A 115,343-nucleotide genomic window follows, 5' to 3' on the forward strand; every position below is an offset into this window, starting at 1 on the left:
CACCGGGTCACCGGTCTCGGCCGCACCGCGGGCGCCGTCGACACCGTGACCGGCGAAGTCCTCGAATCGAGCGGCGCCGAGCGCGGCACCGCGAGCAGCCGCGTGGCGACCGGCACCTTCGAGCTGAAGGCGCAGGCGGTGATCGTCACCTCCGGTGGCATCGGCGGCAACCATGACCTCGTCCGCGCCCAGTGGCCCGAGCGGCTCGGCACCCCGCCCGCGAAGATGCTCTCCGGGGTACCCGCCCATGTCGACGGGCTGATGCTCGGGATCACCGAGGAGGCGGGTGCCCACCACATCAACCGTGACCGGATGTGGCACTACACGGAGGGCATCGAGAACTGGAACCCGATCTGGGCCAAGCACGGCATCCGGATCCTGCCGGGCCCCTCCTCGCTCTGGCTGGACGCCCGCGGCAAGCGGCTGCCGGTCCCGCTCTTCCCGGGCTTCGACACGCTCGGCACCCTCGAACACATCATGAAGTCCGGCCACGACTACACCTGGTTCGTTCTCGACCAGAAGATCATCGGGAAGGAGTTCGCGCTCTCCGGCTCCGAGCAGAACCCCGACCTGACCGGGAAGTCGGTCCGTGACGTGATCGGCCGGGCGCGCGCCGACGTGCCGGGCCCGGTCAAGGCGTTCATGGACAACGGCGTGGACTTCGTCGTCGAGAAGGACCTCGACGCGCTGGTCCGCGGCATGAACGCCCTCACCGGCGAGCAGTTGATCGACGCGGACGCGCTGCGCCGCGAGATCACCGCCCGGGACCGCGAGATCGCCAACCCGTTCACCAAGGATCTCCAGATCACGGCGGTCCGCGGGGCGCGCGCCTATCTGGGCGACAGACTGATCCGTACGGCGGCGCCGCACCGCATCCTCGACCCGAAGGCCGGCCCGCTGATCGCCGTGCGGCTGAACATCCTCACCCGCAAGTCGCTCGGCGGACTGGAGACGGATCTCTCGTCGCGGGTGCTGACCGAGGACGGCACGCCGCTCGCCGGTGTGTACGCGGCGGGGGAGGCGGCCGGATTCGGCGGCGGAGGGGTGCACGGCTACCGCTCGCTCGAAGGGACGTTCCTCGGCGGCTGCATCTTCTCCGGGCGGGTGGCGGGCCGCGCGGCGGCCGAGGCGGTCGGCGGCTGAGAGCCTGTCGGGTGACCTTCGGTCGGATGGCGGACGCGGTCTGGTGCGTGCGATTCCAAGGCGGCGGGATGTCCTCGGATGGGGTCTCCCCTGCTCGAACGAAGCTGAGAGCTTGGGGAAGGAGCTACGAGGACATTTCGGCAACGCGGGAAGCGTGCGTGCCAGGGCGTGGCCGCCCGGTCAGAGGTCACCCGACAGGCTCTGAGGGCTGTCCCGTCATCCCTGGTGGTTCGGCGCACGGCGTCGGATGCGGTGCATCGCAAGGCGGCGGAAGGGGCCCACGCGAAGGGGGTTTCCCATGTCTTGAGGGCGGTAGGGGAGTCGGTGACCGACGACAACGCCGCAGATGGGCGTGCCCGACCCCGCGAGCCCGGCACGATCCGAACGAGAGGCCCCGGCCGCAGTCGCGTCACCCCCCGACGACGGGGTCGAGCAGCTCGACGACCCGGAACCGTTCGGCGACGATCACCGTGTCGTCGTCGACCGTGAACTCCGGATCGCCGAGCGCCTCCCGCATCTCCTCCCCGTGCCAGAACCGCTCATGGCCCGCGCGCCACTGCGCCACCGATGTGTCGCCCTCGCCCTCGTCGAGCACATGCTGGAGACCGACGTCACCGAGCCGCAGGACCCGTACCTCCGTCACCTCGACGACCGCGATCTCCCGGCCGTCCGAATCGATCAGCGCCGACCGTTCGCCCACCGCGGGCAGCTCCTCCTGCTCCGCCGCGTACTCCGCGAGCAGTCCCGTCGTCGACACCTTCACGCCGGCGAGCACCGCCCCCACCAGCTGATCGCGCAGCGGCCCGGGGAAGGCGAGAAGGAACGGTTTGAGAGCTTCACGGTTCGACATGGCGCAAGTCTCACATGTCCCGGCACCTCCCGAAGGAGAGGAGGCGAAGGTCTGAGTTCCGGCCAACCCAGCTGGAAATGAGCGCAGTTGATCGATTCAGGTCTTGACGTGGAGCCCCGCCTACCGCTTTGCTGTGGCGCGTTCGAAATGTCTGTACCTGCCTCGTACGTGTTTGCGCCAGGGCCCGTACTGTGCTCGTACCCGTGTCGTAAAGGAAGCCAGCGGTGTCGCCGCCCCCGCCGCCCCCGGGCCGCTCCCGAAGACGGGGCGGGCGCTCCGGCCACCCTTTCGACACCGCACTCGACGACACCGAACTCATCGACGCACGAGGACAGTTCGTCCAGGGGCGGTGGGCCAGGGCCCGCTCCCTGCTGGTCGCCACCGGCCATGACTGGGACCGCCGCGGCCACCGCGTCGTCTCTCTCGCCGAGACCCCGTCCGCCGCCGGATGGGCCCAGGACTGGCTGCTCGCCGAACCCGAGAGCGCCGATGCCGCGACCCTGCTGGCCTGCGCCACCGTCGTCCGCGCCCTGCACGGCAAGGACGCCCCCGAAGCGGCCCGCGACGCCTGTCTGCGCGCCGCCGGGCTGGCCCCCGACGACCCCACGCCCTGGCTGGGGCAGCTGATGCTGGCCCGTGGCCACGGCACCGAGGAGGAGGCGGGAAAGTACTTCGACGAAGTGCGCCTCCGCCACCCCGACCACCATCACGCGCACCATCTGATGACGGCTCTGCTCGCCGAGAACCATCCCGACAGCGGCCAGGACCCGCTGCACGAGGTCTACGACTTCGCCGCCTGGGCCGCCGAACAGGCCCCCGCCGACTCGCCGCTCGCCGTCCTCCCGGTCGTTGCGCACGCCGAGCGTTACCGCGTCCTGGTCGCCGCCGGCAGCGAGTCCGACGACCCGGTGGGCTCCGGGCACTGGTCGGGGCGGCGGGCCCGGCAGGTGATGAAGGCGGCCTTCGACTGGTGGCTGGAGTGGGAGCGCGAGGACCATCCGCGCAACCGTGCCGACCTCAACTTCCTGGCCCACGCGAAGGTGTGCGAGGGCCGGTCCGCGGAGGCCGCCGCCCTCTTCCAGCGCATCGGCCACCATGCCACGCCCGCGCCCTGGTCGTACTCCGGCCGGGATCCCTACCGGACCTTCCTCACGGCACGCGGCGCCGCACTCGGAACCCCGTGACCACCCACCGCCGCCGAGCCACCCCCCGTTGTGCACCTCCCCGCATTTCTCCTCAACGAAGGGACCACCCCCGCCATGTCGACGGGCAGTTCAAGAACGAGCGAGACCGGCACCACCGGCGTGACGAGCGATACGGGCGGAATCAGCACCTACAAGGGTGAGGAACGGGCCCTGCGCGCGGACCGGCTCGGCACCCCGGGACTGCTTCTCTCGGTCCTCGCCGCCAGCGCACCCCTGATGGTCGTCGCCGGGGTGATGCCCACCGTCTTCGGCGTGATGGGCATCGTCGGCCAGCCGCTGCTGTATGTCATCCTCGGCATCGTCCTGATGCTGTTCAGCGTCGGTTACGCGGAGATGAGCCGGCACGTCCACAACGCCGGTGCCTTCTACGCGTACATCGCCCGAGGACTCGGCCCGACCGCGGGCGCCGGTGCGTCACTCGTCGCGCTGGTCGCGTACAGCGCCATGCAGGTCGGCATCTACGGCATCCTCGGCTTCGAGGTCTCCGGCCTGTTCTCCACCTACCTGGAGATCGACCTCGCCTGGTGGATCCCGGCAGTCGTCGCCGTCGTGATCGTCGGTGTGCTCGGCTGGCTGAAGATCGACCTCAACGCCAAGGTGCTCGGCGTGCTGCTGGTCGTCGAGTGTGCCCTCGTCGTGATCTTCGACATCGCCGCCGTCTCCAAGCCGGGACCGGAGGGCCTGTCGCTGCACGCCTTCAACCCCGACACCCTCACCGGTGCCGGACTCGGCACCGCGCTCTGCTTCTGCATCGCCGCGTTCGTCGGGTTCGAGCAGGCGCCGGTGTACGCGGAGGAGACCAGCCGCCCGCAGGTCGTCGTCTCCCGGGTGATGTTCCTCGCCGTCGGCTACGCCGCCCTGTTCCTCGCGATCAGCTCCTGGGCGCTGACCGTCGCCGCGGGCCCCGGCTTCATCGCCGACACCTCGCTGAAGGAGGGTCCCGGGATGCTGTTCGGTCTCACCGAGGACCGGCTCGGCACCACCTTCACCGACGTGCTGCACGTCCTCTTCGTCACCGGCATGTTCGCGGCGCTGCTCAGCTTCCACAACGTCGTCGCCCGGTATGCGTTCGCGATGGGCCGTGAGAACCTGCTGCCCGCCGCGTTCGGCCGGACCAACAAGTCCAGCGGCGCCCCGGCCACCGGCTCGCTGCTTCAGTCCGTCGTCTCCCTGGTCATCGTGCTGGCCTTCGCGTTCACGGACGACAAGCCGGCCGGCGACCCGACCGCCCCGGTGCTGCACCTGTTCACCTGGATGGGCAACGTCGGCGCGCTCGGTGTCATCGTGCTGATGGCCGCCGCCTCCTTCGCCGTGATCGCCTTCTTCGTCAAGCGCGGCGCGGGCCAGGCGCAGCTGTGGCGGCTGATCGCCTCCGGTCTGGCCGGTGTGGCGCTGGTGGCCATCGCCGTCTTCACGGTCCGGGACTTCGACGTTCTCGTCGGATCCGGTCCCGGCTCGGTGCTCAACTGGCTGCTGCCCGGAGTCGTCGTCGCCTCGCTCGTCATCGGCCTGGTGTACGGGGCGGTGCTGCGCTCGACGAAGCCGGCGGTGCACGCCAGGATCGGCCTGGGCAACGAGGCGTTCCAGTTGGAGAAGGCGGCGGAGAGCGGTGCGGCCCACCGCTGAGGCCCGTCGCCTTACCGAAGTGTGACGGACACCCGCGGCCCCTGGTGACATGCGGCCGCGGGTGCTCGAATGGGCTGGTGAACAGTCGCCCTCCCGATGCCGCAGGCACACCCGTGGGCCGTCGCCTGGTCCTGACCATGCTGGGGCTCGGCGCCGCCGGAGTCGTGGCGGGGCCCGCCCTGCAGCGCGTCCTGGAGTCCGGGCTCGGCGCGGTCGCCGACAAGGACCCCACCGGCCTGAGCGGACTGCTGCCCAACGGCGGCGGATTCCGCTACTACTCCGTCGCCTCCTCGGTACCGAGGAAGAGCGCCACGGACTACCGGCTGACGATCGACGGCCTGGTCGACCGGCCCGCCACGTACACCCTCGACCGGCTCCGTGCCCTGCCGCAGACGCGGCTGGTCCGCGACGTCCAGTGCGTCACCGGCTGGCGCGTCCCCGAGACCCCGTTCGAGGGCGTACGGCTCTCCACGCTGCTGGACGCGGCCGGGGTCCGGCCCGGGGCGAAGGCGGTCCGCTTCACCTGCTTCGATGGCACGTACAGCGAGAGCCTCACCCTCGACCAGGCCCGGCGCCCCGACGTGCTGGTCGCCCTGCGCATGCAGGACAAACCGGTGGCCCACTCCCACGGCGGCCCGGTCCGCCTCTACGTGGCCCCGATGTACTTCTACAAGTCGGCGAAATGGCTCTCCGGGATCACCGTCACCGACTCCGTGAAACCCGGTTACTGGGAGGAGCTCGGCTATGACGTCGACGCCTGGGTCGGGCGGTCCAACGGCCGCGACGATGCCCCCACCGGCTGACCCCACCGGGCGGGTGCACCGCTTCAGCAGGGCGGAGCGGTGGGTGCACCGCACCACGGCCTGGCTGATGCTGCTGTGCGTGGCTACCGCCGCCTGCCTGTACCTGCCCCAGCTCGCCGAACTCGTCGGCCGCCGTCATCTCGTGGTCACCGTGCACCAGTGGTCCGGGCTGCTGATCCCCGTACCGCTGCTGGCCGGTCTCGTCTCCCGGGCGCTGCGCGCCGACCTGTCCCGGCTCAACCGGTTCGGGCCGCACGACCGCCAATGGCTGCGGGCGGTGCGCCGCCGTGACCGGAGGCCCGGGTCCCGGCCCGCCGGTAAGTTCAACGCGGGGCAGAAACTGTACGCCGCCTGGATCGCGGGCGCCGTCCTCGTCATGACCGGCACCGGACTGCTGATGTGGTTCACCGGCCTGGCCCCGCTGGTGTGGCGGACCGGCGCCACGTTCGTCCACGACTGGCTCGCGCTGGCCATCGGGATCGTGCTGGCCGGGCACATGGCAATGGCGCTCGCCGACCCGGAGGCACGCCGAGGCATGCGCACCGGGTCGGTCGAGCGCCATTGGGCGCGGGCCGAACACCCGCTGTGGGGAGAATTCGCCGAGAGGCCGGACGGACGGTCCGGCGAGTCGCGGGACGACTCGCCGGACCTGCGTTAGAGGACCAGCGACAGCAGCAGGATGAAGGCGAGCGAGACCACGGAGATGATGGTCTCCATCACCGACCAGGTCTTCACCGTCTGGCCGACGCTCATCCCGAAGTACTCCTTCACCAGCCAGAAACCGGCGTCGTTGACGTGGCTGAAGAAGAGCGAGCCCGCACCGACGGCGAGGACCAGCAGCGCCGCGTGCGACGTCGACATGTCGGCGGCGAGCGGGGCGACCAGACCGGCCGCCGAGATCGTGGCCACGGTCGCCGAGCCGGTCGCGAGCCGGATCGCGACGGCGATCAGCCAGCCCAGCAGCAGCGCCGGGATCGACCAGTCCTTGGAGAAGTCCAGGATCATCTGGCCCACACCGGCATCGATGAGGGTCTGCTTGAAGCCACCGCCCGCACCGACGATCAGCAGCACGCCCGCGATCGGGGCGAGGGACTTCTCGACGGTGGTGGAGAGCCGGCCCTTGCTGAAACCGGCTGCCCGGCCCAGCGTGAACATCGCGACTATGACGGCCGCGAGGAGCGCGATCAGCGGCGAGCCGATCACATCGGTGACCCGCTGGACGTGATTCTCCGGGTTGTCCACGACGATGTCGACGAGGGCCTTGGCCAGCATCAGCACGACGGGCAGCAGGATGGTCGCCAGCGTGGCGCCGAAGCTGGGGCGACGCTCCAGGTCCTCCGACGGACGCTGCGGGATCATCTTCTCGGGCGCCTTGATGTCCACCCAGCGGGCGGCGTAACGGGAGAAGACGGGGCCCGCGATGATCACGGTCGGTATGGCGACCAGGACACCGAGCGCCAGCGTGACACCGAGGTTGGCGCCGAGGGCGTCGATCGCCACCAGCGGGCCGGGGTGCGGCGGGATCAGCCCGTGCATCACGGAGAGACCGGCCAGCGCCGGGATACCGATCCGCATCAGGGAGTAGTTGCCGCGCTTGGCGACGAGCAGCACGACCGGGATCAGCAGCACGATGCCGACTTCGAAGAACAGCGGCAGACCGATGATCGAGGCGATGAGGACCATCGCCCACGGCATGGCGCGCCCGCTCGCCTTCGCGAGAATCGTGTCGACGATCTGGTCCGCGCCGCCGGAGTCGGCGAGCAACTTGCCCAGGATGGCGCCGAGCGCGATCAGGACGCCGACGCCCGCGACGGTCGAGCCGAGACCAGTGGTGAAGCTGGCGATCGTCTTGGCGGGCGCGGCACCGGCGAAGGAGCCGAGGGCCAGCGAGCCGATGGTCAGCGCGAGGAACGCGTGCAACTTGAACTTGGTGATCAGCAGAACGATGACGGCGATGCCGGCCAGGACGGCAATGCCCAACTGCGCGTTGCCTGCCGAAGTGATCGGTTCGACGGCGTCCGCTGCCAACATCTCGACGTTGAGACTGGTCACGGTGGGGATCCTTAGTCTTCGAGCCGGCGCAGCGCGGCGACGGCTCGCTGGGTGATTTCTTCGGGGGTGCCGGACACATCGACGGAGACGCCGGCCTCGTCCTCCTGCAGCGGCTGCAGGGTGGCGAACTGCGAGTCGAGCAGCGCGGTCGGCATGAAGTGGCCCTTGCGGTCCGCCATGCGCTCCTCGATGAGGGCCCGGTCGCCGGTCAGGTGGAGGAAGACGGCACCGGGGGCCTCGGCGCGCAGCCGGTCGCGGTAGACCCGCTTGAGCGCCGAGCTGCTGACGACTCCGCCGAGTCCGTTCCGGCTGTGCGCCCACTGCCCGATCGCATCGAGCCAGGGCCACCGGTCGGAGTCGTCCAGCGGGGTGCCGGCCGACATCTTGGCGATGTTCGCCGCGGGATGGAAGTCGTCGCCCTCGGCGTACGGAACGCCGAGTTCGGCGGCGAGCAGGGGACCGATCGTGGTCTTGCCGGTCCCTGCTACGCCCATCACCACGACTACGTGGGGGGTGCTCATTGGTGGTGCCTCGCTGTCTCCGTCGATGTCGTCCTCGACACCGGTCCGTCGCGCTACTGAAACCCATACGTAGGACTTATTCAAGATGTTGTGATCTAAAAGTCATACTTTTTGTTCGCCGGGTGCGCCCCGTAGGCTTTGCCCATGACCACACAGGGCCCCGGGCTGCATACACACGTGCTGGACACCCTGGGTCTGGAGATCGCCGCGGGGGACTGCCCGCCGGGCCGGGTGCTGCGCACCGACGAGCTGGCCCAGCGCTTCGACGTCTCGCGCACGGTCGTCCGCGAAGTGGTCCGTGTCCTCGAATCCATGCACCTGGTCGAGTCCCGGCGCCGGGTCGGCGTGACCGTACAGCCGACCGAGGCATGGAACGTCTACGATCCGCAGGTCATCCGGTGGCGACTGGCCGGCGCCGACCGGCCGCGCCAGCTGCGCTCCCTGACCGTCCTGCGCTCGGCGATCGAACCGGTCGCGGCCGGACTCGCCGCCCGGCACGCCACGCCGGAACAGTGCGCCGCCCTCACCGAATGCGCCCTCGGCATGGTCGCGACCTCACGCGGCCAGCAGCTGGAGGGATACCTGGAGCACGACATCGCGTTCCACCGGATCGTGCTCAACGCCTCCGGCAACGAGATGTTCGCGCGGCTCGGGGACGTCGTCGCCGAGGTACTGGCGGGACGCACTCATCACCAGGTGATGTTCGAGGACCCGGACCCGGCGGCGGTCACGCTCCACGTACGTCTCGCGGAAGCGGTGCGGGAGGGCGACGTGGCGGATGCGGAGCGGCTGACGAAGGAGATCGCGGTGGGCGCCCTGCACGAACTGGACGTGCTCGCCCCCTGAGACCGCGGGGCACGCGCCGCACGGGGACCCCCGCGGAACCTTTGGTGCGGGCCGCCCTCCCGAGCGCCACCGTGCCGCCGCTGCCGGGACACCCACGCACCGCGTACGGTTGTTCGTGTTCGATCTTCGGATGTCGGTCGAACGTCAGAGAAGCCGGGACCGTCACGAAAAGGGAGACCACGGTATGGCGCAGCAGGTGCAAGGGGTCATCGCACCGGGAAAGAACGAGCCGGTACGGGTCGAGACGATCGTGATCCCGGACCCCGGTCCCGGTGAGGCCGTGGTGAAGATCCAGACGTGCGGCGTCTGCCACACCGACCTGCATTACAAGCAGGGCGGCATCAACGACGACTTCCCGTTCCTGCTCGGCCACGAGGCCGCGGGAATCGTGGAGTCCGTCGGCGAGGGGGTCACGGACGTCGAGCCCGGCGACTTCGTCGTCCTCAACTGGCGTGCGGTCTGCGGGCAGTGCCGGGCGTGTCGGCGCGGCCGCCCCTGGTACTGCTTCAACACGCACAACGCCAAGCAGAAGATGACGCTGCTGGACGGCACCGAGCTGTCGCCCGCACTCGGTATCGGAGCGTTCGCGGAGAAGACCCTGGTCGCCGCGGGCCAGTGCACCAAGGTCGACCCCGAGGTCTCCCCGGCCGCCGCCGGGCTGCTCGGCTGCGGCGTCATGGCGGGCATCGGGGCCGCGATCAACACCGGCGAGGTCGGCCGTGGCGACTCGGTCGCCGTCATCGGCTGCGGCGGTGTCGGCGACGCGGCCGTCATGGGCGCCCGGCTGGCCGGCGCCGCGAGGATCATCGCGGTGGACATCGACGACCGCAAGCTGGAGACGGCGAAGAAGATGGGTGCCACGCACACCGTCAACTCCCGCACCACCGACCCGGTCGAGGCGATCCGCGCGCTGACCGGCGGCAACGGCGCCGATGTCGTCATCGAGGCGGTCGGCCGCCCGGAGACGTACAAGCAGGCGTTCTACGCCCGCGACCTCGCCGGCACGGTCGTCCTGGTCGGCGTCCCCACCCCGGAGATGCAGCTCGAACTGCCGCTGATCGACGTGTTCGGCCGCGGCGGCTCGCTCAAGTCGTCCTGGTACGGCGACTGCCTGCCCTCGCGCGACTTCCCGATGCTCATCGACCTTCACCAGCAGGGCCGGATCGACCTCGGTGCGTTCGTCACGGAGACCATCGGGCTCGGCGACGTCGAGCAGGCGTTCACCCGGATGCACGAAGGCGACGTGCTGCGCTCGGTGGTGGTGTTCTGATGACGGCCCGCATCGACCACCTCGTCACCTCCGGCACCTTCGCCCTCGACGGCGGCGAGTGGGACGTCGACAACAACGTCTGGATCATCGGCGACGACACCGAGGCGATCGTCATCGACGCCGCCCATGATCCGGTCGCCATCGAGGACGCGCTCGGCGGCCGCACGTTGCGCGCCATCGTCTGCACGCACGCCCACAACGACCACATCGACGCGGCTCCGGCCCTCGCCGACGCCACGGGTGCGCCGATCCTGCTGCACCCCGACGACCTGCCGCTGTGGAAGCAGACCCACCCGGACCGCACGCCCGACGCCGAACTGGCGGAGGGCCAGGAGCTGCAGATCGCCGGGACCACGCTCCAGGTCCTGCACACACCCGGTCATGCCCCGGGAGCGGTGTGCCTGTACGCCCCCGAGCTGTCCACCGTCTTCACCGGGGACACGCTCTTCCAGGGCGGGCCCGGCGCCACCGGACGGTCGTTCTCGCACTTCCCGACGATCGTCGCGTCGATCAGGGACCGGCTGCTCGCACTGCCGGCGGACACCACCGTCCGTACCGGACACGGCGACTCCACCACGATCGGCGCCGAGGCGCCGCACCTCGACGAGTGGATCGCCCGCGGGCACTGACGTCAGGGGATCACCGGTCCGGCCACGCGGAGAGCCGCAGCCCGCTCTCGAAGCGGCGCGGCCCGCCCGTGACCGGATCGGTGAACTCCAGTACCCGGGCAAGGAGTTGCAGCGGACGCGTCCAGTCGTCCGCCGCCCCCTCCGGTTCGACCACCGGATAGACCGGATCATGGACGAGCGGCAGACCCAGACTGTTCATATGAACCCGGAGCTGGTGGGTGCGCCCGGTGGCCGGCAGCAACCGGTAGCGGCCCAGCCCCGCCCGGTGCTCCAGCAGCTCGATCCGGCTCTCGCTGTTCGCCTCGCCCGGCTCCTCCCGGGCCGCGATCACCCCGCGCTCCTTGACGATCCGGCTGCGTACGGTGCGCGGGAAGGCCAGGGCCGGGTCGTACGGTGCCACCGCCTCGTACTCCTTGCGCACCCGCTTGTCGCGGAACAGCGTCTGGTACGCGCCCCGCTCCTCGGGCCGTACGACGAAGAGCACGAGGCCCGCTGTCAGCCGGTCCAGCCGGTGCGCGGGCTGCAACGTCGGCAGAGCCAGCTCGCGGCGGAGCCGGGCCACCGCTGTTTCGGTGATGTGTCGGCCGCGCGGTGTCGTGGCGAGGAAGTGCGGCTTGTCGGCGACGACGAGATGCGCGTCGCGGTACACGACACCGACGGGGAACGGCACCGGCTCCTCCGGCGCGAAGTCCCGGTGGAACCAGAGATACCGGCCCGCCGTGTACGGCTCGTCGGGCGCCACGGGCCCCTGCACCGAGACGAACCTGCCCTCGGCGAGCATGGCGTCCACCCGGTGCGCTCCGATCGCACCTCCGAACCGCGCCAGCAGATGGTCACGGACCGTCGCCCACTCCCCGCCCGGATCCTCGGGGAGCCGCACCCGCACCGGATCGATCCCGTCCCGCTGCGGCAGGGGCGCCGACGGAGGCTTCGCCCGGCCTCTCATCGCGAGGTCCCGGCCGGTGCGTCGGCGCCCGGGGCGCGGCAGCTGCTGACGGTGCTGGTGGTCATGGTGCCGGTCATCCTGTCACAGCGTCGGCGCAGCTCACCGGCGGTGTCAGACCGGTGGCAGCGTCACCTTCTCGGGGCCGCACCCGACGCGTTCGGCCTTCGCGGCGACATAGCCGGGCAGCAGCGCACGGGTGAGATCCGGGCTTTTCGGATCGGTACGGAGCGTGACCTCGACGACGAAGACCACCTGACCGGTCTGGCACATCGTCCGGCGGCCACCGGACCGGGAACCAGCCGTACCTCACCCCACGGGCGAGAACACGAACGAGAACTCCGTCTCGGCCGCGTCGAGGCGGTACTCCGGCAGCACGCCCGGCCCGCACGACTGCGACCCGATGCCCTGCAGCGCGTGATCCAGGTGGACCCAGACGGTCTCCCCGGCCACCAGATCCGGCCCGTGCCCCGCAGTGTCCAGCTGCTCGCTCGTCCACCGCCGTGCGGAGAACCAGAACGGCGCGCCGCCCTCGGCCCGCACCCCGGCACCGTCGCCGTCCGTCAGCTCCGCCCAGCGGACATCGGCCCGGGCGCCGTTCTCCTGCGGCCGGACGTACGGGGTCTGCATCGCGTCGACGGACGTCTCCCACCGCCCGAGCATCGAGGCGGCCCGGGTGTCCGGGTACGCCTCACCGGGCCCGCCGCCGAACCATCGCGCCCCGCCGTACGCGGCAGGCAGCCCGAACCGGATCCCCAGCCGGGGCAGCGGCACCCGCCACTCGCCCTCGGGCGCCACGGACACGGTGAGCCCGAGCCGTTCCCCGTCGGCGGTCCACCGGTACTCCGTACGCAGCCCCGTATCCACCCCGGCGGGCGCCACCCGTGTCCGTACGGTCAGCGAGTCCTCGCCCACCTCCACGGCGTCGATCCGGTGGTGCATCCGGTGCAGCCCCAACTCCCGCCACCGCAGCCCGTACCGTTCGTCCGGCTGCCAGGCCGCACCGTTGTCGTTGTCGGTGGGCGCCCGCCACACATCGAGCCGCAGCGCCTGAACGGGTACGTCCCCGAGCCGGACCAACGCCCCGGTCGCCGCATCGAAGACGCCGCTGCCGAGGATGACCACCCCGTCAGCCGCCTCCGGTCGCGAGCCCACCGCGGCCGCAGCCGGAACCACCGCCCCGACCGCCGGCTGCCCCCAAGCCACCACGTGCCCGCGCCCGGCCCACGCAGCGTCCTCGGCGAGCACCGCCCGCACGGTCCATACGCCCTCGCCGCCCTTGGGGAGTGCTGCCTCCGCGTGGGCTCCGGGCGCCAGGCCGGGCACGGTGAGCGGGCCCGATGCGCGGAGCTCCCCGTCCACCTCGTGCGACCAGACGAACTCCAGGTGGCCGAGGTCCGCGAAGTCGTACCCATTGACGATCCGGACGGTTCCCGCCGATGTCCCGGCCTCGATCCGTACCGGCTCGATGACCTTCTTGTACTCGATCAGCCCGGGGGAGGGCGTGCGGTCGGGGAAGAGCAGTCCGTCGCAGACGAAGTTGCCGTCGTGCAGCTCCTCGCCGAAGTCCCCGCCGTAGGCGAAGCCGTGCTCGGGGTGGGCGATTCCGTGGTCGATCCACTCCCAGACGAACCCGCCCTGGCAGCGCTCGTACTGCTCGAAGAGCCGCTGGTACTCGCTCAGTCCGCCGGGACCGTTGCCCATCGCGTGCCCGTACTCGCACATGATGAACGGCATCGCGCGCCGCCGGGCGTCCAGCGGCGGGTCGCCCCACGGGTCCTCGGCCCGCTTCCCGATCAGCTCGACCTCGGCGTGGGTCGGATACATCCGCGAGTACAGGTCGACGTCCTTGCAGGAGAGATCGCCCTCGTAGTGCACCAGCCGGTCCGGATCCCGGTCCTTGACCCACTCGGCCATCGCCGTGAGCCCGCGCCCCGACCCGCACTCGTTGCCGAGCGACCAGATGATCACCGAGGCGTGGTTCTTGTCGCGCTCCACCATGCGCGCGGCCCGGTCGAGCAGTGCCGGGGTCCACCGTTCGTCGTCGACCGGGTTGTTGCGCCACTCCAGGTCGACAAAGCCATGTGTCTCCAGATCGCACTCGTCGATCACCCAGAGCCCGAGCTCGTCGCAGAGATCCAGGAACGCCGGGTGCGGCGGGTAGTGGCTCGTCCGTACGGCATTGATGTTGTGCCGCTTCATCAGCACCAGATCGCGCCGCATCGTGTGTGCGTCCACGGTCCGCCCGGTCTCCGGGTGGAACTCGTGCCGGTTCACCCCGCGGAAGAGCACCCGCCGACCGTTGACCTTGACGACCCCGTCCTCGACGGCGACGGTACGGAATCCGATCCGCAGCGGTATCCGCTCACCGGCCGTCACCAGCTCACCGTCGTAGAGCCGGGGCGTCTCGGCGGTCCACGGCTCGACCGGCACGGTCACCGCCTCATCCGTTGCGACATCGACCCCCAGCCCGGGCACCAGGACCCGCCCGTCGGCGCCGTCGCACTCCACCCGCAGCGTCCCGGTCCCGGCGCGGTGGTCGTAGCCGGCGTGCACGAAGAAGTCCCGGGGCGCGCCGTCCGGCCGGTGCAGCAGCGTGACGTCCCGGAAGATCCCCGGCAGCCACCACTGGTCCTGGTCCTCCAGATAGCTTCCGGACGACCACTGGTGCACCCGTACGGCCAGTACGTTGTCCTCGGCCCGCACGACCCCGCCGACCGCGAACTCGTGCGGCAGTCGGGACCCCTTGAAATCCCCCAGCTCCTCGCCGTTGAGCCAGACCCGGGCGGCGGACTCCACCCCGTCGAACCGCAGCACGCACTCGCCGCCCTCCGGCCACCCGGCCGGCAGATCGAAGGTCAGCAGATGGTCCCCGGTCGGATTCTCGGTCGGCACCAGCGGCGGATCGACCGGGAAGGGGTAGACGACATTCGTGTACGCGGGAGCTCCGCCGGCTCCCTGCAGCACCCAGTGTCCGGGCACCGCGACCGTTCCCCAGCCGGACGCGTCGAACCCGGACTGCGCGAACGAGGCGCCCTCGGCGGAAGCGGTCGGCGAGAGCCGGAACCGCCAATCCCCGTTCAGCGACATCCGCCCGGCGTCCGACCCCGCGTACCAGGACCGGGGCGGCAGCCCGCCCGATCCGGGGGACACGTCCATGTACCAGGGGAGGGGGTGCGTATGCGTACGGCTCATGATTCTCCCTGCTCGGCAACGCCCGGTTCGCTGCTGGACGTTAACCATGGATGAACCGTTTCAACAAGGGGGCGGAGGGACCGGCGCCGGATGACTTCGGCGACCGAGTCCCTGCGAGGGCACACGGGCTCCTGTGCGGCGTACCGGCGCCGACCCTCGGTCCCGGTGGACCTGCGCCGGCAGCCGTGCGGAACCCGCCGAAACACATTCGGCCCATCGGCGCCGTGGCCGGCTTGACGCGGTGATCCCCGGCCAACACAGTCGAGATGCGGTGCGATCGACGTCCCCAGCACGACCCGCGTCCGTGCGGTCCGACCTCCGGCCGTCGGCAGACACCACGGGAAGGCAGCGATGGCCGAGAACCGGAGCGAGACGCGGTCTCTGCCGTCCGGCGGGCCCGAGACCCCTGGCCACGGAAAACCGCGCGGACACAGGCCCCGGAACGGGACCGGCTACGTGGCCGGCAGCGATGGTCCTTGACCTCGTCCTCATCGGCACGGCCATCACGCTCGGGCCCATTCACAACAGCGCCTTCATCCTGCTGCTCTCCGCCGACAGAGGTGTACGCAAGGGGCTGGCGTTCATCCTGTCGTGGCTCGGCGGCCTCGTGCTGGTGATCGCTGCCGTGATCCTTCTGACCGGCGGCACGCCCCCGGCGCGCCAGAGTGTTCCGTCGACGGCGGCGCTCGCGGCCAAGCTGGCCCTGGGCGTGGGGCTCGTCGCGTACGGCGAACACAAGCGGCGCGGTCCACCTCGCCCCCGTCGCTCACCCAAGTGGATGGCGGGACTGGACCGCGCGTCCGGATGGGCGGCGGCCGGACTGGCTGTCCTGCTGCAGCCCTGGGCCATGGTCGGTGCCGGGGCCGCCACGGCAGTGGGCGCGGATCTCTCCTCGGTGGCGTCCACGCTGGCCCTCACGGGGTTCTGTGTGCTGGCCACGTCCAGCCTGCTGGCGATGGAGCTGTACGCCACCTTTTCACCCGTTTCGGCAGGTTCAAAGCTACGAGGGTTGCTCAGCTGGCTCGACAGCCATCAGGACCAGGCGATCGTGTCGCTGTCACTTCTGCTGGGGCTGTGGCTGGTCACCAACAGCATCTACCAGCTCGTCAAGTGAGGGCGGCGGCCCCGGGCCGACCGCCGCCACCACCGTGCGGGCCGGAGCGCCGGGACCGGTCGCGGCGTCACTGGCCCGGTCGCGTGAGATTCCCTTCCCCCGGCGAGCGTTCCGCGCGCCGGTCCGGCCCGCCCGCCGCGTTCGGTGATCCCCTCCTTTGGAGGTGTGGCGCGAAGCGGCTCACTTTCCGATTCCGACCCCTCTGCTCCCGAGAGACCGGCGCGGCGGCACCGCGTCGCCCTTCCTCCAAGCGACTGCCGGGCCCCCGACGGCCCGCCCGGCGGGGTTGTCTGCCGACCGACGGGCCGCACGGAGTGCCGAAGGAGAAGTCGTGGTGGCAGGAAGTACCGGTGAGGCGCGGGGCGCCATGTCCGCGCGACTCGTGGCGGGGCAGAAAGCGCTGGTGACCGGGGCGAATTCGGGCATCGGCAAGGCGACCGCGATCGCGCTCGGACGGGCCGGCGCGGATGTCGTCGTCAACTACGTGGCCGGCGCGGACGAGGCCGAGAAGGTCGTGGACGAGATCAAGGGTTTCGGGGTCCGCGCCTACGCACACCAGGCCGACGTGTCGCAGGAGGACCAGGTCGTCGACATGGTCGCCCGCATGGTCGAGGAGCTCGGCACCATCGACATCATGGTGGCCAACGCAGGCCTCCAACGGGATGCGCCGACGGTGGACATGACGCTCGCCCAGTGGCAGAAGGTCATCGACGTCAATCTCACCGGCCAGTTCCTCTGCGCGCGTGAGGCCACCAAGGAGTTCGTCCGGCGCGGTGTCGTCCCGGAGGTCTCCCGGGCGGCCGGGAAGATCATTTGCATGAGCTCGGTCCACCAGATCGTTCCCTGGGCGGGCCATGTCAACTACGCCTCCTCCAAGGGCGGCGTGGGCATGCTGATGCAGACCCTCGCCCAGGAGCTGGCACCGCAGCGGATCCGGGTGAACGCCATCGCACCCGGCGCCATCCGCACCCCCATCAACAAGGACGCCTGGAACACCCCCGAGGCGGAGGCCGACCTCCTGCGGCTGATCCCGTACCGACGGGTCGGAGATCCGGACGACATCGCCAACGCCGTCGTCGCGGTGGCGTCCGACCTCCTCGACTACGTCGTGGGCGCCACGCTCTACGTCGACGGGGGGATGACGCTCTTCCCCGGCTTCGCCACCGGGGGCTGATCCCGCGGTGGCACGCCGGTCAGCGCCCTGGCGGGGCTTCGCCGGTCCGTGCTGCTGCCCGGGGGTGCGGAGGGCACGGGGCGCCGTACATCCGTGCTGGGGCCGGCCCTCGGCGACCGTATGCCAGGAGCGACAGCCGGCGTTGCCGTGCGTACGTCCGCGGAGTGCCGACCCCGGCCGGTCCCCATGCCGCCTCCTGCCGCAGCCACGGGCCGCCACCGCCGGAACCCGGGCGGATCGCCACCGCTCCGCCACGCCCCGGCCCTGGCTGCGCCTATGCCACCGCAGCGCGGGCGGCCCGCATCCGTACCCCGTCCCGTCCGACACCCCCGGGTGTGAACCATCGAGGCGCACATGCACACAACAGCGGCCCTAATGGCGGACGCCGCGGCCCCGCCCCAGCTCCTGCCGGCACGCCAGTTGATGGCCTTCACCCTGGCCTCGCACATTCTGCTCGTGCCGTTCGGAGTCGCACTGCCGTTCATCACCCTGCTGATGCACCACCGCGGGCTTCGCCGGGGCGACGAGGTCGCGCTGAGACTCGCTCGGCGCTGGTCCGCGGTGATGGCCGTCCAGTTCGCCATCGGTGTCGTCACCGGCACCGTGCTCTCCTTCGAGTTCGGTCTGCTCTGGCCCGGCATGATGGGGCGTTGGGGAGACGTCTTCGGACTCGGGTTCGGCATCGAGGCATGGGCGTTCTTCCTGGAGGCCGTCCTCATCGCGATCTACCTCTACGGCTGGCGCCGGCTGAAGCCGTGGACCCACTTCTGGCTGGGCGTGCCGCTGCCGCTGACCGCCCTCCTGGGAGCGTTCGGCATCATCGCGGCCAACTCATGGATGAACACCCCGCAGGGATTCACCCTCGACGCCGCGGGAAGACCGGTCGATGTCAATGTGCGGCAGGCCGTCTTCACGCCGATGTTCGGCCCCGAGTACTGGCACTTCACGGTGGCCATGTTCCTGACCGCCGGATACGCGGTCGCGGGCGTCTATGCGGTCGGCCGGCTGCGAGGGCGCCGGGACCGCTACCACCGGCTCGGCTTCACAGTGCCGTTCACGGTCGCCGCGATCCTCACCCCGATCCAGTTCGTGCTGGGTGACTCCATCGCCCGCTCCGTCTTCCACAAACAGCCGATCAAATTCGCCGCGACCGAGATCGTCTGGAAGACCGACACCCACGTACCGGAGTACATCTTCGGGCGGCTGCATTCCGACGGAACGGTCTCCGGCGGACTGAAGATCCCCCAACTCGACTCGATCCTCGCCGGGTTCAGGCCCAGCACCCGTGTCACCGGCCTGAGCTCCGTGCCGCCCGAGAACCGTCCCACGGCCACTCAGGCCACCATCGTCCACTGGGCCTTCGACATCATGGTCACCATCGGCAGTCTGCTGATCCTGCTCGCACTCTGGTACGCCTGGTGCTGGTGGCGCCACCGTGACGTCCCTTGCTCGCGCTGGTTCTACCGGTGTGCCGCGGCCTCGGGGGTCGCCTGTCTGGTCACCGTGGAATGCGGCTGGATCACCACCGAGGTCGGCCGCCAGCCCTGGATCGTCTACCAGCACATGCGGGTGTCCGAAGCGGTGACCGCCACTCGCGCGGGCTCGCTGTGGACGATGCTCGCCATCGTCGTCGTCGTGTACGTGGCCATCTTCGCCGCCTTCCTCGCGGTGCTGCTGAAGATGCGGACCCGATGGCGCATCGCCGACGCGAGCGCATCCCCCGCTGCCGTGTCCCAGGCCCCGGAAGCGGACACTCCGTACGGTCCTCGGGGTGAACGCCTGCCCACGGCGGCGGGCGCCGCTCCCGGTGAGGGCAACGACCGGACTCCTGGCGGTGCGTCGTGATGCCGGAGGTCATCGCCTGGGTCCTGGTACTCGCCGTCGCCGCCTACGCGTGCGCCGGAGGCACCGACTACGGAGCCGGATTCTGGGACCTGCTCGCCGGGGGAGCCGAACGCGGCGAGCGCCCCCGCCGGCTCATCGACCATGCCATGGGGCCCGTCTGGGAGGTCAACAACGTCTGGCTGATCTTCGTCCTCGTCGTCATGTGGACCGGGTTTCCCACCCTGTTCCAAGCGGTCTTCGGGGCCCTGTGGCTGCCGTTGGCCCTCGCCGCCGTCGGCCTCGTGCTGCGCGGAGCCGGCTTCGCCCTGCGCAAACCCGCTCGCCGGCTCGCCCAACGGCGTGTCTACGGGGCGGTGTTCGCCCTCTCCTCGCTCGTCACCCCCTTCTTCCTCGGGGCGGCGCTCGGTGGCATCGCATCCGGCCGGGTCGCGGTCGGCACCACCGCATCGGCCGATGCCTGGGCCAACCCCACCTCCGTCATCGCCGGTCTGCTCGCCGTGGCCGCCGCCGCGTTCCTCGGCGCCGTGTCCCTGTGCTCCGACGCCCGCCGCTTCGGTGCCGACGACCTGGTGGGCTACTTCCGTCGCCGGGCACTGATCGCCCTGGGCGCCCTGGTGGTGCTGGCCCTGATCGGTCTGCCCGTCACCCACAGCGATGCGCGTCACGTCTGGGAGGGCCTCACCGGAGGGATCGGCCTGCTGCTGGTCCTGTCGGCCGCGGTGAGCGCCTTCGCCACCGCTGCTCTCCTCCTGCGCCGCACCTACCGGTGGTCCCGCTGGACCGCCGTGGCCAGTGTGGCTCTGACCGTCTTCGCGTGGGGGTTCGCGCAACGCCCCTATGTGCTGCCCACCTCCCTGACCGTGGCCGAAGCGGCGGGCGCCCCTCATACGCTGTGGTGGCTGGTGATCGTCACGGTCGTCGCGATTGTGCTGATCGGGCCCGCTCTGGTGCTCCTCTACTGGATGGACACGCACGGCGAGCTGGAATCCCTGACCGACGCCGATACGCAGGCCGGCCGGGCACCCGGCGACACCCAGTAGGTCCGCCGCCGTACGTCAGCGGAGCCGTTCGACGATATGGTCGCCGACCCGCAGGGCGTTGGCGATGGCGGTCAGGGACGGATTCACCGCGCCGATGCTCGGGAAGAAGCTGGTGTCGACGACGTACAGGTTGTCCAGGTCATGGGCCCTGCAGTTGATGTCGAGGGCCGAGCTCTGCGGATCCGTGCCGAAACGGATCGTGCCCGCCTGGTGTGCGGTGGCCCCGATCGGCATGCCCTTGTGGAGGTAGAGGCTGTGGTCCAGCAGGTGGTGCGGATGCATCCCCAGATGCCCGAGCATGGTCTGCAGTTCGTGCCGGAGCTTCATGAGCCCCGTCATGTTGTTCTTCTCGTCGATCGACAGGTGCACCCGTCCGTCGCCGTCCAGCGTGACGCGGCTGTCCGGCAGCGGCAGGTCCTCCCCGCACAGCCAGAAGTCGACCGCGTGATGCGCGAGCACCTCGAACGGCATGTCGGGCGAGACCTTCCCGGCCCAGCGCGGCGCCTCGCCGCGGATCTGTTCGGCGTCGGACTTCCCGAGCATCTGGATGCCGCCCAGCGGATAGTCGAACTCCTTCGATCCGAAGTACCAGTCGTTCAGCGCCAGAGTCTTCTGGAAGCGGGTCGGGTTCGGTTCCTTCGAGACCGCCATCAGTGCCAGGTTGTTGTGCCGCATGTAGTGGCGTCCCACCACGTCCGAGCTGTTGCCGAGGCCGTTCGGATGCCGGTCGCTCGCGGACCGGAACAGCAGCGCGGCGGAGTTCACCGCTCCGCAGGCGACGACCACGATGTCGGCCGCGAAGGCTGCCGTCGAACCGTCGTCGAGCTCCGCGACCACCTTGGTGACCGTGCGCCCGGTGGGGTCCGTCTCCAGCCGGCGTACATCGGCTCCGGTGATCATGCGTACGTTGTCGTGCCGGAGCGCGGGGTCGACACAGATCACCTGGGAGTCGGACTTGCCGTTCACCAGGCAGGGGAAGCCGTCGACCCGGTTGCAGCGGATGCAGACGCTGTCGTGGGTGGCGTTGCCGTCGTCGTCCTGGGTGAGGTCGACCCCGATCGGCAGGTGGAAGGGGTGCAGCCCCTGCTTCTCCAGGTCGTCGCTGAGCTGCTGGATCCGCGGCTCGTGCCGGACCGGCGGGTGACGGTACTGGGCACTGGCCGGCCCCTCGGTCGGGTCCTCGCCGTGCATGCCGTGCACCAGGTAGAGGTGCTCGGCCTCGGTGTAGTACGGCTCCATGTCCTCGTAACGGATGGGCCAGGCGGGGGAGATGCCGTCGTGGTGCCGAAGTTCACCGAAGTCCTCGGGCCGCAGACGGAACAGCGCCGCGCCGTAGAACTTGGTGTTGCCCCCGACGTAGTAGTTCACCTCAGGGGTGAACTCACGGCCGTGCCTGTCGTACCAGGTCTCGGACGCAAGATACCTGGCCTTCACGAACACCGCGGTCGAGTCCCAGTTGTCGATCTCCCGGGGCAGATAGCCGCCCCGCTCCAGGATCAGGACACGTCTGCCCGAGGGGGCCAGCCGGTGGGCGAGTGTGCCGCCGCCCGCGCCGGTACCGATGATGATGATGTCGTACGTCTCGTCGTCCGCCATGAGAGCTCCCGTTCTCGAAGTGCACCCACGTGCCGTCACGGCCTCACAGGATCGCGATCGGATTGATGGGGGAGCCGGTGGCCGCGGGAAGCCGGAGAGGCGCGATGACACAGAGGAAGGACCACCGGTCCTCCGCCTCGCAGACCGGCACCAGATCCTCGAACTGCAGGTAGTCCAGCAGGTGCAGACCCATGGCATGGACACCCAGTACGTGGACGGGGAAGCCGACGCCCTCCGTCGTACTGGGGGCGCTGTCGTTGTTGCCGTCGCTGCCGAGCAGTGCGACCTTCCGGTCCGCCAGGAACTCCATGGCCGTGGGGTGGAGTCCGGCCCGGGCCTCTTCCGTGTCCCACGGTCCGAGTTCGTCGCGCCGGCGCCGGTGACCCACCCGGACGAAGAGCAGGTCGCCCTGGGCGACCCTGAGGTGGTGAGCGGACTCGGCAGCGGCGAGTTCGTCACCGGTGACGGAGTCGCCCGGCTCCAGCCACGGGACACCGCGCAACCGCGGAATGTCGAGGAGAACGCCCCGGCCGACGATCCCGTCATGGGCCAGTTCGACCGACAAGTCGGTCGCTCCCTCCGGCGTCAGAGTGCTCGCCGGCACGCCGTCGTACAGCGTCCCGTCGAAGACCACGTGGCAGAGGGCGTCGAGATGGCTGTCGGCGTCCCCGTGCACGTTCGTGGCGATGCGGTCCCGCGCGAACTGCAGTCCTTCCGCGTGGATATGGCCCGCCACCGCGCCGGTCATCACATGCTTGCAGGGATCGGGATTATCAGGCCCCTGCCGGGTTTCCACGGGCGCCGCCATCGTCACCGTCAGGCCCGATCCGACCTCGGCCGCCGCCGCCCGCACCTGCCGCGGCGTGATGTCGTCCAGGGCGCCGCGGCCGGCACCCCGGCCGTCCGGTCTTCGCACGCGCGCATAGAGACCGGCGAACTCGGCGGCGCTCACCGGGGACGGTGCTGTGGGGCGCGGCTGTGCGGCCATGGGCCGTGATCCTCTCGGAGAGCCGGCCGGGCGGCTGCCCGGGCGGGCGCGGTGTCCCGGCCGCGGCCGGGGGAGCGTCGACAGGTCAGCGGCGCTCCTCCTCGTCGAGCGCTTCATCGAGCGTGATGGCGGCCATGATCAGGGACAGGTGGGTGAACGTCTGCGGGAAGTTGCCCAGTTGCTCCCCGCTCGGGCCGATCTCCTCGGCGAAGAGCCCGACATGGTTGGCGTAGGTCTGCATCTTCTCGAAGGCGTACCGGGCCTGGGAGAGCCGGCCCGCGCGGGCCAGCGCGTCGACGTACAGGAACGTGCAGAGACTGAAGGTGCCTTCGCAGCCGCGCAGCCCGTCGGGCGAGGCCGCCGGGTCGTAGCGGTAGACGAGGCTGTCGGAGACGAGTACGCGGTCCATGGCGTCGAGCGTGGACAGCCAGGACGGGTCCCTGGGGGCGACGAACTCGACCCTTGGCATCAGCAGCAGCGAGGCATCCAGCACATCGTCGCCGTACTGCTGGACGAAGGCCTTCTCCGAATCGCTCCAGCCGCGTTCCATGACCTGTTCGAAGATGGCGTCCCTCGCTCTCGTCCACCTGGCCGTGTCGGCGGGCATGCGGAAGGCGTCCGCCAGGCGGAGGCCGTGGTCGAAGGCGACCCAGGACATCACCCGGCTGTACGTGAAGTCCTTGCGTCCGCCGCGGGTCTCCCAGATGCCCTCGTCCGGCCGGTCCCAGGTGTCGGCGAGCCAGTCGAGCGTCCTGGTGAGGGCCTTCCACCCCGCGTACGTGACCTGTCGGCCGATCCCACGCCCCTGGGACAGCGCGTAGACGGCTTCGCCGTAGATGTCCAGCTGCAGTTGGTCGGCGGCGGCGTTGCCCGCACGGACGGGGTACGAGCCCTGGTATCCCTCGAAATGCGCCAGGAGCTCCTCGGGCAGATTCGGGTCGCCGTCCACCCGGTACATGGTCTGCAACGGCTCTCCGTCGGTGCCCTCGCGGTCATGCAGGCGTGCGACGAGCCAGTGGACGAACGCGGTGGCTTCCTCGACGAAGCCTAGATCCAGCAGAGCACGGACGGACAGGGAACCGTCACGCACCCAGGTGTACCGGTAGTCCCAGTTGCGTTCCCCGCCTACCTGTTCCGGGAGCCCCATCGTCGGCGCTGCGATCATCGCCCCGGTCGGGGCGTAGATGAGCAGCTTCAGGGTGATGGCCGAACGGTGGACGAGTTCGGGCCACCGGCCCCGGTATCGCGAGCTGCGCAGCCACGTCTTCCAGAAGCGGACGACGTCCCAGTGCTGTGCGGTGATGGTGTCGAACGTCGGGGGCGGAGGAGCCTCCCCGCCCGGGGCGCAGACGGTGAACACGACGCTGCCGGCCTCGCCGGTCCTCAGGGTCACCGTACCCCGCACATCCCGGCCGTCGCGCTCCAACGGGAAAGTGCTCTGCAGGTGGGCGCTGATGCCGGGGGCCCGGAACAGGGCACCTTCGGGGCCGAGGTCGAGCTCGTGCTCGGCACGGCCGTAGTCGAAACGCGGCCGGCACGCGAGTTCGAAGCTGACGGTTCCCCGTACGACCCGCACCACTCGGACCAGGGTGTGCCGGTCGGTGGCGACACCCGTCAGGTCGGGAGGCATGTAGTCGATCACCTCGCCCACCCCGTCCGGCGACATGAACCGGGTCACCAGAACGGCAGTGTCCGGGTAGTACAGCTGCTTGCTGCTTCCTTCGGTACGGTCCGGCGCCAGCTCGAAGTGTCCGCCGTGCTCGCTGTCGAGCAGGGAGCCGAAGATGCTGGGCGAGTCGAAGCGGGGAGCGGCGAACCAGTCGATCACGCCGCGTGACGAAACGAGCGCGGCAGTCTGCAGATCACCGACGAGCCCGTGCTCGGCGATCGGCGGATAGCGGTCGTCCATGGTGGCTCCGGAGGTGTGGGAAGCCCCCCACCAAACCCACTATCCGGCAGAACGGATCTCCGCGCCTGGGCTGAAGGAGGGAGGCAGACGAGGCCCTCCGCCTGCTGGTGTCACGGCGTGACCGCTCGCCCGCGCCCCGGCCCCTGCACAGGCGGGGACGGACGAGCCTTTCTGCCCGCACGCATGCCCCCCGCCGGGCGAACCTGCCGCCGCGTTCCGGCAGGACACACGTGTCCTGCTTGACTCGGCAGATCGCTGTCCGCACGCTCCCGGGAGGCGGCCGACGGACCGGGGCGCCCCCGGCCCGGACTTGTGGGCCGTCCGCCCCATGGGCAGGCCGAGGAGGCCACGCGTGCACGAGAGCCGGACCGGTCGGCAGGTGACTCTCCGTCATCGCGACCACGACGTCGTCGTCGTCGAACTCGGTGCGGCCCTCCGCCACTACGCCGTCGGCGGGCGGCCGGTACTCGACGGATTCGCGCCGGACGACCGGATCACCGGCGGACGCGGTCAGATTCTCGTGCCGTGGCCCAACCGGATCGCGGACGGGCGCTACCGCTGGGACGGCCGGGACCACCAACTGCCGTTGACCGAGCCGGAGAACGGCAACGCCATCCACGGCCTGCTCCGCTGGACATCGTGGCGGGTCGTCGAGGCGCAGGACGACCGCGCGGTGCTCGACACCCCCCTGTGGCCCCAGCCCGGCTATCCCTTCCACCTCCGGGTCCGTGCCGAGTACACCCTCGGCGACGGCGGCCTCGGTGTGGCCGTGACCGCACGCAACGTCGGCACGGGCGCCGCACCCTACGGAGTCGGCCAGCACCCCTATTTCGTGGTCGGCACCGGAATCGTGGACGACGCGCTGCTGACCGTGCCGGCGCGGACACGGCTGCGCACCGACGACCGGGGACTTCCGGTCGCTGCCGAACCGGTTGCGGGCACGCCCTACGACTTCCGTGCACCACGAGCCCTCGGCACCCAGCGGCTGGACACACCGTTCGGCGGGCTCGACCGGGATGCGCACGGGCGGGCCGCGGTGCGCCTGACCCATTCCTCCGGCGCATGGGGCACGGACGTATGGCTCGGCGAGGGCGTCGAACACGTCCAGCTCTACACCGGGGACACCCTGCCCGAGGGCGAGCGGCGCCGCGCTGTCGCCATCGAGCCGATGTCGTGCCCGCCGGACGCGTTCCGCAGCGGTACGGGACTTGTCGCCCTGGGGCCGGGTGAGGAGCACACACTCCGGTGGGGGATCACCCCGTGGCAGGAATGACGGCTGCGCCGTGGTGCTCGGCCCGACCACCATCGGTCCGACGGCCACGCGCGAACCGATGGTGGTCGGCCGCATTCGTCCCGCTGCCGTCCTGTCGTCGGCCGGTCCGCTCGCGAGGGAGTTCTCCATGACGACGAATCAGGTCTTCATCCCAAATTCCTTGCGTGGATACCCCGTGCTTCAGCTCGGGGAGGAAACGCATCCTTGGCCCGTAGCCGCGAAGCGGCGGAGTCCGGGTGCGTATCCGTTCTGGCCGTTCGGTGTTCACGAACGGATCTGATAGTTTGTGAGATGTGAAGACCGAGCTGGTGAAGCGGGCGTTCAAGTACCGTTTCCACCCCACGAACGAGCAGGCAGCGGAGCTGTCGCGCACGTTCGGGTGTGTCCGCAAGGTCTACAACCTGGCGTTGGAAGCCCGCACGGTGGCGTGGTTCCAGCGTCAGGAGCGGGTGAACTACAACGCCACCTCGGCGATGCTGACGCAGTGGAAGAAGACCGACGAGCTGGCCTTCCTGTCCGAGGTGTCGTCGGTGCCGTTGCAGCAGACGCTGCGGCATCTGCAAGGGGCGTTCTCGAACTTCTTCGAGGGCCGGGCGAAGTATCCCCGGTTCAAGTCGAAGAAGAAGACCCGCCGCTCCGCCGAGTACACCAAGTCGGCGTTCACGTACCGCGACGGTGTGCTGACGCTCGCGAAAATGAGGAACCCACTCGCGATCGTGTGGTCCCGGCCGCTCCCGGCGGGGGCGGAGCCGTCCATGGTGACCGTGTCCCAGGACAGCGCGGGCCGCTGGTTCGTGTCCATGCTGTGTGAGGACGCGTCCGTCAAGCCCCTGTCGAGGCTGGATACGGCGGTCGGGATCGATGCCGGAATCACCAGCCTCGTGACGCTGTCCACCGGGGAGAAGGTCACCAACCCACGCCATGAACGCCAAGACCGTGCACGCCTGGCCAGGGCGCAGCGGGTCCTGGCGAAGAAGGAGAAGGGCTCCCGCAACCGGGACAAGGCCCGCGTCAAGGTCGCCAAGGTGCATGCCCGGATCGCCGACCGGCGCCGGGACTTCCTGCACCAGCTCACCACTCGGCTCGTTCGTGAGAACCAAACGATCGTGATCGAGGACCTGAGCGTCCGCAACATGGTCAGGAACAGGAGTCTCGCCCGCGCCATCTCGGACGCGGCCTGGACCGACATGCGCTCGATGCTGGAGTACAAGTGCACCTGGTACGGAAGGAACCTGGTCGCCGTCGACCGTTGGTTCCCCTCCACCAGACTGTGCTCCGCGTGCGGCACCATCCGGGAGAAACTGCCGTTGAACGTCCGCGCGTGGACGTGCGACTGCGGCACCACGCATGACCGCGATGTGAACGCGGCACGCAACATTCTGGCCGCCGGGCTGGCGGTTACGGCCTGTGGAGCGGGTGTAAGACCTCAACGGGAGTCCTCCCGGACGGGGCAACTTGCTGCGAAGCAGGAAACCTTCACTGCGAAGTGAGGAATCCCCCTCGTTCACGAGGGGGAGGATGTCAACGGTGTGGGACTCACCCTGGTGCTCGCCGTCGGTTCGCAGATCCTGGCCGGCCGGCTGCGCATCCCGGCGCTCATCGTGCTGCTGCCGGTCGGGTTCACCGCCGGGGCGCTGGTGGACGACCTGGATCCGCAGCGCCTGCTGGGCCCGGCGTTCTCGCCGCTGGTGTCGCTCGCCGTCGCGGTGATCCTCTACGATGCGGGCCTCGGGCTCGATCTCGGGAAGCTGAAGGGCCATATCCGCGTCGTCGTCGTCCGGCTGATCTGGATCGGCGTCCTGGTCAGCTGGGTGCTCGGCACGCTCGTCGCCATTTTGCTGCTGGGCATGGACCGGCGGGCGGCCGTCATGCTCGGTGCGATCCTCGTGGTCTCCGGGCCGACCGTGGTCGGTCCGCTGCTCGGCTTCGTCCGGCCGAAGCAACGGCTGCAGCACATCCTGGTCTGGGAGGGCTCGCTCATCGACCCGGTCGGCGGCATTCTGGGAGCGCTCGTCTTCCACCTCGTCGAAGCGAGCGGCGGCCGTCATGCCGGGGTCGGCGTGGTCAAGTTCCTCGGCAGCGTCGGCGTCGGACTGGCGGGAGGCGTCGTCGGAGCCGCGCTGCTGTGGGTGCTGCTCCGTGTGCTCCGGCTCGGCGAGGTCCTCGGGACGACAGCCCAGCTCGCCGCGGTGATCGCGGTGGCGGCCTTCTGCGATGTGGTCCGTGAGGACACCGGACTCATCGCTGCCGTGGTGATGGGACTGGCAGTCGCCAACCTTCCACGCTTCGACGTCCCGGCACGCCGGCCCTTCTTCGAGACCACGGTCAGCCTGATCCTCGGGCTGCTCTTCATTTCGATCTCGGCCACCGTCACCCCGCAGTCGCTGCGCCACGTGGTCCTGCCCGCGCTGGGCCTGGCCGTTGCGCTGGTGATCGTGGTCAGACCCCTGGTGGCGGTCCTGTCGACGCTCGGCACGGACCTGTCACGGGGCGAGCGGGGTTTCATCGGCTGGATGGCTCCACGCGGGATCGTCGCGGCGGCGACCGCCTCGACCTTCTCCGCCGCCCTGGTGGCGAGGGGAATCGGCGGCGCTTCGAAGATTCTCCCGGCCACGTTCGTCGTCATCGTGGCCACGGTGACGCTGTACGGGCTGACGGCGTCGGCCGTCGCCCGGCGGCTGGGCGTCGTGCGGCCGGCCCGCTCACGCCCGCTCCTGGTCGGCGGTGAGCAGTGGGTGGTGGATCTCGGGCTGGCACTGAGATCGGCGGGGCTTCTGGTACTGATGTGGGCCGGGCTGGAGCAGCAGCGTGAGCGCATCGGACAGGCCGGACTCGACCTGGCCCCGGGGGAACTGCTGGCCGCCGCCACCGGTGAGGGGGCCGAGCTGGAGGGCATCACGGCGGTGTTCCTCCTGACCGCCGAGGACGACTTCAATGCGCGGGCGGCCACCATCCTGCGCGGCAGCGTCGAGGGATCCGTCCATCGCGTCGGTGCTCCGCGCGAGAGCCTCGGCGTGGTCGCCCCGTTCATCGGCGGCGAGGTCCTGTTCGGCACGGAACTGACCGGGGCGGTGCTGACCCGGAGGTACGAGGACGGGGCGTCCATCGTGACCAGGCCGGCGGACCAGGCCGCGCCGGCCGACTGGGACACGCTGTTCCTCGTCCGGGGCGACGGCCGGCTCGATCCGGTCACCGAGGAGAACCGCCCGCTGCCCGGGCCGGGCGACTTCGCCGTCCTCCTGGCTCCCGCCTCCGGCGGACGCCCGGCCGCGCCTCCCGCTCCGGCCGGAGTGTGACGCCGCCGGGCCCCGCACGAAAAAGCGGATGCGGGCCGAGATGATCCTCGACCCGCATCCGCTCCGTCTCCTGCGAAGGGAGACCTTCTGGTGTCCGAGGGGGGACTTGAACCCCCACGCCCGATAAAGGGCACTAGCACCTCAAGCTAGCGCGTCTGCCATTCCGCCACCCGGACAAGGTGTCTGTCTCGCGGGCCGTGCCCGTTCCGACGTGGAAAACAATAGCAAACAATCGGGGGTGCTCGATCACGCCACTGGCCGTGTGAACGGCGCGTGACGGGGGACGGGCGCCCTTGGGCGTGCGGGCCGGGCGCGGGAGGATGTGGGGGAGCACCAGGGTGACAGTGGAAGGAAGCAGCGTGAGCGAGACGAACAAGGCCGGCGGCCTGTCCGGCGAGGACGAGGTCGTGGACCTCTGCCGTGAGCTGATCCGGATCGACACCAGCAACTACGGAGACCACTCGGGCCCGGGTGAGCGGGCAGCCGCCGAGTACGTCGCGGAGAAGCTCGCCGAGGTCGGGCTGGAACCGAAGATCTTCGAATCCCACAAGGGTCGTGCATCGACCGTGGCCCGGATCGAGGGCGAGGATCCGTCCAGGCCCGCGCTGCTCATCCACGGGCACACCGACGTCGTGCCGGCCAATGCCCAGGACTGGACGTACGACCCGTTCTCGGGCGAGGTCGCGGACGGCTGCGTGTGGGGGCGCGGCGCCGTCGACATGAAGGACATGGACGCGATGACCCTCGCGGTCGTCCGCGATCGGATGCGCAGCGGCCGCAAGCCCCCGCGCGACATCGTGCTGGCCTTCCTCGCCGACGAGGAGGCCGGTGGCACGTACGGTGCGCGGTATCTCGTCGACAAGCACCCGGATCTCTTCGACGGCGTGACCGAGGCGATCGGCGAGGTCGGCGGCTTCTCCTTCACCGTCAACGAGAAGCTGCGGCTCTATCTCGTGGAGACGGCCGAGAAGGGCATGCACTGGATGCGGCTCACCGTGGACGGCACCGCTGGGCACGGCTCGATGACCAACAGCGACAACGCGATCACCGAGCTCTGCGAGGCGGTCGGGCGGCTCGGCCGGCACAAGTGGCCGGTCAGGGTGACCAAGACCGTGCGGTCCTTCCTCGACGAGCTGTCCGACGCTCTCGGCACCCCGCTCGACCCGGAGGACATGGACGCCACGCTCGCCAAGCTGGGCGGCATCGCCAAGATGATCGGCGCCACCCTGCGCAACTCGGCCGCCCCGACCATGCTGGGCGCCGGGTACAAGGTGAACGTGATCCCCGGCCAGGCCGTCGCCCATGTCGACGGTCGCTTCCTGCCCGGCTTCGAGGACGAGTTCCTGGCCGACCTGGACCGGATCCTCGGCCCGCGGGTGAGGCGCGAGGACGTGCACGGCGACAAGGCGCTGGAGACCAGCTTCGACGGCTCCCTGGTCGACGCGATGCAGGTCGCGCTGAAGGCGGAGGACCCGATCGCCCGCGCCGTCCCGTACATGCTCTCCGGTGGCACCGACGCCAAGTCCTTCGACGACCTCGGCATCCGCTGCTTCGGATTCGCGCCGCTGAAGCTGCCGCCGGAGCTCGACTTCGCGGGCATGTTCCACGGTGTGGACGAGCGAGTGCCGGTCGACGGTCTGAAATTCGGCGTGCGGGTGCTCGACCGTTTCATCGACAACTGCTGAATTACCGCGCCCTGTTCCACCGGTAATCGTCAGCGTGTACGTACGTGACCGGAACGAGTGAAAGGGGTCATCGTCTCGTAGCCCGACCACTTATTCCTCGTTACAGGTGATGCGGTCCGCGGCTGGGACCGCATTGCCAACTAGGAGGAATAATGATCAAGAAGATCGTCGCCGCTGCGGCAGTCACCGGTGGTCTGGTGCTTGCGGGTGCGGGCATGGCCGTCGCCGACTCGGGCGCCCAGGGTGCCGCGGTCGGCAGCCCCGGTGTGATCTCGGGCAACACCATCCAGGTTCCCGTGCACGTGCCGGTGAACCTGTGCGGCAACACGGTCTCCGTGATCGGGCTGCTGAACCCCGCCTTCGGCAACTACTGCGCCAACTCCTGACGTTGTGCGTCAACCCGTAAGGGTTTGAGCCCGTCGGCCCCGGAGCGCACGCCATGCGCTCCGGGGCCGACGGGCACTCCACCCCGCGCGGTCACGTCCGGGGGTATTCCGGAAGGTAGAAGGCAGGGAACAACCTATGTGACAGGTCACGCGTAAGGGCCTGATGACCATGGCGGCGGCGGGCGGAGTGCTCGCGCTGAGTGGCGGATACGCACACGCCGACGCGGGAGCGGCCGGCGACACGTCGAATTTCCCGGGGGTGCTGTCAGGGAATTCGGTGAAGATCCCGGTCGACGTCCCGGTCAACATATGCGGTAACTCCGTGAGTGTTGTCGGACTGCTCAATCCGGCGGCCGGAAATACTTGCGGAAACGGATCGGGAAACAGTGCCTCGGGGCGGCACGGCTCGGGCGCCCAGGCGTCGGGTGCGCAGGCATCGGGCCGCCACGCGGCGGCCGGCCGCGGCATGGGCGACCTGACCCGCGAGCACCGCGCCGGAACGGGCAAGCACCGGGCCGGAGACAACGGAAGCTTCAGCGGCGCCACGGCCGAGGGGTACGCGAACGGGTCGCCCGGCGTCCTTTCGGGCAACCACATCCAGGTCCCCGTCGACGTCCCCGTGAACGCCTGCGGGAACAGCGCCACCATCGGCGGACTGCTCAACCCCACAACCGGCAACACGTGCGAGAACGACGCCGACGTGAGCACGCCCCCGGTGGACGTTCCGGTCACCCCGGTCACCCCGGTCACGCCGCTCACCCCGGTCACGCCGCTCACCCCCGAGAAGCCCGAAGTGCCCGGACCGCGAGGCGTGCCGAACGCGCCCGAGCCCCAGCTCGCCCACACCGGAGCGGGCGGGCTCGACCTGCTGGTCCCGGCGGGCGTGGGTCTCCTGCTGGCGGGCGCGGGTACGGTGCTGTACCGCCGCTCCCGCACGGTCGCATAACAACGGGCTGCGGCACCGGGCCGGAAGGCATGAAAACGAGCGGGCCCCGCGGATGCGGGGCCCGCTCGTCTCACCAGGTGGCGCGTAGCTGGCGAATGATCCGCCGCCGCAGCCGCACCCTGCGGCTGCCGTCACGGCGCAGCGTCAATCGGTCCAACTCCCAGTGCCCGTACTCGGCATGGTCGGTCAGCAGGCGGGCGGTTTCCTTCCGGGAGACCCCGCGCGGCACGTACACATCGACAAATTCGTATTCCGGCATCGCATCTATTGTGCGGGCAGAGGCTGTGTACGGATAGCGTCTGCCCTATGTCTGATGCTGCGCAGCCCACCGCTGCCGAGGTACGCGCCGCCGCCGATGCGGTCAAAGCCGCGCTCGACCATCACCTCGCGGCGGTCGAGCACCGGTCCGGGGACGACGACCCCGCCGTCTATGAGGCGTTCAATGCACTGGCCGCTGCGGCCGAGGTCTACGACGAACTCCTCTACGACCGATACGACGAGGTCACTCCCTTCGAGATCCCCGGCGTCGACGACTCCCTGCCGCCGTACGGCGGTCCTGAGGACCCCAAGGCGATCAGCGTGCTGATCCGCCGCGATTACGCGGTGGTGGAGCCGCCCCGGCTGCTCGCCCAGGCGCAGCGGATCGCCAATCCGGACCCGGGCGGCCGCGCCAACGGGACCGGCGCCGTGGTCGGCGCCAGTGTCCATGCGGCGCTCGGCGTGCTCTTCGGTGAGTACGAACCGGACGAGATCGCCTCCCGGCACCAGGAGTTCGGCCTGGAGGAAGGCGACTCCACGCTGTGGGTCTCCGCGGCGGAAGAGCTTCCCGAGCCGGGGGAGTGGCTCAGCGCCCCCTTCGACGAGGCCGACCCTCAACTGGTGGTGTGCCGCTTCGACGTCAGTTCCGTCTTCGACGAGGACGAACTCGACGAGGAGCTGGACGACCTGGCGACCGAGAGCTCCTGACCGTGTGCTGCCGGTGACAAACTGTCGTCGCCGGTGCCCCGCCCGGGGCACCGGCGACGCACCGGACGCCGCGTGGCCGCCCTTCGGGCGACGACGGCAGTCCGACGGCCGAGCCCAGTGCCGCGACCGGCAAAAGCTTGCCGGGAGGGGCACTAGGACGTCACCGTCTGCTGCGCCTCCAGCAGGGCGCGCAGCCGGGTCGTGCGGTCCTGGGACGGGGGCAGGGCCACCGCGCGGGGAAGAGCCTGATCCACCCCGTGCACGACGGAGAGATGCCGCTCGCCACGGCTGAACGCGGTGTACACCCAGGCCCGGCTCAGCCCCTGAGCCGCGTCACCGGGCAGCACGACGACGACCGCGGGCCAGCGCATCCCGGCCGCCTGGTGGGCGCTGAGGGCCCAGCCGTGGCGCACGGACGACTCCACCCGCTCCTGCGGTACGACGACCGGCGTGCCCGCACAGTCCAGATGCAGTCCCTCGGCGTCGGCCGAGACAACCGTCCCGGGCACGGTCCTGCCGGGCGTCGGGATGTGTACGACCCGGTCGCCCGGGTCGAAGCCGCCGAACCGACCGGGACCGGGGTTGAGCCGCTGCTTGAGCGCCGCGTTCAGCGCGCGGGTGCCCGCCGAGCCGCCGTGCCCGACAGTGATCACCTGGGTGTCGGCCGACGGGACACCGATCGCACGTGGCACCGAGTCGGCGACCAGTTGCACGGTGCGGTGCACCGCCTCGCCGGCGTCCTGCACGGGGACGATCACCACCTCCTTGCCGGGGGCCGCCACCTGGTTCAGCTCACCGATTCCGATCCCGGAGACCAGCTCGCCGATCGGACCGGGATCCGGCGTACGGGATACGACCTGCGGGCACGCGCGGGCGGCCAGGACGTCCGCGAACACCCGCCCCGCACCTGCCGAGCCCAGCACCCCGGGGTCGCCGCTGAGTACCAGCCGGGCGCCGTCGGGGAGTGACTCCACCAGAATCGCGGCGGTCTCCACGTCCAGCTGCGGGGCGTCCAGCACGACCAGCAGATCGACGGCGATCGCCCCGTCCGCGTCCCGGCCGGGGCCCTCCGCGCCGGAGAGCAGCCCGGCGAGGGTGACGGCCGCCGACGGCTCGTCGAGCGCCTCGGCCAGCCGCCGTCTGCCGTCCACGCTGTGGGTGGTACCGAGGGCCCGCAACCCGAGGGCGCGGGCTGCGACGATCAGCGCGGCGGGTTCCGCCCGCGCCGCGTCGCCGCCCGTGTGCGCGACCAGGCCACCGGCCGCGACCGCACGGATCAGCTCGGCCGCCGACGGGGAACCGGCGGCCGCGGCCGCCTCCGACCAGTCGGCGTCCTTCTCGCAGGCGTTGACCAGCCGGGCCAGACCGTCGGCGAGGCTCTCCTCGGCCAGCGCGTACCGGTCGAGACCGAGCAGCACCTGGGCCGGCTCCTGTCCGGCCCCGTCCGCCGCCTCGTCCCCGGGTTCTGCGTCCCTGTCCGCTTCCTGATCGTCCGGACCGTCCTGGAAGACCAGCACGACGCCCTCGGCGACGGCGTGCTGCACGGCCGTCTCCGGGTCGGTCACCGCACGCTCGGCGAGCGCGGCACGCACCGCCGACGCGTCCAGCGCGGTGTGGCCCTGCAGTGCGGCGCGCTCCAGCAGCCAGCCGACCAGCGCCGCCGTCCGCCGTTCGTCGTCCGGACCGCACGCGGCGCCCAGCAGGGCCCTCGCGAAGCCGTCCGCCTGCTCGGGCCGGACGGTGGGTACGGCCAGCAGCTGCCACGGGTCCGCGCGCAGCACGTCGGCCGCCTGCGCGCCGAGCGTCTCCGCCGCCGGTCCCGCGAGGGTCTCGGGTGCCCCGCCCTCCGCCAGGACGGCCGTCACCGCGACGACGGCCTCCGGAGAGGCACCCTGCGGTGCGAACACCGGCTCGGGTTCCCGGGGGCGTACCGGCGCGGGCGCGGGCGCGGTACGGCGCGGCGCGGGTGCGGGCGAGTCGAAGAACGCGGCGCCGGGCTTCTCTCGGCTCTCCACGGCACGCACCGCCGCCAGCAGATCGGCCGCCTGCCCGCTCAGCTTGGCGCCCGCAGCGATCGGGCCCTCCTTCTCGGCCTTGCGCTTCTCGATCCGCTCCCGCAGCTCCCGCTGGGCGGCCAGCTCGGCCTCGGCCTCCGAGAGCACGGCAGCAGCGGGCGCCGTGTCGGCGTCCGTCGCGGCCGCATCCGTCTCGTCGGCTCCCTCCGGGGCAGCCGACTGCGCTGTCCCTTCCGTCTCCTCCGCCTCGCTCTCGTCGGCCCCCACGTCTTCGGCCACGTCCTCGGCGGACGAGGCGGGTACGGCGGCAGCGGAGCCGACGACGTCGGTGTCGTCGGCGGTGGCCGAGGGGCCGGGGGATTCCCCCCGGGGAAGCGCAGTCACAGCGTGCTCCAGTCCTGGTCGGGATAGCGGTGCACGGGCGCCGACACATCGTCGAGCGCCTGGCAGATCTCGTCAGGAAGACTAAGCGCCTCCACTGACAACGCCTCCGTGAGCTGCTGCGCGTTGCGCGCGCCGACGATCGGGGCCACCACTCCAGGACGGTCCCGCACCCAGGCGAGAGCCACCTGCAGCGCCGTCGTGGCCAGCCCGTCGGCCGCCGTCGCCACCGCGTCCACGATGCGGCTCGCCGGGTCGTCGAGATACGGCTCGACGAACGGCGCGAGCAGATCTGAGGCGCCGCGCGAATCGGCCGGGGTGCCCGTGCGGTACTTGCCGGTCAGCACCCCGCGGCCCAGGGGCGACGACGGCAGCAGCCCCACGCCCAGATCGAGTGCGGCCGGCAGCACCTCGCGCTCCACGCCACGCTGCAGCAGTGAGTACTCCATCTGCGTACTGGCCAGCCGGGTGCGCGCCCCCGGCGAGGCGAGCTGCCAGGTCGCCGCCTTGGCGAGCTGCCAGCCGCAAAAGTTCGACACCCCCGCGTACCGGGCGCGCCCGGTGGACACCGCCAGCTCCAGCGTCTGAAGGGTCTCCTCCAGCGGAGTCACCGGGTCGAAGGCGTGGAGCTGCCACAGATCCACGTAGTCCGTACCGAGCCGTTCGAGTGAGGCGTCCAGTGCCGCCAGCAGATGCCCGCGCGAGCCGTCGAAGCGGCGGTACGGGTCGGCCACGCTGCCTGCCTTCGTCGCGATGACCAGATCGCGCCGCGGCACCAGACCCTCGACGAGCTGCCCCAGCAGATATTCGGCCTCCCCGCCGCCGTACACATCGGCCGTGTCGACCAGTGTGCCGCCCGCCTCCCAGAAGGCCTTCAGCTGTTCGGCAGCGTCGTGCTCGTCGGTGTCCCGGCCCCAGGTGAGGGTGCCGAGCCCGATCCGGGACACTCGAAGGCCGGTGCGGCCGAGATGCCTCTGCTCCATGGGCGCTGAGATTACTGGCCAGAGCCCCACGGGGAGGAAGCCTGTGGACAACGAGGGGTCAAGTCGCCCCTGCCGGATCCGGGTGGTGCGCGCTAGAGTCCGGACCACAGGGACGTTACTGATCAGTAAGGGGAGCGGCTATGCGGCTCGGCATCAATCTCGGTTACTGGGGCGCGGGAATGGACGGCGACAACCTCGCCGTCGCCCAGGAGGCCGACCGGCTCGGCTACGACGTCTGCTGGGCGGCCGAGGCGTACGGCTCCGACGCGCCGACCGTGCTCACCTGGGTCGCCGCCCAGACCGAGTCCATCGACGTCGGCTCCGCGATCATGCAGATCCCGGCGCGCCAGCCCGCCATGACGGCGATGACCGCTGCCACCCTCGACTCGCTCTCCGGCGGCCGGTTCCGTCTCGGCCTCGGTGTGTCGGGACCGCAGGTCTCCGAGGGCTGGTACGGCGTCAAGTTCGACAAGCCGCTGGCCCGCACCCGGGAGTACGTCGAGATCGTCCGCCGGGCGATGTCCCGCGAGCGGCTCTCGTACGAGGGCGAGCACTGGACGCTCCCGCTGCCGGACGGCCCCGGCAAGCCCATCAAGCTCACCGTCCACCCGCAGCGCGAGCACATTCCGCTCTACATCGCCGCGATCGGCCCGAAGAACCTGGAGCAGACCGGCGAGATCGCCGACGGGGCGCTGCTGATCTTCCCGTCCGCCGACCATCTCGAGGACACCGCGGTGAAGCACCTGCGGGCGGGCCGCGAGAAGGTGGGGAAGACCATGGACGGCTTCGACGTCTGCCCGACGCTGCCGCTCGCCATCGGTGACGACATCAACGGACTCGCCGACATGTTCCGGCCCTACACCGCGCTATACGTCGGCGGCATGGGCAGCCGCAAGCAGAATTTCTACAACCAGCTCGCCCAGCGCATGGGGTACGAGAAGGAAGCCGCCGAGATCCAGGACAAGTACCTGTCCGGTGACAAGACCGGCGCCGCGGCCGCCGTACCGCACCAGCTGATCGACCAGACCACGCTGCTCGGTTCGGTCGAGCGCATCGCGGAGCGCATGCAGGCCTACGCAGCCGCCGGTGTCACGACGCTGACCCTTGCTCCCGCCGGTTTCACACGCGAGGAGCGGATCGCCGCGCTGCGCGCCGGTACGGACGCCCTGGAGCGGTCCGGCCTGGCGTAACCGCCCGCGGGCAGCACTACGGCCGTGGTGGGGGCTCGGGGGTCCTCCCCGCCACGGCCGTTACGCAGCACAACGCGCGCGGCCCTCATCGGTTACGCGGCACTCGTTCGGCCCTGCCGGGCATGCCTGCTGTTGCCCACCAGCCCGTACCGCATTTGACTTTCCTTCTGCGGACACCGGTACGGAGGCGCCAGCGATGCTCTCGATAAAGAACCTGTTCCAGGAGATTCTCGACAACGACGAGTCGTTCCGGCTCTTCTGTTCGATCGCCGCAGGTGGCGAGATGCAGGGCGGCTGGGAGAACGGCCGTATCGCGGCCCTGGCCCCCGGGAGCCAGCGCGCCCTCGTTCCCAAGATCGTCCGGCACGGCGCCGACGAGGACAAGCACGGCCGGATCTTCCACGCCCTGCTGAAGAAGCGCGGGCTGCGGCCGGCCGAGGTGCCGCATGAGACGGACTACACGATGCTGCTGGAGAAGCACGGCATCGGCCTCGCCCACGAGCAGCTGAGACGCGACGAGCCGCTCTCCGAGCTCGACATCGTCACGTATCTGGCACACAGCCGGGTCACCGAGCAGCGCGCCTGCGAACAGATGAAAACGCTCCACAAGCATTTCGCCGACCACCCCGACCTGGGTCGCGCGGTGAAGATGATCTCGAACGACGAGGACAACCACCTGGCGTACTGCCATGAGGAGCTGCTCCGCCTCGCCCGCGCCGGACACGGCCGGACGATCCAGCGCATCCTGCGCGAGTGCGCCCTTGCCGAGATCCGGGTGTACCGCGATGTCAGCCTCGCCGTGATGGCTCACATGGGCCGCATCCTGGGCTGGCCCAGGGCCCGGGCGGCGATGCTCGCCGCGGGGATCCACGGCGTCTACGCGTACGAACGGCTCGTCGGCTGGCGGCGCATGGTCAGCCTGGAACTGCCCGAGCGGCGCGACGCGCTGGGCGGCCCGGCGGTACCGGCGCCCGAGTACGCCTGAGAGCCTGTCGTCAGAGCCAGCCGCGGCGCTTGAACATGCGGTACAGGCCGAAGACCGCGCAGCCCATCAGCCCGATCAGCGTCGGGTAGGTCCACACCCAGTGCAGCTCCGGCATGTGGTCGAAGTTCATGCCGTAGATCCCGGCCACCATCGTCGGTACGGCCGCCATGGCCGCCCACGCCGAGATCTTCCGCATGTCGTCGTTCTGCCGCAGCCCCGTCTGCGCCAGATGCGCGGAGAGGATGTCGGAGAGCAGCCGGTCCAGCCCCTCCACGTGCTCGTTGGCGCGCGTCAGATGGTCGCTCACGTCCCGGAAGAACGGTTGCGAGTGCTCATTGACGAACGGCACAGTGGCGCCCGCCAGCCGGACCATGGGCGCGCTCAGCGGGCCGCTGGCCCGGCGGAACTCCAGCACCTGCCGCTTGAAGGTGTAGATGCGCGATGCGGTGTTCTTGGTGTCGACGGTGCTGCTCGGTGCGAACACCTCGGTCTCCAGTTCCTCCAGGTCGACCTGGAGTTCCGCGGCCACATCGATGTAGTGGTCCACGACGGCGTCGCTGACCGCGTACAGGACCGCGGTGGGTCCGTGCTTGAGCACCTCGGGATCAGCCTCCAGCCGACGGCGTACCTCGGCGAGCGGCGCGCCCTCCCCGTGCCGGACCGTCACGACGAACGAGTCTCCTATGAAGATCATCAGCTCGTCGGTGGTGACGGTGTCGCCCTCGGGTTCGTACACCACCGGCTTGATGACCACGAAGAGGGAGTCGTCGTACACCTCCAGCTTCGGCCGCTGGTGCGCGCTCAGCGCGTCCTCCACGGCCAGTGGATGCAGCCCGAACTCGCTGCTGACGAGGTCGAACTCCTTCTCCGTGGGCTCGTGCAGCCCGATCCAGAGAAACGCGTCCCCGGTGGCTCGTGCCTCGTCGAGGGCATCGGAGAAGTCGGCAGGTCCGTCGGTACGACGCCCATCCCGATAAATCGCGCAGTCCACAATCACGGCGCGCATTCTTCCTTGCTCCGGTCCCCGACGCACCTCCTGAGGGACATCGGCCTACGCTGGCCCGTATGCCCACCCTGATCCTCGTACGCCACGGACGCTCCACCGCCAACACGGCCGGGGTGCTCGCCGGCCGGACCCCCGGTGTCGCGCTCGACGAGCGCGGCGTCGCGCAGGCCGCCGCGCTCCCCGGGCGGCTCGCCTCCCTGCCCCTCGCCGCCGCCGTCAGCAGCCCGCTGCAGCGCTGCCGGGAGACTCTGCAGCCGCTGCTCGACGCCCGGCCGGGGCTGCCTCTGCACACCGAGGAGCGGATCAGCGAATGCGACTACGGCGACTGGGCGGGGCGCAAACTCGCGGAACTCTCCGACGAGCCGCTGATGTCCGTCGTGCAGCAGCATCCCTCGGCCGTGGCCTTTCCCGGCGGTGAGTCGATGCGGGCGATGCAGGCGCGCGCCGTCGATGCCGTCCGGGAGTGGAACGCCCGGATCGAGGCCGAGCACGGCGACGGCGCGGTGTACGTGATGTGCTCGCACGGCGACATCATCAAGTCCGTCGTCGCCGACGCGCTCGGGATGCATCTCGACCTCTTCCAGCGGATCCAGGCCGAACCCTGCTCGATCACCGCGATCCGCTACACGCGGCTGCGGCCCTTCCTGCTGCGACTCGGCGACACCGGGGACTTCGCGTCGCTGGAGCCGCGCGATGAGAGCGTCGGCGCGGCCACGGATACGGAAGCAGATACGGATGCGGTGGTCGGCGGCGGCGCTGGGGCGCCGTGATCGCTCCGCGCAGTAGGGTGGACGCGCCGTAGGCGCCCTTCCTCCGGGACTCTCCCGGAACCCGGCCGCCCCTCATTTGCCGTCAATTCTCAAGGGAGACAGGACGTGTCCCGTCAGGTGTTCCTCTACGACCCCCCGGACCGTTTCGTGGCCGGTACGGTCGGGCTGCCTGGACGCCGTACGTTCTTCCTGCAGGCTTCCTCAGGCGGACGTGTCACCAGCGTGGCCCTGGAGAAGACCCAGGTCGCCGCGCTCGCCGAGCGGATCGACGAACTGCTCGACGAGGTTGTGCGGAGGACCGGCGGGAACTCGCCGGTGCCCGCAGTGGCCCCGATGGACGTCACCGACACCGCTCCGCTCGACGTGCCCGTCGAGGAGGAGTTCCGGGTCGGGACCATGGCTCTCGCCTGGGACGGCGAGGAACAGCGCATGATTGTCGAGGCGCAGGCCCTGGTCGAGCTGGACGCGGACTCCGACGACGATCTCGCGGAGGCCGAGGAACGGATGCTGCAGGACGAGGAGAACGGTCCGCCGATGCTCCGGGTCCGGCTCAGCGGCGCGCAGGCGCGCGCGTTCGCCAAGCGCGCCCTGGACGTCGTGAACGCCGGCCGTCCACCGTGCCCGCTGTGCAGCTTGCCGCTCGACCCGGAAGGACACGTATGCCCGCGCCAGAACGGATACCGACGGGGAGCCTGACGGACACCCGGCTGATCACTCTGCTCACCGAGGGGCAGCTCACCGTCCGCGGGCAGGTCCGTGACGCGTCCAACGCGGTGCTCTACTGCACGGTCGCGTACGAGGGCGAGGAGCGCACCTGCGTATACAAGCCCGTCGCCGGGGAACAGCCGCTGTGGGACTTCCCCGACGGCACGCTCGCCGGGCGTGAGGTCGCCGCGTACGAGATCTCCGAGGTGACGGGGTGGGGGCTGGTGCCGCCGACCGTGCTCCGGGACGGGCCGTACGGGGAGGGGATGTGCCAGCTGTGGATCGAGGCGCCCTCGGAGTCATCCGCGGACGGTGAGCCTCCGCTGCTGGCGCTCGTCGAGGACGAGGAGCCGGGGGACGGGTGGAAGGCCGTCGCCCAGGCCGAGGTGGGCGAGGGGAGGACGGCGCTGCTGGTGCACGCGGACGATCCGCGGCTGCGGCGGCTGGCGGTTCTCGACGCGGTGATCAACAACGCCGACCGGAAGGGCGGGCACCTGCTGCCGGCGCCGGACGGCCGGCTGTACGGCATCGACCACGGAGTGACGTTCAATGCGGACGACAAGCTGCGGACGCTGCTGTGGGGGTGGGCGGGGGAACCGCTGACGGCCGAGGCCGTCGATGTGATGGACCGGCTGGCGGAAGAGCTGGCCCCGGGAACGGCGCTGGTCACCCGACTGGCGGAGCTGATCACTGCGGCGGAGATCGACGCGTTGCGGGGGCGGGTGGAGGCGCTGCGGATGACGGGGCGGCACCCGGGGCCGAGCGGCGGGTGGCCGGCGATCCCCTGGCCACCGGTGTGACGGGCCGGGGGTCGTTGCCCCTGCCCGAACGCCGCAGGCGCTGCCCCTGAACCCTCGCTCCTCACGCGCCGGAGGGGCTGGTTTTCCGGGGCTCCGCCCCGGATCTCGCCCGTGCAGGTCCGGGGCGGAGTCTTTACGACGGTGGGTGGCCGACAACCGAGCCCGTCCGGCGCCGGAGAACATCCTTGAGCCCCGCCCGGTCAGAGGTCACCCGACAGGCTCTGAGGGGGCCTGTGGGCCTCGCACGGCCCGTCCGGCGGCGGCGGGACCGGGGGGCCGGGGCAGAGCCACGGCTTCGGGAATCGGCGCGGCGGGGAGCGGGCACCGCGCAAGCGCAAGACCGTCGCTCAGGGCAGAATCCCGTATCCGGTTCGTATCCGGAAGCAACGTCCGGTTACGCTCATGGCATGCATGCCTGGCCCGCTTCTGAGGTCCCCGCCCTGCCTGGCAAGGGCCGCGACCTTCGGATCCACGACACCGCGACCGGCGGACGGATCACTCTTGACCCCGGTCCCGTCGCCCGCATCTACGTCTGCGGCATCACGCCGTACGACGCGACCCACATGGGTCATGCGGCGACCTACAACGCGTTCGACCTCGTTCAGCGCGTGTGGCTCGACACCAAGCGGCAGGTTCACTATGTCCAGAATGTGACCGACGTGGACGATCCGCTGCTGGAGCGGGCCGTGCGCGACGGTCAGGACTGGACCGAGCTCGCCGAGCGCGAGACGGCCCTCTTCCGCGAGGACATGACCGCCCTGCGCATGCTTCCGCCGAAGCACTACATCGGCGCGGTGGAGGCGATACCCGGCATCGTCCCGCTCGTCGAACGGCTCCGGGACGCCGGTGCCGCCTACGAACTCGACGGCGACGTGTACTTCTCCGTCGAGACCGACCCGCACTTCGGCGAGGTGTCCAACCTGGACGCCGAGGCGATGCGGCTGCTCTCCGCGGAGCGCGGGGGCGACCCGGAGCGCCCGGGGAAGAAGAACCCGCTCGACCCGATGCTCTGGATGGCCGCCCGCGAGGGTGAGCCGAGCTGGGACGGCGCCTCGCTCGGTGCCGGACGGCCCGGTTGGCACATCGAGTGCGTGGCCATCGCGCTGGACCACCTCGGCATGGGCTTCGACGTCCAGGGCGGCGGGTCCGACCTCGCCTTCCCGCATCACGAGATGGGCGCATCGCACGCCCAGGTGCTGACCGGCGAGCACCCGTTCGCCCAGGCGTACGTGCACGCCGGGATGGTCGCCCTGGACGGCGAGAAGATGTCCAAGTCCCGGGGCAACCTGGTCTTCGTGTCGGCGCTGCGCCGCGACGGCGTGGACCCGGCCGCGATCAGGCTGGCGCTGCTCTCGCACCACTACCGGTCGGACTGGGAGTGGACCGACCAGGTGCTCGCCGACGCCGTCGAGCGGCTCGCGCGGTGGCGTTCCGCCGTCTCCCGGCCCGATGGACTGTCCGCCGACGCCCTCGTCGACGAGGTCCGCGAGGCTCTCGCCGACGACCTGGACGCGCCGGCCGCTCTGGCTGCCGTGGATCGCTGGGCCGAGCGCCAGAACGCTGAGGGCGGTACGGACGAGGGTGCGCCGGGCCTCGTCTCGCGCACCGTCGACGCGCTGCTGGGTGTCGCGCTGTAACAACCCTTCTTTCTCTGCCTGTTGGCCGGCCTTGGACTTCTCCACGAAGTTCGGGGCCGGTCCTGTTTTGTCCATGGTCAAATGCTTGCGGCTGCGCTAAAAGCGCTCTATGCAATCATCAACGCGCATCAGAGTGGTGGCAGTTGCAGCTCTGCTGGGACTGGTCGCCGTGTTTGCGGGACCCGGCAGCGCACAGGCCGAACCCGCCGCGCCCGAGGCCACGACGGTCGGTGATCTGAGCGGTTTCTCCGCCGACGGATCCGTCTACCACCTCAGGGCCGGCTCCGCCGAGGCCCGGGTCAGCTTCGTCACCGACGAGACCTTCCGTATCGAACTCGCCCCGGACGGTACGTTCTCCGACCCGACCGGCGACGACATCGTCCTGCCGCAGGGCGCCCCGCCGCACACCCGGTGGAAGGAGAGGAGCGACCGGTACGAGCTGTCCACCGGCAGCGTCACGCTGCGCGCCTACAAGTCGCCGCTGCGCTTCGAGCTCCACCGGGCCGACGGCAGCCTCGTCTGGTCCGAGGCCAAGGGGCTCAGCTGGGACGGGAAGCGCACCACCCAGACGCTGGCCCGCGGCGCCGACGAGCAGTTCTACGGCGCCGGCATGCAGAACGGGCGCGGCAACACCTCGCACCGCGACAAGACCGTCGAGGTCGGCGTCGACTACAACTGGAACGACGGCGGCCACCCCAATTCCGTGCCGTTCTACCTCTCCTCCGCCGGGTACGGCGTCTTCCGCAACACCTACGCGCCCAACACCTACGCGTTCACCGACCCGGTGACCACCAGCGCGCAGGAACAGCGCTTCGACGCCTACTACTTCGCCGGCGACGACGCCAAGGACGTCATCGGGCAGTACACGAAGCTCACCGGCAAGCCCTTCCTGCCGCCCGTGTACGGGATGGAGATCGGCGACGCCGACTGCTACCTGCACAATGCCAACCGCGGCGAGCGCCACACCCTGGACGCCCTGAAGGTCGCCGACGGTTACGTCGAGCACGACATGCCCAACGGGTGGATGCTCGTCAACGACGGTTACGGCTGCGGCCACGAGAACCTCGCCGAGACCGCCAAGGGTCTCCAGGACCGCGGCATGCAACTCGGCCTGTGGACCCAGGACGGCATCGGCAAGATCGCCGACCAGGTCAAGGCCGGCCAGCGGGTCGCCAAGCTGGACGTCGCCTGGGTCGGGGCGGGCTACAAGTTCGCACTGGACGGCTGCAAGGACGCGTACAAGGGCATCGAGGACAACAGCGACGCCCGCGGCTTCACCTACGCCCCGGAGAGCTGGTCGGGCGCGCAGCGCTGCGGCGTCCAGTGGTCCGGTGACCAGTACGGCACCTGGGACTACATCCGCTGGCAGATCCCGACCTACGCGGGTGCCACGATGTCCGGACTCGCCTACACGACGGGCGACGTCGACGGCATCTTCGGCGGCAGCGCCAAGACGTACACCCGTGATCTCCAGTGGAAGATGTTCCTGGGCACCACGATGACGATGGACGGCTGGGCAGCCAGCGACAAGCAGCCCTTCCGCTACGGCGAGCCCTACACCTCCATCAACCGCGACTACCTCAAGCTCAAGGAGTCGCTGCTGCCGTACCAGTACTCGTACGCGCACGAGGCGACCAAGACCGGCGTCGGCATGGTCCGCCCGCTCGTCCTCGAATACCCGGACGACCCGAAGGCCGCGACGGGCGCGGCGAAGTACGAGTTCATGTCCGGCGAGGACTTCCTCGTCGCACCCGTCTACCAGGACAGCACCCACCGCGACGGGATCTATCTGCCGAAGGGCACCTGGATCGACTACTGGAGCGGCCGCACCTACCAGGGGCCCACGACCGTCGACCACTACAGCGCCCCGCTCGACACCCTGCCGCTCTTCGTGAAGGCCGGAGCCAGTGTGCCGATGTGGCCGGGCATCCGCTCGTACCAGGACCGGACCGCCGACTCCTCGCTGGCCTGGGACATCTACCCGCAGGGCGCGTCCTCCTTCACGCTGTACGAGGACGACGGAGTCACCCGGCAGCACCGCGACGGCAGGTACGCCACCCAGCGGGCGGACGTCGACGCACCCGTCCGGGGCGCGGGCGACATCACCGTGAACATCGGTGAGAGCAAGGGGGACTTCACCGGCAAGCAGAGCAGGCGGCCGTACGAGTTCAGCGTGCACACCGGGTCCGCGCCGAGCGCGGTGAAGCTCGACGGCAAGCTGCCCCGGCTGGGTTCCGCGGCCGCGTACAAGACCGCGAAGCAGGGCTGGTGGTACGACCGGGACGACCGCGGCGGAGTGGTGAAGATCAAGACCGCACCGCTCTCCACCGGCAAGGAGTTCAGTGTGAAGCTGGAGGACACCAGCGCCGTCGGCGGAAAGAACGCGGCCGCCACGGCCGTCGTCTCCTCGCCGGAGGGGCAGGAGGTCGGGGCGGGCGTCGCGGGCACGGTGGCCGTCGATGTCACCGCGGGCAGCGCCGACGTGACGGACGCCGCGGTCGGCCTGGACGTCCCCGAGGGCTGGCAGGTCACCCCGGCGAGCACCGTGGACCGGATCCCGGCGGGCACCACCCGGCGGGTCGAGGTGGCAGTCACCCCGGCGAAGGACGCCACGGCCGGCGAGGCCCGGATCACCGCGCTCGCCCGCTACCGGGCGGCGGGCGAATCCCGTACCACCGTCCAGCGGTTCGCGGCCGCGGTGATGCCCCAGCCGCCGACCGCCGACACCTGGGCGAGCGACCTGGTGTGGCTGAAGTCGACCAACGGCTACGGGCCGGCCGAACGCGACCGCAGCAACGGCGAGTCGGGCGCGACCGACGGACACACCCTCACCCTGGCCGGGAAGACCTACGCGAAGGGGATCGGCAGCCACGCCGACTCCGACATCGAGGTCTATCTCGGCGGACGCTGCACCACGTTCACCGCGGACGCCGGGATCGACGACGAAATCAACGGCTACGGCGAAGTGGCGTTCTCCGTCGAGGCGGACGGCAAGGTGCTGTGGACCTCATCGAAGGTGACCGGGGCATCGGCCACCGTGCCGGTCGACGTGGACGTCACCGGTGCGCGCCATGTGCATCTGAAGGTCACCGACACCAACGGATCCAAGACCGGTGACCACGGGGACTGGGCCGCGGCGCGCTTCAGCTGCTCCTGAGAGGCCCCTCAACGGTGGTGCGCCGGGCGGGCACGCGCCCCGCCCGGCGCACCACCGTCAGTCCTCCGATGAATCTTCGGAGTCGTTGTCGTCGTCGGAGGGTTGCTCTTGAGTGGGCTCGCCAGAGGTTCCCGGTGGTGTCCCCGTCTCCGGCCGCGACGGCTTCGGCGGCCTGGTGCGGCCGCTCGACGTGTCGCGCAGATACGAGGCGTCGCCGCTCTCCGTCGCATGCCCGCCCGGCGCCTGGCCCGGTCCGGAGCCCGGGCCGATGTCCCGGCGCCGCAGATACCGCTCGAACTCCCGGGCGATGGCTTCGCCCGTCGCTTCGGGAAGCTCCGCGGTGTCCCGGGCCTCCTCGAGCGTCTGCACGTACTCCGCCACTTCGCTGTCCTCGGCGGCCAATTGATCGACCCCGAGCTGCCAGGCCCGCGCGTCCTCGGGCAGCTCGCCCAGCGGGATGCGCAGTCCGAGCAGGTCCTCCAGGCGGTTCAGCAGCGCCATGGTGGCCTTCGGGTTGGGCGGCTGCGACACATAGTGCGGCACGGCCGCCCAGAGGCTCACCGCGGGCACCCCCGCATGCGTGCACGCCTCCTGGAGGATGCCGACGATGCCCGTCGGTCCCTCGTACCGGGTCTCCTCCAGATCCATGGTCCGTGCCAGATCCGGGTCGGAGGTGACTCCGCTGACCGGCACCGGGCGGGTGTGCGGGGTGTCGCCGAGCAGCGCGCCCAGTACCACCACCATCTCGACGCCCAGCTCATGGGCGAAGCCCAGGATCTCGTTGCAGAACGAGCGCCAGCGCATCGACGGCTCGATACCGCGGACCAGGACGAGATCGCGGGGCTTGTCCCCGCCGATACGGACCACGGAGAGCCGCGTGGTGGGCCAGGTGATCTTGCGTACCCCGCCGTCCAGCCAGACCGTCGGCCGGTTGACCTGGAAGTCGTAGTAGTCCTCGGCGTCGAGTGCCGCGAACACCTCGCCCTTCCACTCCCGGTCCAGGTGCGCGACCGCTGTGGAGGCGGCGTCACCTGCGTCGTTCCACCCCTCGAACGCGGCCACCATGACCGGGTCGATCAGCTCGGGAACCCCCGCGAGCTCGATCACCCAGGCCTCCTTCCGAAGTTCCCTTGCGTACGCACCAACCTTACGGCGTCGGGGCTCCATCGCCGCAGCCCCTGTCCACGGCCGGGTGAACCTGGCTCCAGGGGGTGCATCACCGGCCCAATCAGGGCACCAGCTTCCGGATTCATCCGAGCTGTGTCCCGTCAGTTTCCGCTCAACTCTGGACGTTGGTGCCTTCGTGGCGCTATACATCGGATGACCAGAACAGAGGTCCGATGTTATTCCCCTGGGGGCGCACATGAGTCAGACCGTCACGGACTTCGAGGTCCACGACATCCGTTTTCCGACCTCGGAGCAACTGGACGGCTCGGACGCCATGAACCCCGATCCCGATTACTCCGCCGCCTATGTCGTACTGCGTACAGATGCCCCGGACGGCTCGGACGACGACGGAGCCGGTATCGAGGGTCATGGCTTCTGCTTCACCATCGGGCGCGGCAACGAGGTGATGGCGGCTGCCATCGACGCGCTGCGCCCGTACGTGGTCGGCCGCCCGGCGCCTCGTACCGCGGCCGATCTCGGTGCGCTGTACCGCGAGCTCACCCATGACTCGCAACTGCGCTGGCTCGGCCCGGAAAAGGGTGTGATGCACATGGCGGCGGGCGCGGTCGTCAACGCCGCATGGGACCTGGCCGCGAAGCACGCGGGCAGACCCGTCTGGCAGTTCCTCGCGGAAATGACTCCGGAGGAGCTCGTCTCCCTCGTCGATTTCCGCTATATCACCGATGTCCTCACCCCGGACGAGGCCCTCGAGATCCTCCGGACGGCCGAACCGGGACGCGCCGAGCGAGCCGAACGGCTGCGTGCCGAGGGCTACCCCGCGTACACCACGTCGCCCGGCTGGCTCGGCTACGCCGACGACAAACTGGTCCGACTGGCGAAGGAGGCCGTCGCGGACGGCTTCACCCAGATCAAGCTGAAGGTCGGTGGAGACCTCGGCGACGACGTCCGCAGGCTCTCCCTGGCCCGCGAGGCCGTCGGACCGGACATCAGGATCGCCGTCGACGCCAACCAGCGGTGGGACGTCGCCGACGCGGTGGAGTGGCTGACCGTGCTCGCGCCGTTCGACCCGCACTGGATCGAGGAGCCGACCAGCCCCGACGACATCCTCGGACACGCCGCCGTCCGGGCCGGGCAGCCGGTCAAGGTCGCCACCGGTGAACACGTCGCCAACCGCGTCGTGTTCAAGCAGCTGCTCCAGGCCGGCGCCGTCGACTTCGTCCAGATCGACGCGGCGCGCGTCGCGGGCGTCAACGAGAACCTGGCGATCCTGCTGCTCGCCGCCAAGTTCGGCGTGCCGGTCTGCCCGCACGCGGGCGGCGTCGGACTGTGCGAGCTGGTGCAGCACCTGTCGATGTTCGACTACGTGGCGGTCTCCGGCAGCTGGGAGAACCGCGTGATCGAGTACGTCGACCACCTCCACGAACACTTCGCCGACCCCACCGTGATCGAAGGGGGCCGCTACGTCGCCCCGAGCTCCCCGGGCTTCTCCGCCCGGATGCTCCCCGACTCGATCGCCGCACACCGTTATCCGGAGGGCCCCGTATGGCAGGCCCGCCGCACGCCCGAGGAGGCCAACTGATGACCGGCACAAGCGACTTCGAGGGGATGTCCGCCCTGGTGACGGGTGGTGCCTCCGGTATCGGGGCCGCAGTCGCGACGCTGCTGCTGGAACGCGGCGCGCGCGTGGCCGTGCTCGACCGGGAGACCGCGGGCGCCCCCGAGGGCACCCTCGCCGTCAAGGCGGACGTCACCGACGACGACGCCGTGCGCGAGGCGGTGGACCGGGCAGCCGCCGAACTGGGCTCGCTGCACACCGTCGTGTCGAACGCGGGCATCGGCTCGATCGGCACCGTCGAGGACAACGCCGACGAGGAGTGGACCCGGGTCCTGGACATCAATGTCCTCGGCATGGTCCGCACCGCCAGGCACGCCCTGCCCCATCTGCGGCGTGCGGCGGCCGACCGGCCCGGCGCCGTCTCGATCACCCACACCTGTTCCATCGCGGCGACCGCCGGACTGCCGCAGCGCGCCCTGTACAGCGCCAGCAAGGGCGCGGTGCTCTCGCTGACCCTCGCCATGGCCGCCGATCACGTCCGCGAAGGTGTCCGCGTCAACTGCGTCAACCCCGGCACCGCGGACACCCCGTGGATCGGCCGGCTCCTCGGCCAGGCCGACGACCCGGCCGCCGAACGCGCCGCACTCAATGCCCGCCAGCCGCTGGGACGACTCGTGTCGGCCGACGAGGTCGCCGCGGCGATCGTCTACCTCGCCAGCCCCGCCGCCGCCTCCGTCACGGGCACGGCACTCGCGGTCGACGGCGGAATGCAGGGCCTGCGCCTGCGGCCCGCCGGCAACTGATCCATCCCACTGAACCCGAGCCGCACCATCCGACCGAGCACCGAGCCAGTACTCCACGAAGGACGGGACACCAATGAGAGTGCGTACGACGAGTGCGGCAGCCTGCGCCGTGCTGTTGGCCGTCACTGCCCTCGCGGGCTGCAACCGCGAGTCCACCGATGACGGCGCGGGCGCCGGGAAGGTCGGTATCGACCTGCCGCGCAGCGACAGCGACTTCTGGAACTCGTACCAGAACTACATCGAGAAGGGCGTCAAGGCGGGTGAGGTCAAGGCACTGCCGCTGACCAACTCGCAGAACGACATCGGCAAGCTCGTCGCCAATGTCCAGACGTTCACCGACCAGGGCGCCAAGGCCGTCGTGATGGCCCCGCAGGACACCGGGGCCATCGCCGAGTCGCTGAACGCGCTGAACGACAAGAAGATCCCGGTCATCAGCGTCGACACCCGCCCCGACAAGGGCAACGTCTACATGGTCGTCCGCGCCGACAACAAGGCGTACGGAACCAACGCCTGCAAGTACCTCGGCGAGCAGCTGAAGGGCAAGGGCAAGGTCGTCGAGTTCCAGGGCGACCTGTCCTCGATCAACGGCCGCGACCGGTCCGAGGCGTTCAAGGCCTGCATGGACAAGGACTACCCGGGCATCAAGGTCTTCGAGCTGGCCACCGACTGGAAGGGCGACGTCGCGTCCGCCAAGCTCCAGTCCACGCTCGCCGCGAACCCCGACATCAACGGTATCTACATGCAGGCCGGCGGTGTCTTCCTGCAGCCGACCCTCGCGCTGCTGGAGCAGAAGAAGCTGCTGAAGCCGACCGGTACGGCGGGCCACATCACGATCATCTCCAACGACGGCATCCCGGAGGAGTTCGACGCCATCAGGGCGGGCAAGATCGACGCGACGATCTCGCAGCCCGCAGACCTGTACGCGAAGTACGCGCTGTACTACGCCAAGGCGGCCCTGGACGGTAAGACCTTCAAGGAGGGCCCGACCGACCACGACTCGAACATCATCAAGATTCCCAATGGTTTCGAGGACCAGCTTCCCGCGCCCCTGGTGACCAAGGACAACGTGGACGACCCGAAACTGTGGGCCAATCAGCTAGAGAAGAAGAGCTAGCCGTGACTCCTCCCTCTCGTTGCCGAGAGGGCTTCCCTCTCGGCAACGAAGAGCCGAGACGCGGCCAAGCCCTGACCGCCGCCCGAGGGCAGGGCACCGACATCACTACAGCGCTTCGCTGAGAAGGGGTCTGATGGAAAAGGCACCACCTGCCGTAGAGGCGGAAGGCGTCGTCAAACGCTTCGGGCCCACCGTGGCGCTCGACGGTGTGCAGCTCACCGTGCAGCCCGGGGAGTCCCATGCCCTCGTCGGCCGTAACGGCGCGGGCAAGTCCACGCTGGTCAGCGTCCTGACGGGACTGCACAAGGCGGACGCGGGCACGGTCCGCTTCGGCGGGGAGCCCGCGCCCGCCTTCGGGGACACCACGGCCTGGCAGTCGAAGGTCGCCTGCGTCTACCAGAAGTCCATGGTCGTCCCCGATCTGACCGTCGCCGAGAACCTCTTCCTCGGCCGGCTGGACGACGAGTCGCGGTGGATCAGCTGGGGAAGGCTCCGCAGGCGTGCGGAGCAGCTCCTCGCCGAGTACGGCGTCCAGGTCGACCCCAACACCCGGGCCAGGGATCTGGCCGTGGAGCAGCGGCAGTTCGTCGAGATCGCGCGGGCGCTGTCCTTCGGCGCCCGGCTGATCATCCTGGACGAACCGACCGCCCAGCTCGACGCCCGCGGCATCGGGCGGCTCTTCGACAAGCTCAGGGAACTGCAGAGCCAGGGAGTGGCGTTCCTGTTCATCTCCCACCATCTGCAGGAGGTGTACGACCTGTGCACCGCCGTCACCGTCTACCGAGACGCACGCCACGTCCTGACCGCTCCGGTTGCCGACCTCACCAAGACCGAACTGGTCACGGCGATGACGGGCGAGAAGGGCAGCGGACCCGCCGCCTGGCACGCGGGCGGTGACCGGGCAGCGGTCCGGGACGCGTCGGTGGAGCCCGTCCTGCGCACCGAAGGGCTCTGCCTGGAGGGCCAGTTCGAGCCGCTGGACCTCCAGGTCCGCCCCGGCGAGGTGCTCGGCCTCGCCGGATCCGCGGCCAGCGGCAACACCGCACTCGGTGAGGCACTCGCCGGGATGCGGAAGGCCAGCGGCGGCACGGTCTCCGTACACGGGAGGACGGTGCCGTCCGGCAGCGTGCCGCACGCGCTGGACGCCGGAATCGGGTACATCCCCGAGGACCGGCACGACCAGGGCCTTGTCCTGGGACGCAGCGTCGCCGAGAACGCCACCCTCACGGTCACCGACCAGCTCGGTCCGTGGGGGACCGTACTGCCCTCCCGTACCAGGGAGTTCGCACGGTCGATGATCGAGTCGCTGGACATCAAGACACAGGGACCCGAACAGCCCGTCGCCGGGCTGTCGGGCGGCAACCAGCAGAAGGTGGTGGTCGCCCGCGCACTGGCCCGCAAGCCGAGCGTGCTGGTCGCGGTCCGGCCCACCGCGGGTGTGGACGTCAAGTCCAAGGACTCGCTGCTCGGCGTCGTCCGGCGGGTCGCCGACGAGGGCAATGCCGCAGTCGTCGTCTCGGACGAGCTGGACGATCTGCGGGTCTGTGACCGGGTGCTCGCCCTGTTCCACGGGCGCGTGGTCGGGGCGTTCGGAAGCGGGTGGACCGACGGGGAACTCGTCGCCGCCATGGAAGGTGTGGGGGAAAGGGAATGACCGGCACGATACGGCCGTCGACGGCCGACGACATCAACGGGGGACTGGGGGGCGGGCTCGGCGACGACAGCCCGCTGAGCCGGCTCAAGCTGATCCGGTGGAGCGACTTCTCCCTGGTGCCGGTGATCCTGGTGCTGATGGTGATCGGCTTCATCGTCTCGCCGGTCTTCCTCACCTCCGACAACCTGATCAGCGTCGTCCAGCAGTCCTCCGAACTCAGCCTGCTGGTCCTCGGCCAGGCCCTGATCCTCATCTGCGGACGGATGGACCTGTCCCTGGAGTCGACGATCGGCATCGCGCCCGTCGTCGCCATGTGGCTGGTGCTGCCCACCGAGGGCGGCCGGTTCGCCGGCCTCGGCCTGCTGCCCACCTGGTCGGCGATCCCGCTCTGCCTGCTGGTGGGGCTCGCGATCGGCGCGATCAACGGCTTCCTGATGCTGAAGCTCCGGGTCAACGGCTTCATCGCCACGCTCGGCATGCTCACCATGCTGCGCGGACTCCACATCGGCATCACCGAGGGCAAGTCCATCACCGACGTCCCGGAGTCGTTCCGCTACCTCGGCAAGAGCGAGTGGCTCGGCGCACCGGCCGCGGTCTGGATCTGTCTGGTGCTCTTCGCGATCGGCGGCGCGGCGCTGGCCTGGCTGCGCCACGGGCGTTCGCTGTACGCGATCGGGGGCAACCCGGAAGCGGCGCGGGCCGCGGGCATCCGGGTCGACCGGGTCACCTGGATCGTGCTTGCCATCGGCGGTCTGCTGGCGGCCTTCGCGGGCATCCTCTACACCGGCCACTACGGGGCGGTCGCCGCGACGCAGGGCAACGGCTGGATCTTCCAGGTGTTCGCCGCGGCGGTCATCGGCGGCATCAGCCTCAAGGGCGGTCGTGGCACGCTGTTCGGTGCGCTGACCGGAGTGCTGACGCTGCAGCTGGTGGTCAATGTGATGACCCTCGGCGGCGTCCCGGCACTGTGGAACCAGTTCCTCAACGGCGCGATCATCATTGTCGCCCTGGTCATCTCGCGCTTCGCGAGCGGCGAGAAGCAGGACTGAACCGGGGTCCGTACGGGCCGGTGCGCGGAGGGTTCCGCGCACCGGCCCGTACGCATGTCACAGCGTCGACCTCAACCACTGCTCCACGCTCGCCACATGCACCGTCGCCCAGGCTCGCGCAGCCTCCGCATCCCGGTCCCGCAGCGCCGACACGATCGCCCGGTGCTCGTGCAGCGTCCGGCTGACCGCGTCCTCCTGCGTCAGTCCGCGCCAGACACGGGCCCGCGTCGTCGGCCCGGAGAGACCGTCGAGCAGGGAGCAGAGCACCGAATTCCCGGACGACTGCACGATGCCGCGGTGGAACTCCAGGTCGCAGGCGACCAGCTCCTCCACCGACGGCTGTGCGCCCAGCGCGTCCAGCTGGGAGCTCAGCACGTCCAGCTGCGCCTCGCTGATCCGCGTCGCCGCCATCGCCGTCGCGGCGGGCTCCAGGATCCGGCGGACCGCCAGGAACTCCAGCACCGTGTCGTCGCGGTGGAAGTCCACGACGAAGCTCAGCGCCTCGAGCAGCAGCTGCGGGTCGAGGCTGGTGACGTACGTGCCGTCGCCCTGCCGGACGTCGAGGATGCGGATCAGCGAGAGGGCGCGGACGGCCTCCCGCAGCGAGTTGCGGGAGAGCCCGAGCTCCGCGGCCAGTTCGCTCTCCTTGGGCAGTCGGTCGCCTGGCCGCAGCGCACCCGAGACGATCATTCCCTTGATCTTCTCGATCGCCTCGTCGGTGACAGCCATGACGGTCCTCCTGGATTCGGACGGGATCAGACCCCGGCACAAGACATCCGATGTATCTCTTCATTATGGGGGTCGGATCAGGCGGAAGAACCCCGTCTGCCGCAGGAGGTGATCGATCGCTCAATTCCAGAGCGTCGATGGAGCCTCGCGCCGTACCACCGGAGCGATTTCCTCCGCGAAGCGCTGCAGTGTCTCGATCTGTTCGGGGTGGCTCACGTCCACCGGCCGCCCCAGGTCACAGCGGGTACGCGGGCGGGGGCGGCTCCCCCCGTGGAAACCGCCCCCGCCCGTGCACCTGCCGGTACCGGTCAGCCCTTGTCGGCCAGCATTCCCTCGACCCTCGTCCGGATCTCGTCCGTGGCCAGGCCCCGGATGGTCAGCGTCGTGCGGCGGCGCAGCACGTCGTCGGCCGTCTGCGCCCACTCGTGGTCACGCGCGTAGGCGACCTGTGCCCAGATCTCCGGCGCGTCCGGGTGGATGCGCTCGGCCAGCGCCGGGTTCTCGTTCGCCAGCCGCGCGATGTCGAAGGAGAGCGAGCCGTAGTGCGTGGCGAGGTGCCGGGCGGTGTCGGCGGACATCCGCGGGCCGGGCGTTCCACCGTCGATCAACAGCCGGTGCGCGACCGCGTTCGGGTTGGCGATACCGGGCAGCGGGAGCTTCTTCGGCAGATGCGCCATGGGCTCCATGTCCTCGGCCAGCGGGTGCCCGGGGAGCGCGGCCAGCTTGTTCATCACCGTACGGCCGATGTGGCGGAAGGTCGTCCACTTGCCGCCCGCGACCGAGAGCATCCCGCCGCGGCCCTCCGTCACGACCGTCTCTCGCTTGGCCTTGGAGGTGTCGCCGGGACCGCCCGGCAGCACCCGCAGACCCGCGAAGGAGTACGTGATCAGATCGCGGGACAACTGCTGGTCCTTGATCGAGAACGCCGCCTCGTCCAGGATCTGCGCGGTGTCCTTCTCGTTGACCGCGACGTCCGCCGGATCGCCCTCGTACTCCTCGTCCGTCGTGCCGAGCAGCAGCATGTCCTCCCACGGCAGGGCGAACGTGATGCGGTACTTGTCGATCGGGGTGGCGAGCGCGGCCTTCCAGGGGCGGGTGCGCTTCAGGACGAGGTGGGCGCCCTTGGACAGGCGTATCGAAGGCGCCGCGTTCGGGTCCTCCATCTTCCGCAGATGGTCGACCCACGGGCCGGTGGCGTTCAGCACCAGCCGGGCGGTGACGCCGAACTCCGTGCCGTCCGTACGGTCCTCCAGGTCGGCGCCCGTCACCCGGCCCTTGGTGAACCGCAGCCCGGTGACCGCGGCATGGTTGAGGACGACCGCACCGGCGTCGACGGCCGCACGGACCGTCATCAGCGCCATCCGGGCGTCGTTCATCTGGTCGTCGCCGTAGACCGCGACCGCCTTCAGATTGTCCGTGCGCAGCTCCGGCACATCGCGCTGCGCCTTCGCCGGGCTGATCACATGGCCGACGCCGTCACCGAACGCGGACAGCGCCGAGTACGCGAACACACCCGCGCCGAGCTTGGCCGCACCGTGCGGGCCGCCCTTGTAGACCGGCAGATAGAAGGTGAGCGGATTGGCCAGGTGCGGAGCCACCTGGCGGGACACCGCACGGCGCTCGAAGTGGTTCTCCGCGACCAGCTTCACCGCACCGGTCTGCAGGTAGCGCAGACCGCCGTGGAGCAGCTTGGAGGAGGCGGAGGAGGTGGCGCCGGCGAAGTCGCCGGCGTCCACCAGAGCCACCCGCAGCCCGGACTGCGCGGCGTGCCAGGCGGTGGAGATGCCCAGGATGCCGCCACCGATCACCAGGAGGTCGTACGTAGCCTTGGAGAGCTGCTCCCGAGTCTCGGCGCGGCTCGGAAGGGAGCCGGAGGCCGGGTGCGTCCCGAGGGCCGGGACGCTCTGCAGGGTGGTCATGTCGATTACTCCTCGTCTTCGATCCAGCCCATGGTCCGCTCCACGGCCTTGAGCCAGCTCTTGTACTCGCGGTCGCGGGTGTCCGCGTCCATGCGGGGGGTCCACTCGGCGGCCCGGCGCCAGTTGGCGCGCAGCGCGTCGGTGTCCGGCCAGAAGCCGACGGCGAGACCGGCGGCGTAGGCGGCGCCGAGGCAGGTGGTCTCGGCGACCATGGGCCGCACCACGGGTGCGTCCAGGAAGTCGGCGAGCGTCTGCATCAGCAGGTTGTTGGAGGTCATGCCGCCGTCGACCTTGAGGGCGGTCAGCTCGACGCCCGAGTCCTTGGTCATGGCGTCGGTGATCTCGCGGGTCTGCCAGGCGGTGGCCTCCAGTACGGCACGGGCGATGTGCGCCTTGGTGACGTACCTGGTGAGTCCGGCGATGACACCGCGGGCGTCGGAGCGCCAGTACGGGGCGAAGAGACCGGAGAAGGCGGGCACGAAGTACGCGCCGCCGTTGTCCTCGACCGACGAGGCCAGCGTCTCGATCTCGGCGGCGGACTTGATCAGACCCATCTGGTCGCGCATCCACTGCACGAGCGAACCGGTGACGGCGATGGAGCCTTCCAGGGCGTAGACCGGCTTCTGGTCGCCGATCCGGTAGCCGACGGTCGTCAGCAGTCCGTTGTAGGAGTTGACGGGCGTCTCGCCGGTGTTCATCAGCATGAAGGTGCCCGTGCCGTACGTGGACTTGGCCTCGCCCTCGGAGAAGCAGGTCTGGCCGAAGAGGGCCGCCTGCTGGTCGCCGAGCGCGGACGCGACCGGGACGCCGGCCAGGACGCCGTCCTTAGCGAGGCCGTACACCTCGGCGGAGGACCGGATCTCCGGCAGCACGGCGGCGGGGATCTCCATCGACTGGAGGATCCGCTGGTCCCACGTCATCTCGTGCAGGTTCATCAGCAGGGTGCGCGAGGCGTTGGTGACGTCGGTGACGTGCACGCCGCCGTCGGCGCCGCCGGTCAGGTTCCAGATGACCCAGGAGTCCATGGTGCCGAAGAGGATGTCGCCGCGCTCGGCGCGCTCGCGCAGTCCCTCGACGTTGTCGAGCAGCCAGCGGACCTTGGGACCGGAGAAGTACGAGGCGAGCGGCAGCCCGGTCTCGCGGCGGAACCGGTCCTGGCCGACATTGCGGCCGAGCTCCTTGCAGAGCGCGTCGGTGCGGGTGTCCTGCCAGACGATCGCGTTGTGGACGGGCTCACCGGTGTTCTTGTCCCAGAGCAGCGTGGTCTCGCGCTGGTTGGTGATGCCGATCGCCTTGACGTCGGCGGCCGTGATGCCCGCCTTGACGATGGCGCCGGCGACGACCTCCTGGACGTTCTCCCAGATCTCGGTCGCGTTGTGCTCGACCCAGCCGGGCTTCGGGAAGATCTGCTCGTGCTCCTTCTGGTCGACGGAGACGATCCGGCCGTCCTTGTCGAAGACGATGCATCGGCTGGAGGTGGTGCCCTGGTCGATGGCCGCGATGAACGGGCCGGTGGTGTGTGCGTCGGTCACGGTGTGCTCCTGGAGGTCTGTGAGATCTGAGGGTTACGGCTCCGAGCTCTACGGCTCACGCGAAGGCGACGTTGTAGAGCCCGCCCGCGATCGCACCGCCGATGAGGGGGCCGACGACCGGGATCCAGGCGTAGCCCCAGTCGGAACCGCCCTTGTTCGGCAGCGGCAGCAGCGCGTGCACGATACGCGGCCCGAGGTCGCGAACCGGGTTGATTGCGTAACCGGTCGGGCCGCCGAGCGAGAGACCGATGGCGACGACGACCAGGGCGGTGATCAGCGCGCCGAGCGTGCCGAGGCCGTCACCGTTGTTGTTCAGACCCTGCGTGAGGATCGCCAGGACCAGCACGACGGTGGCGATGACTTCGGTGATCACGTTCTGGACGGCGTTCCGGATCTCCGGGCCCGTCGAGAAGATGCCCAGCACCGGGCCGGCCTTCGGGGCGGCGGCCTGGTCGACCATGCCCTCTTCACTCGGCTGGCTGTACAGCGTCGCCGGGTCGGTCAGATGGGCCCGGAACTGCCCGTAGTACGTCAGCCAGACCAGCACCGCGCCGATCATCGCGCCGAGCAGCTGGGAGCCGAGGTACAGCGGTACGTCGCTCCACGGGGTGGCGCCCTTGATCGCAAGGCCGATGGTGACCGCGGGGTTGAGGTGTGCCCCCGACACCCCGCCGGCCAGATACGCGGCGGTCAGCACCGCGAAGCCCCATCCGAAGGTGATGGCGAGCCAGCCGGCGTTCTGTGCCTTGGAGTGCTTGAGAGTGACGGCGGCACAGACACCGCCGCCGAGCAGGATGAGCACGGCGGTACCGATGGTCTCGCCGATGAAGATGTCGGAGCTGGACACCCGCGACTCCTTTGTCCTTCGTCCAGGGAAGCCGAACCCCGGGTCCCTCCGGTGGTTCGTGCCCTCAGGTGAGGGCTTGACCGGCCCTTGGCACTGTCACACCCTAGCGTGTATTGCCGTTAGGCGTTCGACAATGTCGACCGGTGAACGGCAGTGTTTCCCCCTGGTGAATGAAGCGTCAAGAGTTCCTGGGCCTTTGACCCGATCGTTACCGATGATCCGCCAGTACGGTCAGAAGCGCCCGGCGCCGAGATCCCGGGAAACCGCCCGGGCGCAGTCCCGTACTGCCGCGACCAGCTCCGGACGGAGCTCGCCCCCGGAGCAGATGCGCTCCACCGCTCCGGTCACGGCAACCGCGCCGACCGGCATCCGGCGCCGGTCGTGGATCGGTGCGGCCACCGCGGCCACCCCCTCCCACGTCTCCTCCACGTCGTCCGCCCAACCGCGCGCCCGGGTCAGCGAGAGCACCGACTCGAACTCCTCCAGGTCGGTGACGGTGCGCGGGGTGAAAGGCTTCCGCTCGGCCTCGATGGCCTCGGTGTGCGCCACCGGGTCGTACGCCGCGAGCACCTTGCCCAGCGCGGTGGAGTGCAGCGGCTGCATGGCCCCGACCTCCAGGACCTGCCTGCTGTCGTCGGGGCGGAAGACGTGGTGCACGATCAGGACGCCCTGCTGGTGCAGGACCCCCAGGTGGGCGCTCTCGCCGCTGGAGCGGGCCAGGTCGTCCGTCCAGACCAGGGCGCGCGCCCGCAGCTCGTGGACGTCCAGATAGCTGTTGCCCAGGCGCAGCAGCTCGGCACCCAGCTGGTAGCGCCCCGAGGCCCCGTCCTGCTCCACGAAGCCCTCGTGCTGCAGCGTGCGCAGAATGCCGTGCGCGGTGCCCTTGGCCAGGCCCAGGGAGGAGGCGATGTCGGACAGCCCCAGACGCCGTTCGCCGCCTGCCAGCAGACGCAGCATCGCCGCCGCCCGTTCGAGCGACTGGATGTTCTTGGCCATGGCGCCGTACTCCTCCACTATGGTTCGACAATGCTGAACACTATCGGTCGATGCCGACCGATGCTCGATCCTGCGGCGAGCCTGCTGCGCCGCACGCCCCGGACATTCCCCCGCACAGCATGCCGTCCGTTCCGTGGGACACAGTGACGGTCGAAGGCGGCACCCGGCTACCCTGACGAGGTGCGGCCTCCACCGAAGCCGCAAAGCCGACAGCCGTCGCATCCCTGGGAGTACATCCATGGCCCCGTCGCCGACCCCTTCCGCCGACAGCCGGAACCGAGCCGAAGCCCTCCGCGAGGCACTCACCACCCGCGTGGTGGTGGCCGACGGTGCCATGGGCACCATGCTCCAGGCGCAGGACCCCACCCTTGAGGACTTCCAGAACCTCGAAGGCTGCAACGAGATCCTCAACGTCACCCGCCCGGACATCGTGCGCTCGGTGCACGAGGAGTACTTCGCGGTCGGGGTGGACTGCGTCGAGACGAACACCTTCGGTGCCAACGCCTCCGCCCTGGGCGAGTACGACATTCCCGGGCGCATCCATGAACTGTCCGAGTCCGGCGCGCGCATCGCCCGCGAGGTGGCCGACGAGTTCACTGCCTCCACCGGGCAGCAGCGCTGGGTGCTCGGCTCCATCGGCCCCGGCACCAAGCTGCCGACGCTGGGCCACGCGCCGTACACCGTGCTCCGCGACGGTTTCCAGCAGAACGCCGAAGGACTGATCGCCGGCGGCGCGGACGCGCTCATCATCGAGACGACGCAGGACCTCCTCCAGACCAAGGCCGCGGTACTGGGTGCGCGGCGGGCGCTGGAGGCGATGGGCAGCGACCTCCCGCTGCTGTGCTCGCTGGCGTTCGAGACGACCGGCACCATGCTGCTCGGCTCGGAGATCGGCGCCGCCCTGACCGCGCTCGAACCGCTCGGCGTCGACATGATCGGCCTGAACTGCTCGACCGGCCCGGCGGAGATGAGCGAGCACCTGCGCTACCTCACCCGCCACTCCCGCATCCCGTTGCTCTGCATGCCCAACGCCGGACTGCCGGTGCTCACCAGGGACGGCGCGCACTTCCCGCTCGGTCCCGAAGGGCTGGCCGACGCGCAGGAGACGTTCGTCCAGGAGTACGGCCTCTCGCTGGTCGGCGGCTGCTGCGGTACGACTCCGGAGCACCTGCGCCAGGTCGTCGAACGTGTCCGCGGCGCCGCCCTCACCCCCCGTGACCCACGACCCGAGCCCGGCGCCGCCTCGCTGTACCAGACGGTCCCGTTCCGCCAGGACACCTCGTACCTCGCCATCGGCGAGCGTACGAACGCCAACGGATCCAAGAAGTTCCGCGAGGCCATGCTGGAGGCCCGCTGGGACGACTGCGTGGAGATGGCGCGCGACCAGATCCGCGAGGGCGCGCACATGCTCGACCTCTGCGTCGACTACGTCGGCCGGGACGGTGTCGCGGACATGGAGGAGCTGGCCGGCCGCTTCGCCACCGCCTCCACGCTCCCGATCGTGCTCGACTCCACCGAGCTGCCGGTCCTGCGGGCAGGCCTGGAGAAGCTCGGCGGCCGGGCGGTCCTCAACTCCGTCAACTACGAGGACGGCGACGGACCCGAGTCGCGCTTCGCCAAGGTCACGCAACTGGCCGCCGAGCACGGCGCCGCGCTGATCGCTCTCACGATCGACGAGGAGGGCCAGGCCCGCACCGTCGAGCACAAGGTCGCCGTCGCCGAGCGGCTGATCGAGGACCTGACCGGCAACTGGGGCATCCATGAGTCGGACATCCTCATCGACGCGCTGACCTTCACCATCTGCACCGGTCAGGAGGAGTCCCGCAAGGACGGCGTCGCCACCATCGGCGCCATCCGCGAGCTGAAGCGGCGCCATCCCGACGTCCAGACCACGCTCGGCCTGTCGAACATCTCCTTCGGTCTCAACCCGGCCGCCCGGGTCGTCCTGAACTCCGTCTTCCTCGACGAGTGCGTCAAGGCCGGTCTCGACTCCGCCATCGTGCACGCCTCGAAGATCCTGCCGATCGCGCGCCTGGAGGAGGAGCAGGTCAAGGTCGCACTCGACCTCATCTACGACCGCCGCGCCGAAGGCTACGACCCGCTGCAGCGGCTCATGGAGCTGTTCGAGGGCGTCAACATGAAGTCGATGAAGGCAGGCAAGGCCGAGGAGCTCCTCGCACTGCCGCTCGACGAGCGCCTCCAGCGCCGCATCATCGACGGTGAGAAGAACGGCCTGGAGACCGACCTCGACGAGGCACTGCGGACCCGTCCGGCTCTCGACATCGTCAACGACACGCTGCTCGAAGGCATGAAGGTCGTCGGCGAGCTGTTCGGCTCCGGTCAGATGCAGCTGCCGTTCGTGCTCCAGTCCGCCGAGGTCATGAAGTCCGCCGTGGCCTACCTGGAACCGCACATGGAGAAGTCCGACGCGGAGGGCAAGGGCACGATCGTTCTGGCCACCGTCCGCGGCGACGTCCACGACATCGGCAAGAACCTCGTCGACATCATCCTGTCCAACAACGGCTTCAACGTGGTCAACATCGGCATCAAGCAGCCGGTCTCCGCGATCCTGGAAGCCGCGGAGGAGCACCGCGCCGATGTCATCGGCATGTCCGGTCTCCTGGTGAAGTCCACCGTGATCATGAAGGAGAACCTGGAGGAGCTGAACCAGCGCAAGCTGGCCGCCGAATATCCGGTGATCCTTGGCGGCGCGGCTCTCACCAGGGCCTATGTCGAGCAGGACCTCCACGAGATCTACGAGGGCGAGGTCCGCTACGCCCGCGACGCGTTCGAGGGCCTGCGCCTGATGGACGCCCTGATCGCGGTCAAGCGCGGCGTTCCCGGCGCCGCCCTCCCCGAGCTGAAGCAGCGCCGCGTCCCCAGGCGGGAGACCGCCGTACTGGAGGTCGACGAGCCCGAGGACGGCGTACGGTCCGATGTCGCCACCGACAACCCGGTCCCCGAACCGCCGTTCTGGGGCACCCGTGTCGTCAAGGGCATCCAGCTCAAGGAGTACGCCTCCTGGCTCGACGAGGGTGCGCTCTTCAAGGGTCAGTGGGGCCTCAAGCAGGCCCGCGCCGGTGACGGACCGACGTACGAGGAGCTCGTGGAGACCGAGGGCCGCCCGCACCTGCGCGGCTGGCTCGACAAGCTGCACACGGAGAACCTGCTGGAAGCCGCCGTGGTCTACGGCTACTTCCCGTGCGTCTCCAAGGGCGACGACCTGATCCTGCTGCACGAGGACGGTTCCGAGCGCACCCGCTTCACCTTCCCGCGCCAGCGCCGCGGCCGCCGCCTCTGCCTCGCGGACTTCTTCCGCCCGGAGGAGTCCGGTGAGACGGACGTGATCGGTCTCCAGGTCGTCACCGTCGGTTCGAAGATCGGCGGCGAGACCGCCAAGCTCTTCGAGGCCAATTCCTACCGCGACTACCTGGAGCTGCACGGCCTCTCCGTCCAGCTCGCCGAGGCCCTCGCCGAGTACTGGCACGCCCGGGTCCGTTCCGAGCTCGGCTTCGGCGGCGAGGACCCGGCCGCGGTCGAGGACATGTTCGCGCTGAAGTACCGCGGCGCACGCTTCTCCCTCGGCTACGGGGCCTGCCCCGACCTGGAGGACCGGGCGAAGATCGCCGACCTGCTGCAGCCCGAGCGGATCGGTGTCCACCTGTCCGAGGAGTTCCAGCTCCACCCGGAGCAGTCCACGGACGCGATCGTCATCCACCACCCGGAGGCGAAGTACTTCAACGCGCGGTAAGGAAATGTCCGACGCGCCGTAGCGGGACGAGTCGTACACTGGTCGGTCCAGTGCAGGCCGGCCGCCCTTTCCCTGGAAAAGGCGGCCGGCCTTCTCGTCCCTCATGGAAGGTGTGCCGCATGACCAGTACGGTCCCCGCGTCCTTGATCCGTACGGCTGAAGGCGCCGCCCTGCAGGCCGTCTTCCTCGACATGGACGGCACCCTGGTCGATACCGAGGGTTTCTGGTGGGAGGCCGAGGTGGCGGTCTTCGCCGACCTCGGGTACCGGCTGGACGAGGCGTGGAAGGACGTGGTCGTCGGCGGGCCGATGACCCGCAGCGCCGGGTATCTCATCGATGTCACCGGTGCGGACATCACCCTCCCGGAGCTCACCGTGCTGCTCAACGACCGCTTCGAGGAGCGCATCGACCGCGGTGTGCCGCTGATGCCGGGCGCCGCGCGGCTGCTCGCCGAACTGGTGGCGCACGAGGTCCCGACCGCCCTGGTCTCCGCCTCGCACCGGCGCATCATCGACCGGGTGCTGGACTCGGTCGGCCACCACCACTTCTCGCTCACCGTCGCAGGTGACGAGGTCTCCCGGACGAAGCCGCACCCGGAGCCCTACCTCACCGCCGCCTCCGGCTTCGGGGCGGCCCCCGAGCGCTGTGCGGTCATCGAGGACACCGCAACCGGTGTCGCCGCGGCAGAGGCCGCCGGCTGCTGGGTCGTCGCCGTACCGTCCGTCGCACCGATCGCGCCCGCATCGGGCCGGGTCGTGGTGGGCTCTCTCGAAGAAGTCGATCTCGCATTTCTCCGCGGCCTGGTCACGGGAATGCATTGATCCCCGTACCGAGAGTATTTCTGTGAATGAATAGAAAAGCTCTCGGCGCGGCCGTGTGCGCGTTTCGTCACGCATGCGTAGGGAAAAGTCGGGAGCATGCCAAGGCGGGGATTGACTCAGGGGTGAGCTTGGTCACCTCGAAGACTCACGATCTCCCTCGAGATTGCCCGGGATGCCTGTTTTGATCCGCCCAACTGTCCCGATTCGTGGAGTCCTGTACGGAACCTTCCCTGCCCGGGAAATCAGCGCGGCGACAATTCCCTTCACCATTCGATTACGCATGGAACGCCACCGGTCAGGGATTACCGGCGGCTCCCACTAATGTCGTTTTCTCAATGGTCGGATGAGGGAGAACGTCCAAGATGAACCGCAAGACTCTGGTGCTGCCGGCCGTCGTCGGCCTGCTCGCCCCCGTACTCGCCGCCTGCGGCGCGGCGGACGGCGGGAGCGATGGCAACGCCGCCATCGTTGTCGGCACCACGGACCAGTTCGTCGCCACCGAGGACAACCCCGCACCGCTCGACCCCGCCATCGGCTACGAAGCAGGCGTCTGGAACATCCTGCGGCAGACCGTGCAGACGCTGACCCACGTCCCGCGCGGCGGCGGCGAACCCGTCCCCGAGGCCGCCGAGAGCTGTACGTTCACCGACCGGCAGAACGAGAGCTACCGCTGCAGGCTGCGCAGCGGTCTCACCTTCGCCAGCGGCAAGCCCGTCACCGCCGAGGACGTCAAGTACTCCATCAACCGGGTCATCGGCATCGACTCCGACAACGGACCCGTCGGCCTGCTCGCCAACATCGACACGATCGAGACCCGCGACGACAACGAAGTCATCTTCCACCTGAAGACGCCGGACGCGACCTTCCCCTACAAGCTCGCCACCCCGGCCGCCGGCATCGTGCCGAAGAGCAAGTACCCGGCGAAGTCCCCGCGCGAAGGCTTCCAGGTCGACGGCTCCGGCCCCTACACGATGAAGCCGGAAGTCAGGAACAACCAGGTCGACAAGGTCGTCTTCACCAGGAACCCGAAGTACAAGGGCGATCTGAAGGTCCTCAACGACAAGGTCGAACTCGACCTCTTCCCCGACGCCGCGGCGATGGGCAAGGCACTCGACGACAAGAAGATCGACATGATGACCCGCACCATGTCGCCCGGCCAGGCGAAGCTGATGCTGGAGAAGCCGAAGGACGGCATCAAGCTCACCGAGATGCCCAGCCTCGCCATCAGCTACCTGGGCTTCGACACCACCGACCCCGCGGTGAAGAACAAGGCCGTCCGCCAGGCCATCGCCCAGGTCATCGACCGCGGCCAGATCGCCGGCCAGGTCTACGGCACCACCGCCGAGCCGCTCTACTCGCTGATTCCGTCCAGCATCACCGGGCACACCAACTCGTTCTACAACAAGTACGGCGAGCCCAGCACCGGCAAGGCCGCCGCCCTGCTGCAGGCCGCCGGCATCGAGACCCCGGTGAAGTTCACCCTGCACTACACGACCGACTACTACGGTCCGGCCACCGCCGACGAGTTCAAGACGCTGAAGAAGCAACTGAACGCCACCGGGCTGTTCGACGTCACCATCCAGGGCACCCCCTGGGCGAAGTACCGGGCGGCACAGAAGCGCGGCGACTACGCCGTCTACGGCCTGGGCTGGTTCCCGGACTTCCCGGACCCGGACAACTACATGGCGCCGTTCCTCGACAAGAACAACTTCCTCAACTCGCCCTACAAGTCAACGCTGGCCCAGAACACGCTGATCCCGCAGTCCCGCCGCGTCGCCGACCGCGCCGCCGCCTCCGCGACCTTCCAGAAGCTCCAGGACCTCGTCGCCACCGACGTTCCTGTGCTGCCGATCTGGCAGGGGAAGCAGTACATTGCCTCCCGCGAAGGCCTCACCGGCGTCGAGTGGTCGGTCAATGCCTCCGCCGACCTCCAGTTCTGGGAGCTCGGCCGCAGCGCCGCCTGAACCCCGGCGCCGCCCCGGCGCCCGGTCCCGGCCGGCACCGGCCGGATCACTGGGCGCCGGGGCGCACCAGTCCGCTCTCGTACGCGTAGACCGCGGCCTGGACCCGGTCGCGCAGCCCCAGCTTCGTCAGCACATGGCCCACATGCGTCTTGACCGTCGTCTCGCTGACGAACAGATCGGCGGCGATCTCCGCATTCGACAGACCGCGCGCGACCAGCTTCAGCACCTCCACCTCACGCTCCGTCAGCGTGTGGAGGGTGTCCGGCACGGGATCCTCGCCCGACGGCAGATGATCCGCGTACTTGTCCAGCAGCCTGCGCGTGATGCTCGGGGCCAGCATCGCCTCGCCTGCCGCGACCACCCGGATCGCCTGCACCAGCTCATTGGCCGGAGCGTCCTTCAGCAGGAAGCCGCTGGCACCGGCGCGCAACGCCTCCACCACGTACTCGTCGAGATCGAACGTGGTCAGCACCAGCACCTTCGCCGGGCCGTCCCGGCCCGGCCCCGTGATCTGACGCGTCGCCTCGACCCCGTCCATCCGCGGCATACGGATGTCCATCAGCACCACATCGGGCTGCAGCGCCCGCACCTGATCGAGAGCCTGGAGACCGTCACCGGCCTCGCCCACCACCGCCAGATCACCCTCGGCCTCAAGAATCATCCGGAAGCCGGTGCGCAGCAGCGGCTGGTCGTCGACCAGTAGGACGCGGATTGCCACCAGATCTCCTCAAGCTCCTTCAGCGGCCGCCGGCCGGACGGCCTCGGCCTGGACCGGGTCCATTCTGCCCTGCACACCCTGCCCCGGAACGGCCGGGCGGACGGACAACGGATAGACCGGGGGAGTCCCGCCGAATTCCGGACAGACTGCCTGGTGGTCGCACCAGCCGCACAGCTTCGTCGGCCGCGGCCGCCACTCGCCCGTCTCCGTGGCCAGCCGGATCGCGTCCCACAACGCCAGCAGCTTCCGCTCCACCCGCTCCAGATCCGCCACGACCGGGTCGTACGTCATGACGTCGCCGCTGCCCAAATAGACCAGCTGCAGCCGGCGCGGCACCACACCCTTCAGCCGCCAGATCACCAGGGCGTAGAACTTCATCTGGAACAACGCGCCCTCCGCATACTCCGGCCGCGGCGCCTTCCCCGTCTTGTAGTCGACGATCCGGACCTCGCCCGTCGGCGCCACATCGATCCGGTCGATCACCCCGCGCAGCCGCAGCCCCGACTCCAGCTCCGTCTCGACGAACATCTCCCGCTCGGCCGGCTCCAGGCGCGTCGGATCCTCGAGCGAGAACCACCGCTCCACCAGGCTCTCCGCCTCCGACAGCCAGCGCGCCAGCCGCTCGCCCTCCGCATCCTCCGCGAACAGCTCCGACAGCTCCGGCTTCGACTCCAGCAGCCGGTCCCACTGGCCGGGAACCATCGCCGTCGCCCGGCTCGCCGTACGCTCCGCCGCCGGTGCGTCGAAGAGGCGCTCCAGCACCGCATGCACCAGCGTGCCCCGGGTAGCCGCCTCACTGGGCTTCTCCGGCAGCCTGTCGATCACCCGGAACCGGTACAGCAGAGGACACTGCATGAAGTCGCTCGCCCGCGACGGCGACAGGGACGAAGGCGGCTGCGGCGGCCGGGGCACGGAAGTCATGACGAAGACCCTACGACCCGCCACTGACACTCGTGGCGTCCCCCGCGATAGGGCGGGAGGCCATGGGCGACATACCATCGACGACAGACCCTCGCACACTGCATGATCGTGCCGAACGGCACCGACCGAAGGGACCCCGTGGACGAGAGCGGCGACAGCGGGCAGCCGCAGCCCGGCGCCGGCGGTACGGACCCCGCCGCGCCCGAGAACGGCAAACCGCAGCGCCCCCGGGAGCCGGGCGGCGGGCTCCTGATGGGCCGCCCCTTCGGCGTGCCGGTATACGTCGCGCCCAGCTGGTTCCTCGTCGCGGCGCTCATCACCTGGGTCTTCGGCGGCCAGCTCGACCGCGTCCTGCCCGAACTCGGCGCGGTCCGCTATCTGGTCTCCCTCTTCTTCGCGATCGCCTTCTACGCCTCCGTGCTCGTCCACGAACTCGCGCACACGGTCGCCGCGCTCCGCTACAAGCTCCCCGTGCGCCGCATCCAGCTGCAGTTCTTCGGCGGCGTCTCCGAGATCGAGAAGGAGTCCGAGACCCCCGGCCGCGAATTCGTTCTCGCCTTTGTCGGTCCCCTGCTCTCCCTGGTACTCGCCGGCGTCTTCTATGTCGCCATGAAGTTCGTCGAACCCGGCACCGTCCCCGGCGTCCTGCTCGCCGGACTGATGATCTCCAACCTCATCGTCGCCGCCTTCAACCTGCTGCCCGGCCTCCCGCTCGACGGCGGCCGCATGCTCCGTGCCGTCGTCTGGAAGATCACCGGCCGCGCCATGAGCGGCACCGTCGCCGCCGCCTGGGTCGGGCGCGCTCTCGCCGTCGCCGTCCTGATCGGCCTCCCGCTCCTCACCCACACCGGCGGGCTCGGGAACAACCCCGACGACGTCAGCGGCATGGACACCGTCACCGACGCCCTGCTCGCCGCGATCCTCGCCGCCATCATCTGGACCGGGGCGGGCAACAGCCTCCGCATGGCCCGCCTGCGCGAACACCTCCCCGAGCTGCGCGCCCGCACCCTCACCCGCCGCGCCGTCCCCGTGGAAGCCGCCACCCCCCTCTCCGAAGCGCTCCGCCGCGCCAACGAGGCAGGTGCCCGCGCCCTCGTCGTCGTCGACGGACACGGCGACCCCAAGGCCGTCGTCCGCGAGGCCGCCATCGTCTCCGTCCCCGAACACCGCCGCCCCTGGGTCGCCGTCAGCGCCCTCGCCCAGGACCTGACCGTCGGAATGATGATCTCCGCCGAACTCACCGGCGAAGAACTCCTCGACACCCTGAAGGCCAGCCCCGCCACCGAATACCTGGTTCTCGAAGAGACCGGCGAGATCTACGGAGTCCTCTCCACCGCCGACGTCGAACGCGCCTTCGTCGCCGCCATGGCCCGCCCCGCCACCTGAGAGGCTGTCCGGCTGCCTCTGATCGGGCGGTCGTGCCCTGGCACGCACGCTCCAGGCCCCCCCGCTTCCCGGTCGAAGGTGGCCCGACACTGAGGCCCGTCCGGCCGGTCGGGCCGGGCTCTCCGGCGCGCGGTCGGAGCCCCGGGAAACACCGGTACGCTGGTCACATGTCTGAACCGACCGGTGCCGCCCGCCGACGCGGGCCCTTCAAGGTCGGGGACCAGGTCCAGCTCACCGACCCCAAGGGACGCCACTACACCTTCACGCTCGAAGCCGGAAAGAACTTCCACACCCACAAGGGTTCTTTCCCGCACGACGAGCTGATCGGTGCTCCCGAGGGCAGTGTGGTCCGAACCACGGGAAACGTCGCCTACCTCGCGCTGCGCCCCCTGCTCCCCGACTACGTCCTGTCCATGCCCCGCGGCGCCGCCGTGGTCTACCCCAAGGACGCGGGGCAGATCCTGGCGTTCGCCGACATCTTCCCCGGCGCCCGCGTCGTGGAAGCCGGCGTCGGCTCCGGCTCGCTCTCCACCTTCCTGCTCCGCGCCATCGGCGACCAGGGCATGCTGCACTCGTACGAGCGCCGCGAGGACTTCGCGGAGATCGCCCAGCAGAACGTCGAGCGCTACTTCGGCGAGCCGCACCCCGCGTGGCAGCTCACCGTCGGCGACCTCCAGGACAACCTCTCCGACACCGATGTCGACCGGGTCATCCTCGACATGCTCGCCCCCTGGGAATGCCTGGAGGCCGTCTCCAAGGCGCTCGTCCCCGGCGGCATCCTCTGCGCCTACGTCGCGACCACCACCCAGCTCGCCCGGACCGTCGAGTCCATCCGTGAGATCGGCTGCTTCGCCGAACCGCAGCCCTGGGAATCGATGATCCGCAACTGGCACGTCGAGGGGCTCGCGGTCCGCCCGGACCACCGCATGATCGGCCACACCGGCTTCCTCGTCACCGCGCGCCGCCTGGCCGACGGTGTGGAGGCCCCGCTGCGCCGCCGCCGGCCCGCCAAGGGCGCGTACGGCGAGGACTACGACGGTCCCGGCAGCCAGAGCGGCTCCTCCTCCCGCGGCTGACCCCGCACAACGCACCGGCGCCGCCGCGGAGTTCCCGGACCGACCCGGGAACTCCGCGGCGGCGCCTTTTCGTTGCCCGTGCGGAGGCTGCCGCTGCGGGGCTGTGCACGGAATCCGAATCCGTACCGACCCCACCGTTCCACTGCCCTGTGAGGTGTGGCACGATGCTGGCCACCCCCACCCCACGGCTGACGCCCCGCCTTCCCGGCATCGCCGCACCACAGGAACCACAGGAGACATCCCGCGTGCAGACCTCCGAGCTCCCGGACCTCGCGCACACCGACAGCAGGCCGATGCAGTGGCTCGTGACCGCGACCGCCATGGCCGCCGTCGTCGCGGCAGCGGGCATGCTCCAGCCCGATGCCGCCACCGCCTCGGCCTCGACCCCGCACCGCACCGCCACACAGCACGGCACCGCGCCCGCGGCCGCCCCCGATCCGGCCCGGGCGACCTTCCCGCTGGACTGCGGGACGGTGGGGAGCACCGTCGCCAAGCAGGTCGTCGGTGACCTCGACGGCGACGACCGGCCGGAAACCGTCGCCGTGGTCCACTGCGCGGCCGGATCCGGCACCCCGCCGAGCGGTGTCTACGTCCTCACACAGGGAAGCGGGGCCGCACCCCGGGTCGTTGCGACCCTGGTGGACCCCGCCCAGAAGATGAGCATCGGCGACTTCACCGTGCGTGACGGAATCGTCTCCGCCACGCTCCTCGGCTACTCCTCGCCCGAGACCCCGCGCTGCTGTCCCGACCAGCAGGAAAAGGCGACCTGGCAGTGGCGGAACGGCGCCTTCGTCCGCGCCGTGCAGGGCGAACCGAACAGCACCTGACCGATCACTTCCCGTACCCGGCAGGCCGGAGCCGACGGATCAGGCTGCGTCGGGGCCGTAGACCTCGACCCTGTCCGAAACGCGACGTACATGAATGCAGTCGCCCGGGCACTCCTTGGCCGAATCGACCACGTCCTGAAGCAGCGGAAGCGGAACGGGTGTCGTCGCCCCCTTGTCCTGCAGCAGCTCGTCGTCGTCGCTCTTCACGTACGCCAGACCGTCGATGTCCAGCTCGAAGACCTCGGGTGCGTACTGCACACAGATCCCGTCTCCCGTGCAGAGGTCCTGGTCGATCCAGACCTCCAGGTCCTGCGTGTCGCTGCCGGTGGGAGCGTCCTGCTGCACGGTCATTTCTCCTGCCGTTCCCTGCGTTTCCGAACCAAAAAAAGCCAGCCCTGACGGGTGTTGACCGGTTCGACGATACAACCGGCCGCTTTCCGATGTTGAACGGTGGGTATTCCCCTGGCGTGAGGGAGAGCGCAAGGGTGAAGATCGGACACGCCCCGCAGTCTTTGTGATCTAGGGGTTTCAATCATCACCCACCCAGGTAGGGTCAGGAAGCGTCCAGCTCCCCTTGGAGGAGGTGAGGACCGTGGCAGCCCACGACGACGACATCAACCGCGGCATCCGGCCCGGGCGGGGGTCCGAAGACCCAGCCGGCCAGGTCGCCTATCTTGAGCAGGAAATCGCCGTCCTGCGACGTAAGCTCGCCGACTCTCCGCGCCATACGAGGATTCTCGAAGAGCGGATCGTCGAGTTGCAGACGAACCTCGCAGGCGTGTCCGCGCAGAACGAGCGGCTCGCCAACACCCTGCGCGAGGCCCGCGACCAGATCGTGGCCCTCAAGGAGGAAGTCGACCGGCTCGCACAGCCGCCGGCCGGCTTCGGAGTCTTCCTGCAGGGCAACGAGGACGGCACCTGCGACATTTTCACCGGGGGCCGCAAGCTCCGGGTGAACGTCAGTCCCAGTGTCGAGATCGACGACCTCCGGCGCGGCCAGGAAGTCATGCTCAACGAAGCGCTCAACGTGGTCGAGGCCATGGAATTCGAGCGGGCCGGGGACATCGTCACCCTCAAGGAGATTCTTGAGGACGGCGAGCGCGCCCTGGTCATCGGGCACACCGACGAGGAACGAGTGGTACGGCTCGCCGAACCGCTCCTCGACATCAACATCCGGCCCGGCGACGCGCTCCTGCTCGAACCCAGGTCTGGTTACGTCTACGAAGTGGTCCCGAAGAGCGAGGTCGAGGAGCTAGTCCTCGAAGAGGTTCCGGACATCGACTACGACAAGATCGGCGGCCTGGGCGACCAGATCGAGCTGATCCGGGACGCGGTCGAGCTGCCCTACCTCCACCCCGACCTTTTCAAGGAGCACGAACTGCGGCCGCCGAAGGGCATCCTGCTCTACGGTCCGCCCGGCTGCGGCAAGACACTCATCGCCAAGGCCGTGGCCAACTCCCTGGCCAAAAAGGTCGCGGAAGTCACCGGCCAGCCCGCCGGAAAGAGCTACTTCCTCAACATCAAGGGCCCGGAGCTCCTCAACAAGTATGTCGGTGAGACCGAGCGGCACATCCGTCTCGTCTTCCAGCGGGCCCGCGAAAAGGCCAGCGAGGGTACACCCGTCATCGTCTTCTTCGACGAGATGGAATCCCTCTTCCGCACCCGCGGGTCCGGTGTCAGCTCGGACGTGGAGAACACCATCGTCCCCCAGCTGCTCGCCGAGATCGACGGCGTGGAGGGCCTGGAGAACGTCATCGTGATCGGCGCCTCCAACCGCGAGGACATGATCGACCCCGCGATCCTGCGGCCCGGCCGTCTCGATGTGAAGATCAAGATCGAGCGTCCGGACGCGGAGGCGGCGAAGGACATCTTCGCGAAGTACCTCACGCCTTCGCTGCCGCTGCACGCCGACGATCTCGCCGAGCACACCGGTTCCAAGGAAGCCGCAGCTCACGCCATGATCCAGTCTGTCGTCGAGCGGATGTACACCGAGTCCGAGGAGAACCGCTTCCTCGAAGTCACGTACGCCAACGGCGACAAGGAAGTCCTGTACTTCAAGGACTTCAACTCCGGCGCGATGATCCAGAACATCGTCGACCGGGCCAAGAAGATGGCCATCAAGGCCTTCCTCGACCAGGGCCAGAAGGGCCTTCGTGTCTCCCATCTCCTCCAGGCGTGCGTGGACGAGTTCAAGGAGAACGAGGACCTTCCCAACACCACCAACCCCGACGACTGGGCCAGGATCTCCGGCAAGAAGGGCGAGCGGATCGTCTTCATCCGTACCCTTGTCACCGGAAAGCAGGGCGCAGACACCGGTCGCTCCATCGACACGGTGGCAAACACCGGGCAGTACCTGTAGAACGCAGACAGGCTGCGGATGCCCGGCCGGGCATCCGCAGCCGGTTGCTTTCCGGACAGCTCCCACGACACCGGAGCAATGACGTAATTGATCTCCCCACCAGCGCAGAGGCGCTCTAGGCTCTTCCGTACCGCCCAGTCGCGCAGTGCGGGGACGGGCACCGCACACGCACCGGACAAGCAGCGGTACTTGAGCGCCGATCCCGGAAGGGAACGCCGCCGGGCAAGGAGGGCCGCATGACCGTACGGCGAGTAATGGGCATCGAGACGGAGTACGGCATCTCCGTGCCCGGACACCCCAACGCCAATGCCATGCTCACCTCGTCCCAGATCGTCAACGCCTACGCGGCGGCGATGCACCGGGCGCGACGCGCCCGCTGGGACTTCGAGGAGGAGAATCCGCTGCGCGACGCGCGAGGCTTCGACCTCGCCCGCGAAACCGCCGACTCCAGCCAGCTCACCGACGAGGACATCGGCCTCGCCAATGTCATCCTCACCAACGGTGCCCGGCTCTACGTCGACCATGCGCACCCCGAGTACAGCTCGCCGGAGATCACCAACCCGCGGGACGCCGTCCTGTGGGACAAGGCCGGCGAACGCGTCATGGCCGAGGCCGCCGAGCGCGCGGCCCAGCTCCCCGGCGCCCAGCCGATCCACCTCTACAAGAACAACACCGACAACAAGGGCGCCTCGTACGGCACGCACGAGAACTACCTGATGAAGCGGGAGACCCCCTTCTCCGACATCGTGCGCCACCTGACCCCGTTCTTCGTCTCCCGCCAGGTCGTCACCGGCGCGGGCCGCGTGGGAATCGGCCAGGACGGTCACGAGCACGGCTTCCAGATCAGCCAGCGGGCGGACTACTTCGAGGTCGAGGTCGGACTCGAAACGACCCTCAAGCGCCCCATCATCAACACCCGCGACGAGCCCCACTCCGACGCCGAGAAGTACCGCCGTCTCCATGTGATCATCGGTGACGCGAATCTGTCGGAGATCTCCACCTATCTGAAGCTCGGCACCACGGCGCTCGTCCTGTCCATGATCGAGGACGGCTTCATCAATGTCGATCTGGCCGTCGACCAGCCGGTGCGCACCCTGCACCAGGTCTCCCACGACCCGACCCTGCAGCATCTGATCACGCTCCGCAGCGGCCGGACACTCACCGCGGTGCAGCTCCAGATGGAGTACTTCGAGCTGGGCCGCAAATACGTCGAGGAGCGGTACGGGGCGGACGCCGACGAGCAGACCAAGGACATCCTGATCCGCTGGGAGGACACCCTCAACCGGCTGGAGAACGATCCGATGAGCCTGTCGGGCGAGCTCGACTGGATCGCCAAGCGGGAGCTCATGGAGGGCTACCGACGCCGCGACGGCCTGGACTGGGACGCGGCCCGGCTGCACCTGGTGGACCTCCAGTACGCGGATGTGAGGCCCGAGAAGGGCCTCTACAACCGTCTCGCGGCCCGCGGGAAGATGAAACGCCTGCTGGACGAGCGCGAGGTCGAGGAGGCCCGTACGAAGCCCCCTGAGGACACCAGGGCGTACTTCCGCGGTCGCTGTCTGGAGCAGTACGCGGACGACGTCGCCGCGGCCTCCTGGGACTCGGTCATCTTCGATCTGCCCGGTCATGACTCGCTGCAGCGGGTCCCCACCCTGGAACCGCTCCGGGGGACCCGTAACCACGTCAAGGAGCTCCTGGACCGCTGTCGCACGGCGGAAGAGCTGGTCCGGGTGCTCTCGGGCGGCTGAAATGGCCGCGATCCGGGAATCATCGAGATGACCCCGGGCGTATGGACAAGTACCGGGCCGATGTCGGACCCCGTAGGTAGGGTCTGATCAAGTGCTTCGAACCGAGCGGGGTGAGCTATATGGCGACCAAGGACACCGGCGGCGGACAGCAGAAGGCGACACGCTCCACCGAGGAGGTCGAGGAGCAGGCGCAGGACGCGCAGGCCTCCGAAGACCTCAAGGAGCGGCAGGAGAAGCTGAGCGACGACGTCGACTCGGTGCTGGACGAGATCGATGACGTCCTCGAAGAGAATGCGGAGGACTTCGTCCGTTCATTCGTTCAGAAGGGTGGACAGTAGTTCACCGATGTGAACGACCGGGGAGCGGTGCGGCGCGCGCGGCACGGGAGAAGGCCCTCCCGTGCCGCGCGGGCACAGCTAGCTGCCTCCGCCGTGCATGTGGATCACCGCCACGGGGCGGGTAGGGTCCGTGGCGTAACCGCATCAACTGCAATTCGGCCATCGGCAAGTTGGGGGATGATCCTGACACCTTGCGCAGGGCCATCGCATACCTGGAGGGAAACGCGTGGAAGCCAACACTCGTAGCACCGGGCGTCTACCAGCTGCCTTCCTGACGCCGGGATCCTCTTCGTTCATGGACTTCCTGTCCGACCATTCTCCCGAGATGCTCCCGGGCAACCGGCAGCTGCCGCCCCTGCAGGGGGCGATCGAGGCGCCGCACGGGACGACCATCGTCGCCGCGACGTTCGCCGGTGGTGTGGTGCTCGCCGGCGACCGTCGGGCGACCATGGGCAACATGATCGCGCAGCGCGACATCGAGAAGGTCTTCCCGGCCGACGAGTACTCGGCGGTGGGCATCGCCGGTACGGCCGGCCTCGCCGTGGAGATGGTCAAGCTCTTCCAGCTGGAACTGGAGCACTTCGAGAAGGTCGAGGGGGCCCAGCTCTCCCTGGAGGGCAAGGCGAACCGGCTCTCCACGATGATCCGCAGCAATCTGGCCATGGCCATGCAGGGCCTCGCCGTGGTTCCGCTCTTCGCCGGCTTCGACGTCGACCGCGAGAAGGGCCGGATCTTCTCGTACGACGTCACCGGTGGCCGCTCCGAGGAGCAGGGCTACGCGTCCACCGGCTCCGGATCGATCTTCGCCCGCGGGTCGATGAAGAAGCTCTACCGCGAGGACCTGACGGAGCCGGAGGCGCTCACCCTGGTCGTGCAGGCGCTGTACGACGCAGCGGACGACGACTCGGCGACCGGCGGTCCCGATGTGGCCCGGCGGATCTATCCGATCGTCACCGTCATCACCGACGAGGGCTTCCGGAGGCTCGCCAATGAGGAATCCTCCGACATCGCGCGGTCGATCCTGGAACGCCGGATGGAACAGCCCGACGGCCCGCGCGCCGCGCTGCTCTGATCCGGATCCCGGGGCTTCTTCGATGCACTCGTCACTGACAGAAAGGGACGGATAGCCGGTGTCGACGCCGTTCTATGTCTCACCTCAGCAGGCCATGGCCGACCGGGCGGAATACGCCCGGAAGGGCATTGCCCGTGGTCGCAGCCTGGTTGTGCTGCAGTACGCCGACGGCATTGTGTTCGTCGGCGAGAACCCGTCCCGTGCGCTGCACAAGTTCAGCGAGATCTATGACCGGATCGGTTTCGCCGCCGCCGGTAAGTACAACGAGTACGAGAATCTGCGCATCGGCGGCGTCCGTTACGCCGATCTCCGCGGATATACCTACGACCGCGATGATGTGACGGCCCGTGGGCTGGCCAATGTCTATGCGCAGACCCTGGGCACCATTTTCTCCAGTGCGGCGGAGAAGCCGTACGAGGTGGAGCTGGTGGTCGCCGAGGTGGGCGCCGAGCCCGAGGGTGATCAGATCTACCGGCTGCCGCACGACGGCTCGATCGTGGACGAGCACGGCTCGGTCGCGGTGGGCGGTAATGCGGAACAGATCAGCACGTTCCTGGATCAGCGCCACCGGGACGGAATGACGCTGGCGGAGGCGCTCAAGCTGGCTGTGCAGGCACTGTCCCGTGATCCCAACGGGAGCGAGCGGGAGATTCCCGCGGAGCGGCTCGAGGTGGCGGTCCTGGACCGTACGCGGCCTCAGCAGCGGAAGTTCAAGCGGATCGTCGGGCGGCAGCTGGCGCGGCTGCTGGAGGCCGACGGCGGGGCCACGCCGACGGATGCCCCGTCGGACCTGGAGGACGGCGAGGGGGGCGAGGCTCCCACCGATGTCACGAAGTCGTCGGGGGCTGCCGAGTCCGCGGAGCCGCCGACAACCCCGGAGTCGTCCGAGGAGTAGTCCTGCCGGATGCACTTGTGCCCCGGTCCACCGTTCGCGGCGGGCCGGGGCATCGTCATGAACGGGGCGGGGGCCCGGAGGAGCCGCGGACGACCAGGTGCACCGGCAGGCTGCCGGGTTCGGCCGGACAGCCGTCGAGCACGGACAGGAGGGCGGTCATGCCGCGCTCGCCGACCTGCTCGGCGGGGAGCTGAACGGTGGTGAGTTCGGGTTCGACGGCGGTCGCCAGAGCCAGATCGTCGAAGCCGGTGACGGAGAGGTCGTCGGGGACCCGAAGGCCGAGCCGGCGGGCGGCCTTGCAGGCGCCCGCGGCGAGGATGTCGTCGTCGCAGATGATCGCGGTCGGCCGGGGGCCGGGGGCGGCCAGAGCGTGTTCCGTGGCTTCCCGGCCGGCCCGTACGTCGAGCGCTGCCGGAACGGTCCGTACGGAGGTGCCGGGCACGGCCCGCAAGGTGTCGCGGACGGCCCCGGCGCGAACGGCGAAGGTCCAGGAGTCGATGGCCGACGCCAGGTGCAGGAAGCGGCGGTGGCCGAGGGTGAGCAGATGGTCCGTCACCTGTCGCATGCCGTCGGCGATGTCGAGGTTGACCCGGGCCGCGACGCCGGTGTCCGCAGGGTCGCTGTCCAGCATGACCAGAGGCAGGTCGGCGCCGCGCAGGGCGTCGAGGGCATCGGCGGCCATGGACGAGGCGATGACCCCGTCGAGGGCGGCGCGGGCGGAGGCGAAGGGGTCCCTGGCCGGACCCGTGCCGTCGGGGGAGGGGTAGAGGACAACCCCGAAGTCGTGTTCGGCGGCGACGGCGGCGGCGCCGGTGTAGACACGCGCGAAGAATTCGTTGGTGAGTGCCGGGACCACCAGCAGCGCGGTCCTGGTGCGGCCGAGGCGGAGGCTGCGGGCGGCGAGATTGGGCCGGTAGCCGAGGTCCTGGGTGGCGGCGCGGACGCGCTCGGCGGTCGCCTCGGAGACCCTGCCGCGCCATTTGCCGCCGAGGACGAGCGAGACGGTGGCCTGTGAGACGCCTGCGGCCCGCGCGACGTCGCGGCTGGTGGGCCGGGCCGGGGCGGGCTGGGATGCGCTGGTCACGGGGGACCTCCGGGCTGGGCGGGTGCGGTGCTGGTGCGGACGGTGAGGTGGACCTGAGGACAGGGCACATGGTACGTATGAAGCTCGAAGTTATACGTAAAACCTCAGGTGTCCGGAAGGCCCTCGGGGGAGAGGGGCGGACATGGCCGCGGGATATCTGGACATCCTCCGGGCGCGGCATGCCGCACGGCTGCTGATCGGCACGCTGGTGGGGCGGCTGCCGAGCGGCACCGCCCACATCGCGATCGTCCTGTTCACCCGGGCCGAAGGCGGCAGCTACACCCTCGCGGGGGCACTCGCGGCGGTGTACGGCCTGGCCACGGCGGTCGGGCAGCCCCTGCTGGGCCGGGCGGTGGACCTGTACGGCCAGCCGCGCGTCCAGCTCCCGGCGTCCGTCGTCTCCGCGCTGGGCATGTTCCTGCTGGCTCTGGTGGGCCTCGGATCGCTTCCGCTGGCGTACGGGGCCGTGATCGTGGCAGGGGTGTTCACGCCGCCGCTGGAGGGCGGCCTGCGGGCGCTGTGGCCGACGGTCCTGGGGAGGGAGGACCGGGTGCACCGGGCGTACGCCATGGACGCCGTGGCCCAGGAGGTCATGTTCACCGTGGGCCCGCTGCTGGTGATGGTGCTGGTCTCGCTCTGGTCGCCCGCCGCCGCGCTGCTCGTCATCAACACCATAGGAGTGCTGGGCGCGCTTTCCGTGGTGGTGTCGGAGCCCTCCCGCACCTGGCGCTCGGCGCCCCGCGAGGCGCACTGGCTGGGCGCGCTGCGCTCGCCGGGGCTGCTGGCGCTTCTTGGTTCCTTCTTCTTCGTCGGGCTCGCGCTGGGCTCGATCACGGTGGCGGGCGTCGCGTACGCCGACGACCACGGCCGGGAGGCGGTCTACGGCTGGCTGATGGCCGCGCTCGGTCTCGGCGCGCTGATCGGCGGGGCGGTGTACGGGGCACGTCAGTGGACCGGGGCACCCGAGCGCCGGCTGCGGGGCATCGTCGCGCTGCTGGCCCTCGGCTATCTGCCGCTGATGCTGACACCCGGTGTGGTGGCGATGACCGCTCTGGCCGCGCTCGCCGGGGTGTTCCTGGCGCCGGCGATCGCATGCTCGTTCATCGTGGTGGACCGGCATGCTCCGCGGGGCACGGTGACGGAGGCGTTCTCCTGGCTCGTGACGACGTTCGGGGTGGGCGCGGCGGCGGGAACGGCCGTGGCGGGCCCGGCCGTCGAGCTGGGCGGTACGGCGTGGAGCTTCGCCGTCGCGGGGGCCGGTGGAGTGGCCGCACTGGTGGTTCTGCTGGCGACGGGAAGGGTCCTCGCAGTTCCCGGGCGTACGGACGTTTCCGTGCAGGGATCGGAAAATGATCGAAACGGTGCTGTCCAACCCGGTTTCAGCTCGGGCCATCAGGCGTAATGTTCAGTCATGGACCGCCGCATTTTCGGGCTGGAGAACGAGTACGGCGTCACGTGCACGTTCAGGGGACAGCGCCGACTGTCTCCTGACGAAGTGGCGCGCTACCTCTTCCGCCGTGTCGTGTCATGGGGCCGCAGCAGCAATGTCTTTCTGCGGAACGGCGCCCGCCTCTACCTCGACGTGGGATCGCATCCGGAATATGCAACCCCCGAATGCGACAATCTGACCGAGCTGGTCACCCACGACAAGGCCGGCGAGCGCATTCTCGAAGGCCTGCTTGTCGACGCTGAACGCCGCCTGCACGAGGAGGGAATCGCGGGCGACGTCTATCTCTTCAAGAACAACACCGATTCGGCGGGAAACTCCTACGGGTGCCACGAGAACTACCTCGTGGCACGGCACGGAGAATTCTCCCGGCTCGCGGACATCCTCATTCCCTTCCTCGTCACGAGGCAGCTGCTCTGTGGCGCGGGCAAGGTGCTGCAGACCCCGCGCGGCGCGGTCTACTGCGTCAGCCAGCGTGCCGAGCACATCTGGGAGGGCGTCAGCTCCGCGACGACGCGCTCCCGTCCGATCATCAACACCCGCGACGAACCGCACGCGGACGCGGAGCGGTACCGCCGCCTCCATGTCATCGTCGGTGACTCCAACATGTCCGAGACGACGATGCTGCTCAAGGTCGGCGCGACGGACCTGGTGCTCCGCATGATCGAAGCGGGCACGGTGATGCGTGATCTGACGCTGGAGAACCCGATCCGGGCGATCCGTGAGGTCAGCCACGACATCACGGGACAGCGCAAGGTACGCCTCGCCAGCGGCCGCGAGGCGTCCGCCATCGAGGTGCAGCGGGAGTACTACGAGAAGGCCGTGGACTTCGTCGACCGCCGCGGCATCCGCACCGGCACCGTCGAACAGGTCCTGGAGCTGTGGGGCCGTACGCTCGACGCGATCGAGACCGAGGACCTCGACCGGATCGGGACCGAGATCGACTGGGTGATGAAATACAAGCTCATCGAGCGGTACCGGGCCAAGCACAACATGACGATGTCGCATCCGCGGGTCGCCCAGATAGACCTCGCCTACCACGACATCCACCGGCGGCGCGGGCTGTACTACCTGCTGGAGCGCAAGGGGCAGGCGGCCCGCATCTGCAACGACCTGAAGATCTTCGAGGGCAAGTCCGTGCCCCCGCAGACCACCCGGGCGCGGCTGCGCGGTGACTTCATCCGAAGGGCCCAGGAGCAGCGGAGGGACTTCACCGTCGACTGGGTCCACCTCAAGCTCAACGACCAGGCGCAGCGCACGGTGTTGTGCAAGGACCCGTTCCGTTCGGTGGACGACCGAGTGGAAAAGCTGATCGCGGGTATGTGAGCCGGCGCAGGACGCGCCTCGGCTCTTGTGCGACTCGGGCCCCGTACGTCCTCGTACGGGGCCCTGTGCACGCCCTAGAGTGTCGGGGACCCAACCAACTGTGCCGTCTGAGATCTGAGGAACCAGTGCGCCGACTTGCCGGCCTTCTCGTTGTCCCCCTGCTGCTGCTGACAGCGGCGTGCGGCGGCGACGACAAGGGATCCGACTCCGCTTCAGCCTCCGCCTCGAAGAACGCATTCCCCGCGATCACCGCGGGTGCGAAGTTCGGCGAGAAGCCCACCCTGTCCAAGGGAGAGGGTGATCCTCCCAAGGATCTGAAGACGCGTGTCGTCAGTGAGGGAAAGGGCGCGGCGCTGAAGAACGGCGACGCGATCCAGGTCAACTACCTCGGACAGGCGTGGGACTCCACGAAGCCGTTCGACAACAGTTTCGACCGTAAGCAGCCGTTCGATCTGACCCTCGGTGCCGGCATGGTCATCAAGGGCTGGGACCAGGGGCTCCTCGGGAAGAAGGTTGGCAGCCGCGTCCAGCTCGTCATCCCGCCGGACCTCGGTTACGGCGCGCAGGGGCAGGGCGACATCAAGCCGAACGCCACCCTCGTCTTCGTCGTGGACATCCTGAAGGCGACGCACATCCCGGCGTCGGCCGAGGGCACTGCGGTCGCCCAGGACAACACCGACCTGCCGAAGGTGGGCACCAACACCGACGGCAAGGCTCCGACGGTCAAGATCCCGGAGAAGACCGACCCGCCGAAGAAGCTGGTCTCCAATTACATCCTGGAGTCCAAGGGCGAGGTCATCAAGGAGACCGACAGCGTCGTCGTGAACTACGTGGGCCTGCTGTGGAAGGACGGAAAGACGTTCGACAGCACGTACGCCACGGGCAAGACCCAGACCTTCCCGCTGGCCCAGGTGACCCTCAAGGGGCTGAAGAACGGGCTGATCGGCAAGAAGATCGGCAGCCGTGTCCTGCTGGTCATCCCGCCGGACCAGGCCTTCGGCGACAAGGCGCAGCAGTCCATCCCCGCCAACGCCACGCTGGTCTTCGCGGTGGACCTGCTGGCAAAGATGTAAGACTGTCCCGGTTGCCCAGTTATTCATGTGGAGGAGCAGTTCAGTGAGCATCGAGAAGCCCGAGATCGACTTCCCGGGCGGCGAGCCGCCGGCCGACCTGGAGATCAAGGACATCTGGGAGGGCGACGGTGCGGTCGCCAAGGCCGGCGACATGGTCAAGGTCCACTACGTGGGCGTGGCCTTCTCCACCGGCGAGGAGTTCGACGCCTCGTGGAACCGCGGCACCCCGCTGCAGTTCCAGCTCGGCGTCGGTCAGGTCATCTCCGGCTGGGACCAGGGCGTGCAGGGCATGAAGGTCGGCGGCCGTCGCCAGCTGACCATCCCCGCGCACCTCGCGTACGGTGACCGCGGCGCCGGCGGCCGTATCGCCCCCGGCGAGACGCTGATCTTCGTCTGCGACCTGGTCGCCGTCTGATCCGTCCCGCGGACACATCACGAGGGCCCGTGCCGGACTGCACGGGCCCTCGTTCCGTGGGGCGTGGGCTCCAGGAGGGTGCTGAAGATCTTGGCCGCTCTCGCGCGCCGAGATCTTCAGCACCCTCCTCGCTTTTGTCCGGACACTCCGGAGCGGTACGGTCGAGGGTCGTAGAGCACGTAGAGAAAGGGCGCCGATGGCGATTGCCAAGGCCGAGCGGCTGATGAACCTGGCGCTGTGCCTGCTGGGGACCCGGCGCCCGCTCAGCAAGCGCGAGCTGCGCGGTTCCATCGAGGCCTATCTGGAAGCGGGCTCCGACGAAGCCTTCAACCGGATGTTCGAGCGGGACAAGGACGATCTGCGCGAGCTCGGTCTGGTCATCGAGACCGTGGAGAACCTGGACGGCGACATCGGCTATCTGGCCCGCCGGGACAGCAACCGGCTGCCGCCGATCACGCTGGACGCCGAGGAGGCCGCGGCGCTGGGGCTGGCGGCAAAGGTGTGGCAGCAGGCCCGGCTCGCGGGCGCGGCCAGTGGCGCGCTGCAGAAGCTCCGGGCCGCCGGGATGCCGGAGGCCGAGGACGCGTACGAGGTGCACAGTGCCCTCGAACCCCGTATCCCGGTCCATGAGGCAGCGTTCGAGCCGTTGATGCTGGCGTGCCGGGACCGCCGTCCGGTCACCTTCGACTACCGCAAGGCCAATGCCGCCCGCCCGGAGCAGCGCCAGGTCGAGCCCTGGACGCTCGAGTGCTGGCGCGGTCACTGGTATCTGGCCGGCTGGGACCGTGACCGTCGTGCCGAGCGGGTGTTCCGCCTGTCCCGGATCACCGGCCGGGTCCGTTCTCGGGCCGGGGCGTTCACCGCCGAGGTGCCCGACGTGGTGACCGTCCGGGAGACCGTCGAGAGCTGGGCGGGGGAGACGGCGACCCGGACCGCGCTGATCCGGCTGCGGTCCGGCTCCGGATACCCGCTGCGCTCGCGGGCGATATCGGTGCGGGAACTCGGCGACGGCTGGGAAGAGTTGGAGATTCCGTACGGACACGGTCTCGACGCCTGGCTCGTCGAATTCGGCCCGGACGTGGTCGTGCAGGAACCCGCGGATCTGCGGGCCGATGTGGTGGACCGGCTGCGCGCCGTGGCCAAGGACTGAGGAGGGACCGTATTCATGGCGACGAACGCGATCGACCAGACGCGCCGGATGCTGTCCCTCGTGACGTATCTGAGGGAGCGCCCCGGCGCCCATGTGCAGGACGTGGCCCGGGCCTTCGGGATCACCGAGGACGAGCTGATCTCGGACCTCGACGTCCTGCCCATGTGCGGGACGAGCTTCCGTGGCGGAGATCTGCTGGACATCGACACCGACGGCGACCGGATCTGGTGGCACAACCCGGACGACGTGGCGGAGCCGCTGCGGCTCGCGGCGGACGAGGCGACGGCCCTGCTGGTGGCGGCGCGCGCCGTGGCGACGCTGCCGGGGCTGCGGGAGAGCGACCGGCAGGCACTGCTGCGGGCCACCGCCAAGCTGGAGACGGCGGCCGGTGAGGTCGGGGCGGCGAGCTCCCGGCTCTCGGTCACCTTCGAGTCCGAGGGCGGCGTCTTCGCCGATGTCGACCGGGCGATCTCGGAGCGGCGCCGGCTCTGGCTGCGGTACTACTCACCCGCGCGCGACGAGCTCACCGAGCGTGAGGTGGACCCGATCCGGCTGTTCGCCGTGGGGCATACGTACATGGAGGCCTGGTGCAGGTCCTCCGAGGACCGGCGTACGTTCCGGCTCGACCGGGTCGCCGAGATCCGGCTGCTGGACGAGCCGTCCGCACCGCCGGAGCTGGAACTGCGGGACCTGTCCGAGGGGCTGGTGCAACCGGCGGCCGAGGACCCCGAGGTGGTGATCGAGGTCGGGCCCGGTGGCCGGTGGGTCGCCGAGTACTACCCGCACGACAGCGCGGAGGAACTGGCCGACGGCGGACTGCGGATCACCTTGCGCACGCCCGATCCGGCGTCGCTGCGCAGGCTTGCGCTGCGGCTCGGCGGGGAAGGGCGCATCGTCGCCCCGCCGGAGCTGGCGCAGAGCGCGCAGCAGGCGGCGCGGGCAGCGCTCGCCGCCTACGACGGCCCTGCCTGAGTGGATACCTGAGGAGATATGAGCAACATGTCTGTGATGTCGGGTATCTCAACTGTGGTGGTTCCGGAGTCCGTAAGGTTCAAGGCGGCCTGCCCGGACTGTCGCGGGCGCTTCGAGCTCGCGGCGGGTGCCCTGCGCCTCGCCATCGGCTCCAGCCGGCGCACCACGTTCTACTCGTTCACCTGCCCCGAGTGCGGCGCCGCCGTCCGCAAGCCCGCCGGGGAGCGGATAGTGGAACTCCTCACGGGTGGGGGCGTGCGGACGCTGCGCCTCCACACCAGCCTTCAGAACCCCTGACGCACGGACACCCGGCTCCTGTGACACCTAGACAACATCGAGGCTCTGCGCATGTTCTGGCCCATGCTCGCCATCACCCTGGGATTCCTCGGGATCGCCGTCCTCGGCGTGCTGGCCATCAAGGTGTTCGTCGAGGCCCAGCGCCTGGGGCGACAGGTGACCCAGACCACTCGGCGCATCAACCGGGCGGCCGAGGATCTCGAACGGGCCGCGACCGATCTCGCCGCCACCGGCGAGGCGTTGCGCTGACACGGGCGAGGGAGCTGTGCGCCGGACCGGTCGATCGGGGCGGGCGGGGCCTCCTGTTTCTCAGGTTCGGGGGGTACGCTGCTGGTGGCGGCCCTGAGAGCGAGGCATGGGCCGTAATCGCAAGGATGCATGGGTATTGCCCTGCGTTTACTCCTGCGGGATACGATCGCTGACAGTACGAAGATCGGACGTCTGTCCGACGCTCGATCAGCCCCACCCCTGCTGCCTCGGTGAGAAGGTACACGCATATGTTCGGAAGGCTCGGCGCTCCCGAGATCATCCTGATCCTCGTCGTCATTGTTCTGCTGTTCGGCGCGAAGAAGCTTCCTGACATGGCTCGCTCGCTCGGCAAGTCGGCCCGCATCCTCAAGAGCGAGGCCAAGGCCATGAAGTCCGAGGGTGCCGCGACGGCCACCCCCGCGGACCCGCCGAACGATGCCGCCCAGGACCAGGCCGCCCCGCGCACCATCAAGGCCGCGCCCGGCGATGTGACGAGCTCGCGTCCGGTTGCCGAGCCGACCGACTCGACCAACCGCTGACAACCGGGCCGACGCAGGCGCCGTGATGGTGACGGCCTGCTGCACGAGATGAGGACGTGGGTTGCTCAAGTCTGCCCGCAAGCAGGAGACGGACCCAGAGGGCCGCATGCCCCTGGTGGAGCACCTGCGTGAGCTGCGTAACCGGCTGGCGAAGGCTCTGCTGGCGATCGTCGTCGTCACGATCGTCGCCGCGTTCTTCTACAAGGGGATCATCGAGTTCTTCACCGACCCCGTGCTGAAGGCGGTCGGTTGCGAGTCGAGTTTCGCCGAACTCGCGAAGAAGGAGGACGGCACCTGTGCGCGCATCGTCCTGAACGGTCTGCTGACACCGTTCACTCTTGCGCTCAAGGTCTCCCTCATGGCGGGCGTCGTCCTTTCGTCGCCGATCTGGCTCTACCAGCTGTGGGCGTTCATCGCCCCCGGTCTGCACAAGCACGAGAAGAAGTACTCGCTCGCCTTCGTCGGCGCGGGCTTCCCGCTCTTCCTCGCCGGTGGCTTCTTCGCGTACAAGACACTGCCCACGATGGCCAAGGTCCTGCTGGACTTCTCGCCGGCCGGCCTGGACAACCAGCTGCCGCTCGATGACCTGCTGGACCTGATCACGCGCATGGTGGTGGTCTTCGGACTCTCCTTCGAGCTGCCCCTGCTGCTCGTCATGCTGAACCTCGGCGGGGTCATCACCGGCAAGCGGATGCTCGGCTGGTGGCGCGGGATGATCATGGGAATCACGGTCTTCGCCGCCCTGGCCACGCCCAGTACGGACCCGCTCACCATGCTGGCCCTCGCCGGGCCGATCTGGGTCCTGTACTTCTGTGCCACGGCGCTCTCGCTTCTCAACGACCGCCGCAAGGCACTGCGCGCGGCGGAGGGACCTGCCGATGACGAGGCGTCGGAGCTGGACCTGACCCCCGAGGACATCGGTGAGATCGAATCGGTGTCGACGGGCGGGTCGCTGCCCGCGCAAGCGGGGCCGGACCGTGACCGGGTGAACGGTTACGACGACATCACCTGACCTTGTAAGGTCCCCCGGGTGACCAGCGAGATCACCCTCTTCGTCAATCCCACCGCAGGACGCGGCCGGGGCGCGCACGCCGCGCAGCCGGCCGCTTCCGCGTTGCGGGCCGCAGGATTCTCCGTACGCACGGTGCTGGGCGAGGACGCCGACGACGCGCTGCGGCGGGCCCGTGAGGCCGTCTCGGGCGGGACCGGTGCGCTGATAGCCGTGGGCGGGGACGGCATGGTGTCCCTCGCCCTCCAGGCCGTCGCCGGGACCATGACACCCCTCGGCGTCGTCGCCGTCGGCACCGGAAACGACTTCGCCCGCGCTCTCGGCCTGCCGATACGGGACCCGGCCGCCGCCGGACGGCTCGCGGCCGAGGCGCTCAAGGGCGGCAGCATCCGCGAGGTCGACCTCGGCAGGGTCGGGGAGCGATGGTTCGGGTCGGTGCTCGCTTCCGGCTTCGACTCCCGGGTCAACGACCGGGGCAACCGGATGCGCTGGGTCGGCGGGCGGTTCAAGTACGACCTGGCGATCCTCGCCGAACTCGCCGCCTTCAGACCGATCCCGTACCGCATCAGGCTCGACGGCGGACCGGTCCAGGAGATCGAGGCGACGCTCATCGCCGTGGGCAACGGGTCCACGTACGGCGGCGGGATGCGGATCTGTGCGGACGCCGTCATGGACGACGGGCTCTTCGACGTGACCGTCGTCGGGGACTGCAGCCGTACCACCCTGCTCAAGGTGTTTCCCCGCGTCTACAAGGGAACGCACCTCGGTCATCCCAAGGTCACCGTGCACCGGGTCTCGTCGATCGAGCTGGTCGCGGCCGGTGTCACCGCGTATGCGGACGGTGAACCGCTCGGCGCCCTGCCGCTCACCGCGACCTGTGTGCCGGGCGCGGCCAGGGTTCTTGCACAGTGAATTAAAGATCGCGCTGACTGTCGGAGGTGACGGGTAGGCTCATAACCAAGATGACAGAGGACCTCTCACCAGCTGAGCGATACCAGGCTTTCCGGATCCGCGCCGCCGAGCAGGCCACGGCACTCGCGCCCTTCCGCGAGTTGTACGAGTTCGGTCTGGACCCGTTCCAGATCGATGCATGCAAGGCCCTGGAGGCGGGTAAAGGGGTGCTGGTCGCGGCCCCGACCGGGTCGGGCAAGACGATCGTCGGCGAGTTCGCGGTGCATCTCGCGCTGCGTCAGGGCCGCAAGTGCTTCTACACCACGCCCATCAAAGCCCTGTCCAACCAGAAGTTCACCGATCTGGTCAAGCGTTACGGCGCGGACAAGGTCGGCCTGCTGACCGGCGACAACAGTGTCAACGGGGACGCACCCGTGGTCGTCATGACCACCGAAGTGCTGCGGAACATGCTGTACGCGGGCTCCCAGGCGCTCCGCGGCCTCGGCTATGTGGTGATGGACGAGGTGCACTACCTCTCCGATCGCTTCCGCGGCGCGGTGTGGGAAGAAGTGATCATTCATCTGCCCGATTCGGTGACCCTGGTGTCGCTGTCGGCGACCGTGTCCAACGCCGAGGAGTTCGGTGACTGGCTGGACACCGTCCGCGGTGACACCGAAGTCATCGTCTCCGAGAACCGGCCCGTGCCCCTCTGGCAGCACGTCCTGGCCGGCCGCCGGATGTACGACCTCTTCGAGGAGGAGACCGACCACGGCGGCCGCGGCGTCGGCCGCCGCGAGGTCAGTCCCGACCTCGTCCGGCTCGCCCGCATGGAGAACCAGCGCGGATACAACCCGCGCGAGCGCCGCCGCGGAAAGATGGTGCGGGAGGCCGACCGCGAGCGCGAGCGGCGCCAGCGCAGCCGGATCTGGACCCCGTCCAGGCCCGAGGTCATCGACCGGCTGGACGCCGAAGGCCTGTTGCCCGCCATCACGTTCATCTTCAGCCGGGCCGGCTGCGAGGCCGCCGTGCAGCAGTGTCTCCAGGCCGGACTGCGGCTCAACGACGACAGCAAGCGCCGCCTGGTGCGGGAGATCGTCGAGGAGCGGACCGCGTCCATCCCACCCGAGGATCTCCATGTCCTCGGCTACTACGAGTGGCTCGAAGGTCTGGAGCGCGGCATCGCCGCGCACCACGCGGGCATGCTGCCGACCTTCAAGGAGGTCGTCGAGGAACTGTTCGTACGCGGGCTCGTCAAGGCGGTCTTCGCAACGGAGACCCTCGCCCTCGGCATCAACATGCCCGCCCGATCGGTGGTCCTGGAGAAGCTCGTCAAGTGGAACGGCGAGCAGCACGCCGATATCACTCCGGGCGAGTACACCCAGCTGACCGGGCGTGCCGGACGGCGGGGGATCGACATCGAGGGCCATGCGGTGGTGCTGTGGCAGCGCGGCATGGACCCGGGGGCGCTCGCCGGACTCGCGGGTACGCGTACGTATCCGCTGCGGTCCAGCTTCCGGCCCTCCTACAACATGGCCGTGAACCTGGTGCAGCAGTTCGGGCGGCACCGGTCGCGCGAACTGCTGGAGACCTCGTTCGCCCAGTTCCAGGCCGACCGCTCGGTCGTCGGCATCTCCCGGCAGGTGCAGAAGAACGAGGAGGGTCTCGAGGGCTACCGCGAGGGCATGACGTGCCACCTCGGCGACTTCGAAGAGTACGCACGGCTGCGCCGTGACCTCAAGGACCGGGAGACGGAGCTCGCCAAGCACGGCGCGTCACAGCGGCGGGCCGCCGCAGCTGCGTCGTTGGAGAAGCTGAAGCCGGGCGACGTCATCCATGTCCCGACCGGGAAGTTCGCCGGGCTGGCTCTGGTGCTGGACCCGGGGCTGCCCGCCGGGCGGGCCAACACGCATCGCGGGCTCGAATACCAGGACGGGCCGCGGCCGTTGGTGCTCACCGTCGAGCGGCAGGTCAAGCGGCTCGCGTCGATCGACTTCCCCGTGCCGGTCGAGGCGGTGGAGCGGATGCGGGTGCCGAAGTCGTTCAACCCGCGGTCGCCGCAGTCGAGGCGCGATCTGGCGTCGGCCCTGCGGACCAAGGCAGGGCACATCGTGCCGGAGCGGCACCGCAGGGGGCGGGCCGAGGCCGCGGACGACCAGCAGATCGCCCGCTACCGGGCCGAGTTGCGGGCCCACCCGTGCCATGGGTGCAGTGAGCGCGAGGACCATGCGCGGTGGGCGGAGCGGTACCACCGGCTGCAGCGGGACACGAAGCAGCTGGAGCGGCGGATCGAGGGGCGGACGAACACGATCGCCCGCACCTTCGACCGGATCGTGGCGCTCCTCACCGAGCTCGACTATCTGCGGGGCAATGAAGTCACCGAGCACGGGCGGCGATTGGCCCGGCTCTACGGCGAACTGGACCTGCTGGCCAGCGAGTGCCTGCGGGCAGGGGTCTGGGAAGGGCTGAACCCGGCGGAGCTCGCCGCGTGCGTGTCCGCGTTGGTGTACGAGGCGCGGCAGGCGGACGACGCCGTGGCGCCGAAGCTGCCGTCCGGGCCGGCGAAGACGGCGATGGCCGAGATGGTCCGTATCTGGGGGCGACTCGATGCCCTGGAGGAGGACTTCAAGATCAACCAGGCGGAGGGGGTCGGGCAGCGGGAACCCGATCTCGGATTCGCCTGGGCCGTCTACATGTGGGCGTCGGGGCGGACGCTGGACGAGGTGCTGCGCGAGGCGGAGATGCCCGCGGGAGACTTCGTACGGTGGTGCAAGCAGGTCATCGATGTGCTGGGGCAGATCGCGGCCGCGGCGCCGCCGGGCGCGGGCGCCGGGTCTGTCGCGCGCACTGCGCGCAAGGCAACGGATGCGGTGCTCCGGGGGGTTGTCGCGTACAGCTCGGTGGGGTGACGGGTTTGTGTGGCGGGTTCGGTTGACCGGGCCTTGGGTGGGGTGCCTGTGGCGGTCCTGCCCGAGCCCGCCCCTTCCCGCCGTGCCTGATGTGCGGCTCCGCAGGGGGGCGGGGCTCTGCCCCGGGCCCCGGTCCTCGGACGGCCGGACGGGCTGGATGCCGGGCATATCCAGCCCGTCCGCCGATCGAGAACATCTGCCGGGCTGTCCGGCGTCGGAGGACCGGGGGGCCGAGGGCGGCCCCCCGGTTACGCGGCGCTCGTGCGCGCGGCGTCCCGCTTGGCGACTTCCTCCCGGACGATCGGGATGACATGCCGGCCGAAGTCGATCGCGTCGTCGAGCAGGTCGTAGCCCCGGGCGGACAGCACTTCGACACCCAGGTCGTAGTAGTCCAGCAATGCCTGTGCGACCGTCTCCGGTGTGCCCACCAGAGCCGTCGAGTTGCCCGCGCCACCGGTCTCGGCGGCGGTCGGCGTCCACAGCGCACGGTCGTGGCGCTCGCCCTGGGCGGCGACCGCGAGCAGCCGTCGGGAGCCCGCGTTCTCCGGGTTCCGGAGCGGGTGGCGTCGGCTGAGAGGTGCGCCCGCCCTGCGGGCCTTGATCCGGTCGAGCGTCCGGTGCGCCTTCTCCCAGGCGAGTTCTTCGGTCGGTGCGATGATCGGGCGGAAGGCGACCTGGATCTTCGGGACGTCGGTGCGTCCCGCCGCTTTCGCAGCCGCCTGGACCGCGGCGATCTGCTCCGCTGTCTCGGCGAGAGGCTCACCCCAGAGGCAGTAGATGTCGGCCTCTGCGCCCCCTGCCGCGTAGGCCGCCGGCGAGGAACCCCCGAACGAGACACGTGGGTGGGGCTGTTGGACGGGGAAGGTGTCGCTCACGAAGTCGTTGAAGCGGTAGTGCGTGCCCTCGTGATCGAAGGGCTCGTGCGAGGTCCAGGCCTTCTTGATGATCTGGATGGCCTCGCGGGTGCGGGCGTATCGCTCGTCCTTGGTGAGGAAGTCGCCCTCGCGCTGCTGCTCGTGATCGTTGCCGCCGGTGATGAAGTGCACGGCGAGGCGGCCGTCACTGATCCGGTCCAGGGTGGCGAAGGTCTTGGCGGCGAACGTCGGGTACGAGACGTTGGGCCGGTGCGCGACCAGGATCTGCAGGGTGTCCGTGCGGGCCGCGATGTAGGCGGCCGCCGGGGACGGGTCGGGGGAGCCCGAGCCGTAGGCGAAGAGCACCCGGTCCCAGCCGTGGTCCTCATGCGCGCGTGCCAGCTTGAGCGTGTATTCCTTGTCGAAGGACGCCCCGGAGCGGGGCGTCACCTCGGATCCTTCATTGGTTGCTGCGATGCCGAGAAATTCGACGGGCATGGCGAAGCCTCATCTCGTGCTGCGGTGAACCGGTCGGGTGGTGCACAGTGCTGACGCGCTGACGTACGAGCAGTCAGGGACGACACGAGGCCGACCACACTCGACCGAAGTCGATGTGGTCGCGGGTGACCAGCCGCAGCTGAGGGCGCATCCGATCAGTGGAACAGGCGGAACGGCAGGGCGTCAACCATGTGTCCGGTCAGCGGTCGAGGTAGGCGCGCCAGCCGCCGTGCGCCGTGATGTCCGTCGCGCCGCGCAGGGCGTAGGGCTCGCACAGGAAGCCGGGGACCGAGGTGCCGTCGGCGAGGTCGATTCGGCCCACCGTCATGGGGTGGGGCAGCGCTGTGGTCAGCGTGCCGAGACCTTCGGGCGGCAGCTCCCACACCTCTGCTTCGATCGTCGCGCCACCCTCGTCGACTCTCTCCAGGCCCGGCTTGGGCGGGTCGGTGCGCAGGGCGTGCAGTCGGTAGACGGGGGCCGTGGTGGTCGTACGGACCAGGCGGGCGCCCAGGGAGAGGAGTTGGGGGTTGAGGGGCTGGCCCGTCAGGTGGGCGCCGACGACTGCGATGCGGGCGGGCGGGGTGAGCAGTGCCGCGATGCGGGCCAGGCGTTCGTCCGTGTGGGCCGGGCCGATCAGCATGACGCCGAAGGGCAGTCCGGCCACGTCGCCGGCGGGGGCGGCCACCGCGCACAGGTCGAACAGGTTGGTGGAGTTGGTGAAGCGGCCCAGGCGCGCATTGGCGCCGAGCGGGTCCGCGGCCACCTCCGCGAGTGTGGGGTGACCCGGCGCGGTGGGCAGCAGGAGGGCGTCGGCGTCGGAGAGGGTCGCCAGGGCTGCGGTGCGCAGGGCGTTCATCCTGTCCTGGTCCGCGAAGAGGCGGTGTGCCGGAATGTCCCGGGCCGCCGTGATGATGTGGGCGACTGTGGGATCCAGGTCCGGGGCGGTGGGCGTGCTGTCGATGAACGCGCCGACCGCCGTGTAGCGCTCGGCGACGAACGCTCCCTCGTAGAGCATCGTGGCGGCCTCGGTGAACGGGGTCAGGTCCACCGGCCGGAGCTGTGCGCCCGCCGCGCGGAGGCGGGCCGCCGCTTCCTCGTAGGCCTGCGCCCAGCCGGGGTCCAGCTCGCCGAGCTGCTCGGTGGGCGGGACCGCGATCCGCCAGGGGCCCGGTGCGCGGGTGGGCGCGGACCGTGGTGCGCTCCCGGTCATCAGGGCGAGCGCCTGCTCGGCCTCGGGGAGCGTACGGGCGAAGACCGTGACGCAGTCCAGGCTTGCGCAGGCCGGGACCACGCCGTCGGCCGGGACCAGACCGCGGGTCGGCTTCAGGCCCACGATGCCGTTGAACGCGGCCGGGATGCGGCCGGAGCCCGCGGTGTCCGTGCCGAGGGACAGGTCGGCGATGCCGAGGGCGACGGCGACCGCCGAACCGGAGCTGGACCCACCGCTGACGCGGGACGGGTCGTGGGCGTGACGGACCGCTCCGTACGGGGAGCGGGTGCCGACCAGGCCCGTGGCGAACTGGTCGAGATTGGTCGTGCCGATGACCAGGGCTCCGGCCGCGCGGAGCCGGGCCACGACGGGCGCGTCGGCGGCCGGCTTGTACGCGTACGAAGGGCAGCCCGCGGTGGTGGGGAGACCCGCCACATCGATGTTGCCCTTCACGGCCAGCAGGCGGCCGGCCAACGGGAGGTGTTCGCCCGCGGACACCCGCGCGTCGAGGGTTTCGGCTTCGGCCTCCACCTCCGGGAGCGGGCGCAGGTCGATCCAGACCTCGGGGCGGTCGACCGCCTCGATCCGGGCATGGGCGGCGCGGACACGGGCAAGGACGGACAGGGACATGTGCGCTCCTCAGTCGGTGGAAGGCGGGGCCAGGACCAGCAGAGCCGTGCCGGGATCCACCTGGGCGCCCGGCCGGGTGAGGACCTCCGTCACGACGCCGTCCGCCGGTGCGTGGATCCGGGACTCCATCTTCATCGCCTCCAGGGCGAGCAGTGGCTGACCTGCCGTCACCGCGTCGCCCGCGGCCACATTCAGCTGCCAGACCGATGCGGCGAACTCGGCCTCGACGAGCCGGCCGCCCGGGGGCACGGTCACCTCGGCGGCCGGTGGAGCCGGTTCTGTGGCCGCCTCCGCCCGCGCGAACTCGCCCGCCTCCTCCCAGGCGTCCCGTTCCGCGGAGAACGCCGCGCCCTGACGGGCGCGGAAGTCGGCGATCGATTCGGCGTTGTCCGCCAGGAACTCCTCGTACCCCGCCAGGGAGAACTCGCCCTCCTCGATCCGCGGTACGAACCGGCCGGATGCGATGTCCGCGCGGAGCTCCAGGAGTTCGTCCGCCTCCACCGGATACCACTTGATGCGGTCGAAGAATCTCAGCAGCCACGGCGAACCCGGCTCGAACGCGCCGCGTTGCTGCCACCCCGACCACACCTGGGTGGTGCGCCCGACGAACTGGTAGCCGCCGGGCCCCTCCATTCCGTAGACGCAGAGATAGGCGCCGCCGATGCCGACCGAGTTCTCCGCCGTCCAGGTGCGGGCCGGGTTGTACTTGGTGGTGACCAGGCGGTGGCGGGGGTCGAGGGGCGTGGCGACGGGCGCGCCCAGATAGACGTCGCCGAGGCCCAGTACCAGGTACTCGGCGTCGAAGACGGTGCGGTACACGTCGTCGACGGAGTCCAGGCCGTTGACCCGGCGGATGAACTCGATGTTCCACGGGCACCAGGGCGCGTCGTCCCGTACGCCCGCCATGTAGCGGGCGATGGCCTCGCGGGTCGCGGGATCGTCCCAGGACAGCGGCAGGTGCACGGTCCGGGACGGCACGGTCAGCGCGCCGGCGGGCGGGAGCGCCGGCTCCGTGCGGTGGAGGAGTTCCAGGAGCCGGTGCTGGGGGAGGACCTTCGGATCCGTCTGGATCTGGAGCGAGCGGATGCCGGGGGTGAGACCGGTGATGCCCGGTACGGCCGCTGCGGTCAGCGCCTCCATCAGGGCGTGCACCCGCATGCGCAGGGCCAGGTCCAGCTGCATCGGACCGTACTCGACCAGCACGTTGTCGTCGCCGCTGCGGCGGTACGTGACGTCGTCGCTCCGGTACAGGATGCCGCCGTCGACGATGTCCGGGCGCCGCTCGCCGGTGATCGCGACCGGTGTGAAGCGGACCGTGTCGCCGGGCCGTAGCTGGCCCAGCTTCCAGCGCTCGCCCGTCACCACCGTCGCCGGGCAGACGAAGCCGCCCAGCGACGGCCCGTCGGGGCCGAGCAGCACCGGCATGTCGCCCGTGTAGTCGACGGCGCCCACGGAGTACGGCGTGTCATGGATGTTGGAGGGGTGGAGTCCGGCCTCGCCGCCGTCGGTGCGGGCCCAGCGCGGTTTGGGGCCGACCAGCCGGACACCGGTGCGGGCCGAGTTGAAGTGGACCTTCCAGTCGGCGGCGTAGAAGTCGTGGATGTCCTCCTCGGTGAAGAACTCCGGTGCGGCGTGCGGGCCTTCGGCCGCGCCGATGTGCCAGACAGTGCCGATACGGGGGCGGTCGGCGGCGGGGACGGAGGCGGCCGACGCCTGTACCGCCCCGCCGCGCAGGACGTCGCCGGTGCGCAGGGCCCGGCCGCCGTGTCCGCCGAAGCCGCCGAGGGTGAAGGTCGCCGCGCTGCCCAGGAAGTCCGGCACGTCCAGGCCGCCTCCGGCGAAGAGGACGTAGGTGCGCAGACCGTGGCCGTCCGGAGCGCCGATCGCGAGCGTGGCACCCGCCGGGACGGTGAGGGGTTCCCACTGGGCGGCCGGTGCGCCGTCGACCGTGACGGGGGCCGGGGCGCCCGTGACACAGACCGTGGTCGGGTGGGTGAACCGCAGGGTCGGCCCCTGGAGCGTGCATTCGAGGCCGGGCGCGCTCGCGTCGTTGCCGAGCGCGGTGTTGCCGAGCCGGAACGACAGATCGTCCATCGGACCCGACGGCGGGACGCCGACCTCCCAGTAGCCGGTGCGCCCCGGCCAGTCCTGCACGGTGGTGAGCGTGCCGGCGGAGACCACCTCGACACGCGGTGTCGGATCGGTGACGGTGGCGAGCGTGGCCGTGGAGTGCGCGACGGTGCGGACCCGGTCGTCGGCGAGCGCGGCCCGTACCAGGCCGAGGTTGGTCTCGATGCCGTCGATCCGGGTGGCGGCGAGCGCTGAGTCCAGCCGTGCGAGAGCCTCGGCGCGGTCGGTGCCGTACGCGACGACCTTCGCCAGCATCGGGTCGTACGACGTCGTCACCTCCGTCCCCGTCTCGACCCAGGTGTCGACCCGGACCCCCTCGGGGAACACGACCCGGGTCAGCAGGCCGGCCCCCGGGCGGTGGTCGCGGGTCGGGTCCTCGGCGTAGACCCGGGCCTCGACGGCATGGCCGCGCGGCGCATCCGGGTCGCGTACGACCTCCGTGTCGCCCTGGGCGAGGCGCAGCATCCACTCGACGAGGTCGACGCCGTAGATCTCCTCGGTGACCGGGTGTTCGACCTGGAGGCGGGTGTTGACCTCCAGGAAGTACGCCTCCGCGCGCGCCGCGTCGTACACGAACTCCACCGTGCCCGCGGAGCGGTAGCCGACCGCCCGGCACAGATCCTGTGCGCAGGAGGCGAGTTGCTTGCGGATGTGGGGCGGGAGCCCCGGGGCGGGGGCCTCCTCCAGGACCTTCTGGTTGCGGCGCTGGAGGGAGCAGTCGCGGTCGCCGAAGGTCACCACCCGGCCGTGTCCGTCGCCGAAGACCTGTACCTCGACATGGCGGGCGTCCTCGACGAGACGTTCGAGGAAGACACCGGCGGAGGAGAAGGACGCGGCGGCGATCCGCTGCACCCGCTCCCAGGCGTCGGCGAGTTCGTCGACGGATCGACAGGCCGACATGCCGATTCCGCCGCCGCCACCGGTGGCCTTGAGCATCACGGGATAGCCGATGCGGTCGGCCGCGGCCAGCGCCGACGGCAGATCGGGGAGCAGCCCGGTGCCGGGGGCGAGCGGTACGCCCGCGGCCTCGGCGGCCGCGCGAGCGGTGTGCTTCGCGCCGAACAGCTCCAGCTGCTCGGCGGTCGGGCCGACGAAGACGATTCCCGCGTCCTTGCAGCGCCGGGCGAATCCGGCGTCCTCGGAGAGGAAGCCGTAGCCGGGGTGGATGGCCCCGGCCCCGGTGTCCTTGGCGGCCTTCAGGACCAGGTCGGCGTCGAGGTACGACTCCTTGGCGGGCGCGGGCCCCAGCCGTACCGCCGTGTCGGCGAGGCGCACATGGGGCGCGGACCGGTCGGGGTCGGAGAAGACCGCGACGGTGCGGAGGCCGAGGCGGCGGGCGGTACGGATGATCCGTACGGCGATCTCGCCGCGGTTGGCCACCAGGAGTGTGTCGAAGTGCGTCATGCGGTGGCCTCGCCGGAGGTGGGCCCACTGATGGTTGCCTCGACCGCCGTCGGGTCGAAGCCGTTGCAGGGATTGTTGATCTGCGGGCAGTTGGAGACCAGGACCAGGACGTCCCGTTCGGCGCGCAGGGTGACCCGCAGGCCGGGGGCGGAGATGCCGTCGACGATGCCGAGCGTGCCGTCCTTCTCGACCGGGACGTTCATGTACCAGTTGATGTTGGAGACCAGGTCGCGCTTGCCGAGCCCGTGCCGGGCGCCCTCGGCGAGGAAGTTGTCCACACAGGCGTGCTGCGACCAGGTGTGGTGCCCGTACCGCAGGGTGTTGGACTCCTTGGAGCAGGCGCCGCCGACCGTGTCGTGGCGTCCGCAGGTGTCCTCGGTGACGGTCATCAGCGGGGTGTGCTCGTTGGACAGCAGCACGCTGCCGGTGGTGAGGAAGATGGTGCCCTGAGCGTGGACGGTGTCCGGTGCGCTGTAGCGGACGCCGGTGTCGTGGGCGTCGTACACCAGGAAGTCGACGGCCTGGTTGCCGTGCAGATCGGTCAGCGTGAGCTGTTCGCCCGTGCGGACGACGGCGGACCAGGCGGCCCGGGCGGGGATCACGTCCGAGCGGCGGACGGTGCTGGTGACAGTGACGGCGACGGTCATGCGAGCCCCCTGGCGGTGAGGAAGTCGAGGGTGTTGAGGAAGGCCCGGTGGCCCTCCGGAGTGGCGTCCCAGGCCGGATCGCCGGGAACCGTCGGGCGGGCGCGCCAGGCCAGCACCTGCAGCGGGGTGCAGGTGTAGTCGGGACGCGGATCCAGCGGATGCGGGACGTTGGCGACGAGCACGGTGAGGTCCTGCTCGGCGCGGAGCGTCACTGTGGCGCCCGGCCCGGCGGATCCGGTGAACTCCAGGGCGCCGTCCTCGCGTACCTCCACGCCCTGGAAGAAGGAGAGCGACGGGGGCAGATCGCGCGGCCCGAGACCGTTCTTCGCTGCGGCCAGCTTCAGCAGCTCCCGGCCGGCCGGCGACGGCGACTGCGGGGTGCCGTCCCCGTACCGCTCGGTGTTCCGTACGAGGGTCGAGGTGCCGCAGAGCGCGTCGTGCCGGCCCGAGCTGTCGGCGACCACCGAGGCGAGGACCCGCCCCTGGTCGGAGAGGAGCAACCGGTCCGCGCCGAGATAGGCGTTCCACTGGACCTTGACCGTGTCGGCGGTGTTGAGCCGCTCCCAGGGCCGCCCGTCCACGTACAGCAGCAGATGGGCGCAGGCGTCGCCCGTGAGATCGGTGAGCCGGAGTTCGGTGCCGCGGGCGAGCACCCGGTGCGTGTAGTTGCCTCCTGCCACGGTCTCCGCCCAGACGGGCGTGGCGGGGGCGGCCGCGGGCCAGTCGCTCGCGGGCACCACCGGCATGGTCCCGGTGCGGGTGCCGTGCTGCGCACGGGCGTGGTCCCGGGCTCCGTGTGTCGTCGCTGTCGCCATGGCTGGACCCTCCGGCTCGACGTGACTGTGCCGATCGCGCACGTCCACCGCGCGTCTCGGTCGCGTATTTCTGTCGCATGACAGAAATTAGGGTGCGGACGAGTCGGGCCCATTGCCCGTCCGTTGCACAGGAGTTACTGAGTGCTCACCAAGATCGGGGCGGGCGCGGATGTGCGACGATCGGCCCATGTCCACCACCGGGAGAAGGGTCGGCCGGCCGCGCGCGCAGCAGCGCGCGGACAGCGGACTGTCCGCGCGCGAGGAACTGCTGACCGCCGCCGCCGAGCTGTTCACCACCCGCGGATACGCCGCGACCACCACCCGGGCCGTCGCCGAACGGGCGGGCATGCGACAGGCGACGATGTACCACTACGTCGCAGGCAAGGAGGACCTCCTCGCGGAGCTCCTGGAGTCCACGGTCACCCCGTCACTGGCCCTCGCCGCGAAGCTGCTCACCGACGACACGGCGACCGCCGAGGAACGGCTCCGGGAGCTGTGCCGCTCGGACGTGGCGCTGCTGTGCGGCGGGCCGTACAACCTGGGTGCGCTGTACGTGCTGCCCGAGGTGCAGGCCGAGCGGTTCGCCGGGTTCCACCGGGTGCGGGCGGAGCTGAAGGAGGCATATGGGACGCTGCTGGCGGCGACCCGTGCGGGGGCAGCGCTGGACGAGCACGAACTGGCACTCCGGACCGACCTGGTCTTCGGACTGATCGAAGGCGTGATCCTGGTGCGCCGGTCCGGACCCGAACGGCCGGTGGCCGCGTTCGCGGAGGCCACGGCGGATGCGGCGCTGCGGATCGTGGGTACGGAGCGCGCGTAGGCCGCGCACGGTTGTCGGTGGACCTGGCACCCCGCGGACCTTCCCCGGACGTGTCTCGGCCGGTCCGCTGCGTGCGGACCGGCCGACAGCTCACGCTCCTTCGTCGTTCAGTGACCGCTAGGTCCGATTGGTCTTCGCCGCCGCTCCGGCGCAGGCCAGCCCCAGCAGTAGGGTCAGACCGCCGATGATGACGTTGTTGAGGATGACGCCCATGTCAGGGCTGCTGCCGACGACCCATGGCGAGACGATCATCCAGATGCCCATGGCACAGATGGCCCAGCTCAGGCCGTACATCCGTTCCGGTATCGCCGTGAACCCGAGTCCCAGCACCGCGATCGCGATTCCCATGATCAGGTTGTGCTGCACGAGGGTGGGCTGGCTTGCGGAGAAGTGAAGTACCCAGGGCGAGACGGCGCAGTAGAGGCCGACGAGGAACACCGGTCCGTCGACGAGCGCCACATCGCGACCACCGAGCATGCGGGCATAGCGCTCCCGCATTTCGGAAACATCCGGGTGGCTGGTGATGTCGGCGCGGGTGTGCGAGACGTTGGACATGAGAGTCGTCTCCTTCGATCCTGCAGGCCCGACCGTGGTGTGAGGGGGGTGTGCTGTAGGCGCCTGCTCCACCATTCTGCGCTTATCTCAGCCTTATGTGTACATTTCGGACCACGTGAATCCTATGATTTCCGGGCGTCCAGGCGCCCGGCCAGAGCCGCCAGCTCGGGTGTGCGCAGGACCCGGTCCCCGTACCCCGGCAGCGGGACGTGCAGGGGATCCGTCCAGCGTGTCGGGATCGCGCCCATGCCGTACACCGCCCCGGTCAGAGCGCCGGTCACGGCCGCGACCGTGTCGGTGTCCCCGCCGACGTCGATCGCCGCTGCCAGCGAGGCTTCGAAGCCATGTGTCGTGCGCAGCGCCCAGACCGCCGTCCCCAGGCACGGCCACACCGCCCCGTTGAACTCCGTCGCCAGACCGGGATGCCAGTCCGGTGCGAGGACGGTCGCCCAGCGTTCGCGCCGGTCGTTGTGGACGTCGGCCAGGGCGCCCGGCACGGCTGCGAGCGGGTCGTCGCCGTTCAGCGCCACCCGGATCAGCTCGTGGAGGACGGCGGTGCCTTCCCAGGCGGCGCCGTCGCCATGCGTCAGTGCCGCGATCCGGCGGGCGGCGTCCATCGTCGTGGCCCGCGCCGCCGGCTCCGGGCCGTCGGTCCGCGCGAAGTACACGGCGGAGGTGGCGGCCCGCATCAGCGAACCGTTGCCCGCCGCACGCCCGTTGACCTGGAAGTGCAGAGCGGCGGCCCGGTCCCAGGGGGCGCCGCTCGTCAGGACGTACTCGGTCTGCAGACCGATGTCCTTCGGCTCACCCGCGGCCCACCGTCGGAACCGGTCGAAGATGTCGGGCAGATCGAGCCCGTCCCGCTCCAGCAGCGACTCACCGACCAGTACGGCCATCTGCGTATCGTCGGTCGCCTCGCCCGGATCCCAGCCACCGCCCCCGCACATCGTGCCGACGCCGTCGGGGAAGCGGTCCGCGTACACACCCGCGGGCCCGAACTCGAACGGCGCCCCGAGCGCGTCGCCGACCGCCGAACCGACCACGGCGCCCACCACGCGGTCCTGTCTGCCCCCTTGGTTCATGCCGGGCACTCTAAGGGCTGTCCGGCAAGGAGACCGACCTGCTCCGGTACGTGCGATATGCAGCGCCCATCAGCACCGTCGCGGACAGGAACAGGACCGTGAACCACTGGAAGTACCAGTGCCCGCCCGCAGGGTCGTACACCGCGGCGCGCGGCCAGGCCAGGTTGACGGTCATGAACAGCCCGTACAGCAGCGCGACCGCATTGATCGGCACGCCCCAACGGCCCAGCGAGAACAGTGGCTTTCCGGTCTCGTCGACGGCCTCCGTCCGGGCGGCGAACCCGCCGCGCAGCCGACGGACCAGCAAAGGGCCTGTCACCATCGAGTACGCGAGGTACAGCATCACGATGCAGGTGGTGCCGATCGCCAGGAACGCGTCGGGCGAGGCGAAGTTGAGCAGCAGCAGGACCACGGCGAGCACGCCGACGACCAGTGCGGGGGCGGTCGGCATTCCGGTGCGCGGGTTGACCTTCGACAGCAGGCCGGAACAGGGCAGCCGGCCGTCGCGGGCCATCGAGAACAGCATCCGGCAGGCCGCCGTCTGCACAGCGAGCGTCGCCACGGCGATCGCGACGACCACGTCCGCCAGGAGCACCCGGCCGACTCCGTCGCCGAGGCTGCTGGTCACGACGTAACTCATGCCGTCGACCGCGAGACGGCCGTCGGTCAGGCTGGGCGCCGCCAGCAGCCCGCCCAGCACCAGCAGCCCGCCGAGCAGTCCGGCGGCGCCCAGGGCGGAGAGGATCGTGCGGGGAGCTGTGCGGCGCGGATCGCGGGTCTCCTCGCTCATCTCGCCCGCGCTGTCGAAGCCGATCATGACGTACGCCGCGGTGAACGAACCCACCAGCAGCGCGCCGAACACCCCCGTCCCGGCGCCACCGGTGTGGAAGGTGACCGACGGGGTGCGGTCGGAGTGGGTGAGGAGCAGGACCACGATCAGGACGGCACCGATGATCTCGGCGGTGACCCCGACCCGGTTGATGACCGACATCACCCGGTTGTCGACGACGTTCACCAGCGTGGTGAGGACCAGCAGGACGGTGCCGAGCAGGGCCGCGTTCGTGGCGCCCGTCGGGGACAGCGGTGCGGGGTCGCCGCCGACCAGCTGGAAGCCGGACCAGATCGGCGGCATCACCATCTGCAGGGCCAGCGCGGCCGCCGCGACCACCACGATCTGGCCGATGACCATGATCCAGCCCGCGAACCAGCCGAAGGCCGGGGTGGACAGACGTGAGGACCACTGGTAGATCGCGCCGGATATCGGGTAGCGGGCGGCGAGTTCGGCGAAACAGGCGGCGACCAGCAGCTGACCGGCCAGGACTGCGGGCCAGGCCCAGAAGAAGACCGGGCCGCCGAAGGTGTAGCCGACGGCGAAGAACTGGAAGACCGTCGTCAGGACCGAGATGAAGGAGAAGCCCGCGGCGAAGGAGGCATACCGGCCGAGGCTGCGGTGGAGTTCCTGGCGGTAGCCGAACTCCTCCAGTGAGGAGCCGGGTTCGGCGGGGGCGGGCGGATCGGGGAGTACGTCGGTGGGGGCGGTGACGGACATGGCAGCACCTGCTCTCAGGGACGGGGGAATGGGGTTGAGGAGCGGGGGGCGTGGCGTGCTTCCTGGCCGAAGGAGGAGAGCGGCAGGGAGCCCGCGGGCAGGGCGATCTCGCCGTCGGCCAGGCGCTGCCCGAGATAGCGGAAGGTCTGGACGGTCTGCGCGTAGAGGTGTTCTCCGGCGATGACGCCGGGGCGCGCCGGCCTGCCGGGACCGGTGAAGGCGGGCAGCGGGGCGACGGGCGTGTCGTAGTCGACCGTGCAGAAGAGCGGGAAGGAGTAGCGCTCCACGGCGACCTTGCGGACCCGGTGGGAGGTCGCGGCGAACTCGCCGTTGGTCCAGAGCTCCAGCAGATCACCGGTGTTGACGACGAAGCAGTTGTCGAGCGGCGGTGCGTCGATCCACTCTCCGGCCCCGTTCATCACCTCCAGGCCGGGGGCGGTGGGGCGCAGCAGGGTGAAGCATTCGTAGTCGTCCGGGAGCGTGACGGGCCCGAAGTCGAGGGTGCGGGCCCAGTGGAACACGTCGGAGCGCCGCCGCAGCCTCCCGGCGAAAGCCTCCTGGCGGGTGAGCGCGAGGAGCTCCTCGAAGCCGAGGCCGGACAGGGCGCTGACACCGGGACGGCGCGGATGGTGGGAGGGCTGGCGCAGATCCGCGTACCGGACGGGTCCCTGAACCCAGGTCACGGCGGTCGTGGTGTCCCGGTGGCCGTCCGCGTCGACGAGCAGCGAACGGTGCCAGACGCCGGTCAGTTCGGGGACGGACGGGGAGGGCGGACGGCTTCGCGGACATGGCGGCCCCTTGCGCGCAGCGGCCGGAGCCGCATTCCTGTCGGATGACAGAAATTAGGGAGAGCCTGTTTCCGCTGAATGACACAGCCGTGTCCGTGCGGCGCCGAAGTACTCACTGCGGCCGTGCACGGCAGGGACCGGCCGGGGCGGTGACGCGACCCCGGCCGGTCCGTGGTGTCCTTGTGGTGCCCGGTGGAGCTACTGCGGGGGCATCAGGACGGTGTCGACGATGTACACCGTGGCGTTGGCGGTCGGGACATTGCCGCAGACGACCTTCGAGCTGTCGTTCACGGTGTAGGTCATGCCCGAGCCGGAGGTCGTCAGCTTGCCCTTCTCCAGCGTGGCGTAGGAGCCGTCCTCCAGCTGCTTCGGCGTCAGATTCCGACCCACCACGTGGTACGTCAGCACCTTGGTGAGCTCCGCCTTGTTCGCCAGCAGCTTGTCCAGGTCGGCCTGCGGGATCTTGGCGAAGGCGTCATTGGTCGGCGCGAACACCGTGATGTTCTGGGCGTTGTTCAAGGTGTCGACCAGACCGGCCTTCTTCACCGCGGTGACCAGGGTGGAGAGTGCCGGGTTGTTGGAGGCGGCCGTCGCGACCGGGTCCTTCGCCATACCCGCGAAGCTGCCCGCGCCGTCCTTCAGCACGGACGAACAGGCCGGGCCGAACGGCTCGTTCATCTTCATCGGATCGCTCGCCGCAGTCGACGGTGATGTCTTGGCCGCGCTCGCGGGGGAGCCGGAGGAGGAGTCCTTGGAGTCGCTGGAGCAGGCCGTCAGGGCCAGGGGCACGAGCGCGGCGGCGGAGACGGCAACGGCGGCACGGCGAAGGTGCAGGGTGTTCATGTGATTCTCCAGGAGAGGTGCGCGGGTGCGCGCGACGGTTGAGAAGGGAGGAAGAAGCGAAGGAGTGGGGCATGACGGTGCGTGCGGGGAGAGGGCGGGTCAGGAGACGTCGATCACCACCGAATGCCAGCCGGTCGCACCGTCCGGGACGGTGCCGACGCGTTCGCCGGTCTGAGTGGCGCCCGTCCCGTCGGTCGCACGGACCTCCAGCGTGTGATTGCCGGAGGTGGCCGGCCACTCCCACACCCACTGGCGCCAGGTGTCCCGGCTGTCCTCCGCCGCGAGCCGGGCCCGATGCCACGGGCCGCCGTCCACCCGGACCTCCACCCGCGAGATCCCCCGGTGCTGGGCCCAGGCCACCCCGGCGACGGGCACGATGCCGGGCTTCGGCGAGGCGAACGGACGCGGCGTGTCGATCCGGGACTCCGTCTTGACCGGCGCCTGCTGGGACCAGCTGCGCCTGACCCAGTACGCGTCGTACGAGGCGAACGTCGTCAGCTCGATGTCCTTGATCCACTTGCAGGCCGAGACGTACCCGTAGAGTCCCGGCACCACCATGCGGACCGGGAAGCCGTGCGCGAACGGCAGGGGTTCGCCGTTCATGCCGAGGGCGAGGATCGCGTCGCGCCCGTCCATGACCGTCTCGACCGGCGTGCCGATCGTCATGCCGTCGACGGAACGCGCCACGATCTGGTCGGCGGGCCCGCCCTGCGACGGCGGCTTTACCCCGGTCTCGCGCAGGAGATCGGCCAGCCGCACACCGATCCACCGGGCATTGCCGACGTACGGGCCGCCGACCTCGTTGGAGACACACGCCAGGGTGATGTCCCGCTCGATGATCTCCCGCCCCAGGAGGTCCTGGAAGCTGACCGTGAGCGGGCGGGCGACCCCCTTGCCGTGGATCCGCAGTCGCCACGAATCGGCGTCGATGCGGGGCACGACCAAGGCGGTGTCCACCCGGTAGAAGCTCTTGTTCGGGGTGATGAACGAGCTCAGGCCCCGGATCCGCAGGTCCGTCCCGGGCGGTAGGGCGGGAGCCGGTGACTCGGGGACCGGGAGGACCAGATCATGCCGTGAGGCGGTGGCCCCGGCCTGCACGGAGGACGTCAGCCGCCGTCCCAGGAACCCCGCACCGGCCGAGGCCGCCGCCGCAGCGGTCGCCGCGATCACGAAACCGCGCCGGTCGAAGGCGCCGTCCCCCTGCCCGTCCCTCTCGCCGGCCGAGGGAGAGGGACGGAGCACCGGGCCGAGCCGTCCGACCAGGAGATACAGCACCCCTGCGGCCAGTACGGCACCCACCACCGAGGGCAGGGCATCGGCGGGGCTGCCTTCCGGCCGTCCCACCGCCGCCACTGCCCCGATCACGCCGAAGACCAGAACGGCCGCCGAGCCGAGCAGCCGGTGCCGCAGTGCCAGCAGCCCGACCGCCACGGCGAAAACCGCCAGCAGGGCCAGGATGCCCAGTTCGAGCACCAGCTTGTCGGCCGTGCCGAAGTGCCGTACGGCGAAGTCCTTCACGACCGGGGGAGTGCGGTCGATGACCGCCCCGCCCACCGCCGCGACCGGACCCGCCTCGGGACGTACGGCAGCCGAGACCAGTTCGGCCACGGCCAGGGCGCAGAACCCGGCGATCAGACCGCTGAGCCCGGCGAGACCGGCACGTGCCCAGCGGGACCGCCGGGCCCCGGAGGCCCCGTGCTCCTGCACGTTGTTCTGTTCCTCGTTCACATCCGGTGTTCGTCGCCGGACGCCCGGCGGATTGGTCCGTCACCCGATCGGATGAGAGGCGGTCATCGACCGATCCGCCTCGGCCCCGGCCGCGAATCACCTTCGAGGGACCCTGTGAGAGGGCCCGTTCGGCGCACACCGGGCCCGCCCGGCGCGAGCCGGAACCGAGGGACCGGAGGAACCGGCATGGCACGGAATCGGCGGTGGACAGCCGTGGTGGGCAGCGGCGTGGCGGAACTGACCGCCGCGTATGTGTTCGGCCAGGCGCACGAAGTGACGCTGTACGAGTCGGACGAACGGACCGAGGTCATGCGCACCCCCATGACCTCGCGGCCTCCGACGGACGGATACACCACGTCGACTCGGGATTCATCGGGCACAACCGGCGTACGTGCCCGTACCTTCTGCGGCTCTTCGCCGAACTCGGGGTGGCCACCCAGGAGTCCGAGATGAGCATGTCCATACGGTGCGAAGGGTGCGGCATCGAGTGCGCGGGCGGCCGCGGGCCCGCCGGACTCCTCGCCCGGCCGCGCATCGCACTGCGCGCCTCCTGCCTCCGGATGCTGGTCGAAGTGCCGCGCTTCCACCGGGCGGCGAGAGCCGGGAGCCGGCAGCCGGTGGCCAGCTGTCAGCCGAGGCCGCGCGCCCGTTCGAAGCGGGCGCGGGCCTCGGCCAGATCCACTACCGGGTCCGGATAGGCGAGCCGGGCCCCTTCCGGGCCGGTGAGCTTCCACGGCTCGTGCACCGCAGCGCCGTCCAGGCCCGCCAGTTCCGGCACCCACCGCCGTACGTACGCGCCCCGTGGATCGAACCGCTTGCCCTGGATCAGCGGATTGAGTACACGGTTGGGGCGGGTGTCCGTACCGGTGCCCGCCACCCACTGCCAGTTGAGCTGATTGTTCGCCAGGTCCCCGTCGACCAGGAGATCCAGGAAGTGCCGCGCGCCGACGCGCCAGTCCACATACAGCGTCTTGGTGAGGAAACTCGCGACCAGCATCCGGCCCCGGTTGTGCATCCAGCCCTCATGCGCCAGCTGTCGCATCGCCGCGTCGACCAGCGGATAGCCGGTGAGCCCGGCACGCCACGCCTCGATCTCGTCGGGGTCGGACCGCCACCGGTCGCCGCGCGGACGGTAGTCGGCCCACGCGGCGTCCGGCCGGGCGGCGAGAACCTGGTGGTGGAAGTCCCGCCAGGCCAGCTGCCGTACGAACGCGTCGGCGCCCGGTCCGCCCTTCTCCCGTGCCCGGTGCACCAGTTCGGCCGCGGAGAGGCAGCCGAAGTGCAGAAACGGCGACAGCCGGGATGTCGCGTCCCCGGCGAGGTCGTCGTGGCCGGTCCCGTAGTCGGCCATCGGGCCGTGCAGCCAGGAGGTCAGCAGCCTGCGCCCTGCCGTCTCGCCGCCTGCGGCAAGTCCCGGGGAGACGCCCGTCACCTCCGCTCGGGTCGGCAGCGGTGCGGACGTCGCCGTGTCCGGCACCCGTACCGTCCGCGGCCCGGTCAGTGTGCCCCGTACGCCCGCCGTCTCCCAACGGCGGAAGTAGGGGGTGAACACCGTGAAATGGTCACGGCCCGCCGGGACGACCAGGCCCGGGGCGAGCGCGGTGACCACCGCGTCATGGACGTGCAGGGCGCAGCCGACAGCCCCGAGAGCCGTGCGCAGGCGCTCCTCGCGTTCCCTCGCGTACCCGCTCACCCCGGCCGCGATGTGCAGACTCTCCGCACCCGTCTCCGCGACCACGGCGCAGGCCCCGGCCACCACGTCGGCGCTGCGGACGACCAGCCGGCCGCCGCGGCGGCGCAGCCCTGCGTCGAGATCGACGAGGCAGTCGGCGAGGAACGCCCGCCGGTTCGGCGCGTCGAAACCGGTCCGGCGGATGCCGTCGTCCTGGACGAAGAGGGGGACGACGGCATCCGCGTCGCGCACCGCGGCGTGCAGAACGGGGTTGTCGTGCAGCCGCAGATCGGAGGTGAACAGCGCCACCGAGACGGTCATGGCAGGGAGCCCCTCATGCGGTCGGGAAGGTCAGCAGTGCCAGTGGAGCGGACGTCGGCTGCACGGAGCCGCCGGCCGGCTCGACGGTGATTCCTATGCCCGACGCGCCGTCGACCGGCCCGTCCAGCAGCACCGTGTTGCTCGTCGCCGCCCGGTTGATCAGTCCCGCGGACCGCATGGTCCCGTGGTCGTCGAACCACAGCTGGTACACCTTGCCGTGGGACGGCGGCTCCATCCCCGAGGCCACGAACACGGCCCGGTTCTCGCTCCGGGAGACCACGACCGTGCCCTTGGACCCGCCCTTCAGCGCGCTGGACTTCGCCTTCGCGTCCGGCGCCGCGAGAACCCGCGCCACCTGCTCGCTCTGCTGCTGGGCCCGGTGCGCCTCCTGCTGTGCGTCCCGGGCGACCTGGTTCTGCCACACCGCGATCCCGCCGAACCCGGCAGCGGCGACCAGAGACGCGGCCAGCGCGAACTTCGGCCAGCGGCCGGTCCGCTGGACGGAGACGGCCGAGCGGGTGCGTCGGCCGCAGGACGGGGATTCCTGCCGTACGGTCGTGATCTCCCGCAGTACCCGGTCGCGCAGCTCGCGCGGCGGGGCTGCGGACACCGCGAGCCCGAGCCGGGTGGCGGTCTCGGACAGTTCCCGCACCTCCACGGCGCAGGCCTCGCAGTCGCCGAGATGGCGTTCGAACTCCCCGCGCTCCGCGTCCGGCAGCGCGTACAGGGCGTAGGCGCCGGTCAGCGTGTGCAGTTCGGCCCCGCTCATGCGATCCACCGTGCTCATGCGCTCACCCCGAGGCAGTCGCGCAGCCGGATCAGTCCGTCGCGCAGTCGTGTCTTGATCGTCCCGAGCGGTACGGAGAGGAGTTCCGCCACTTCGCGGTAAGTCAGGCCGCGGTAGTAGGCGAGCGTGACGGACTGCCGTTGCAGCTCGGACAGGGTCCGCATGCAGCGGCGCACCTGCTCCCGCTCCAGCCGGCTCTCGACCTGCTCGGTGACCTCGTCGAACTCCGGCGTACGGTCCAGCAACGCCGCCCTGCGCTCCCGGGCCGTCGTCGCCTCGACGGAGCGCACCCGGTCCACCGCCCGGTGATGGGCCAGCGTCAGCACCCAGTTCATGGCGCTGCCGCGGGAAGCCCGGAAGCGGGGGGCGGTCCGCCACACTTCCACCAGCACCTCCTGCGCCACCTCCTCCGACTGTGCGGGGTCGCGCAGCACACTCCGTACGAGACCGAGGACCGGACCGCAGACCGCGTCGTACACCTTGGCGAACGCAGCCTGGTCGCCGCGGGCGACCAGATCCAGGAGTTCCTGGAGATCGGGCCCCGCCGATGGCGCTTCGCTGATGTGCACGGCTTGTTTCACGCGGGCTTCCTCCCAGGATGCGCATCGGTTTCATGAGGCGATTCGAAGCCGACGGCAGCGCGGATTGGTCAGTGTGTGAAATCTTTCCACGCCGCCGCGAATTCGCGATACATCGTGGTTGACGCGTAAGGGTGCTCGCGATATGTTCGTACACGAGTATTCGATGACGAAGTGATGATCTGATGAAGTGAAGGGCGGTGGGGGCGGTGGCCAAGCGGCGCAAGCTCAGCAATCCACTGGCACTCACGGTGATGGTGCTGCTCGCCGAGCGGTCCATGCATCCGTACGAGATCGCCCAGACGCTTCGCCGGCGCGGCAAGGAACACAGCGTCAAGATCAATTTCGGCTCGTTGTACACCGTGGTCCAGAACCTGGAGAAGCACGGGTACGTCGAGGTGGCCGGCGTGCAGCGCCAGGGCAACCGCCCCGAGCGCACGCTCTACGGCATCACCGGGGCGGGGCGTGCCGAGATGGTCGACTGGCTCTCCGATCTGCTCGCCGTTCCGGCCGTCGAGTACCCGGTCTTCGAGACCGCGCTCTCGCTGCTGCCGGTGCTGCCTCCGGAGGATGTCGCGGAGCTGCTGGAAACCCGGGAGGCGGCGCTGGCGGTCCAGTCCGCGGCGATGCGGGGCATCCTCGGCCGGCTGACGGAGAAGCTGCCCCGGGTCTTCGTGGTGGAGACCGAGTACCAGCTCCACATGATCGATGCCCAGCTGGAGTGGATCAAGAAATTCCGTACCGAGCTTCTCGATGCCACGATCAGTGGCATCGAGGAGTGGAAGTCCTTCCACGAGACCGGCGAGGTTCCGCAGGACTGGCAGGACCTCGACGAACAGGAGATCGTCCTCGATCCCGAGCGGAAGGCGTAGCGCCAAGCGGTACCGAAGAAAGAGAAAGACCCCGGCAGGGGCTGTTGGAGCAGCGCCTGCCAGGGTCTCGAACCCCGGACCGGCCATGCCGTGAGGGCGAGCCAGGCGATCGAGGTGCGGCACACCCAGGATAGCCCGGCTCTCTTCACGCGGATCGGCTCGGCATGCCCGAACACCCCGCTGACCACAGGAGAGCTCCGTCATGAGCACCCGTGCGCCTGCAGTAGAGGCGCGACAACTGATCAAGACCTATCCCGGCGACGTCACCGCACTGAACGGCATGGACCTCACCGTCGGTGCCGGCACGGTCTTCGGACTCCTCGGCCCCAACGGCGCCGGGAAGTCCACCACCGTCAAGATCCTCACCACCCTCGCCCGCCCCGACTCCGGCGCCGCGAGCGTCGCCGGACACGACGTGCTGCACCACCCCGACCGGGTCCGCCGCGCGATCGGCGTCGTCGCCCAGAAGTCCGGCGCCGACCCGGTCGCCACCGGCCGGGAGAACCTGCTGCTGCAGGGCAGGCTGTACGGGATGCGGGGCGCCGCGGTCCAGCGCCGCGCCGATGAACTGCTGGACCGCTTCGACCTCGCCGACGCGGGGAAGCGGCAGGTCAAGGGGTACTCCGGCGGAATGCAGCGGCGCCTGGACGTGGCGCTCGGCCTGGTCCACCGCCCCGAGGTGCTGTTCCTCGACGAGCCCACCACCGGACTCGACCCCGAGGCCCGTACGGCCATGTGGGACGAGATCGCCCGGCTGGCCGGCGACGAGGGCCTGACCATCGTGCTCACCACGCACTACCTGGAGGAGGCCGACCGGCTCGCCGAACGCATCGCGATCGTCGACCGCGGCCGGATCGTCGTCGAGGGCACCCCCGACGAACTCAAGGGCGAACTCCGCGGCGACGCCGTCCACATGGAGCTGCGCACCGACGCGGACCGTGCGGCGGTCACCGCCGCGCTCACCGGACTGCCCGGGGTGTACGAGGTACTGGCCGAGGGCCGCCGGGTCAGCGTCCGCGCCGAGGACGGCGCCGCCGCCGTCCCTGTACTGCTCGGCGCCCTGGACCGGGCCGGCGCGGCGGTCGCCGCCGCCACCGTCGCCCGCCCCTCTCTCGACGACGTCTATCTGCGCTACGCCGGACGCCGCTTCTCCGAGGCCGAGGCCGCGGACGCCCAGCAGATCCCCGCCACGGTCGCCGCAGGAGGCACCCGATGAGCAGTCACGTCATCGCCCAAACCTGGTACATGACTCAGCGTCAGCTCATGGCGATCATCAGGCAGCCGGTCTTCCTGGCGATCTCCCTGGTCCAGCCGGTGATCTGGCTGTTCCTGTTCGGCAACCTCTTCAAGAAGGTCGTCGAGCTCGGCGGCTTCGGCACCACGTCCTATCTGGACTACCTGATCCCCGGCATCGTCGTGATGAGCGCCCTCGGATCGAGCATGTGGGCCGGAATGGGCACCCTGGAGGAGATCGAGCGGGGCACGCTCAACCGCTTCCTCACCACCCCGGTCAGCCGGAACGCGCTGATGAACGCCAACGTCGTGCAGAACGGCATCAGTACCGCCGTCCAGTCGGTCATCATCGTGCTCCTCGGCTGGGCCGCCGGTGCGACGTACCCGGGTGGTGCGGGCGGGCTGCTGATCCTGCTCGTCGCCTCGATCCTGCTCGGTACGGTCTTCGGTGCGCTCTCCAACGCGCTGGGGATGCTGGTCCGCCGGCGTGAGTCGATCATCGGTATCAACACGTTCCTGCTGCTGCCGCTGACCTTTCTCTCGTCCTCGTTCATGGCGCCGAGCCAGATGCCGTCCTGGATGCGGCAGATCGCCGAATTCAACCCGGTCAACTGGGCGATGGTGGCGGGCCGTTCGGCCCTGACCGCCCAGCCCGACTGGGGGCTGGTGCTCAGCCGCGGGGGAGCGCTGCTCGCCCTCGCGGTGGTGGCGGTCTGGCTGTCGACCCGCACCTTCCGCTCGTACCAGAAGTCCGTCTGACGGCGCGTGCGGCCGCTGGGTCAGGAGAGCGCCGCATCGTGGAACCGGTCCGGGAAGGTCTCCCCGGGCCGGCTCTTCGGCTTCCGGACCGCGCGCAGCACCAGAAAGACCAGCAGGCCGAACGGCGACAGCAGAATGGTCAGTACCAGCAGAGGGCTCATCACCAGCGCGGGGACACCCAGCCGACGGCCCTCCAGGAACATCCACTGGCCGAGCAGCAGATCCCACGCGATGACCTGCGCCCAGATGGCCCCCGCCCCGTTCGCCAGCACGGTCAGGTCGCGGAACGTGTCGATGTCGGGGCTGCGCACGGCAGTCCACAGTTCGGGGAAGACGGGCACGGCCATCATCAGATACACGGCCAGCACCGGCAGGACGGTCAGAGGGGACGCCGCGAGGCGCGCGGTGGGCCGCCAGTGCGGCGCCAGGATCATGAGCAGCCAGAAGGGCGCTGCCAGCCAGAACGAGACCTCGAAGAGTGCACCGGTCATGCCATGAGCTCCTTCTCGACGGAATCCGTGGTGCGGAATACGGGAGTCGGCCGCAGCGCCGCATACGTTCCGGCGGCGGTGGCGGCCAGGAGGAGCGACGCGGCAGTGAGCGTCGCGCCGTCCGGATGAATCAGTGACTGCCCGCGCAGCGCCTGCCACGCGACGAGGGCGACGACCGCCGCGTACGCCCCTGATGCGACGAGCATCAGGCGCAGCCGTACCCGCGGATCGCCCAGCCGGGGAAAGCGCGGGGCCAGCGCCACCAGGGCGAGCAGGAGCAGCGGGAGCAACTGGAGCGCGTGCATGCCGACGAAGTGCGGGATGCGCAGATCGCCGCCGGTCGTCGACCAGCCGGTGAGCGGCATCGAGGGGCCGCCGTCGGGTACGCCGACGGAGTGTGCGCCGATCACATCCGCGGTGTCGAGGTTCCCGGCGGCCCGCTGTTCGGGAGTCGGCTGCGTCATCAGGAAGCCGATTCCCGCGCCCACCAGCGCAATGAACACCCCCGAGCGGATCGCGAGGGCGGCGGCGCGGTCCTGGATACGGGCGCGCAGCAACAGGACCGCGATGACCAGGGTTCCGGTCCAGAGGGCGGCGACGGTGACGCCCATCGCGGTGAACAGCCGCTCGTCGAACGGGGTGGCGTGGTTGAAGTGGCTGCGCTTCCCGCGGATGACCTGCGCGGTGATGATCGCCATCTCGGCGAGGCTGGAGACCGTGACCACGGTCCCGGCCCACCAGCCGGTGCGCCGGCCGCGGGTGAGGAGCGTCAGCATCCAGGCGAGCGCCAGGGCGTACGCCACGAACGAGACCGCGAACTTGAAGGGCTTGAACCAGATCGCCGAGCCCGCGAGGACCCGGTCGTCGACCAGGAGTCCCACTCCGGAGATGACGGCCATGACAGCCATCGCCGCGGCGAAGAGGACTAACGGGCGGTGCCAGGAACGCCATGACGGCATGGGTGTACTCCCTGTGAAGACCGAAGATTATGGATAGTGAGACTCTCCGCTATCCGATAGTGGAACTATCTATGATGGGATGCGGGGTTGGCAAGAGCGGAAAGGGAGAACGCAGCGTGCGCATCGGCGAGTTGAGCCGCAGGTCCGGGGTTTCGGTGGCGACGATCAAGTTCTACGTGCGGGAAGGGCTCCTGCCCCCGGGGGAGTTGACCAGCCCGAACCAGGCGTCGTACGACTCCGGGCACGAGCGCCGGCTGAAGCTGATCCGTGCCCTTCTGGATGTCGGCGGACTCTCGCTCTCCGCGATCGGTGACGTACTTCGGACGATCGACGACCCCGCGCAGCCGGTGCACCATGTGCTGGGCGTGGCGGCGAAGCGGATCACGGCAATCGAGGGCAGCGAACCCGGGCCCGAACTGGACGACGCCCGCGAAGAGGTGGCCGAGCTGCTGGAGCGGCGCGGCTGGCGGGTGGAGGCGCGGAGTCCGGCCGGTGAGGCCCTGGCCGGGGTGCTGGCCGCACTGCGACGGGCCGGGCACGGAGGCTTCTGCGAGCTGCTCGACGACTACGCGAGCGCCGCGGAACCGGTCGCCCGGGCCGATCTCGACTACGTGGGACGGCGGGTGGC

98 protein-coding genes, 1 tRNA gene and 2 pseudogenes (2 of these 101 running past the window's edge) are annotated in these 115,343 nt (G+C 69.9%); 61 read left to right on the forward strand and 40 right to left on the reverse strand.

What is annotated here, in order from left to right; translation table 11 throughout:
* A protein-coding gene (locus OG972_RS32275) for an FAD-binding dehydrogenase (protein ID WP_266987521.1) crosses the window boundary here: on the forward strand, positions 1–1,143 show its 3' portion. The gene continues 516 nt to the left of window position 1, outside the view; 1,143 of the gene's 1,659 nt are visible here — the last part of the coding sequence; its start codon lies off the left edge, out of view; it ends in the stop codon at positions 1,141–1,143.
* Positions 1,144–1,552: 409 nt separating this feature from the next.
* Here OG972_RS32275 and OG972_RS32280 read toward each other — a convergent pair whose 3' ends face one another.
* Positions 1,553–1,993 (reverse strand): ASCH domain-containing protein, encoded by a 441-nt coding sequence (locus OG972_RS32280; protein WP_266987523.1) that lies wholly within the window; start codon positions 1,991–1,993, stop codon positions 1,553–1,555.
* 224 nt (positions 1,994–2,217) lie between these two features.
* On the opposite strand from OG972_RS32280, the gene OG972_RS32285 reads away from it, so the two are divergent.
* The 4 genes from OG972_RS32285 (at position 2,218) to OG972_RS32300 (ending at position 6,285) form a co-directional block, all read left to right on the forward strand.
* Complete coding sequence (locus OG972_RS32285; protein ID WP_266987525.1) at positions 2,218–3,177, forward strand: hypothetical protein; 960 nt, start codon at positions 2,218–2,220, stop codon at positions 3,175–3,177.
* Positions 3,178–3,252: 75 nt separating this feature from the next.
* The gene (locus OG972_RS32290) at positions 3,253–4,824 is read left to right on the forward strand and encodes an APC family permease (protein WP_266987527.1); all 1,572 of its coding nucleotides are present in this window, start codon (positions 3,253–3,255) and stop codon (positions 4,822–4,824) included.
* Positions 4,825–4,961: 137 nt separating this feature from the next.
* Positions 4,962–5,627, forward strand: a complete 666-nt coding sequence (locus OG972_RS32295) for a molybdopterin-dependent oxidoreductase (protein ID WP_266990853.1) — start codon at positions 4,962–4,964, stop codon at positions 5,625–5,627.
* On the forward strand, positions 5,611–6,285 hold the full coding sequence (locus tag OG972_RS32300; RefSeq protein ID WP_266987529.1) for a cytochrome b/b6 domain-containing protein: 675 nt from the start codon (positions 5,611–5,613) through the stop codon (positions 6,283–6,285). Before OG972_RS32295 ends, OG972_RS32300 begins: the two co-directional genes overlap by 17 nt.
* On the opposite strand, the gene OG972_RS32305 is transcribed toward OG972_RS32300, so the two are convergent.
* Both OG972_RS32305 and OG972_RS32310 read right to left on the reverse strand, forming a co-directional pair.
* On the reverse strand, positions 6,282–7,679 hold the full coding sequence (locus tag OG972_RS32305) for a GntP family permease (protein WP_266987531.1): 1,398 nt from the start codon (positions 7,677–7,679) through the stop codon (positions 6,282–6,284). The genes OG972_RS32300 and OG972_RS32305 overlap by 4 nt on opposite strands.
* Positions 7,680–7,690: 11 nt before the next feature.
* Positions 7,691–8,200 (reverse strand): gluconokinase, encoded by a 510-nt coding sequence (locus OG972_RS32310; RefSeq protein WP_266987533.1) that lies wholly within the window; start codon positions 8,198–8,200, stop codon positions 7,691–7,693.
* A gap of 144 nt (positions 8,201–8,344) precedes the next feature.
* Here OG972_RS32310 and OG972_RS32315 point away from each other — a divergent pair, with 144 nt between their 5' ends.
* The 3 genes from OG972_RS32315 (at position 8,345) to OG972_RS32325 (ending at position 10,945) form a co-directional block, all read left to right on the forward strand.
* The gene (locus tag OG972_RS32315) at positions 8,345–9,046 is read left to right on the forward strand and encodes a FadR/GntR family transcriptional regulator (RefSeq protein WP_266987535.1); all 702 of its coding nucleotides are present in this window, start codon (positions 8,345–8,347) and stop codon (positions 9,044–9,046) included.
* Between the two features lie 184 nt (positions 9,047–9,230).
* Positions 9,231–10,316, forward strand: coding sequence for an S-(hydroxymethyl)mycothiol dehydrogenase (locus OG972_RS32320; RefSeq protein ID WP_266987537.1), 1,086 nt, complete (start codon positions 9,231–9,233; stop codon positions 10,314–10,316).
* Positions 10,316–10,945, forward strand: coding sequence for an MBL fold metallo-hydrolase (locus OG972_RS32325; RefSeq protein ID WP_266987539.1), 630 nt, complete (start codon positions 10,316–10,318; stop codon positions 10,943–10,945). The genes OG972_RS32320 and OG972_RS32325 overlap by 1 nt, the downstream gene beginning before the upstream one ends.
* Before the next feature lie 10 nt (positions 10,946–10,955).
* On the opposite strand, the gene OG972_RS32330 is transcribed toward OG972_RS32325, so the two are convergent.
* The 3 genes from OG972_RS32330 to OG972_RS32340 form a co-directional block, all read right to left on the reverse strand.
* Positions 10,956–11,891, reverse strand: coding sequence for a pseudouridine synthase (locus tag OG972_RS32330; RefSeq protein WP_266987541.1), 936 nt, complete (start codon positions 11,889–11,891; stop codon positions 10,956–10,958).
* A gap of 111 nt (positions 11,892–12,002) precedes the next feature.
* Positions 12,003–12,161, reverse strand: a complete 159-nt coding sequence (locus OG972_RS32335) for a hypothetical protein (protein WP_266987543.1) — start codon at positions 12,159–12,161, stop codon at positions 12,003–12,005.
* Positions 12,162–12,197: 36 nt separating this feature from the next.
* Positions 12,198–15,083, reverse strand: coding sequence for a glycoside hydrolase family 2 TIM barrel-domain containing protein (locus OG972_RS32340; protein WP_266987545.1), 2,886 nt, complete (start codon positions 15,081–15,083; stop codon positions 12,198–12,200).
* A 469-nt stretch (positions 15,084–15,552) separates the two neighbouring features.
* Here OG972_RS32340 and OG972_RS32345 point away from each other — a divergent pair, with 469 nt between their 5' ends.
* From OG972_RS32345 to OG972_RS32360, 4 genes are all read left to right on the forward strand, one after another.
* The gene (locus OG972_RS32345; protein WP_266987547.1) at positions 15,553–16,197 is read left to right on the forward strand and encodes a GAP family protein; all 645 of its coding nucleotides are present in this window, start codon (positions 15,553–15,555) and stop codon (positions 16,195–16,197) included.
* 367 nt (positions 16,198–16,564) lie between these two features.
* The gene (locus OG972_RS32350) at positions 16,565–17,371 is read left to right on the forward strand and encodes an SDR family oxidoreductase (RefSeq protein WP_266990855.1); all 807 of its coding nucleotides are present in this window, start codon (positions 16,565–16,567) and stop codon (positions 17,369–17,371) included.
* Between the two features lie 354 nt (positions 17,372–17,725).
* Positions 17,726–19,216, forward strand: coding sequence for a cytochrome ubiquinol oxidase subunit I (locus OG972_RS32355; protein ID WP_266987549.1), 1,491 nt, complete (start codon positions 17,726–17,728; stop codon positions 19,214–19,216).
* Entirely contained in the window at positions 19,216–20,256 is a 1,041-nt protein-coding gene (locus OG972_RS32360; protein ID WP_266987552.1) for a cytochrome d ubiquinol oxidase subunit II, read from the forward strand. The genes OG972_RS32355 and OG972_RS32360 overlap by 1 nt, the downstream gene beginning before the upstream one ends.
* A 15-nt stretch (positions 20,257–20,271) precedes the next feature.
* On the opposite strand, the gene OG972_RS32365 is transcribed toward OG972_RS32360, so the two are convergent.
* The 3 genes from OG972_RS32365 to OG972_RS32375 all read right to left on the reverse strand — a co-directional run bounded on the left by OG972_RS32365 (position 20,272) and on the right by OG972_RS32375 (position 24,749).
* On the reverse strand, positions 20,272–21,852 hold the full coding sequence (locus OG972_RS32365) for a GMC oxidoreductase (protein WP_266987554.1): 1,581 nt from the start codon (positions 21,850–21,852) through the stop codon (positions 20,272–20,274).
* Positions 21,853–21,895: 43 nt separating this feature from the next.
* Positions 21,896–22,840: a cyclase family protein gene (locus OG972_RS32370; protein WP_266987556.1), complete on the reverse strand. Its 945-nt coding sequence runs from the start codon at positions 22,838–22,840 to the stop codon at positions 21,896–21,898.
* Positions 22,841–22,925: 85 nt separating this feature from the next.
* Positions 22,926–24,749 (reverse strand): glycoside hydrolase family 15 protein, encoded by a 1,824-nt coding sequence (locus tag OG972_RS32375; RefSeq protein WP_266987558.1) that lies wholly within the window; start codon positions 24,747–24,749, stop codon positions 22,926–22,928.
* A 352-nt stretch (positions 24,750–25,101) separates the two neighbouring features.
* On the opposite strand from OG972_RS32375, the gene OG972_RS32380 reads away from it, so the two are divergent.
* The 3 genes from OG972_RS32380 to OG972_RS32390 all read left to right on the forward strand — a co-directional run bounded on the left by OG972_RS32380 (position 25,102) and on the right by OG972_RS32390 (position 29,318).
* The gene (locus OG972_RS32380; RefSeq protein WP_266987560.1) at positions 25,102–26,022 is read left to right on the forward strand and encodes an aldose 1-epimerase family protein; all 921 of its coding nucleotides are present in this window, start codon (positions 25,102–25,104) and stop codon (positions 26,020–26,022) included.
* Between the two features lie 293 nt (positions 26,023–26,315).
* The gene (locus OG972_RS32385) at positions 26,316–27,512 is read left to right on the forward strand and encodes an RNA-guided endonuclease TnpB family protein (RefSeq protein ID WP_266987562.1); all 1,197 of its coding nucleotides are present in this window, start codon (positions 26,316–26,318) and stop codon (positions 27,510–27,512) included.
* Positions 27,513–27,551: 39 nt separating this feature from the next.
* Complete coding sequence (locus tag OG972_RS32390) at positions 27,552–29,318, forward strand: sodium:proton antiporter (protein WP_266987564.1); 1,767 nt, start codon at positions 27,552–27,554, stop codon at positions 29,316–29,318.
* 88 nt (positions 29,319–29,406) lie between these two features.
* On the opposite strand, the gene OG972_RS32395 is transcribed toward OG972_RS32390, so the two are convergent.
* Positions 29,407–29,494: transfer RNA gene (locus OG972_RS32395), tRNA-Leu, on the reverse strand.
* A gap of 183 nt (positions 29,495–29,677) precedes the next feature.
* On the opposite strand from OG972_RS32395, the gene OG972_RS32400 reads away from it, so the two are divergent.
* From OG972_RS32400 to OG972_RS49300, 3 genes are all read left to right on the forward strand, one after another.
* Complete coding sequence (locus OG972_RS32400) at positions 29,678–31,003, forward strand: M20/M25/M40 family metallo-hydrolase (RefSeq protein WP_266987566.1); 1,326 nt, start codon at positions 29,678–29,680, stop codon at positions 31,001–31,003.
* 152 nt (positions 31,004–31,155) lie between these two features.
* Complete coding sequence (gene chpH / locus OG972_RS32405; protein ID WP_266987568.1) at positions 31,156–31,389, forward strand: chaplin ChpH; 234 nt, start codon at positions 31,156–31,158, stop codon at positions 31,387–31,389.
* A 163-nt stretch (positions 31,390–31,552) separates the two neighbouring features.
* A complete protein-coding gene (locus tag OG972_RS49300; protein WP_323135912.1) occupies positions 31,553–32,335 on the forward strand; it encodes a chaplin in 783 nt (260 codons plus the stop codon).
* 70 nt (positions 32,336–32,405) lie between these two features.
* On the opposite strand, the gene OG972_RS32420 is transcribed toward OG972_RS49300, so the two are convergent.
* Entirely contained in the window at positions 32,406–32,594 is a 189-nt protein-coding gene (locus OG972_RS32420; protein WP_030918345.1) for a DUF5703 family protein, read from the reverse strand.
* A gap of 47 nt (positions 32,595–32,641) precedes the next feature.
* Between OG972_RS32420 and OG972_RS32425 the strand changes: the two genes are divergently transcribed.
* Positions 32,642–33,301 (forward strand): hypothetical protein, encoded by a 660-nt coding sequence (locus OG972_RS32425; protein WP_266987570.1) that lies wholly within the window; start codon positions 32,642–32,644, stop codon positions 33,299–33,301.
* Between the two features lie 152 nt (positions 33,302–33,453).
* Here OG972_RS32425 and OG972_RS32430 read toward each other — a convergent pair whose 3' ends face one another.
* Positions 33,454–35,700: an ATP-dependent RecD-like DNA helicase gene (locus tag OG972_RS32430; protein WP_266987572.1), complete on the reverse strand. Its 2,247-nt coding sequence runs from the start codon at positions 35,698–35,700 to the stop codon at positions 33,454–33,456.
* On the reverse strand, positions 35,697–36,680 hold the full coding sequence (locus OG972_RS32435) for an aldo/keto reductase (protein ID WP_266987574.1): 984 nt from the start codon (positions 36,678–36,680) through the stop codon (positions 35,697–35,699). Before OG972_RS32435 ends, OG972_RS32430 begins: the two co-directional genes overlap by 4 nt.
* A 140-nt stretch (positions 36,681–36,820) precedes the next feature.
* Here OG972_RS32435 and OG972_RS32440 point away from each other — a divergent pair, with 140 nt between their 5' ends.
* Together OG972_RS32440 and OG972_RS32445 are read left to right on the forward strand one after the other, a co-directional pair.
* A complete protein-coding gene (locus OG972_RS32440) occupies positions 36,821–37,870 on the forward strand; it encodes an LLM class F420-dependent oxidoreductase (protein WP_266987576.1) in 1,050 nt (349 codons plus the stop codon).
* A 196-nt stretch (positions 37,871–38,066) separates the two neighbouring features.
* Positions 38,067–38,855, forward strand: a complete 789-nt coding sequence (locus OG972_RS32445; RefSeq protein ID WP_266987578.1) for a ferritin-like domain-containing protein — start codon at positions 38,067–38,069, stop codon at positions 38,853–38,855.
* A gap of 10 nt (positions 38,856–38,865) precedes the next feature.
* Here OG972_RS32445 and corA read toward each other — a convergent pair whose 3' ends face one another.
* Positions 38,866–39,861, reverse strand: coding sequence for a magnesium/cobalt transporter CorA (gene corA, locus OG972_RS32450; RefSeq protein WP_266987580.1), 996 nt, complete (start codon positions 39,859–39,861; stop codon positions 38,866–38,868).
* 59 nt (positions 39,862–39,920) lie between these two features.
* Between corA and OG972_RS32455 the strand changes: the two genes are divergently transcribed.
* The 5 genes from OG972_RS32455 (at position 39,921) to OG972_RS32475 (ending at position 46,930) form a co-directional block, all read left to right on the forward strand.
* Positions 39,921–40,631: a histidine phosphatase family protein gene (locus OG972_RS32455; protein ID WP_266987582.1), complete on the forward strand. Its 711-nt coding sequence runs from the start codon at positions 39,921–39,923 to the stop codon at positions 40,629–40,631.
* 105 nt (positions 40,632–40,736) lie between these two features.
* Positions 40,737–41,327, forward strand: coding sequence for a DUF3090 domain-containing protein (locus tag OG972_RS32460; protein ID WP_030918365.1), 591 nt, complete (start codon positions 40,737–40,739; stop codon positions 41,325–41,327).
* Positions 41,291–42,136, forward strand: a complete 846-nt coding sequence (locus tag OG972_RS32465; RefSeq protein WP_266987584.1) for an SCO1664 family protein — start codon at positions 41,291–41,293, stop codon at positions 42,134–42,136. The genes OG972_RS32460 and OG972_RS32465 overlap by 37 nt, the downstream gene beginning before the upstream one ends.
* A 407-nt stretch (positions 42,137–42,543) precedes the next feature.
* The gene (mshC, locus tag OG972_RS32470; RefSeq protein ID WP_266987586.1) at positions 42,544–43,773 is read left to right on the forward strand and encodes a cysteine--1-D-myo-inosityl 2-amino-2-deoxy-alpha-D-glucopyranoside ligase; all 1,230 of its coding nucleotides are present in this window, start codon (positions 42,544–42,546) and stop codon (positions 43,771–43,773) included.
* Positions 43,774–43,882: 109 nt separating this feature from the next.
* Positions 43,883–46,930 (forward strand): NPCBM/NEW2 domain-containing protein, encoded by a 3,048-nt coding sequence (locus tag OG972_RS32475; protein WP_266987588.1) that lies wholly within the window; start codon positions 43,883–43,885, stop codon positions 46,928–46,930.
* Between the two features lie 57 nt (positions 46,931–46,987).
* Here OG972_RS32475 and OG972_RS32480 read toward each other — a convergent pair whose 3' ends face one another.
* Positions 46,988–48,037 (reverse strand): PAC2 family protein, encoded by a 1,050-nt coding sequence (locus OG972_RS32480; RefSeq protein WP_266987590.1) that lies wholly within the window; start codon positions 48,035–48,037, stop codon positions 46,988–46,990.
* A 256-nt stretch (positions 48,038–48,293) separates the two neighbouring features.
* Here OG972_RS32480 and OG972_RS32485 point away from each other — a divergent pair, with 256 nt between their 5' ends.
* The 5 genes from OG972_RS32485 to OG972_RS32505 all read left to right on the forward strand — a co-directional run bounded on the left by OG972_RS32485 (position 48,294) and on the right by OG972_RS32505 (position 54,233).
* On the forward strand, positions 48,294–49,637 hold the full coding sequence (locus OG972_RS32485; RefSeq protein WP_266987592.1) for an L-fuconate dehydratase: 1,344 nt from the start codon (positions 48,294–48,296) through the stop codon (positions 49,635–49,637).
* Positions 49,637–50,416, forward strand: coding sequence for an SDR family NAD(P)-dependent oxidoreductase (locus OG972_RS32490; protein ID WP_266987594.1), 780 nt, complete (start codon positions 49,637–49,639; stop codon positions 50,414–50,416). The genes OG972_RS32485 and OG972_RS32490 overlap by 1 nt, the downstream gene beginning before the upstream one ends.
* Positions 50,417–50,489: 73 nt before the next feature.
* Positions 50,490–51,530 carry a sugar ABC transporter substrate-binding protein gene (locus tag OG972_RS32495; RefSeq protein WP_266987596.1) on the forward strand — a complete coding sequence of 347 codons (1,041 nt, stop codon included), beginning with the start codon at positions 50,490–50,492 and terminating at the stop codon, positions 51,528–51,530.
* 133 nt (positions 51,531–51,663) lie between these two features.
* Positions 51,664–53,184: a sugar ABC transporter ATP-binding protein gene (locus OG972_RS32500; protein WP_266987598.1), complete on the forward strand. Its 1,521-nt coding sequence runs from the start codon at positions 51,664–51,666 to the stop codon at positions 53,182–53,184.
* Complete coding sequence (locus OG972_RS32505) at positions 53,181–54,233, forward strand: ABC transporter permease (RefSeq protein WP_266987600.1); 1,053 nt, start codon at positions 53,181–53,183, stop codon at positions 54,231–54,233. The genes OG972_RS32500 and OG972_RS32505 overlap by 4 nt, the downstream gene beginning before the upstream one ends.
* Positions 54,234–54,290: 57 nt before the next feature.
* Here the strand turns inward: OG972_RS32505 and OG972_RS32510 are convergent, their stop codons facing one another.
* The 5 genes from OG972_RS32510 to OG972_RS32530 all read right to left on the reverse strand — a co-directional run bounded on the left by OG972_RS32510 (position 54,291) and on the right by OG972_RS32530 (position 60,256).
* Positions 54,291–54,962 (reverse strand): FadR/GntR family transcriptional regulator, encoded by a 672-nt coding sequence (locus OG972_RS32510; RefSeq protein ID WP_037700470.1) that lies wholly within the window; start codon positions 54,960–54,962, stop codon positions 54,291–54,293.
* Between the two features lie 308 nt (positions 54,963–55,270).
* Positions 55,271–56,881 (reverse strand): glycerol-3-phosphate dehydrogenase/oxidase, encoded by a 1,611-nt coding sequence (locus tag OG972_RS32515; protein ID WP_266987602.1) that lies wholly within the window; start codon positions 56,879–56,881, stop codon positions 55,271–55,273.
* Positions 56,882–56,886: 5 nt separating this feature from the next.
* The gene (gene glpK / locus OG972_RS32520; protein ID WP_266987604.1) at positions 56,887–58,413 is read right to left on the reverse strand and encodes a glycerol kinase GlpK; all 1,527 of its coding nucleotides are present in this window, start codon (positions 58,411–58,413) and stop codon (positions 56,887–56,889) included.
* A gap of 55 nt (positions 58,414–58,468) precedes the next feature.
* A complete protein-coding gene (locus OG972_RS32525; protein WP_266987606.1) occupies positions 58,469–59,260 on the reverse strand; it encodes an MIP/aquaporin family protein in 792 nt (263 codons plus the stop codon).
* Positions 59,261–59,491: 231 nt separating this feature from the next.
* A complete protein-coding gene (locus OG972_RS32530; RefSeq protein ID WP_266987608.1) occupies positions 59,492–60,256 on the reverse strand; it encodes an IclR family transcriptional regulator in 765 nt (254 codons plus the stop codon).
* Between the two features lie 238 nt (positions 60,257–60,494).
* On the opposite strand from OG972_RS32530, the gene metH reads away from it, so the two are divergent.
* From metH to OG972_RS32545, 3 genes are all read left to right on the forward strand, one after another.
* Positions 60,495–64,007, forward strand: a complete 3,513-nt coding sequence (gene metH, locus OG972_RS32535) for a methionine synthase (RefSeq protein WP_266987610.1) — start codon at positions 60,495–60,497, stop codon at positions 64,005–64,007.
* Between the two features lie 119 nt (positions 64,008–64,126).
* The gene (locus OG972_RS32540; RefSeq protein WP_266987612.1) at positions 64,127–64,828 is read left to right on the forward strand and encodes an HAD family phosphatase; all 702 of its coding nucleotides are present in this window, start codon (positions 64,127–64,129) and stop codon (positions 64,826–64,828) included.
* 362 nt (positions 64,829–65,190) lie between these two features.
* Positions 65,191–66,792: an ABC transporter substrate-binding protein gene (locus tag OG972_RS32545; protein ID WP_266987614.1), complete on the forward strand. Its 1,602-nt coding sequence runs from the start codon at positions 65,191–65,193 to the stop codon at positions 66,790–66,792.
* Positions 66,793–66,838: 46 nt separating this feature from the next.
* Here the strand turns inward: OG972_RS32545 and OG972_RS32550 are convergent, their stop codons facing one another.
* On the reverse strand, positions 66,839–67,510 hold the full coding sequence (locus tag OG972_RS32550; RefSeq protein WP_266987616.1) for a response regulator transcription factor: 672 nt from the start codon (positions 67,508–67,510) through the stop codon (positions 66,839–66,841).
* Between the two features lie 9 nt (positions 67,511–67,519).
* Positions 67,520–68,365 carry a PD-(D/E)XK nuclease family protein gene (locus tag OG972_RS32555; RefSeq protein WP_323135958.1) on the reverse strand — a complete coding sequence of 282 codons (846 nt, stop codon included), beginning with the start codon at positions 68,363–68,365 and terminating at the stop codon, positions 67,520–67,522.
* 204 nt (positions 68,366–68,569) lie between these two features.
* Between OG972_RS32555 and OG972_RS32560 the strand changes: the two genes are divergently transcribed.
* From OG972_RS32560 to OG972_RS32570, 3 genes are all read left to right on the forward strand, one after another.
* Positions 68,570–69,817 (forward strand): site-2 protease family protein, encoded by a 1,248-nt coding sequence (locus tag OG972_RS32560; RefSeq protein ID WP_266990857.1) that lies wholly within the window; start codon positions 68,570–68,572, stop codon positions 69,815–69,817.
* 167 nt (positions 69,818–69,984) lie between these two features.
* Positions 69,985–70,893, forward strand: coding sequence for a tRNA (adenine-N1)-methyltransferase (locus OG972_RS32565; protein WP_037700492.1), 909 nt, complete (start codon positions 69,985–69,987; stop codon positions 70,891–70,893).
* A 245-nt stretch (positions 70,894–71,138) separates the two neighbouring features.
* Positions 71,139–71,720, forward strand: a complete 582-nt coding sequence (locus tag OG972_RS32570) for a hypothetical protein (RefSeq protein WP_266990859.1) — start codon at positions 71,139–71,141, stop codon at positions 71,718–71,720.
* Between the two features lie 39 nt (positions 71,721–71,759).
* Here the strand turns inward: OG972_RS32570 and OG972_RS32575 are convergent, their stop codons facing one another.
* Positions 71,760–72,071, reverse strand: coding sequence for a ferredoxin (locus OG972_RS32575; protein WP_266987621.1), 312 nt, complete (start codon positions 72,069–72,071; stop codon positions 71,760–71,762).
* A 241-nt stretch (positions 72,072–72,312) separates the two neighbouring features.
* Between OG972_RS32575 and arc the strand changes: the two genes are divergently transcribed.
* From arc to prcA, 6 genes and pseudogenes are all read left to right on the forward strand, one after another.
* Positions 72,313–74,079, forward strand: a complete 1,767-nt coding sequence (gene arc, locus OG972_RS32580; RefSeq protein WP_266987623.1) for a proteasome ATPase — start codon at positions 72,313–72,315, stop codon at positions 74,077–74,079.
* Positions 74,080–74,315: 236 nt separating this feature from the next.
* A complete protein-coding gene (gene dop / locus OG972_RS32585; protein WP_345513031.1) occupies positions 74,316–75,827 on the forward strand; it encodes a depupylase/deamidase Dop in 1,512 nt (503 codons plus the stop codon).
* 119 nt (positions 75,828–75,946) lie between these two features.
* Positions 75,947–76,165 carry a ubiquitin-like protein Pup gene (locus OG972_RS32590; RefSeq protein ID WP_016325855.1) on the forward strand — a complete coding sequence of 73 codons (219 nt, stop codon included), beginning with the start codon at positions 75,947–75,949 and terminating at the stop codon, positions 76,163–76,165.
* Positions 76,166–76,243: 78 nt separating this feature from the next.
* A pseudogene (locus OG972_RS32595) lies at positions 76,244–76,440 on the forward strand (endonuclease domain-containing protein); the annotation flags it as partial.
* On the forward strand, positions 76,392–77,237 hold the full coding sequence (prcB, locus tag OG972_RS32600) for a proteasome subunit beta (protein ID WP_266987626.1): 846 nt from the start codon (positions 76,392–76,394) through the stop codon (positions 77,235–77,237). The pseudogene OG972_RS32595 and the gene prcB, both read left to right, overlap by 49 nt.
* A gap of 58 nt (positions 77,238–77,295) precedes the next feature.
* Positions 77,296–78,132 carry a proteasome subunit alpha gene (gene prcA, locus OG972_RS32605; protein WP_266987628.1) on the forward strand — a complete coding sequence of 279 codons (837 nt, stop codon included), beginning with the start codon at positions 77,296–77,298 and terminating at the stop codon, positions 78,130–78,132.
* A gap of 55 nt (positions 78,133–78,187) precedes the next feature.
* Here the strand turns inward: prcA and OG972_RS32610 are convergent, their stop codons facing one another.
* Positions 78,188–79,216, reverse strand: coding sequence for a LacI family DNA-binding transcriptional regulator (locus OG972_RS32610; protein WP_266987630.1), 1,029 nt, complete (start codon positions 79,214–79,216; stop codon positions 78,188–78,190).
* 142 nt (positions 79,217–79,358) lie between these two features.
* Between OG972_RS32610 and OG972_RS32615 the strand changes: the two genes are divergently transcribed.
* The 12 genes from OG972_RS32615 to OG972_RS32670 all read left to right on the forward strand — a co-directional run bounded on the left by OG972_RS32615 (position 79,359) and on the right by OG972_RS32670 (position 91,490).
* On the forward strand, positions 79,359–80,618 hold the full coding sequence (locus tag OG972_RS32615; RefSeq protein WP_266987632.1) for an MFS transporter: 1,260 nt from the start codon (positions 79,359–79,361) through the stop codon (positions 80,616–80,618).
* A gap of 9 nt (positions 80,619–80,627) precedes the next feature.
* Positions 80,628–81,989: a Pup--protein ligase gene (gene pafA / locus OG972_RS32620; RefSeq protein ID WP_266987634.1), complete on the forward strand. Its 1,362-nt coding sequence runs from the start codon at positions 80,628–80,630 to the stop codon at positions 81,987–81,989.
* A gap of 125 nt (positions 81,990–82,114) precedes the next feature.
* Entirely contained in the window at positions 82,115–83,062 is a 948-nt protein-coding gene (locus OG972_RS32625; RefSeq protein ID WP_266987636.1) for an FKBP-type peptidyl-prolyl cis-trans isomerase, read from the forward strand.
* 43 nt (positions 83,063–83,105) lie between these two features.
* Positions 83,106–83,477 (forward strand): FKBP-type peptidyl-prolyl cis-trans isomerase, encoded by a 372-nt coding sequence (locus OG972_RS32630; protein WP_266987638.1) that lies wholly within the window; start codon positions 83,106–83,108, stop codon positions 83,475–83,477.
* Positions 83,478–83,673: 196 nt separating this feature from the next.
* Positions 83,674–84,627: a YafY family protein gene (locus OG972_RS32635; protein ID WP_266987640.1), complete on the forward strand. Its 954-nt coding sequence runs from the start codon at positions 83,674–83,676 to the stop codon at positions 84,625–84,627.
* Between the two features lie 15 nt (positions 84,628–84,642).
* Entirely contained in the window at positions 84,643–85,599 is a 957-nt protein-coding gene (locus OG972_RS32640; protein WP_266987641.1) for a YafY family protein, read from the forward strand.
* An 18-nt stretch (positions 85,600–85,617) separates the two neighbouring features.
* Positions 85,618–85,896: a hypothetical protein gene (locus OG972_RS32645; protein ID WP_266987643.1), complete on the forward strand. Its 279-nt coding sequence runs from the start codon at positions 85,618–85,620 to the stop codon at positions 85,894–85,896.
* A 51-nt stretch (positions 85,897–85,947) separates the two neighbouring features.
* Positions 85,948–86,145 carry a hypothetical protein gene (locus OG972_RS32650; protein ID WP_266987645.1) on the forward strand — a complete coding sequence of 66 codons (198 nt, stop codon included), beginning with the start codon at positions 85,948–85,950 and terminating at the stop codon, positions 86,143–86,145.
* 248 nt (positions 86,146–86,393) lie between these two features.
* The gene (gene tatA, locus OG972_RS32655) at positions 86,394–86,684 is read left to right on the forward strand and encodes a Sec-independent protein translocase subunit TatA (RefSeq protein ID WP_266987647.1); all 291 of its coding nucleotides are present in this window, start codon (positions 86,394–86,396) and stop codon (positions 86,682–86,684) included.
* Positions 86,685–86,745: 61 nt separating this feature from the next.
* A complete protein-coding gene (gene tatC / locus OG972_RS32660; protein ID WP_266987649.1) occupies positions 86,746–87,696 on the forward strand; it encodes a twin-arginine translocase subunit TatC in 951 nt (316 codons plus the stop codon).
* A gap of 18 nt (positions 87,697–87,714) precedes the next feature.
* On the forward strand, positions 87,715–88,605 hold the full coding sequence (locus OG972_RS32665) for a diacylglycerol kinase (protein ID WP_266987651.1): 891 nt from the start codon (positions 87,715–87,717) through the stop codon (positions 88,603–88,605).
* Positions 88,606–88,655: 50 nt separating this feature from the next.
* Positions 88,656–91,490, forward strand: a complete 2,835-nt coding sequence (locus OG972_RS32670) for an RNA helicase (protein ID WP_266987653.1) — start codon at positions 88,656–88,658, stop codon at positions 91,488–91,490.
* Positions 91,491–91,738: 248 nt separating this feature from the next.
* Here the strand turns inward: OG972_RS32670 and OG972_RS32675 are convergent, their stop codons facing one another.
* From OG972_RS32675 to OG972_RS32695, 5 genes are all read right to left on the reverse strand, one after another.
* Entirely contained in the window at positions 91,739–92,842 is a 1,104-nt protein-coding gene (locus OG972_RS32675; RefSeq protein ID WP_266987655.1) for an LLM class flavin-dependent oxidoreductase, read from the reverse strand.
* A 199-nt stretch (positions 92,843–93,041) separates the two neighbouring features.
* Positions 93,042–94,682 carry an allophanate hydrolase gene (atzF, locus tag OG972_RS32680; protein ID WP_266987657.1) on the reverse strand — a complete coding sequence of 547 codons (1,641 nt, stop codon included), beginning with the start codon at positions 94,680–94,682 and terminating at the stop codon, positions 93,042–93,044.
* A gap of 9 nt (positions 94,683–94,691) precedes the next feature.
* Positions 94,692–98,216 (reverse strand): 5-oxoprolinase/urea amidolyase family protein, encoded by a 3,525-nt coding sequence (locus tag OG972_RS32685; RefSeq protein ID WP_266987659.1) that lies wholly within the window; start codon positions 98,214–98,216, stop codon positions 94,692–94,694.
* Positions 98,213–98,863, reverse strand: coding sequence for an urea amidolyase associated protein UAAP2 (locus OG972_RS32690; RefSeq protein ID WP_266987661.1), 651 nt, complete (start codon positions 98,861–98,863; stop codon positions 98,213–98,215). Before OG972_RS32690 ends, OG972_RS32685 begins: the two co-directional genes overlap by 4 nt.
* On the reverse strand, positions 98,860–99,678 hold the full coding sequence (locus OG972_RS32695) for an urea amidolyase associated protein UAAP1 (RefSeq protein ID WP_266987663.1): 819 nt from the start codon (positions 99,676–99,678) through the stop codon (positions 98,860–98,862). Before OG972_RS32695 ends, OG972_RS32690 begins: the two co-directional genes overlap by 4 nt.
* Positions 99,679–99,865: 187 nt before the next feature.
* On the opposite strand from OG972_RS32695, the gene OG972_RS32700 reads away from it, so the two are divergent.
* A complete protein-coding gene (locus tag OG972_RS32700; RefSeq protein WP_266987665.1) occupies positions 99,866–100,498 on the forward strand; it encodes a TetR/AcrR family transcriptional regulator in 633 nt (210 codons plus the stop codon).
* Positions 100,499–100,615: 117 nt separating this feature from the next.
* Here the strand turns inward: OG972_RS32700 and OG972_RS32705 are convergent, their stop codons facing one another.
* The 6 genes from OG972_RS32705 to OG972_RS32730 all read right to left on the reverse strand — a co-directional run bounded on the left by OG972_RS32705 (position 100,616) and on the right by OG972_RS32730 (position 106,950).
* The gene (locus tag OG972_RS32705; protein ID WP_266987667.1) at positions 100,616–101,053 is read right to left on the reverse strand and encodes an SPW repeat protein; all 438 of its coding nucleotides are present in this window, start codon (positions 101,051–101,053) and stop codon (positions 100,616–100,618) included.
* Between the two features lie 122 nt (positions 101,054–101,175).
* Entirely contained in the window at positions 101,176–102,135 is a 960-nt protein-coding gene (locus tag OG972_RS32710) for an ADP-ribosylglycohydrolase family protein (RefSeq protein ID WP_266987669.1), read from the reverse strand.
* A 10-nt stretch (positions 102,136–102,145) separates the two neighbouring features.
* On the reverse strand, positions 102,146–103,684 hold the full coding sequence (locus OG972_RS32715; RefSeq protein ID WP_266987671.1) for an amino acid permease: 1,539 nt from the start codon (positions 103,682–103,684) through the stop codon (positions 102,146–102,148).
* Between the two features lie 14 nt (positions 103,685–103,698).
* A complete protein-coding gene (locus tag OG972_RS32720; protein WP_266987673.1) occupies positions 103,699–104,367 on the reverse strand; it encodes a 2OG-Fe(II) oxygenase family protein in 669 nt (222 codons plus the stop codon).
* A gap of 303 nt (positions 104,368–104,670) precedes the next feature.
* On the reverse strand, positions 104,671–105,315 hold the full coding sequence (locus OG972_RS32725) for a fasciclin domain-containing protein (RefSeq protein ID WP_266987675.1): 645 nt from the start codon (positions 105,313–105,315) through the stop codon (positions 104,671–104,673).
* Positions 105,316–105,414: 99 nt separating this feature from the next.
* Positions 105,415–106,950, reverse strand: coding sequence for a molybdopterin-dependent oxidoreductase (locus tag OG972_RS32730; protein ID WP_266990863.1), 1,536 nt, complete (start codon positions 106,948–106,950; stop codon positions 105,415–105,417).
* Between the two features lie 279 nt (positions 106,951–107,229).
* On the opposite strand from OG972_RS32730, the pseudogene OG972_RS32735 reads away from it, so the two are divergent.
* Positions 107,230–107,645 (forward strand): annotated as a pseudogene (locus OG972_RS32735) (NAD(P)-binding protein); the annotation flags it as partial.
* A gap of 26 nt (positions 107,646–107,671) precedes the next feature.
* Here OG972_RS32735 and OG972_RS32740 read toward each other — a convergent pair.
* Genes OG972_RS32740 through OG972_RS32750 form a run of 3 tightly spaced genes read right to left on the reverse strand, consistent with a single transcriptional unit; the run spans position 107,672 to position 110,404 of the window.
* Positions 107,672–109,036, reverse strand: a complete 1,365-nt coding sequence (locus OG972_RS32740; RefSeq protein ID WP_266987677.1) for a deoxyribodipyrimidine photo-lyase — start codon at positions 109,034–109,036, stop codon at positions 107,672–107,674.
* 13 nt (positions 109,037–109,049) lie between these two features.
* Positions 109,050–109,805 (reverse strand): anti-sigma factor, encoded by a 756-nt coding sequence (locus OG972_RS32745; RefSeq protein WP_266987679.1) that lies wholly within the window; start codon positions 109,803–109,805, stop codon positions 109,050–109,052.
* Positions 109,806–109,819: 14 nt separating this feature from the next.
* The gene (locus OG972_RS32750; RefSeq protein WP_266987681.1) at positions 109,820–110,404 is read right to left on the reverse strand and encodes a sigma-70 family RNA polymerase sigma factor; all 585 of its coding nucleotides are present in this window, start codon (positions 110,402–110,404) and stop codon (positions 109,820–109,822) included.
* A 206-nt stretch (positions 110,405–110,610) separates the two neighbouring features.
* Here OG972_RS32750 and OG972_RS32755 point away from each other — a divergent pair, with 206 nt between their 5' ends.
* The 3 genes from OG972_RS32755 to OG972_RS32765 all read left to right on the forward strand — a co-directional run bounded on the left by OG972_RS32755 (position 110,611) and on the right by OG972_RS32765 (position 113,265).
* On the forward strand, positions 110,611–111,273 hold the full coding sequence (locus tag OG972_RS32755) for a PadR family transcriptional regulator (protein WP_266987683.1): 663 nt from the start codon (positions 110,611–110,613) through the stop codon (positions 111,271–111,273).
* Positions 111,274–111,475: 202 nt separating this feature from the next.
* Positions 111,476–112,489, forward strand: a complete 1,014-nt coding sequence (locus OG972_RS32760; RefSeq protein WP_266987685.1) for an ATP-binding cassette domain-containing protein — start codon at positions 111,476–111,478, stop codon at positions 112,487–112,489.
* Positions 112,486–113,265 carry an ABC transporter permease gene (locus OG972_RS32765; RefSeq protein WP_266987687.1) on the forward strand — a complete coding sequence of 260 codons (780 nt, stop codon included), beginning with the start codon at positions 112,486–112,488 and terminating at the stop codon, positions 113,263–113,265. Before OG972_RS32760 ends, OG972_RS32765 begins: the two co-directional genes overlap by 4 nt.
* Positions 113,266–113,285: 20 nt before the next feature.
* Here the strand turns inward: OG972_RS32765 and OG972_RS32770 are convergent, their stop codons facing one another.
* A complete protein-coding gene (locus OG972_RS32770; RefSeq protein WP_266987689.1) occupies positions 113,286–113,756 on the reverse strand; it encodes an ABA4-like family protein in 471 nt (156 codons plus the stop codon).
* On the reverse strand, positions 113,753–114,715 hold the full coding sequence (locus OG972_RS32775) for a hypothetical protein (RefSeq protein WP_266987691.1): 963 nt from the start codon (positions 114,713–114,715) through the stop codon (positions 113,753–113,755). The genes OG972_RS32770 and OG972_RS32775 overlap by 4 nt, the downstream gene beginning before the upstream one ends.
* Before the next feature lie 116 nt (positions 114,716–114,831).
* Between OG972_RS32775 and OG972_RS32780 the strand changes: the two genes are divergently transcribed.
* Positions 114,832–115,343, forward strand: the 5' portion of a protein-coding gene (locus tag OG972_RS32780) for a MerR family transcriptional regulator (protein ID WP_266987693.1). 142 nt of this gene lie beyond the right edge of the window; only the first 512 of its 654 coding nucleotides appear in the window; the start codon lies at positions 114,832–114,834; its stop codon lies off the right edge, out of view.

It is taken from the genome of Streptomyces sp. NBC_01669, assembly GCF_026339735.1.
Lineage (GTDB): Bacteria > Actinomycetota > Actinomycetes > Streptomycetales > Streptomycetaceae > Streptomyces > Streptomyces yanii.

Bases quoted from the DNA above. Each gene is read 5' to 3' on its own strand.
- OG972_RS32280 (WP_266987523.1), bottom strand. From the start codon at position 1,993: ATGTCGAACCGTGAAGCTCTCAAACCGTTCCTTCTCGCCTTCCCCGGG.
- OG972_RS32290 (WP_266987527.1), top strand. From the start codon at position 3,253: ATGTCGACGGGCAGTTCAAGAACGAGCGAGACCGGCACCACCGGCGTG.
- OG972_RS32295 (WP_266990853.1), top strand. From the start codon at position 4,962: ATGCTGGGGCTCGGCGCCGCCGGAGTCGTGGCGGGGCCCGCCCTGCAG.
- OG972_RS32300 (WP_266987529.1), top strand. From the start codon at position 5,611: ATGCCCCCACCGGCTGACCCCACCGGGCGGGTGCACCGCTTCAGCAGG.
- OG972_RS32310 (WP_266987533.1), bottom strand. From the start codon at position 8,200: ATGAGCACCCCCCACGTAGTCGTGGTGATGGGCGTAGCAGGGACCGGC.
- OG972_RS32315 (WP_266987535.1), top strand. From the start codon at position 8,345: ATGACCACACAGGGCCCCGGGCTGCATACACACGTGCTGGACACCCTG.
- OG972_RS32320 (WP_266987537.1), top strand. From the start codon at position 9,231: ATGGCGCAGCAGGTGCAAGGGGTCATCGCACCGGGAAAGAACGAGCCG.
- OG972_RS32325 (WP_266987539.1), top strand. From the start codon at position 10,316: ATGACGGCCCGCATCGACCACCTCGTCACCTCCGGCACCTTCGCCCTC.
- OG972_RS32330 (WP_266987541.1), bottom strand. From the start codon at position 11,891: ATGAGAGGCCGGGCGAAGCCTCCGTCGGCGCCCCTGCCGCAGCGGGAC.
- OG972_RS32335 (WP_266987543.1), bottom strand. From the start codon at position 12,161: ATGTGCCAGACCGGTCAGGTGGTCTTCGTCGTCGAGGTCACGCTCCGT.
- OG972_RS32340 (WP_266987545.1), bottom strand. From the start codon at position 15,083: ATGAGCCGTACGCATACGCACCCCCTCCCCTGGTACATGGACGTGTCC.
- OG972_RS32345 (WP_266987547.1), top strand. From the start codon at position 15,553: ATGGTCCTTGACCTCGTCCTCATCGGCACGGCCATCACGCTCGGGCCC.
- OG972_RS32350 (WP_266990855.1), top strand. From the start codon at position 16,565: ATGTCCGCGCGACTCGTGGCGGGGCAGAAAGCGCTGGTGACCGGGGCG.
- OG972_RS32355 (WP_266987549.1), top strand. From the start codon at position 17,726: ATGCACACAACAGCGGCCCTAATGGCGGACGCCGCGGCCCCGCCCCAG.
- OG972_RS32360 (WP_266987552.1), top strand. From the start codon at position 19,216: ATGCCGGAGGTCATCGCCTGGGTCCTGGTACTCGCCGTCGCCGCCTAC.
- OG972_RS32365 (WP_266987554.1), bottom strand. From the start codon at position 21,852: ATGGCGGACGACGAGACGTACGACATCATCATCATCGGTACCGGCGCG.
- OG972_RS32370 (WP_266987556.1), bottom strand. From the start codon at position 22,840: ATGGCCGCACAGCCGCGCCCCACAGCACCGTCCCCGGTGAGCGCCGCC.
- OG972_RS32375 (WP_266987558.1), bottom strand. From the start codon at position 24,749: ATGGACGACCGCTATCCGCCGATCGCCGAGCACGGGCTCGTCGGTGAT.
- chpH (WP_266987568.1), top strand. From the start codon at position 31,156: ATGATCAAGAAGATCGTCGCCGCTGCGGCAGTCACCGGTGGTCTGGTG.
- OG972_RS49300 (WP_323135912.1), top strand. From the start codon at position 31,553: ATGACCATGGCGGCGGCGGGCGGAGTGCTCGCGCTGAGTGGCGGATAC.
- OG972_RS32420 (WP_030918345.1), bottom strand. From the start codon at position 32,594: ATGCCGGAATACGAATTTGTCGATGTGTACGTGCCGCGCGGGGTCTCC.
- OG972_RS32425 (WP_266987570.1), top strand. From the start codon at position 32,642: ATGTCTGATGCTGCGCAGCCCACCGCTGCCGAGGTACGCGCCGCCGCC.
- OG972_RS32435 (WP_266987574.1), bottom strand. From the start codon at position 36,680: ATGGAGCAGAGGCATCTCGGCCGCACCGGCCTTCGAGTGTCCCGGATC.
- OG972_RS32440 (WP_266987576.1), top strand. From the start codon at position 36,821: ATGCGGCTCGGCATCAATCTCGGTTACTGGGGCGCGGGAATGGACGGC.
- OG972_RS32445 (WP_266987578.1), top strand. From the start codon at position 38,067: ATGCTCTCGATAAAGAACCTGTTCCAGGAGATTCTCGACAACGACGAG.
- corA (WP_266987580.1), bottom strand. From the start codon at position 39,861: ATGCGCGCCGTGATTGTGGACTGCGCGATTTATCGGGATGGGCGTCGT.
- OG972_RS32455 (WP_266987582.1), top strand. From the start codon at position 39,921: ATGCCCACCCTGATCCTCGTACGCCACGGACGCTCCACCGCCAACACG.
- OG972_RS32465 (WP_266987584.1), top strand. From the start codon at position 41,291: ATGCCCGCGCCAGAACGGATACCGACGGGGAGCCTGACGGACACCCGG.
- mshC (WP_266987586.1), top strand. From the start codon at position 42,544: ATGCATGCCTGGCCCGCTTCTGAGGTCCCCGCCCTGCCTGGCAAGGGC.
- OG972_RS32475 (WP_266987588.1), top strand. From the start codon at position 43,883: ATGCAATCATCAACGCGCATCAGAGTGGTGGCAGTTGCAGCTCTGCTG.
- OG972_RS32485 (WP_266987592.1), top strand. From the start codon at position 48,294: ATGAGTCAGACCGTCACGGACTTCGAGGTCCACGACATCCGTTTTCCG.
- OG972_RS32490 (WP_266987594.1), top strand. From the start codon at position 49,637: ATGACCGGCACAAGCGACTTCGAGGGGATGTCCGCCCTGGTGACGGGT.
- OG972_RS32495 (WP_266987596.1), top strand. From the start codon at position 50,490: ATGAGAGTGCGTACGACGAGTGCGGCAGCCTGCGCCGTGCTGTTGGCC.
- OG972_RS32500 (WP_266987598.1), top strand. From the start codon at position 51,664: ATGGAAAAGGCACCACCTGCCGTAGAGGCGGAAGGCGTCGTCAAACGC.
- OG972_RS32505 (WP_266987600.1), top strand. From the start codon at position 53,181: ATGACCGGCACGATACGGCCGTCGACGGCCGACGACATCAACGGGGGA.
- OG972_RS32510 (WP_037700470.1), bottom strand. From the start codon at position 54,962: ATGGCTGTCACCGACGAGGCGATCGAGAAGATCAAGGGAATGATCGTC.
- OG972_RS32515 (WP_266987602.1), bottom strand. From the start codon at position 56,881: ATGACCACCCTGCAGAGCGTCCCGGCCCTCGGGACGCACCCGGCCTCC.
- OG972_RS32530 (WP_266987608.1), bottom strand. From the start codon at position 60,256: ATGGCCAAGAACATCCAGTCGCTCGAACGGGCGGCGGCGATGCTGCGT.
- metH (WP_266987610.1), top strand. From the start codon at position 60,495: ATGGCCCCGTCGCCGACCCCTTCCGCCGACAGCCGGAACCGAGCCGAA.
- OG972_RS32540 (WP_266987612.1), top strand. From the start codon at position 64,127: ATGACCAGTACGGTCCCCGCGTCCTTGATCCGTACGGCTGAAGGCGCC.
- OG972_RS32545 (WP_266987614.1), top strand. From the start codon at position 65,191: ATGAACCGCAAGACTCTGGTGCTGCCGGCCGTCGTCGGCCTGCTCGCC.
- OG972_RS32555 (WP_323135958.1), bottom strand. From the start codon at position 68,365: ATGCAGTGTCCTCTGCTGTACCGGTTCCGGGTGATCGACAGGCTGCCG.
- OG972_RS32565 (WP_037700492.1), top strand. From the start codon at position 69,985: ATGTCTGAACCGACCGGTGCCGCCCGCCGACGCGGGCCCTTCAAGGTC.
- OG972_RS32575 (WP_266987621.1), bottom strand. From the start codon at position 72,071: ATGACCGTGCAGCAGGACGCTCCCACCGGCAGCGACACGCAGGACCTG.
- dop (WP_345513031.1), top strand. From the start codon at position 74,316: ATGACCGTACGGCGAGTAATGGGCATCGAGACGGAGTACGGCATCTCC.
- OG972_RS32590 (WP_016325855.1), top strand. From the start codon at position 75,947: ATGGCGACCAAGGACACCGGCGGCGGACAGCAGAAGGCGACACGCTCC.
- OG972_RS32615 (WP_266987632.1), top strand. From the start codon at position 79,359: ATGGCCGCGGGATATCTGGACATCCTCCGGGCGCGGCATGCCGCACGG.
- pafA (WP_266987634.1), top strand. From the start codon at position 80,628: ATGGACCGCCGCATTTTCGGGCTGGAGAACGAGTACGGCGTCACGTGC.
- OG972_RS32635 (WP_266987640.1), top strand. From the start codon at position 83,674: ATGGCGATTGCCAAGGCCGAGCGGCTGATGAACCTGGCGCTGTGCCTG.
- OG972_RS32640 (WP_266987641.1), top strand. From the start codon at position 84,643: ATGGCGACGAACGCGATCGACCAGACGCGCCGGATGCTGTCCCTCGTG.
- OG972_RS32645 (WP_266987643.1), top strand. From the start codon at position 85,618: ATGAGCAACATGTCTGTGATGTCGGGTATCTCAACTGTGGTGGTTCCG.
- OG972_RS32650 (WP_266987645.1), top strand. From the start codon at position 85,948: ATGTTCTGGCCCATGCTCGCCATCACCCTGGGATTCCTCGGGATCGCC.
- tatA (WP_266987647.1), top strand. From the start codon at position 86,394: ATGTTCGGAAGGCTCGGCGCTCCCGAGATCATCCTGATCCTCGTCGTC.
- OG972_RS32670 (WP_266987653.1), top strand. From the start codon at position 88,656: ATGACAGAGGACCTCTCACCAGCTGAGCGATACCAGGCTTTCCGGATC.
- OG972_RS32675 (WP_266987655.1), bottom strand. From the start codon at position 92,842: ATGCCCGTCGAATTTCTCGGCATCGCAGCAACCAATGAAGGATCCGAG.
- atzF (WP_266987657.1), bottom strand. From the start codon at position 94,682: ATGTCCCTGTCCGTCCTTGCCCGTGTCCGCGCCGCCCATGCCCGGATC.
- OG972_RS32685 (WP_266987659.1), bottom strand. From the start codon at position 98,216: ATGACGCACTTCGACACACTCCTGGTGGCCAACCGCGGCGAGATCGCC.
- OG972_RS32690 (WP_266987661.1), bottom strand. From the start codon at position 98,863: ATGACCGTCGCCGTCACTGTCACCAGCACCGTCCGCCGCTCGGACGTG.
- OG972_RS32695 (WP_266987663.1), bottom strand. From the start codon at position 99,678: ATGGCGACAGCGACGACACACGGAGCCCGGGACCACGCCCGTGCGCAG.
- OG972_RS32700 (WP_266987665.1), top strand. From the start codon at position 99,866: ATGTCCACCACCGGGAGAAGGGTCGGCCGGCCGCGCGCGCAGCAGCGC.
- OG972_RS32705 (WP_266987667.1), bottom strand. From the start codon at position 101,053: ATGTCCAACGTCTCGCACACCCGCGCCGACATCACCAGCCACCCGGAT.
- OG972_RS32710 (WP_266987669.1), bottom strand. From the start codon at position 102,135: ATGAACCAAGGGGGCAGACAGGACCGCGTGGTGGGCGCCGTGGTCGGT.
- OG972_RS32715 (WP_266987671.1), bottom strand. From the start codon at position 103,684: ATGTCCGTCACCGCCCCCACCGACGTACTCCCCGATCCGCCCGCCCCC.
- OG972_RS32725 (WP_266987675.1), bottom strand. From the start codon at position 105,315: ATGAACACCCTGCACCTTCGCCGTGCCGCCGTTGCCGTCTCCGCCGCC.
- OG972_RS32740 (WP_266987677.1), bottom strand. From the start codon at position 109,036: ATGACCGTCTCGGTGGCGCTGTTCACCTCCGATCTGCGGCTGCACGAC.
- OG972_RS32745 (WP_266987679.1), bottom strand. From the start codon at position 109,805: ATGAGCGGGGCCGAACTGCACACGCTGACCGGCGCCTACGCCCTGTAC.
- OG972_RS32760 (WP_266987685.1), top strand. From the start codon at position 111,476: ATGAGCACCCGTGCGCCTGCAGTAGAGGCGCGACAACTGATCAAGACC.
- OG972_RS32765 (WP_266987687.1), top strand. From the start codon at position 112,486: ATGAGCAGTCACGTCATCGCCCAAACCTGGTACATGACTCAGCGTCAG.
- OG972_RS32770 (WP_266987689.1), bottom strand. From the start codon at position 113,756: ATGACCGGTGCACTCTTCGAGGTCTCGTTCTGGCTGGCAGCGCCCTTC.
- OG972_RS32775 (WP_266987691.1), bottom strand. From the start codon at position 114,715: ATGCCGTCATGGCGTTCCTGGCACCGCCCGTTAGTCCTCTTCGCCGCG.